Origin of the sequence: Niastella sp. OAS944 (genome assembly GCA_024809215.1) — a bacterium.
Lineage (GTDB): Bacteria > Bacteroidota > Bacteroidia > Chitinophagales > Chitinophagaceae > Niastella.
In genome coordinates this window covers 346,029-461,371 of sequence record JANUBW010000007.1, presented here as the reverse complement: position 1 = coordinate 461,371, position 115,343 = coordinate 346,029, and the positions used below count along the sequence as shown (strand labels likewise).

The 115,343-nt window shown below is 43.9% G+C and carries 93 protein-coding genes and 1 riboswitch (2 of these 94 cut by a window edge); of the genes, 47 read left to right on the top strand and 46 right to left on the bottom strand.

Features of this window, described 5'->3' with window-relative positions; all coding sequences use genetic code 11:
• A protein-coding gene (locus GGD38_RS26305) for a DEAD/DEAH box helicase (RefSeq protein WP_375296617.1) crosses the window boundary here: on the top strand, positions 1-1,185 show its final stretch. 1,731 nt of this gene lie to the left of the window's left edge; only the last 1,185 of its 2,916 coding nucleotides appear in the window; the start codon falls outside the window, past its left edge; its stop codon occupies positions 1,183-1,185.
• A 10-nt stretch (positions 1,186-1,195) separates the two neighbouring features.
• Here the strand turns inward: GGD38_RS26305 and GGD38_RS26300 are convergent, their stop codons facing one another.
• Positions 1,196-2,491, bottom strand: coding sequence for an acetylxylan esterase (locus GGD38_RS26300; protein ID WP_375296618.1), 1,296 nt, complete (start codon positions 2,489-2,491; stop codon positions 1,196-1,198).
• A 320-nt stretch (positions 2,492-2,811) separates the two neighbouring features.
• Here GGD38_RS26300 and GGD38_RS26295 point away from each other — a divergent pair, with 320 nt between their 5' ends.
• Complete coding sequence (locus GGD38_RS26295; protein ID WP_375296619.1) at positions 2,812-3,171, top strand: hypothetical protein; 360 nt, start codon at positions 2,812-2,814, stop codon at positions 3,169-3,171.
• Positions 3,172-3,226: 55 nt separating this feature from the next.
• Here GGD38_RS26295 and GGD38_RS26290 read toward each other — a convergent pair whose 3' ends face one another.
• Positions 3,227-3,640, bottom strand: coding sequence for an SMI1/KNR4 family protein (locus tag GGD38_RS26290; protein WP_375296620.1), 414 nt, complete (start codon positions 3,638-3,640; stop codon positions 3,227-3,229).
• Positions 3,641-3,716: 76 nt separating this feature from the next.
• Here GGD38_RS26290 and GGD38_RS26285 point away from each other — a divergent pair, with 76 nt between their 5' ends.
• From GGD38_RS26285 to GGD38_RS26275, 3 genes are read left to right on the top strand one after another with little or no spacing between them, the layout of a single operon-like run.
• Positions 3,717-4,211 (top strand): hypothetical protein, encoded by a 495-nt coding sequence (locus GGD38_RS26285; protein WP_375296621.1) that lies wholly within the window; start codon positions 3,717-3,719, stop codon positions 4,209-4,211.
• Between the two features lie 18 nt (positions 4,212-4,229).
• Entirely contained in the window at positions 4,230-4,556 is a 327-nt protein-coding gene (locus GGD38_RS26280; protein WP_375296622.1) for a hypothetical protein, read from the top strand.
• 13 nt (positions 4,557-4,569) lie between these two features.
• Positions 4,570-5,235 carry a hypothetical protein gene (locus tag GGD38_RS26275; protein WP_375296623.1) on the top strand — a complete coding sequence of 222 codons (666 nt, stop codon included), beginning with the start codon at positions 4,570-4,572 and terminating at the stop codon, positions 5,233-5,235.
• Positions 5,236-5,251: 16 nt separating this feature from the next.
• Here GGD38_RS26275 and GGD38_RS26270 read toward each other — a convergent pair whose 3' ends face one another.
• The 3 genes from GGD38_RS26270 to GGD38_RS26260 all read right to left on the bottom strand — a co-directional run bounded on the left by GGD38_RS26270 (position 5,252) and on the right by GGD38_RS26260 (position 8,471).
• A complete protein-coding gene (locus GGD38_RS26270) occupies positions 5,252-5,563 on the bottom strand; it encodes a hypothetical protein (RefSeq protein ID WP_375296624.1) in 312 nt (103 codons plus the stop codon).
• A 322-nt stretch (positions 5,564-5,885) separates the two neighbouring features.
• Entirely contained in the window at positions 5,886-7,211 is a 1,326-nt protein-coding gene (locus tag GGD38_RS26265) for a citrate (Si)-synthase, eukaryotic (RefSeq protein ID WP_375303905.1), read from the bottom strand.
• Positions 7,212-7,370: 159 nt separating this feature from the next.
• Positions 7,371-8,471 (bottom strand): LptF/LptG family permease, encoded by a 1,101-nt coding sequence (locus GGD38_RS26260; protein WP_375296627.1) that lies wholly within the window; start codon positions 8,469-8,471, stop codon positions 7,371-7,373.
• A gap of 371 nt (positions 8,472-8,842) precedes the next feature.
• Between GGD38_RS26260 and GGD38_RS26255 the strand changes: the two genes are divergently transcribed.
• Together GGD38_RS26255 and GGD38_RS26250 are read left to right on the top strand one after the other, a co-directional pair.
• Entirely contained in the window at positions 8,843-9,619 is a 777-nt protein-coding gene (locus tag GGD38_RS26255) for a dienelactone hydrolase family protein (protein WP_375296628.1), read from the top strand.
• Positions 9,620-9,783: 164 nt separating this feature from the next.
• Positions 9,784-11,028, top strand: coding sequence for an exo-alpha-sialidase (locus tag GGD38_RS26250; protein WP_375296629.1), 1,245 nt, complete (start codon positions 9,784-9,786; stop codon positions 11,026-11,028).
• 172 nt (positions 11,029-11,200) lie between these two features.
• Here GGD38_RS26250 and tgt read toward each other — a convergent pair whose 3' ends face one another.
• Positions 11,201-12,340 carry a tRNA guanosine(34) transglycosylase Tgt gene (gene tgt / locus GGD38_RS26245; RefSeq protein WP_375296630.1) on the bottom strand — a complete coding sequence of 380 codons (1,140 nt, stop codon included), beginning with the start codon at positions 12,338-12,340 and terminating at the stop codon, positions 11,201-11,203.
• 321 nt (positions 12,341-12,661) lie between these two features.
• Here tgt and GGD38_RS26240 point away from each other — a divergent pair, with 321 nt between their 5' ends.
• The 3 genes from GGD38_RS26240 (at position 12,662) to GGD38_RS26230 (ending at position 15,324) form a co-directional block, all read left to right on the top strand.
• Entirely contained in the window at positions 12,662-13,801 is a 1,140-nt protein-coding gene (locus GGD38_RS26240) for a glycosyltransferase (protein WP_375296631.1), read from the top strand.
• The gene (gene rsmG, locus GGD38_RS26235; protein WP_375296632.1) at positions 13,771-14,421 is read left to right on the top strand and encodes a 16S rRNA (guanine(527)-N(7))-methyltransferase RsmG; all 651 of its coding nucleotides are present in this window, start codon (positions 13,771-13,773) and stop codon (positions 14,419-14,421) included. The genes GGD38_RS26240 and rsmG overlap by 31 nt, the downstream gene beginning before the upstream one ends.
• Positions 14,422-14,679: 258 nt before the next feature.
• A complete protein-coding gene (locus GGD38_RS26230; protein ID WP_375296633.1) occupies positions 14,680-15,324 on the top strand; it encodes a response regulator in 645 nt (214 codons plus the stop codon).
• A gap of 212 nt (positions 15,325-15,536) precedes the next feature.
• Here the strand turns inward: GGD38_RS26230 and GGD38_RS26225 are convergent, their stop codons facing one another.
• The 6 genes from GGD38_RS26225 to GGD38_RS26200 form a co-directional block, all read right to left on the bottom strand.
• Entirely contained in the window at positions 15,537-17,558 is a 2,022-nt protein-coding gene (locus GGD38_RS26225) for a M1 family metallopeptidase (RefSeq protein ID WP_375296634.1), read from the bottom strand.
• Between the two features lie 212 nt (positions 17,559-17,770).
• A complete protein-coding gene (locus GGD38_RS26220) occupies positions 17,771-18,226 on the bottom strand; it encodes a PepSY-like domain-containing protein (RefSeq protein ID WP_375296635.1) in 456 nt (151 codons plus the stop codon).
• A 227-nt stretch (positions 18,227-18,453) separates the two neighbouring features.
• A complete protein-coding gene (gene rsmI / locus GGD38_RS26215) occupies positions 18,454-19,119 on the bottom strand; it encodes a 16S rRNA (cytidine(1402)-2'-O)-methyltransferase (RefSeq protein WP_375296636.1) in 666 nt (221 codons plus the stop codon).
• Between the two features lie 103 nt (positions 19,120-19,222).
• On the bottom strand, positions 19,223-19,468 hold the full coding sequence (gene purS, locus GGD38_RS26210) for a phosphoribosylformylglycinamidine synthase subunit PurS (protein WP_132553955.1): 246 nt from the start codon (positions 19,466-19,468) through the stop codon (positions 19,223-19,225).
• A complete protein-coding gene (locus GGD38_RS26205) occupies positions 19,465-20,229 on the bottom strand; it encodes a CDP-alcohol phosphatidyltransferase family protein (protein ID WP_375296637.1) in 765 nt (254 codons plus the stop codon). Before GGD38_RS26205 ends, purS begins: the two co-directional genes overlap by 4 nt.
• A gap of 40 nt (positions 20,230-20,269) precedes the next feature.
• Complete coding sequence (locus tag GGD38_RS26200) at positions 20,270-21,562, bottom strand: aminopeptidase P N-terminal domain-containing protein (protein WP_375296638.1); 1,293 nt, start codon at positions 21,560-21,562, stop codon at positions 20,270-20,272.
• Between the two features lie 324 nt (positions 21,563-21,886).
• Between GGD38_RS26200 and pckA the strand changes: the two genes are divergently transcribed.
• Together pckA and GGD38_RS26190 are read left to right on the top strand one after the other, a co-directional pair.
• Positions 21,887-23,491 carry a phosphoenolpyruvate carboxykinase (ATP) gene (gene pckA, locus GGD38_RS26195; RefSeq protein WP_375296639.1) on the top strand — a complete coding sequence of 535 codons (1,605 nt, stop codon included), beginning with the start codon at positions 21,887-21,889 and terminating at the stop codon, positions 23,489-23,491.
• 258 nt (positions 23,492-23,749) lie between these two features.
• Entirely contained in the window at positions 23,750-24,247 is a 498-nt protein-coding gene (locus GGD38_RS26190; protein WP_375296640.1) for a DUF922 domain-containing protein, read from the top strand.
• 3 nt (positions 24,248-24,250) lie between these two features.
• Here GGD38_RS26190 and GGD38_RS26185 read toward each other — a convergent pair whose 3' ends face one another.
• The 3 genes from GGD38_RS26185 to trpS form a co-directional block, all read right to left on the bottom strand.
• Entirely contained in the window at positions 24,251-25,732 is a 1,482-nt protein-coding gene (locus GGD38_RS26185; protein WP_375296641.1) for a hypothetical protein, read from the bottom strand.
• A gap of 7 nt (positions 25,733-25,739) precedes the next feature.
• Positions 25,740-26,375 carry a deoxynucleoside kinase gene (locus GGD38_RS26180; protein WP_375296642.1) on the bottom strand — a complete coding sequence of 212 codons (636 nt, stop codon included), beginning with the start codon at positions 26,373-26,375 and terminating at the stop codon, positions 25,740-25,742.
• A gap of 91 nt (positions 26,376-26,466) precedes the next feature.
• Entirely contained in the window at positions 26,467-27,474 is a 1,008-nt protein-coding gene (gene trpS / locus GGD38_RS26175) for a tryptophan--tRNA ligase (RefSeq protein WP_375296643.1), read from the bottom strand.
• Positions 27,475-27,648: 174 nt separating this feature from the next.
• Here trpS and gatC point away from each other — a divergent pair, with 174 nt between their 5' ends.
• From gatC to GGD38_RS26160, 3 genes are read left to right on the top strand one after another with little or no spacing between them, the layout of a single operon-like run.
• Complete coding sequence (gene gatC / locus GGD38_RS26170) at positions 27,649-27,942, top strand: Asp-tRNA(Asn)/Glu-tRNA(Gln) amidotransferase subunit GatC (protein ID WP_375296644.1); 294 nt, start codon at positions 27,649-27,651, stop codon at positions 27,940-27,942.
• Between the two features lie 38 nt (positions 27,943-27,980).
• Positions 27,981-28,682, top strand: a complete 702-nt coding sequence (locus tag GGD38_RS26165) for an ABC transporter ATP-binding protein (RefSeq protein WP_375296645.1) — start codon at positions 27,981-27,983, stop codon at positions 28,680-28,682.
• A 41-nt stretch (positions 28,683-28,723) separates the two neighbouring features.
• Positions 28,724-29,284 carry a cob(I)yrinic acid a,c-diamide adenosyltransferase gene (locus GGD38_RS26160; RefSeq protein WP_375296646.1) on the top strand — a complete coding sequence of 187 codons (561 nt, stop codon included), beginning with the start codon at positions 28,724-28,726 and terminating at the stop codon, positions 29,282-29,284.
• Between the two features lie 128 nt (positions 29,285-29,412).
• Here the strand turns inward: GGD38_RS26160 and GGD38_RS26155 are convergent, their stop codons facing one another.
• Positions 29,413-30,066, bottom strand: a complete 654-nt coding sequence (locus GGD38_RS26155) for an ABC transporter ATP-binding protein (RefSeq protein WP_375296647.1) — start codon at positions 30,064-30,066, stop codon at positions 29,413-29,415.
• 248 nt (positions 30,067-30,314) lie between these two features.
• On the opposite strand from GGD38_RS26155, the gene GGD38_RS26150 reads away from it, so the two are divergent.
• Complete coding sequence (locus tag GGD38_RS26150; RefSeq protein ID WP_014221625.1) at positions 30,315-30,536, top strand: DUF2795 domain-containing protein; 222 nt, start codon at positions 30,315-30,317, stop codon at positions 30,534-30,536.
• 189 nt (positions 30,537-30,725) lie between these two features.
• On the opposite strand, the gene GGD38_RS26145 is transcribed toward GGD38_RS26150, so the two are convergent.
• From GGD38_RS26145 to GGD38_RS26125, 5 genes are all read right to left on the bottom strand, one after another.
• Positions 30,726-31,538, bottom strand: a complete 813-nt coding sequence (locus GGD38_RS26145) for an SDR family oxidoreductase (RefSeq protein WP_132553976.1) — start codon at positions 31,536-31,538, stop codon at positions 30,726-30,728.
• A 107-nt stretch (positions 31,539-31,645) separates the two neighbouring features.
• The gene (gene recN / locus GGD38_RS26140) at positions 31,646-33,304 is read right to left on the bottom strand and encodes a DNA repair protein RecN (protein ID WP_375296648.1); all 1,659 of its coding nucleotides are present in this window, start codon (positions 33,302-33,304) and stop codon (positions 31,646-31,648) included.
• 115 nt (positions 33,305-33,419) lie between these two features.
• Positions 33,420-34,913 (bottom strand): tetratricopeptide repeat protein, encoded by a 1,494-nt coding sequence (locus GGD38_RS26135; protein WP_375296649.1) that lies wholly within the window; start codon positions 34,911-34,913, stop codon positions 33,420-33,422.
• Between the two features lie 300 nt (positions 34,914-35,213).
• On the bottom strand, positions 35,214-35,972 hold the full coding sequence (locus GGD38_RS26130) for a zinc ribbon domain-containing protein (protein WP_375296650.1): 759 nt from the start codon (positions 35,970-35,972) through the stop codon (positions 35,214-35,216).
• 91 nt (positions 35,973-36,063) lie between these two features.
• Entirely contained in the window at positions 36,064-37,164 is a 1,101-nt protein-coding gene (locus tag GGD38_RS26125; protein ID WP_375296651.1) for a Nif3-like dinuclear metal center hexameric protein, read from the bottom strand.
• Positions 37,165-37,298: 134 nt separating this feature from the next.
• Here GGD38_RS26125 and GGD38_RS26120 point away from each other — a divergent pair, with 134 nt between their 5' ends.
• Positions 37,299-37,871 carry a hypothetical protein gene (locus tag GGD38_RS26120; protein ID WP_375296652.1) on the top strand — a complete coding sequence of 191 codons (573 nt, stop codon included), beginning with the start codon at positions 37,299-37,301 and terminating at the stop codon, positions 37,869-37,871.
• 215 nt (positions 37,872-38,086) lie between these two features.
• Here GGD38_RS26120 and GGD38_RS26115 read toward each other — a convergent pair whose 3' ends face one another.
• The 5 genes from GGD38_RS26115 to GGD38_RS26095 form a co-directional block, all read right to left on the bottom strand.
• A complete protein-coding gene (locus tag GGD38_RS26115) occupies positions 38,087-40,561 on the bottom strand; it encodes a hypothetical protein (RefSeq protein WP_375296653.1) in 2,475 nt (824 codons plus the stop codon).
• A gap of 157 nt (positions 40,562-40,718) precedes the next feature.
• Positions 40,719-41,102 (bottom strand): acyl-CoA thioesterase, encoded by a 384-nt coding sequence (locus GGD38_RS26110; protein ID WP_375296654.1) that lies wholly within the window; start codon positions 41,100-41,102, stop codon positions 40,719-40,721.
• 153 nt (positions 41,103-41,255) lie between these two features.
• On the bottom strand, positions 41,256-43,565 hold the full coding sequence (gene metE, locus GGD38_RS26105; RefSeq protein WP_375296655.1) for a 5-methyltetrahydropteroyltriglutamate--homocysteine S-methyltransferase: 2,310 nt from the start codon (positions 43,563-43,565) through the stop codon (positions 41,256-41,258).
• A 141-nt stretch (positions 43,566-43,706) separates the two neighbouring features.
• A riboswitch (cobalamin riboswitch) is annotated at positions 43,707-43,919 on the bottom strand.
• A 359-nt stretch (positions 43,920-44,278) separates the two neighbouring features.
• The gene (locus GGD38_RS26100; protein ID WP_375296656.1) at positions 44,279-46,648 is read right to left on the bottom strand and encodes a ribonucleoside-diphosphate reductase subunit alpha; all 2,370 of its coding nucleotides are present in this window, start codon (positions 46,646-46,648) and stop codon (positions 44,279-44,281) included.
• A gap of 38 nt (positions 46,649-46,686) precedes the next feature.
• Positions 46,687-47,658 (bottom strand): ribonucleoside-diphosphate reductase small subunit, encoded by a 972-nt coding sequence (locus GGD38_RS26095; protein WP_375296657.1) that lies wholly within the window; start codon positions 47,656-47,658, stop codon positions 46,687-46,689.
• 219 nt (positions 47,659-47,877) lie between these two features.
• Between GGD38_RS26095 and GGD38_RS26090 the strand changes: the two genes are divergently transcribed.
• The 4 genes from GGD38_RS26090 (at position 47,878) to GGD38_RS26075 (ending at position 55,647) form a co-directional block, all read left to right on the top strand.
• Positions 47,878-49,386 (top strand): carboxypeptidase M32, encoded by a 1,509-nt coding sequence (locus GGD38_RS26090; protein WP_375296658.1) that lies wholly within the window; start codon positions 47,878-47,880, stop codon positions 49,384-49,386.
• 58 nt (positions 49,387-49,444) lie between these two features.
• Positions 49,445-49,840 (top strand): hypothetical protein, encoded by a 396-nt coding sequence (locus GGD38_RS26085; RefSeq protein WP_375296659.1) that lies wholly within the window; start codon positions 49,445-49,447, stop codon positions 49,838-49,840.
• A 466-nt stretch (positions 49,841-50,306) separates the two neighbouring features.
• Positions 50,307-54,566, top strand: a complete 4,260-nt coding sequence (locus GGD38_RS26080; protein WP_375296660.1) for a PKD domain-containing protein — start codon at positions 50,307-50,309, stop codon at positions 54,564-54,566.
• 37 nt (positions 54,567-54,603) lie between these two features.
• The gene (locus GGD38_RS26075) at positions 54,604-55,647 is read left to right on the top strand and encodes a PorP/SprF family type IX secretion system membrane protein (RefSeq protein WP_375296661.1); all 1,044 of its coding nucleotides are present in this window, start codon (positions 54,604-54,606) and stop codon (positions 55,645-55,647) included.
• A gap of 36 nt (positions 55,648-55,683) precedes the next feature.
• Here the strand turns inward: GGD38_RS26075 and GGD38_RS26070 are convergent, their stop codons facing one another.
• Together GGD38_RS26070 and GGD38_RS26065 are read right to left on the bottom strand one after the other, a co-directional pair.
• Positions 55,684-56,916, bottom strand: a complete 1,233-nt coding sequence (locus GGD38_RS26070; protein WP_375296662.1) for a metallophosphoesterase — start codon at positions 56,914-56,916, stop codon at positions 55,684-55,686.
• Positions 56,917-57,006: 90 nt separating this feature from the next.
• Positions 57,007-58,233, bottom strand: a complete 1,227-nt coding sequence (locus tag GGD38_RS26065; protein WP_375296663.1) for a glycoside hydrolase family 27 protein — start codon at positions 58,231-58,233, stop codon at positions 57,007-57,009.
• 336 nt (positions 58,234-58,569) lie between these two features.
• Here GGD38_RS26065 and GGD38_RS26060 point away from each other — a divergent pair, with 336 nt between their 5' ends.
• The 5 genes from GGD38_RS26060 to GGD38_RS26040 all read left to right on the top strand — a co-directional run bounded on the left by GGD38_RS26060 (position 58,570) and on the right by GGD38_RS26040 (position 62,336).
• Positions 58,570-59,142: a hypothetical protein gene (locus GGD38_RS26060; protein WP_375296664.1), complete on the top strand. Its 573-nt coding sequence runs from the start codon at positions 58,570-58,572 to the stop codon at positions 59,140-59,142.
• Between the two features lie 257 nt (positions 59,143-59,399).
• The gene (locus GGD38_RS26055; protein ID WP_375296665.1) at positions 59,400-59,849 is read left to right on the top strand and encodes a peroxiredoxin; all 450 of its coding nucleotides are present in this window, start codon (positions 59,400-59,402) and stop codon (positions 59,847-59,849) included.
• Positions 59,850-59,997: 148 nt separating this feature from the next.
• Entirely contained in the window at positions 59,998-60,333 is a 336-nt protein-coding gene (locus GGD38_RS26050) for a T9SS type A sorting domain-containing protein (protein ID WP_375296666.1), read from the top strand.
• A 221-nt stretch (positions 60,334-60,554) separates the two neighbouring features.
• Positions 60,555-61,424: a helix-turn-helix domain-containing protein gene (locus tag GGD38_RS26045; protein ID WP_375296667.1), complete on the top strand. Its 870-nt coding sequence runs from the start codon at positions 60,555-60,557 to the stop codon at positions 61,422-61,424.
• A 147-nt stretch (positions 61,425-61,571) separates the two neighbouring features.
• Positions 61,572-62,336, top strand: a complete 765-nt coding sequence (locus GGD38_RS26040) for a nuclear transport factor 2 family protein (protein ID WP_375296668.1) — start codon at positions 61,572-61,574, stop codon at positions 62,334-62,336.
• 69 nt (positions 62,337-62,405) lie between these two features.
• Here the strand turns inward: GGD38_RS26040 and GGD38_RS26035 are convergent, their stop codons facing one another.
• The gene (locus GGD38_RS26035; protein WP_375296669.1) at positions 62,406-63,677 is read right to left on the bottom strand and encodes a class I SAM-dependent rRNA methyltransferase; all 1,272 of its coding nucleotides are present in this window, start codon (positions 63,675-63,677) and stop codon (positions 62,406-62,408) included.
• 14 nt (positions 63,678-63,691) lie between these two features.
• On the opposite strand from GGD38_RS26035, the gene GGD38_RS26030 reads away from it, so the two are divergent.
• Positions 63,692-64,720, top strand: coding sequence for an AAA family ATPase (locus GGD38_RS26030; protein WP_375296670.1), 1,029 nt, complete (start codon positions 63,692-63,694; stop codon positions 64,718-64,720).
• A gap of 6 nt (positions 64,721-64,726) precedes the next feature.
• Positions 64,727-67,081: a hypothetical protein gene (locus GGD38_RS26025; RefSeq protein ID WP_375296671.1), complete on the top strand. Its 2,355-nt coding sequence runs from the start codon at positions 64,727-64,729 to the stop codon at positions 67,079-67,081.
• Positions 67,082-67,260: 179 nt separating this feature from the next.
• On the opposite strand, the gene GGD38_RS26020 is transcribed toward GGD38_RS26025, so the two are convergent.
• On the bottom strand, positions 67,261-69,096 hold the full coding sequence (locus tag GGD38_RS26020; protein WP_375296672.1) for a RagB/SusD family nutrient uptake outer membrane protein: 1,836 nt from the start codon (positions 69,094-69,096) through the stop codon (positions 67,261-67,263).
• A gap of 18 nt (positions 69,097-69,114) precedes the next feature.
• Complete coding sequence (locus tag GGD38_RS26015) at positions 69,115-72,363, bottom strand: SusC/RagA family TonB-linked outer membrane protein (RefSeq protein ID WP_375296673.1); 3,249 nt, start codon at positions 72,361-72,363, stop codon at positions 69,115-69,117.
• A 768-nt stretch (positions 72,364-73,131) separates the two neighbouring features.
• Here GGD38_RS26015 and GGD38_RS26010 point away from each other — a divergent pair.
• Both GGD38_RS26010 and dnaJ read left to right on the top strand, forming a co-directional pair.
• Entirely contained in the window at positions 73,132-73,698 is a 567-nt protein-coding gene (locus GGD38_RS26010) for a nucleotide exchange factor GrpE (protein ID WP_375296674.1), read from the top strand.
• 135 nt (positions 73,699-73,833) lie between these two features.
• Positions 73,834-74,994, top strand: a complete 1,161-nt coding sequence (gene dnaJ / locus GGD38_RS26005; RefSeq protein ID WP_375296675.1) for a molecular chaperone DnaJ — start codon at positions 73,834-73,836, stop codon at positions 74,992-74,994.
• Between the two features lie 125 nt (positions 74,995-75,119).
• On the opposite strand, the gene GGD38_RS26000 is transcribed toward dnaJ, so the two are convergent.
• From GGD38_RS26000 to GGD38_RS25980, 5 genes are all read right to left on the bottom strand, one after another.
• Complete coding sequence (locus tag GGD38_RS26000; RefSeq protein WP_375296676.1) at positions 75,120-76,874, bottom strand: von Willebrand factor type A domain-containing protein; 1,755 nt, start codon at positions 76,872-76,874, stop codon at positions 75,120-75,122.
• A gap of 93 nt (positions 76,875-76,967) precedes the next feature.
• Complete coding sequence (gene hpt, locus GGD38_RS25995; RefSeq protein WP_375296677.1) at positions 76,968-77,504, bottom strand: hypoxanthine phosphoribosyltransferase; 537 nt, start codon at positions 77,502-77,504, stop codon at positions 76,968-76,970.
• Between the two features lie 3 nt (positions 77,505-77,507).
• Positions 77,508-78,737: a glucosaminidase domain-containing protein gene (locus GGD38_RS25990; RefSeq protein WP_375296678.1), complete on the bottom strand. Its 1,230-nt coding sequence runs from the start codon at positions 78,735-78,737 to the stop codon at positions 77,508-77,510.
• A gap of 5 nt (positions 78,738-78,742) precedes the next feature.
• Positions 78,743-79,381, bottom strand: coding sequence for an O-methyltransferase (locus GGD38_RS25985; RefSeq protein ID WP_375296679.1), 639 nt, complete (start codon positions 79,379-79,381; stop codon positions 78,743-78,745).
• A 484-nt stretch (positions 79,382-79,865) separates the two neighbouring features.
• Positions 79,866-81,392 (bottom strand): sodium:solute symporter, encoded by a 1,527-nt coding sequence (locus tag GGD38_RS25980; protein WP_375296680.1) that lies wholly within the window; start codon positions 81,390-81,392, stop codon positions 79,866-79,868.
• A 262-nt stretch (positions 81,393-81,654) separates the two neighbouring features.
• Between GGD38_RS25980 and GGD38_RS25975 the strand changes: the two genes are divergently transcribed.
• Complete coding sequence (locus GGD38_RS25975) at positions 81,655-82,194, top strand: TIGR00730 family Rossman fold protein (RefSeq protein ID WP_375296681.1); 540 nt, start codon at positions 81,655-81,657, stop codon at positions 82,192-82,194.
• A gap of 105 nt (positions 82,195-82,299) precedes the next feature.
• Here GGD38_RS25975 and GGD38_RS25970 read toward each other — a convergent pair whose 3' ends face one another.
• On the bottom strand, positions 82,300-82,863 hold the full coding sequence (locus tag GGD38_RS25970) for a hypothetical protein (protein ID WP_375296682.1): 564 nt from the start codon (positions 82,861-82,863) through the stop codon (positions 82,300-82,302).
• A gap of 527 nt (positions 82,864-83,390) precedes the next feature.
• Here GGD38_RS25970 and GGD38_RS25965 point away from each other — a divergent pair.
• Positions 83,391-83,783, top strand: coding sequence for a response regulator (locus tag GGD38_RS25965; RefSeq protein WP_375296683.1), 393 nt, complete (start codon positions 83,391-83,393; stop codon positions 83,781-83,783).
• Positions 83,784-83,827: 44 nt separating this feature from the next.
• Positions 83,828-84,892: a sugar transferase gene (locus tag GGD38_RS25960; RefSeq protein ID WP_375296684.1), complete on the top strand. Its 1,065-nt coding sequence runs from the start codon at positions 83,828-83,830 to the stop codon at positions 84,890-84,892.
• An 86-nt stretch (positions 84,893-84,978) separates the two neighbouring features.
• On the opposite strand, the gene GGD38_RS25955 is transcribed toward GGD38_RS25960, so the two are convergent.
• The 3 genes from GGD38_RS25955 to atpD all read right to left on the bottom strand — a co-directional run bounded on the left by GGD38_RS25955 (position 84,979) and on the right by atpD (position 88,630).
• Positions 84,979-86,514 carry a T9SS type A sorting domain-containing protein gene (locus GGD38_RS25955; protein ID WP_375296685.1) on the bottom strand — a complete coding sequence of 512 codons (1,536 nt, stop codon included), beginning with the start codon at positions 86,512-86,514 and terminating at the stop codon, positions 84,979-84,981.
• A gap of 277 nt (positions 86,515-86,791) precedes the next feature.
• Complete coding sequence (gene atpC / locus GGD38_RS25950) at positions 86,792-87,049, bottom strand: ATP synthase F1 subunit epsilon (protein ID WP_375296686.1); 258 nt, start codon at positions 87,047-87,049, stop codon at positions 86,792-86,794.
• An 81-nt stretch (positions 87,050-87,130) separates the two neighbouring features.
• On the bottom strand, positions 87,131-88,630 hold the full coding sequence (atpD, locus tag GGD38_RS25945; RefSeq protein ID WP_375296687.1) for a F0F1 ATP synthase subunit beta: 1,500 nt from the start codon (positions 88,628-88,630) through the stop codon (positions 87,131-87,133).
• 370 nt (positions 88,631-89,000) lie between these two features.
• Between atpD and GGD38_RS25940 the strand changes: the two genes are divergently transcribed.
• Positions 89,001-90,167, top strand: coding sequence for a hypothetical protein (locus tag GGD38_RS25940; RefSeq protein ID WP_375296688.1), 1,167 nt, complete (start codon positions 89,001-89,003; stop codon positions 90,165-90,167).
• A gap of 103 nt (positions 90,168-90,270) precedes the next feature.
• Here the strand turns inward: GGD38_RS25940 and GGD38_RS25935 are convergent, their stop codons facing one another.
• The 5 genes from GGD38_RS25935 to GGD38_RS25915 all read right to left on the bottom strand — a co-directional run bounded on the left by GGD38_RS25935 (position 90,271) and on the right by GGD38_RS25915 (position 97,736).
• A complete protein-coding gene (locus GGD38_RS25935) occupies positions 90,271-91,215 on the bottom strand; it encodes an NAD-dependent epimerase/dehydratase family protein (protein ID WP_375296689.1) in 945 nt (314 codons plus the stop codon).
• A gap of 185 nt (positions 91,216-91,400) precedes the next feature.
• Positions 91,401-94,436: an efflux RND transporter permease subunit gene (locus tag GGD38_RS25930; protein WP_375296690.1), complete on the bottom strand. Its 3,036-nt coding sequence runs from the start codon at positions 94,434-94,436 to the stop codon at positions 91,401-91,403.
• Between the two features lie 147 nt (positions 94,437-94,583).
• Positions 94,584-95,630 carry an efflux RND transporter periplasmic adaptor subunit gene (locus tag GGD38_RS25925; RefSeq protein WP_375296691.1) on the bottom strand — a complete coding sequence of 349 codons (1,047 nt, stop codon included), beginning with the start codon at positions 95,628-95,630 and terminating at the stop codon, positions 94,584-94,586.
• Between the two features lie 46 nt (positions 95,631-95,676).
• A complete protein-coding gene (locus tag GGD38_RS25920; RefSeq protein WP_375296692.1) occupies positions 95,677-97,032 on the bottom strand; it encodes a TolC family protein in 1,356 nt (451 codons plus the stop codon).
• Positions 97,033-97,103: 71 nt separating this feature from the next.
• Positions 97,104-97,736, bottom strand: a complete 633-nt coding sequence (locus tag GGD38_RS25915) for a TetR/AcrR family transcriptional regulator (RefSeq protein ID WP_375296693.1) — start codon at positions 97,734-97,736, stop codon at positions 97,104-97,106.
• Positions 97,737-98,502: 766 nt separating this feature from the next.
• On the opposite strand from GGD38_RS25915, the gene GGD38_RS25910 reads away from it, so the two are divergent.
• From GGD38_RS25910 to GGD38_RS25900, 3 genes are all read left to right on the top strand, one after another.
• Complete coding sequence (locus GGD38_RS25910) at positions 98,503-100,389, top strand: DNA polymerase III subunit gamma/tau (protein ID WP_375296694.1); 1,887 nt, start codon at positions 98,503-98,505, stop codon at positions 100,387-100,389.
• Between the two features lie 232 nt (positions 100,390-100,621).
• Positions 100,622-102,259, top strand: a complete 1,638-nt coding sequence (locus tag GGD38_RS25905) for a pyruvate dehydrogenase complex dihydrolipoamide acetyltransferase (protein ID WP_375296695.1) — start codon at positions 100,622-100,624, stop codon at positions 102,257-102,259.
• A 262-nt stretch (positions 102,260-102,521) separates the two neighbouring features.
• Positions 102,522-103,385, top strand: a complete 864-nt coding sequence (locus tag GGD38_RS25900) for a hypothetical protein (RefSeq protein WP_375296696.1) — start codon at positions 102,522-102,524, stop codon at positions 103,383-103,385.
• A gap of 60 nt (positions 103,386-103,445) precedes the next feature.
• Here the strand turns inward: GGD38_RS25900 and GGD38_RS25895 are convergent, their stop codons facing one another.
• The gene (locus tag GGD38_RS25895) at positions 103,446-105,293 is read right to left on the bottom strand and encodes a PQQ-binding-like beta-propeller repeat protein (RefSeq protein WP_375296697.1); all 1,848 of its coding nucleotides are present in this window, start codon (positions 105,291-105,293) and stop codon (positions 103,446-103,448) included.
• Positions 105,294-105,514: 221 nt separating this feature from the next.
• Here GGD38_RS25895 and GGD38_RS25890 point away from each other — a divergent pair, with 221 nt between their 5' ends.
• From GGD38_RS25890 to GGD38_RS25845, 10 genes are all read left to right on the top strand, one after another.
• Entirely contained in the window at positions 105,515-106,123 is a 609-nt protein-coding gene (locus GGD38_RS25890; RefSeq protein ID WP_375296698.1) for a hypothetical protein, read from the top strand.
• 98 nt (positions 106,124-106,221) lie between these two features.
• Positions 106,222-107,754, top strand: a complete 1,533-nt coding sequence (locus tag GGD38_RS25885; protein WP_375296699.1) for a flotillin family protein — start codon at positions 106,222-106,224, stop codon at positions 107,752-107,754.
• A gap of 51 nt (positions 107,755-107,805) precedes the next feature.
• Positions 107,806-108,666 (top strand): UbiA family prenyltransferase, encoded by an 861-nt coding sequence (locus GGD38_RS25880; protein WP_375296700.1) that lies wholly within the window; start codon positions 107,806-107,808, stop codon positions 108,664-108,666.
• Positions 108,663-109,763, top strand: a complete 1,101-nt coding sequence (locus GGD38_RS25875) for a type III polyketide synthase (RefSeq protein WP_375296701.1) — start codon at positions 108,663-108,665, stop codon at positions 109,761-109,763. The genes GGD38_RS25880 and GGD38_RS25875 overlap by 4 nt, the downstream gene beginning before the upstream one ends.
• 114 nt (positions 109,764-109,877) lie before the next feature.
• Positions 109,878-110,591 (top strand): methyltransferase domain-containing protein, encoded by a 714-nt coding sequence (locus GGD38_RS25870; RefSeq protein WP_375296702.1) that lies wholly within the window; start codon positions 109,878-109,880, stop codon positions 110,589-110,591.
• Positions 110,592-110,628: 37 nt separating this feature from the next.
• Complete coding sequence (locus GGD38_RS25865; RefSeq protein ID WP_375296703.1) at positions 110,629-111,768, top strand: NAD(P)/FAD-dependent oxidoreductase; 1,140 nt, start codon at positions 110,629-110,631, stop codon at positions 111,766-111,768.
• A complete protein-coding gene (locus GGD38_RS25860) occupies positions 111,752-113,266 on the top strand; it encodes a hypothetical protein (RefSeq protein ID WP_375296704.1) in 1,515 nt (504 codons plus the stop codon). The genes GGD38_RS25865 and GGD38_RS25860 overlap by 17 nt, the downstream gene beginning before the upstream one ends.
• 82 nt (positions 113,267-113,348) lie before the next feature.
• Positions 113,349-113,780, top strand: coding sequence for an energy transducer TonB (locus GGD38_RS25855; RefSeq protein ID WP_375296705.1), 432 nt, complete (start codon positions 113,349-113,351; stop codon positions 113,778-113,780).
• 275 nt (positions 113,781-114,055) lie between these two features.
• The gene (locus GGD38_RS25850) at positions 114,056-114,562 is read left to right on the top strand and encodes a GbsR/MarR family transcriptional regulator (protein ID WP_375296706.1); all 507 of its coding nucleotides are present in this window, start codon (positions 114,056-114,058) and stop codon (positions 114,560-114,562) included.
• Positions 114,563-114,930: 368 nt separating this feature from the next.
• On the top strand, positions 114,931-115,343 hold the 5' portion of the coding sequence (locus tag GGD38_RS25845) for a hypothetical protein (protein ID WP_375296707.1). The gene runs 427 nt beyond the window's last position; only the first 413 of its 840 coding nucleotides appear in the window; its start codon is at positions 114,931-114,933; its stop codon lies off the right edge, out of view.

The window sequence follows — 115,343 nt, the reverse complement described above, 5'->3', positions numbered from 1 at the left end:
GAAGTAGAAAAATTCGCCCCTTCCATAAAAATGCTTACGCTGTATGGCGCCGGCAGAATAAAGGACATCACGGTGTTCGATAATTACGAGCTTATTTTAACGTCTTACGGCACCCTGCTTTCTGACATAACATTTCTTACAAAATACAGGTTCAATTATGTTTTTCTCGATGAATCGCAAAACATCAAGAACATTGAATCGCAACGCTATTATGCCGCACGGCAGTTACAGAGCCGCAACAAAATAGCCATTACCGGTACACCGGTGGAAAACAATACATTCGATCTGTTTGCACAACTTTCATTCGCATGCCCCGGACTGCTTGGCAATAAACGATCATTTAAAGACCTGTTCTCGATTCCCATAGATAAATTCAAAAGCAGCCGCCATGCGTTGCAATTGCAGAAAAAGGTGGCGCCATTTATTTTACGAAGAACAAAAAGAGATGTTGCCCGCGAGCTTCCGGAGAAAACAGAAATGGTATTGTATTGCCCAATGGAAGAACCCCAGCGTAAAGTATATGAGGCCTATGAACAGGAGTTCCGAGATTATATTGCCGGAAGAACAGATGAAGAAATTGAACGTAACTCTATTCATGTATTAAGAAGCCTCACCCGGCTGCGACAGATCTGCGACTCGCCACTTTTACTGCCCGATGAAAAGTTGTTTGGCGACAATAGCGCAAAAATTGAAGTACTGCTTGAGCAAATAGAGAATAAAGCCCAATATCACAAAGTGCTCGTGTTCTCACAATTTGTATCGATGCTTGAACTTATAAAAAAAGAACTGCAACACCGGGGTATCGCATTTGAATACCTTACCGGTAGTACAAAAGACAGGCAAGGTGTAGTAAATCATTTTCAAAATAACCCGGCTGTGCGGGTATTTCTCATAAGCCTTAAAGCCGGCGGCACTGGTCTTAACTTAACCGAAGCCGATTATGTGTACCTCGTTGATCCCTGGTGGAACCCGGCCGTTGAGAACCAGGCTATCGACCGCAGCTATCGCATTGGCCAAAACAAAGCAGTGATGGCGGTAAGACTTATTTGTCCTGATACGGTTGAAGAAAAAATAATAAAATTGCAGGCTACCAAACGGGCGCTATCGAGCGATTTGCTGAAGTCGGAAGCTTCTTTCTTTACTTCTATAACAAAAGCAGAATGGCTTTCAATGCTCGATCATTAGCAAAGACCACTTATTTCACCAACTGTTTCTTTAGCCACTCCAGCGACTCCTGGTTGGTTTCTTCAAAACGCCAGTGACCGGTAATGGGTGTTATTACAATTGTCTTTGGGGCCTTAATAGTATTGATGGCTGCAAATACCGAAGTGGGCGGACAGGTATTATCATTATACCCCCAGGAATAAAAGCCCGGAGCAGTAACCTGTTTGGCAAAGTTTACTACATCATAATAACTGATGGTCTTTAATTTTTCCGGCGTATTGTTCACCGGTTGGTTGCCCTTGTTTAACATATGCGGCCAACCGCCGGCGCGGCCATGCAGGTAGCCTGTTATATCGCACAGGGCCGGGTAAAAGGCTGCCAGGCTGGTTACGCGTTTATCGAGCCCGGCCGTAACTATTGACAGCGCTCCACCCTGGCTGCCACCAGTAACAACTACATTCTTTCCGTCCCAATCGGGCAGGCTGCACAGGTAATCGATGCTGCGCACACAACCCAGGTACACCTTTTTGTAATAGTAGTTATCGCGGTCATCGAGTTTAATGGTCATATAATCACCCAGGGCGCTGCTGATATTTTTGTACGTTTCTACATCGAGCATGGGCGATATACCATGGATCTCAATACTGAGGCTGATATAACCCTGTTCGGCATACGCTGTATAGGGAAGTATACTTTTTACTCCGGCGCCGGGCGGCGTAAACAACACCGGGTATTTACCGGGCGCTTTTGGCTTGCACAGGTAACCATACAAACGTTGCCCCTTTTTATAGTTCTGCAGGTTTACCAAAAACACATCAACGGTTGTTGTTGCATATTGCGGCAATGGCGTTAATTCAACATCCATTGGCACCTTTGCCGCCTCGGCTTTTGCATTATCCCAAAACTGCAGAAAGTCGGCCGGCATGGGAACAGTAGGCACTATTTGCTCAGGCGAGTACGCCAGTTTTATAAGGTCACTATAACTGCGGCCATTGTATTCCGTTCTTACCACCAATTGTCTTAAGCCGGGTTCATGGCTGGTGCCCACTTCTATTTTCCCCTGACCGTTCTTCAGCACCAGGCTTCCCTTTTTTTCAGCAGGCAATTGCTCGGGCCCTATTTCATAATTGATGGTGGCATTGCTAACCGGTACGCCAAACCGGTAAACACTTACCTGCACCGTGGCATTCTGATCTGTTTTGTAATTCCAGTCGGCCGCATCGGGTGTAAGCACAAAATCGATCATCTTCAAAGGGGCAGCAGCATTCTGCGCCACAGCAATTGAAGTAACTAACAGGAGGGAAACAATCAGTCGTAATTTTTTCATTGTAAATAATTATCTGAACTTGGGGTAATTTTTTGGTAAAAGCAGTTTATCATAAGCCATTATCGTAGCCTCGCAATAACACCCACATTTTAAAACATTCCAAAATTAACTAATATGCTTAGAGGCGCTCAGCGGCTGGCTGTTCTTATTTTCATTTTCTCAATGGTATGCTTATTTTCCGCCTGGTGTAATTTACTGAAAAAGAATGCCCGTAACCCACCACCGGCTGTGAACCCTAAAGCATCAGTTATTTACAATACATGATAAAATAAATAGCTATTTTGGCCGTTGACAAATATAAATTAATAAGCAGCCCTTTTATGGTTATTCCTTACAACAAAAAACTGTTGATCGTTACCTTACTCCTCTTGATAGGCGCCACTATCGTATGGCGCATACTTGAACACAATAATGATAAAAAGAACATACAACTGGTACTGCAACCCCAGGTCGGTGATATATATGAAATGGCTACCGAAAACGGTCACTATACATTACTGAAAGTAGGAAAGGTGGCCGGCGAATCGGTTCTTGTTCATATCAATGAATATGAAGCCAATAAAAAATCGCAGATCTCGCAATTAAGAGATGAACCCTTTAGACCTGAGGAAATCCTGTTTACCAAACAAACCCTTCGGGTAATGCTAAAGGAAGGTAAGATCCTTAATGTGGAGAGGTAGTTTACGAGTTAACAAGTTAACAAGTTGACAAGTTGACGAGTTGACGGGTTAACAACTAATACAGCGGGTCTGCATTGCTGTTTAGTATTTCAATAAATTCTTTAAAATTGTCGGCTACCTTTTCGGTCCGGTCGTAACTCTTATAAATACCAGGCTGGCCTTTAATGAAGCCAATTTGGTGACTGTTGATCATAAAATCGCAAAAAGCAATAAACTCATCATCATCGTTCCCCTGGTACTCGGCCCAAATAACTTCCAGCGGCCACAGGTAAAACATATCCTTATTCATGTCACTATTTTCAAACCCATTTACCGCCTTATAAAATTCGTAAAAGTCGTTTGGGAAAGAAAAACCCAGCCATTGCTCCACTTCGGCAATATAACTCTCCAAAGCGCCCGACTGCAGTGCAACACCTTCCCTTTTCCAGGTTAAAATAGCCTCATTTATCCAGGGTACTGGCGAATTCATTGATCAATTATTATATTGTGCAGGTTATTGATCAAAATACATCAATTTCTTGCAAATTACATTACCAGTAACCGATATGAGAAAAATAGTATGCGGCCTTTTTGCCGTGGTAGTATTAACCTGTTGCGACAATAACGATAAGGCGGTAACCAAAAAAGCAAAACCCGGTACAGCCCGTAAAACCGGCGCCAATAAACAACAGGAGAAAAAAGGCCCTTTTAAACTCGATCTGTTCGCTGCCCCTGCCAGTATTGATGGCTGCAGCGAAACCTTCACTTACGATACCTGTAAACCAGACAATTACAGATACGTCTTCGTATCTGATTACGGCGACAACCACTTTATTAAAGTAAAAGGCAAACAAATTCGCCTTACAAAAGATAGCAGTCCATCAAATGAGCTTAATACTAAAAATTATATTAGTGTTTACCATGGCGGCGGCTTTAAAGTAGTATTGAAACTGAAAGTAGTTGAACAATATGAGGAAGCGGCTATGTATAAAGGCACTATTCAAATAACCGGCAATAAAACCGACGCCACGTTTAAAATACATGGCGTTGGCGGCTGTTAACTATTCAAATCCATACCTATGACAACATCAAAAGCAACTAAAAAACAGGTTTGGGACCTGGCCCTTACCGGGGTAGCCATCTTACTAATTGCATTTGCAATAAACCTGAAATTTGTTTACGAATGGGTGTTTAAAGATTCATTCAATCTTGAGCTGAAGAGTTTTGAATTCAATTTATTTGTGTTCACGCCACTGGCGGCTTTGGCGCTCACGCTTGCAGTGGCAGTAGTGTATAGAGTAATCGTAAACGGAAGCAGCCGTACCAATAAAATATTGAAGTTCCTGTCGCTGGCCTTATCTATGCTGTTGTTGCTTTTTCTATTAGTAACCCTTATTATTTTGTAACCCTGCCATGACCATGAAACAACTTTTCTATCTTATATGCCTGTACGCTGTTTGCAGTTGTGGCCAACAGGAACCCATTAATGCAAAACCCGGCACAAAAGAAAGCAAGCATAAAAAAACGCTTGCTTACTTTTTTAACATCGGCATCGATACGTTGGAAGTGTCATCACCTCAGGACTCAAGCAGCTATTTCTATGGCAAAGAAATAGACAGCGCCGGCGCCATGATGTTCCCTGAAGACATTCGGCAAAGGCATTTCAGCGATCCGCCGCAATTGTTTGGTATTTTTAAATTCGCTATCGACAGCAACCGCCTGGGCCTTATTGCCCGAACACCTTCTGAATATGTACCCTCTTCTATTAAGCTTTTCTTTTTCGATCTTAAAAAAGATACCATCACCAATTATATTGAACTGGGCGAAACCTGGGGCGATGCCGGTGATTTTATGCAATTGAACTCCTGGCTTTTCAGAGATAGCAGCAAGCATTTACAAACCCTTATATGGGAACACCAGGGGCACGACAATAGCGTTGACGATCCTAAGGATACAACAATAGCTACAGCAGACTACTACACGCTGCTCGATATATCGACACCGCGCATAGATACCATTTTTGAGAGAAAGGAAAAACTGCCCAAACAGTTTGAACAACTGGTAAAGGCAAAACCTAAAAAGTAAATTCTTTATACCCCAATCAGCCAGCCGAATTTTCCTGCGCCTTATAGTTGCTGAAATACTCCCTTATCAGCGCCGTATACAATTTATTCCGGGTTACATTCAACCGCACCTGTGCGGCCCGGCTTAACTCCTCATTGCGCATAATGCCCCGGGCAATACTATTTGCCTCGTACATAATTTCGTGATTTTTTTTCTGTTTAGGGCTGAGCGTTCTTTTGCTCATGTTGGGATACTTACTTACGACGATCTTATCGCCGTACTTCTTAAAAACTATTTCTTTATTCAGCTGCCCCGATAATTGGAGAAAGACACTGTTACTAATAGCCATAAGCAATCGTTTGTATCATAAATATAAGAAATACCTAACATATATGTCTGGTCTTAGGGTCAACTTAGGGTATTGCTAGGGTTATACTGGGGTCATCCTGGGGTTGAAACCCTAAGATAACCCCAGGATGACCCTAAGATGACCCCAGGATGACCCTAGGATGAGAGGTTACACAGACATGGTTTTAAGGTGGGGCACCCTTGCCGAACAGCCCGCCGTACCATTCAGGGTGGGCACCCTTTGAAAAGGGTACCCACCCTGCAACAAAAAACCCCGCCTTGCGGCAGGGTTTGTATAAATTTAAATATTAGAAGAGTAGGAATTAGTCGCCCCAGATCTCATCTTTTCCGTCTATCCAGGCTTTTACCAGGTCGGTAGTTACTGACTTCGGACGCTCCAACGCAAAGCCAAGTGCTCTGTCCCAAATAAGGCTGGCCAGTACACCAAGTGCACGGCTAACGCCAAACAATACAGTATAGAACTCATATTCAACCATTCCGTAATGAACCAGCAGCGCACCGCTATGTGCATCTACATTTGGCCATGGGTTCTTAACCTTACCCAGCGATTCTAAAATTGGCGGAACTACATCGTACACGTTCCAAACAATTTGTACCAATGGATCTTCGGGGAAATGACGTTTTGCAAAATCCTGTTGTGCACTAAAGCGGGGATCGGTTTTGCGTAATACCGCGTGGCCGTAACCAGGTACTACTTTTCCTTCACCCAGGGTTTTCTTAACATATCCTTCAATCTGCGCTTTGGTAGGAACTTCAGTTTTCAGTTCTTTCTGCATTTCCGTGATCCATTTAACCACTTCCTGGTTAGCCAAGCCATGTAACGGACCAGCTAAACCATTCATACCTGCAGCCAGGCTCAGGTAAGGATCGCTCAGCGCAGAACCAACCAGGTGCGTTGTGTGGGCCGATACGTTACCGCCTTCGTGGTCGGCATGTATGGTCATATACAAACGCATCAGTTCTTTAAAGCTCTCATCTTCGTAACCCAGCATGTGAGCGAGGTTACCTGCCCAGTCGAGCAAGCCGTTGGGCTGAATATGTTGATTGTTGTGATATTTACGACGGTAAATGTAAGCTGCTACACGGGGAAGGCGGGCAATAAGGTCCATTGAATCATCGAACACGGCATCCCAGTAGTCTTTCTTATTCATGCCTTCTGCATAACGGCGGGCGAAGTTACTTTCAGTTTGCAGGGCCATAATACCGGTTACAAACATCGTCATGGGGTGTGCAGTAACAGGTAAAGCATCTATGGCAGCAAACACGTGGTTAGGTACGTGTGAGCGGCGTTGCCAGCTTGAGGTAATGTAATTAACGGCTTCTTCATCGGGCAGCTCGCCAATAAGCATCAGGTAAAAGAGTCCTTCGGGCAATGGTTCGGTACCACCCGGCACTTTTGGTAAATGCTTTTGTAATTCGGGAATAGAATATCCGCGGAAACGGATACCTTCTTTTGCATCGAGTAACGAAGTTTCGGACACCAGGCCGGTAATGCCACGCATACCCTGGTAGATCTGAGAAAGTTGAACTTCTCCGATCTTTTTACTACCATGTTGCTTTAACAGTTCTTTTACGTCGGCTGCAGAGGCTTCTGCCTTTATCTTAAACCTATCCTTAAGAATTCCCATGATGCAGTATGATTATTTGTAAATATGTAATTATGAAGCAATTTAGCTAGCTAAAGTTATAACAAACCCTCACAAAACCGCAAAATTAATTCCACAACAGCAACAATTGAAATAAACAACAATCGTTTGCTTATATTAATATTTTCTTAATGCATATATTTATTTGGGTGCAATACGATACATCCAAACTGCAAACATAGAAAATATGATATTGGGCGTCCACGCTGCCAGCATTGGCGGAAAGCTTCCTTTTGTAGAGAAGGTGAGTGAGAACTTATCCATTACTACAAAGAAAGCTGCCGATATAATGCCCACTGCCAGGTGCAATCCGCTACCACCTCTTGTTTTGCGCGATGCTATGACCGCGCCAATCATGGTTAGGATGAACACTGATATTGGGTTGGCATCGCGCCGGTACCGTTCTACTTTATAATCATTCAGGCCTTCTGACCCCCGCGCCTCTTCACCTTTTATATACCGCACCAGTTCGGGGGTGGTCATTTTATCTTTCAGGTATTTGTCGAACTTGATCTCGTTGGGCTTAAGGTTCAGGTTCATCGTCATTTCGGGAATCACCTTTGTTATTTCCTTTACGCCTTCGATCTTACGTTCTGTAACATTTTGCAACTTCCAGATCTTTTTGGCCGTATCCCAACGCAGGTAATCGGCCCGCAGGTTATACACCAGTTTGGTACCATTAAGCCGGTTGAGGTAAAAGTCGTTGGCCGATTTGCTGCTGGTATCGTAATTGCGCATACCGGCAAAGGTGTTTGTATTTACCCTAAAGTAATAACTGCGGGTACGTTTGGCCGCCTCACCTTGTTCGTAAGAGCTTTTACTGTCGATGTATTGGGTTTGAAAGTTAGCGCGCAACAACATGGCCTTAGGTATCCAGTATTGGGTAGCCACCCAAAATATTCCGCCCATTAATAAGGCCCCCAAAAAGTATGGGCGCAGCATACGGTTAAATCGAACGCCACCAGCTAAAATAGCCACCAGTTCACTTTTGCCCGCCAGTTTTGAGGTGAAGAAAATGGTGGCAATGAACACCATCAGCGGAAATATCATGGATATGATGAAGGGAACGAATCCGAAATAATACAGGGTAATGATCTTGGAAGTGGGTAACCCCGATTTTACAAAGTCATCAGCTTTCTCGCTGGTATCGATCGCTACGGCAATTACACAAAAGATCAATACCATGAACACAGTCGTAGAAATGAACTTCTTTAATATGTACCAGTCGAGTTTTTTTATCATTCGGTAAGCTGCAAATGTACGGCGTGGCAAATGTAGTTGAAAAAAGGCCAGTTTGGTAGACTTTAACGAACTCTAATTGAACTTTAAGAAAACGGAACCATAATGTGATAATTTGATAATGTGCTAATGTGATAATTTAGGTGGTTACAGGGGCTTTGGGTGGAATTTGTGTAACTTGTTTGGTGAGAATGGAAGCCGGCAATCGACAATAGTGTCCGAAACTTCAAGCCTCGCGCGGTCGTAAAACGTGAAACGGCAAATGGTTTCCGAAGTTTCCAGGCCCGGTAATCGTTGCGAGTCTCAAACTAAGAACTGAGAACTATGAACTATGAACTGAGAACAGTGAACTGTAAAACACTCAAACCAAGATAATGATGATTAGAATCACATCCTTACTTCTTCTTGTATTAGCTGTGACCAACGTTAGAGCACAATATGAAAAGAAGGAATTTATTAAGGGTACCGATACCCTGCGCTACCGCCTGCTTTATCCCGTAAATTATGAGGCCGGCAAAAAGTACCCATTGATCATGTTCCTCCATGGCTCTGGTGAACGCGGCAATAATAACGAAGCCCAACTGGTACATGGCGGAAAAATGTTTGCCGATTCTGCCCTGCGCCAACAATTCCCGGCTTTTGTTGTGGTTCCGCAATGCCCCAATACCGATTTCTGGGCACGCCTAAAACGTGATCCCGAGAAAAACGACTCCTTAGGTAAATTCAGGTTCGACAGCAACCAGCCTATTGGCCCCAGCCTGAGCCTGGTTAGCCAACTGCTCGATTCGCTGGTAGCCACCGGAACGGTAAATAAAAAACAGGTGTACCTGGGCGGACTGAGCATGGGTGGCATGGGCACCTTTGAGTTGTTATGGCGTAAACCCAATTTCTTTGCCGCAGCCTTTCCTATTTGTGGTGGCGGCGATCCCGATAAAGTTTCAATATATGGGAAGAAATTTCCGATCTGGATCTTCCATGGCGATAACGACCAGGTAGTTCCGGTAAGCAATTCAAGGCTTATGAGAAATGCCCTTACAAACGCCGGCGCCAAAGTGAAATACACCGAATACCCCGGCGTTGGCCATAATAGCTGGGATAATGTGTTTGTAGAGCCAGGACTTCTACCTTGGTTGTTTAAGCAGAAGAAATAAAAAATATTAAGTTCCACATATTAGCCCCGCCTACGATGTAGGCGGGGCTATTTTTTTACCTACAACCGCTATTAATAGTGCTTAAAAATACTTTTTGGAATTCTGCCTATAATTCTTTTACTTTATTATGTAGCACATATAACACAAAACCTAAAACGATTGCTATGAAATTTTACGATTTGGCTTGCCATAACCGGTGCTTACAGGTATGGCCTTTACTCTTATTGGTGTTGGTTTTTGGTTGTAACAAAAAGCAGTCTCCGCAAGAGGCTGTTCAACAGGAAAACAACGAAAGAACAGCAACCACCGAAGCAACTCCCATTCATACCAGTATGAGGCTTTTTGATGGCGGCAATGAAAGCATTTACCACTCTTTTCGCATCCCCTCTATTATCAAAACCAAAAACGGCACACTGGTGGCTTTTGCAGAAGGCAGAAGGTGGAGCCCCAGTGATTACGGCGATATCAATGTGGTGTTTAAAAGGTCAACAAATAATGGCTCAACCTGGTCGGCCCTTGGTGAAGTGGCCGCCAGTGGAAGCGGCACCTGGGGAAACCCAACAGCAGTATACGACCCTAACCTGGGTACAAACGGCAGGCTCTGGTTGTTTATGTGCTGGAATGATGGCGCCATTGACGAATGGGCCGATTTTGACAGCTGGGGCGACAGAAAGGTTTATTCATCCTATAGTGATGATCATGGCGTTACCTGGTCAACTCCTGTAGACCGCACCAGTACACTGGTACCACCTACTTATAAATGGGATGCGGTGGGGCCCGGCAATGGTATTGTAACAGCTTACGATCACCCGGGCCGGCTTATTATTCCTGCATTGGGCCGAAATATTTACAGCGACGATCATGGCGTTACCTGGCAATATCAACTTATACCAGGCACTACCGATGAAAGCACCATTGTAGAACTGATGGATGGACGTTTAATGAGAAATGACCGCCCCAATAGCAGTACATGGGCAACCGCCAAAAAAAGAAGAAAATCATTTGGCACCATTGAAGGCGGCTTTGGGTCATTTGCGCCCGATAATGCCCTAACAGATCCTAAATGTGAAGGATCGATGATCCGGTACAATACCGATGACCCTGCAAGAATATATTTTCTGAACCCCAATGATATCGATCAACGCTGCAACATGACAGTACGCATTAGTTATGATGAAGGACAAACATGGGCAAGAAGCAGACCTGTTTTTGATTGGAACACCTGTGACTATGCAAATATTACAGTTGCAAAAGGTGGTTACACAAGTATGGCAAAAACTGCCGATTATTGCGTGGGCGCATTAATTGAGATCAATGAAGATGTTCATAGCAGCAGCACCAGTAACAAATCAATTGAATTCCATAAGTTCAATCTTCCCTGGATATTAAATGGAAGTACGGAACCGTGAAACGGCCGGCAAACGTGAAACGGCAAACGTGAAATGCTACCGAGTTGCAAGGCTAATAACTGCTTGGCAGGCCTCATGCGGGCTCAGCAGCTGCTATGTTTCGCGAGGCTTTGGCTAAAAAGGAATGCAGAACTGTAAGACCGTTGCCGTTTCACGTTTCACGTTTTACGCCCTACAATCTCGTTTGCAACCTCGGCACCATTTCATTCTTCCAGCTCAAAAAATCGCCCTTTATAATATGCTCCCGCGCCTGGCGAACAAGCCATAAATAAAATGCGAGGTTATGTACGCTGGCGATGGTAAGTCCCAGTATCTCTTTTGACTTTACCAGGTGGCGTAAGTAGGCTTTGTTATAATGATTGCTGATGTGCGCATCAATTCCATCATCGATGGGCGAAAAATCGCTCTCCCACTTCTTATTATCAATATTAATAACGCCCTGAGAAGTGAACAGCATGGCATTGCGGCCATTGCGGGTAGGCATTACGCAATCGAACATATCTACTCCCAGGGAAATGCACTCCAGAATGTTCCAGGGAGTACCCACCCCCATTAAATAACGGGGTTTGTTTACCGGCAGGTTATCGCAACAAAGACCGCACAGGTCATATAACATGTTTTCGGGTTCGCCAACGCTTAACCCGCCAATGGCATTACCAGTAGCTTCTTTTGAGGCTATGTATTCGCAGCTTGCCTTGCGCAGGTCGGTATAGGTACTGCCCTGTACAATGGGAAACAGGTTTTGCGTATAACCGTATTTATCGGGCGTTTCGTTAAAACGTTTAAAGCAACGGTCGAGCCAGCGATGCGTAAGGTGCATTGACTTTTCGGCATACTTGTAATCGCTGGGGTATGGCGGGCATTCGTCAAATGCCATAATGATATCGGCGCCAATTGAACGTTGAATATCCATCACCGCTTCCGGCGTGAACATATGGCGCGAACCGTCGATGTGCGATTGAAATAACGCACCGTCCTCGGTGAGTTTGCGGGTGCCTGCCAGTGAAAATACCTGATAACCGCCGCTATCGGTAAGAATGGGCCTGTCCCACCCTTTAAAACGGTGTAAACCACCTGCCTTTTGAAGTATCTCGGTGCCGGGGCGCAGGTATAAATGATAGGTATTGCCTAAAATGATGGAGGCATTTATTTCTTCTTTCAGCTGCTGTTGACTCACCGCCTTTACACTTCCTACAGTACCTACAGGCATAAAGATGGGCGTGGCAATTTCACCATGATCGGTGACAATATGTCCGGCCCTGGCTTTTGACTGATCATCGGTATGTTGTAAAGTAAATTGTAATGCGGCCATTGTTTGTTTAATTGGGGTGCAAAGATAATAGGTTGCATCCGCTTTATTACACCCTGTACAGATGGCAAGTTGCAGGTACCGGTTTCCGGTTACCGGTCGCCAGGGCCCGAAACGCGGAGTACCGAAATAATTTCAGCATGCTGCACATAAATCCCGGAAACATGGAACCGGAAACCGGTAACTGTTTCATCATTGATACATAGATACATTTATCTCTATGATTGTTGATTCAGGTGGGTACAACTTCAAATTAAAAACTCATTAGTTTATCATATTTTCGTGCAAAACCTTCACGGAACCGTGCCTAAATTAATTGCTTTTATGGGCGAGATACAAACGTTTTTCATAACCTGGTGGCCTTGGATCCTGTTTTCTGTTTTTTGTCTGGTTACATTGATCCAGTTAATTTATTATATAGCGTTTTTCAGAAGAGTAGCGTTTTATAAAGAAGAAAAAAAAGAGAAATCACAAACCCATGCAGTGAGTATCATTGTGTGCGCTCGTGATGAAGCAAACAATCTTACCAAATATTTGCCCGGTGTACTGGTGCAAAATTACCCTTCCACGCATGAGGTTATTGTAGTAAACCACAATAGCCAGGATGAAACCCGTTACCTGCTCGATGAATTTAAAAAAACATGGAAGAACCTGCAGGCAATTAATCTTGAGCAGGAAGCACTGGGCATTCCCGGTAAAAAATATCCTCTTTCAATAGGTATTAAAGAAGCCAAACACGAAATATTATTGCTTACCGATGCCGATTGTGTACCTGCATCGGAGTTTTGGTTACAGAAAATGCAGGACGCATATCACGATGGAGTTGAGATCGTATTAGGCTACGGCGCTTATAACAAAAAGCCCGGCATTCTTAACAAACTCATTCGCTTTGAAACATTCCATTCAGCATTACAATATATGTCATACGCCCTGGCCGGTTTACCGTATATGGGTGTGGGAAGAAACCTGTCGTATAAGCGGGAATTGTTCTTTCGCAAAAAAGGTTTTTCTTCTATTAACCACGTAGCCAGTGGCGACGACGACCTGTTCATTAACCAGGTAGCCACCAAACACAATGTAAATGTGGTGCTCGATCCCGAAGCGTTCACTTTGTCGGAACCCAAACGCCGGTTTGGCGATTGGATACGCCAAAAGAACCGCCACTATAGTACCGGAAAATTCTATAAACCAGTTCATAAGTTCCTGCTGGGATTATATTCAACCTCTCACTTTTTACTGTACCCGCTGTTTGTGTTATGCCTGGTCTTCTTCGACTGGCGCTTAACCCTGGGCGTATTTGGAATACGTTTCCTGTGGCAGGCAATTGTATACTACAACGCCATGAAAAGGATGAATGAAAAAGATCTTTTTTACTGGTGGTGGATATTAGATATCTGGATGTTCATACATTACTTCATCTTTGCTCCTTCAATATGGAGAAAGCCAACCAAAAACTGGCACTGATAACTAAGTATTTCAGTGACTTTACCGACACACAGTTGCAACAGTTTGCCGCATTGGAAGAACTGTATAACGACTGGAACAGCAAGATCAACGTTATTTCGCGTAAAGACATGGAAGGTCTTTATGAAAAGCATGTGCTGCATTCATTAACGATTGCAACTGCTTTTGAGCTTCCGGCCGGGTCAAACGTAGTTGACCTGGGTACGGGTGGCGGCTTTCCGGGTATACCGCTCGCTATCTTTTTCCCCGAAGTGAAATTCCTGCTGGTTGATAGTATTGGCAAGAAATTAAAAGTAGTGGATGCCGTAGCCGAAGGGCTTGGACTGAAAAACGTTACTACCCGCCATACCCGCGTAGAGGATATCAAAGACAAGAAGTTTGACTTCGTAGTATCAAGAGCTGTTGCGCCATTAAAAGATCTGTGGAAATGGTCGAAGCCTATACTGAAAAAGCCAAACCCCAGCAGCACTACCCAACCACCCGGACTTATTTGCTTAAAAGGTGGCGACCTGCATGCAGAAATAAGCGAAAGCGGCTGCCGCCCGCGTGTGATGGAGATCTATGAAATATTTGCAGAAGAATATTTCAAGGAGAAGTATATGCTTTATGTTCCTTCCTGAGTAAGTGAAGCTTTTGTGAATATAGGTTGCTGTTACAGGTTGCAGGGTGCAAGGTGCCGGTTTCCGGGCTTTTGCTTCGCCAGGCTGATTATGAATAACAGGTAAATGCATTTTGTATTCCTGGTAACAGGCACCTGAAAACCGGGATTCTACAACTATCAAGCTATCAACCAGTAACAATAAGCACTTTTATTTACAGTGAGTAAAACTACCTCAAAGTGGTATTTTACGTTCCCGCAAAAAACTGAACTTTGTACCATGATGGATATTACTGTATGTATCGTAGATGATACAAAAGATATAAGATCTGCATTGGAACAGATCGTTACTATGTCGGAAGGATACCGGTTATTGGGGAGTTGTTCATCGGCAGAGGAAGCGATGGTTAAGATCCCCGATCTGAAACCGCAGATTGTGCTGATGGATATAAACCTGGGTGAAGGAGAAAGTGGCATTGATGTGGTGAGGCACCTCAAGGCAGAATACCCAGATATCCTGTTCATGATGTGTACCGTGTATGAAGACGATGAAAAGATCTTTGAGGCATTGAGCGCCGGCGCCAATGGTTACATTCTCAAAAAAACAGCCCCGCATAAATTACTGGAAGCCATACGCGAACTACAGGAAGGCGGCGCGCCCATGAGCAGCCAGATAGCCCGCAAAGTAGTAGCTGCCTTTCAGCAAAACAAAGCCGGCGAACAAGCTACAGAGAATACACTCAGTGTTTTATCGAACCGCGAAAAAGAAATACTTGAATTACTGGCTAAGGGCATGCTGTATAAAGAAATTGCCGCCAGTTTATTTATCAGTCAGGAAACAGTGCGTAAACACGTATATCATATATACGAGAAATTACATGTTAATAACCGCGTTGAGGCCATAAACAAATTCTTTGGCCGATAAGCGCAAGCAGAAAACAACAGCAAAATTACCCACAAAGTAGTATTGCGTAAATTGTAATACGTAGCTAGCTTTGCACCAGGTTAGGTTGTCACATCAAATACTTACATGCCATTTTACCATCCTGTGCTCTGTTTATCAATAACCTTATTAGACAAAGGCCTCCCGATGCACCGGGAGGCCTTCTTGTTTTATATAAAAAGGAGCTTAAATATTTACCAGGGAATTTCCAGTTTATTATTGGATCTTTCTACATCGGCCATTCGCATAGAGGGGTCAATTTCTATCACCTTTAGGTCGGTAAGGCGTTTGTTGAACTCAAATGTATATTGCGGGTGTGTCCACTTCCAGGGTTCATAAACGTTACGCGGAATAGAAGCATCTTCAACCGGTTTGGCACCAAACATGGAGTATTGCGGTATATAAGCCATCAGCTTGCTGCCATCTTTAAATGTTATCAACACATCTATTGGCATGGGCATATTGCCAAGTCTTCTTAACCTGATCTTTGTTTTACCGCTTTCTTCCCATAAGCTATCGATACCATAATCGATGGTTTTGGTAGTGTTCACCCAATACTCGCGGTACCAGTCGAGCTTCATATCGCTGGCCTTTTCAGCCACCCGAATAAAATCATTTACATTGGGATGTTTAAACCGCCATTGATTATAATAATCGAGCAATATTTTATCGCGTACCTGGGCGCCAACAATATAACCCAGCTGCTCCATAAACACCTCCCCTTTTGAATACGAGGCAATGCCATACGCTATATTGGTTTCATAATGATCGGCATGGGTAGTGAGGGGTTCTTCAAGCCTGCTGGCAACAAGACCAAAGTAATTGTCGTACGCATCTTCATGTGGGTTGGCTTTGCCAACAAATGAATTGCTTCCGGCCAGTGAATCAACCAGCACTTTCTTACGTGGCCCTGTACCTACTTCGCTTTCGGTAGCCTTGCTGTTGGTAACTGTTTGGTAGTAATTGGTAACCAGTGAAGCAGCGTAACTGGTAAAGCCTTCATCCATCCACGGATAAAGCGATTCGTTGGTACCCAGCATCATCTGAAACCAGGTGTGCATCCATTCGTGAATGGCTGTGCTTATGCTGGGGCCTACAATGAGCGTGCCCATGGGGTATTCCATACCACCATCGCCACCATGTATAAACGTATATTGCTTGTATGGATAAGCACCGAATTTCTTTTCAATAAATGGCAAAACAATTACGGCTGCATCTGCTACCCGTTTCCATTGTTCATGAAAATCCTTTATATAAGCATCTGCAGTAGCAAAGTCCTTCTTTTTATCGGCAGCCAGCCCATCGTACACTTTACGTAAATGAGCATCGTCGTTGTTATAAATAACATGTATAACCGGCCCGCCGGCAATAGTGCGGGTAAGATGTGTATACTCAGGATCGGCAGCCCACATAAAGTCGTGTACATTGGGAGCAACAAAACGCCAGGTAAGGGTTGGGCCGGCAGGTTTAGCCATTCTAACACCGGCATCCTGGTAACCAAAACCAATTTGATTTGGGTTTTGCAAATAACCGGTTCCGCCAATCATATAGTTCTTATCGATGGTAATATTCACTTCATAATCGCCCCACACACCATAGAACTCTCGGGCAACATAGGGAGTTGGATGCCAGCCTTCATAATCATACTCACACATTTTAGGGTACCACTGGCTCATTGAATAACGTACACCGGTGGTTGGGTTATCGCGACCACTGCGGCGGATCTGCAGCGGCACCTGGGCTTCAAACTCCATATCGAACACCACTTTTGCATGGGGCAGAATGGGTTGAGTAAGCGGCACTTCAAGAATGGTTTCCTGCACATTGTACTTCTGGGCAGCGCCATTCAGCTTTAAAGAAATTATCTTTTGGTAACCAATCTCATCTTCTTTCAGGTATTGAATACGGTCACGTACGCGGCTATCCCAGTCTTGCTTTTTATTGATGGTCTTTTGGCCAAGTACGCGGCTGCGGTTATCCATCATGCTGTTGGGCTGAAAGGCATTCCAGTATAAATGATAGAATACTTTTTTAAGTGTATCGGGCGAATTATTGGTGTATTCAAGCCTTTGTTTACCGGTAAACCGGTTAGTGGTCACGTTCATGGCAACATCCATCGTGTACTTTACCCGTTGCTGCCACCTGTCGGGTTGTGCCCACACTGTAGCTGTCAACAGGGAAAACAATCCCAGCGTATAGATCTTATTACGCATCATTTCTGTGGTTTTATATTAAAATAGTTTTCAGGCGCGTAAGGTATGCAAAAAAGAAAAATGATAAATAGTTATAAGTTATAACCGGTTAATACCTCCCTTGTATTAAGGAGCTTTTAATGTGATGGCGCACATGCTAAGCGGTTGTAAAACAATAATCCCCGGCAGCATAACTACCGGGGACCTTATATATGTGAAAGTTATTGATTGTTGGCTTACAGTGTAATTTTGTCGCTAAGCAAACGACCGCTGGGGTCGAACAACAGGTTCTTCTTCTGTATATCGTTCTTTTCTATTTCAAGGCGGTATTGCGTTTTGTCTTCACGCAGGGCTATTTTATATACTTTTTCAATAGTCCATTCTTCTGCGTATTTACTTTTTTGAAATCCATCCTTTACAGCTGCAGGCAACTCAGCTTCAGTGATCTTGTTCTCGGTGCTTTGCCAGAAACCTTTATTGGTGAATTTTGCTTCGTAGTGTATGTTATCCTGATCAAATACAGCGGTAAAGCCGGTGAGGCGATCGCGCCATTCAACGTTTAATGCGGTGGGGTATTTACCTCTGAACGCTTCGGTAACTTCTGCCGGTATCTTACGCATTTGCGCGTTGGCGGTACCATATATAGAGAATGCTAAACAAAGCGCCAGACAGTAATAAACAAATTTTTTCATACTTGTTACGTGTTTATGGGAGTTACAATACAAATTTCAATCCCTGACCTGACAAAGAAAACTTAAAGTTGTTGAAATTTTGCATGCCATTTTGTTAATACACTATTTCAACAATTAACAAGCCGAAGTAAGACGTATGATGTATGAAGCACGAAGCCATAAGGTAAAAAACATTGTTTACATGCCAAATGCAACTTTTTCCTACTTCTTATTTCTTACTTCCTACTTCATTCTTTACCAGCCAGCACAATTACAATTTCACCTTTAACATCTTTCTTTTGAAAATGTTCAACTAACTCCTGCAAAGTACCATGGGCATTTTCTTCAAACATTTTACTAAGCTCGCGGCTTACACTGCATTGGCGGTCGGCGCCAAAGTATAAAACAAACTCCTGTAAGGTTTTGAGGAGGCGGTGGGGCGATTCATAAATGATCATGGTACGGTCTTCTTCGGCCAGTTTCTTCAACATGGTTTGCCGGCCTTTTTTGGGCGGCAGAAAACCTTCGAAAGTAAAGCGGTTCATGGGGAGGCCGCTGTTTACCAATGCGGGTACAAAGGCAGTGGCGCCGGGCAAACATTCAACTTTTATTCCCTCTTTTATGCATTCACGTACCAGCAAAAAAGCAGCATCAGATATACCGGGGGTACCGGCATCAGATATCATGGCCATTGTTTTGCCTTCGCGCAGCTGGTTGATAAGATGCGGCACTACCTGGTGCTCATTATGCATATGGTAGGAAGTAACCGGCTTTGATATTTGATAGTGGTTTAACAATTTACCCGATGTGCGGGTATCTTCGGCCAGTATCAGATCAACCTGCTTCAACACCTCCAGGGCCCTGAGGGTAATGTCCTGCAAATTGCCTATTGGTGTAGGAACGATGTAAAGCATAATGGAACTAACGTGATAATTTGCTAATAGCAAATGTGCAAACGCCCTCAGTTAAGGGCATTTGCACATTTGCATAATTTGTTCCGATGTTTGTGGGGTTCAATTAATTAACCACAACTTCAAAGTATTCCATTACTGGATTAGCGAGTAACTTCTTGGAGGCTTCTTCGGCAATAGCTTTTGCCTGATCAGGGGTGTTGGCTTCTACCTGCAGGGTGATGTTCTTTCCTACCCGTACATCCTGAATATTTCCTAATCCCAGATTTTGCAATCCACCCATTACGGCTTTTCCCTGCGGATCGAGCAATTCTTTTAACGGCATTACCTTCACCTGAACTGTATAGGTCATGTGGTTTTATTTTTGAACGCCAAAGATAAGATGATGTAAAGAATAAATACAACCGGTACAGCCAACCATTTTAATAATATACCCGCTATTATGGCTGCAACCAGCAAAATAAGCTTGGGTAAATTACTTTTTACTGAGAAATTTTTAAATTTCAGGGCCATCAACGGCAAATTGCTTACCATTAAATAGCTCACGATGACAATTACGGCATACCAAAGCCATTTATTATGCATCAACTCCACTGCCGCCGGGCTTTCTGAATACCAATAAATAAGCGGGAAAGAAGCGATCAGCAATCCAACAGCCGGTGTAGGTACTCCTTTAAAGCCGAATTGCTGCGAATCGTCGAGGTTAAACTTACCCAGCCTGAAGGCCGCCGCACAAGAGATAATAAAGGCGGGCATCAACATCAAAACAGGCACTTCAACACCATCGGGCTCCGATGAGTAGCTTAACCGTAAAAACTGGTAAACGATCATACCGGGCGCCACGCCAAAACTTACTGCATCGGCCAGGCTATCGAGTTGTTTACCCAATGCAGAAGTAGCGCCGAAGAGGCGGGCAACAAACCCATCTAAAAAATCAACTACTGCAGCCAGTGCTATGAACAATGAACCCAGCCATATTTTTTCTGGTATCTCTAACAACTGGGTACCCTGCTCATCATTAACTATAATAATACCGTTCTGAAGTATATATGTGATCGCAATACAACCAAAGAACAAATTGATCAACGTGAACAGGTTCGGAATATGCTTCATTAATTCGAAAAATTAGTAAATATGAATAGGTGCAATTTAACTATTTACGCTTCATGTGTGCTTCAATCTCCTCCGATGTAATAGGTATCTTAGCCATCAGGTCTTTGTTACCGGTTTTGGTAATCCACACATTGTTCTCAATACGTATACCCATTTGCTCTTCTTCTATATAAATACCCGGCTCAATGGTAAACACCATGCCCGGCTTAATAGGCTCAGTACGCGTTCCCAGGTCATGCACATCAATTCCTAAATGATGCGAAATACCATGATACAAATACTTGCGGTACGCACGGTTCTCTTTGTCTTCGTTCTTTATATCCGATGGACTTAACAATCCCAGCTTCACAAATAGTTTGGTAGCCTCTGCACCTACTTTATCGGTGTAATCAACAATACTAATACCTGGTTTCAAAATGCTTTTCGCATAGTTATGCAGTTTCAAACAGGTGTCGTATACCTCACGCTGGCGTTTTGTGAACCTGCCATTCACCGGTACCGTACGGGTTAAATCGGCACAATAACCGCCATACTCGGCGCCAAAATCCATAAGTACCAGGTCGCCATCTTTACATTCCTGGTTATTATTTACATAATGCAGAATGCGGGCGTTGTCGCCACTCGCAATAATACTGCCGTAAGCCGGGCCGGTAGCGCGTTGCGATAAGAAAGAATGCCATATTTCGGCCTCTATCTCATACTCCATTACGCCGGGCTTTATGAATTTAAGCAAGCGTTCAAACGTAACATGGGTAATATCTATTGCTTTTTGCATTACCACAACTTCCTGGGCCGACTTAATTGCCCGCAGGTCTTTCATAATACGGGCGCTGCGTTTATACTGATGCAAAGGGTAACGCTGCCTCATGGTTTCGGCAAAACGGTAATCGCGTACGGGCACCAGACTTCCCTTGCGATCGTTTTCGTTGGTATTTAAATATATGGTATCGGCCAAATGGATCCACCCCTGTAAAACGCCTTCCAGGCTATCGAGCCAAAGAATGGTTGAAATACCACTGATCTTTTTGGCTTCTTCTGCACGTAAGCGTTTGCCATCCCATTTCTCTTTCATTTCATTAGGACGAACCAACACCAGCACCTCTCTGAACTTGGGATCGGGGTTGCCGGGGAACAGGATCACCATGGTATCTTCCTGATCAATTCCACTTAACCAATACAGGTCGCTGTTTTGTTTGAATTTATGCAGGGCATCGCCATTGTTTGGCAGTTCGTCGTTGCTGTTGAAGATAGCGATAGCATTTTTATCCATCCTTGCCACAAAATTCTTACGGTTCTGGATAAAAATGGCAGGATCGAGCGGCAGATACTTCATGTAATAATTTTTTATGGAGCTTTTGTTACTGAATTGAAGGGGTAAAAATAAAGTTCACCCGGCAATTGACAATGGAGAATCGTAACCCGCCCCTCTCATCACCCACATAACCACAATCAATTAACAAATAAATCATGCTTTTAGTACCCATTCAGTAAAACCGCCTGAGCTATCAATGCGATTTTATCCTAACACATGTTAGTTAAATAATTAACAACAAACTACCCATTACATTAGAATATATTCAAAAATGCATTAAATACCGCCATTGGCATGGATAATTTTTAATATTATCTTTGACCCGTAAAACAAACGAATGTTAGTATGTCAATAACCACACTTGCACTGCCAACGAAAGGACTTGAGGAGCTTGGCCTACACTCAACCAACCTGTTACACTATCAATTATCAGCCGATGAACTGGTACAGGATACTTTACGCTTAAACCAGGGTGAACTGAATAACACCGGCGCTCTGGTAGTTAAAACCGGAGAATTTACCGGTAGAAGCCCCAAAGACAAATTCATCGTAAAAGACGAGATCACTGAGAACTCTGTACACTGGAATGACTTCAACATTCCTTTGGATGAAAAATATTTCCATTGCATTCGTAAAAAGATCCTTGATTACCTGAACGTACAGCCGGAAGTATGGATCCGCGATTCTTACGCCTGCGCCGAACCACGCTACCGCCTAAACATTCGTGTAATTAATGATAACCCCTGGGCAAACCTGTTTGCCTATAACATGTTCCTTCGCCCCGAAGAGGAAGAGCTGGACCATTTTACGCCCGACTGGCATATTCTGGCAGCACCAAGCTTAAAGCTCGACCCCACGGAATGTGGCGTTCGTCAACATAATGCGGCTGTAATAAGCTTTAAACACCGCACCATTCTTATAGCCGGCAGCGCCTACACCGGTGAGATCAAAAAAGGAATTTTCTCAATTCTCAATTATATTTTACCGCACGACAAAGGTGTGTTGAGCATGCACTGTTCGGCCAACATAGGTAACGATGGCGATACAGCCCTGTTCTTTGGACTTAGCGGAACCGGCAAAACCACTTTGAGCGCCGATCCTAACCGTAAACTTATTGGCGACGACGAACACGGCTGGACAGACCAGGGCGTATTCAACTTCGAAGGCGGCTGCTATGCCAAGTGTATTGATCTGAGCGCTGAAAAAGAACCGGCCATTTACGCCGCCATACGCGGTGGCGCACTGGTTGAGAACACCATGTTCCACCCCGGCACAATTGATATTGACTATACTAATAAATCCATTACGGAAAATACCAGGGTATCGTACCCGTTGAATTATATCTGTAATGCCAAAGAACCAGCCACTGGCGGTATTCCGGAAAATATTTTTTTCCTTACCTGCGATGCTTATGGCGTTCTGCCTCCGGTTTCAAAACTTACACCCGAACAGGCTATGTACCAGTTTATTTCTGGTTATACAGCTAAAGTAGCAGGTACCGAAGCCGGCGTTACCGAACCTAAATCAACTTTCAGTGCCTGCTTTGGTGCTCCCTTTTTACCCCTGCACCCGGGCTTTTATGCCAGTATGCTGGGCGAAAAACTGAAAAAGCACAACGCTAATGTATGGTTGATAAATACCGGTTGGACGGGCGGCGCTTACGGCACGGGCAGCAGAATGAAATTGTCGTATACCCGCGCCATGATCAGTGCAGCACTGAATGGCCAGCTTGAAAAGGTGGAATATGAAACCCACCCGGTATTTGGTATGGCCATACCTACCAGTTGCCCCGGCGTACCTTCACCGATATTGGACCCACGAAATACCTGGGCCGATAAAGAAGCATACGATAAGGCAGCCGAAAATCTGGCTAAACAGTTCATTACCAATTTTGAAAAATATGCATCGGGGGTTACGCCGGAAGTACTGGCAGCAGCTCCAAAAATTTAGTTTGCCTTTTTTGTTCTTCTTTCAAATATTTTATTGAAATTAGAACGCTTTTTGAACAAAAAGCATTTCGGTCTCAACGATTACTTTGCCATAGAAAGGGTTGTCTCATAACATGGGACAACCTTTTAATTTTGTACATGGTTCTGTTGATTTCCGAAAAATTTAGGGAAATGTTTCCAACGATTTAATTTAAGTTGCTGTTGTGTTTAAGGACCTCCAATTATGAGCAAGGTATTTTTTTCATTACTTCTCGTATGTATGTCCGTTATACAAACGAACAACCTGATCCCCTGGAACGCTTCACGACGGCTTAGCTGGAGCGATTTTAAGGGTGATCCCGATCCGCATTCTACCAACGCAGCACTTACCAGCAGTAATATCAATATTGAGTTTGGTTACAATGACGATGGATTTCAGTATTCAATAAAATGCAGTTTCGACCAAAACCGCTCGTGGGTACGAGTAAAGACCAACGACGTGCTGGCGCATGAACAAGGCCATTTTGATATTGCAGAAATATACGCCCGCAAGCTTAACAAACAAATGAAAGCTTACCGCTTTAATGCCAAAACGGCCAGCAATGATATAAATCAGCTGTACGAAAATGCCATGAAGCAACACCGGCAAACGCAAATCCAGTACGATCAGGAAACCGATTACTCACGCAACAGGCCCAACCAGGAAGAATGGCTGAAAAAGATAGCCAGCGACCTCAAAGGCCTGGAAGCCTTCGCCAATTACCAGCAGTTGAAATAATAGTTAAAAATGAGTACTGTCGGCCTTTAACTGAATTTGCTGACCGAAAAGTGTATTGAACAACAGCGGGAACTGGTTTACATTACTTACACTATCGTACCACAAATGATAATCGCGGTTGGGCAGGTAAACTGCGTTAAAGTTCTGAAATGAAAAATCCCTGCCAGGCATATTATGTGCATCGCGGTTACCATGATCACTCATGACCATAATTACGGCCTTGCCTTGTGTAGCGGCAAACAACTCCTCAAGAAAACGGGTGATGCGTTTGTTAGCATATACCAGGTATTGCAGGTATAATTTATCGTTGCCCGCCAATCTATGATCACTTACAGTTTTATAAACATCGGGCACCTTGCCGGTGCTGTCGTATATATAAGGTTTATGCGGCATTACCAGGTGTAAATAGGTAAAAGAAGGCGAATGCCTGCCGGCAGATGACAACACATTTTGCATTTGGCGCTCATGGGTATTGGCCAGCCCTTTATTTAGCCAGGCCGAAACCCCACCTATATTCAGTTTATCCTGTGGTTCACCAAAAATTATTCTTCTTAAAACCCGTATGTACAATGCCCGTGAAGTGATAAGTTCTATGCCCCGTGGCACTATGGGCACCGAAGTACTGGTATCAATGCCATCCACTACAAATGGCGATAAATTTTGAATGCTGTAATTGAACCGTTTGAAATAAAAACTGGCAGCATTATGGTCAATCATGTTAGCCAGGTTCTTATATGTATCGCGCTGCCGTTTGAAGTTAACCACCGTAGAGTCGAGATAGGTCATATTCAACAGCGAAGCCATTGAGTAAATGGTATAAGAGTAATTGCTCGACGGCTTCGTGCAAACATAAAAACCTTTCTGTTTTAAATACGATTCAAAAGTTTCATTATTGTAATGATAGTATTCTTTCAGCCCCGCAGTTCCCAGGTATTCATCCAGTAACACCAAATAAACATCCGGCTTTGCTGCAGTATCGGCCAGTGGTTGTACAACAGGGACCGGCACAGATGAATTACCAGGTTTAGCAGTAGCAGCCTGCCATGCCAGCAAAACCATTTCAAACATTATAAGCAGTAACAACAACGCGTTTAAAAAACGGGTAAACCTAAACAACGGTTTTTTATAAAAAAACAGCCCTGCAAACACCAATAACGATAACAGGCCGATAGCAGGTATGAGCCTTGTGAACAACGACCAGGAATAAAGTGCACTATGGCTTGCCAGTTCATCCTGTATGGCGCCAAAGAATAAAAAGCAAAAACACAATACGGTCGCCAGCAGCGCGCCTTTGCAGCCATCTTTGTACATTTTACGGCTAGCGTAATACAACACCCAGGCCACAGCGCTATACTGTAGTATTAACAATACCAGGGACGATACTTTTATTAGTCCAAAAAATTCATTGTATCCATGTAATACAAAGAAAAGTATCAGCCACTGAAAGTGTAGCGGTGCTTTAAGTAAATTTTGGAGCTTTTGCATACAGCATTTAGAACAAACCGTATAACTGGGAATCAATCTTCCGAATGATGTCACCCAGGTGTTCGTCGTTTTCGGGGAACTTGTTCTTATCGATGTCTATTACCAGCAGGGGACCTTCTTTGTAGCCATCGATCCATTTATTGTAGAAATCGTTTAGGCGTTTGAGGTAATCGAGCCTGATATTCTCTTCGTATTCGCGGCCACGCTTTTGAATTTGTGCAACCAGCGTTGGCACCGATGCTTTCAGATAGATAAGCAGATCGGGCGGCTGCACCATTGTTTTTAAGGTTTCGAAGAACATGAAATAGTTATCGAAATCGCGTTTGCTCATAAGACCCATTTCGTGCAGGTTGGGTGCAAAGATGTAGGCATCTTCGTATATGGTCCTGTCCTGCACCACGGTTTCGGTACCGCGATGTATATCGTTGAGTTGTTTAAGACGGCTGTTAAGGAAGTAGATCTGCAGGTTAAAACTCCACCTGGGCATATCGTCATAAAAATCGAACAGATAGGGGTTATGGTCTACATCTTCAAACTGGGGTATCCAGCGGTAGTGTTTACTGAGGAGCTCAGTGAGCGTAGTTTTGCCCGCACCGATATTGCCCGCTACAGCGATATGCTTCGGTTTCTTAGTTTTTGCCATTATTGTTGAGTTCTATCCCGTTATAGCCCCGATCCTTGCGGGGCTAATAAAAAATTAAGATATCAATTCTTTCTGGTATCGCCGGTGTTTTTTAATAATAATTCAAACCCATTGCCTCACGCACCACTTTCATGGTAGCCTGAGCGCTTAGCCGGGCTTTTTCGGCGCCCTGTTCCATTACCTTTTGCAGGTAATCGGTATTTTGTTGAATAGCCGCAGCCTTTTCGCGTATGGGAGCTATAAAGTTCACCATATCTTCGGCCAGCTGTTTTTTCATATCACCATACCTGATGGTACATGCGTTATAGTCCTCTTCAAATTTTTGCATAACATCCGGCGCGCTTACCAGTTTCATTAGTAAGAACAGGTTCTCAATATAATCGGGCTTAGGCGTGTTTGGTTCTTTAGGACCACTATCGGTTGTGGCCTTCATTACTTTTTTGCGTATGAGGTCATCGGGATCGCTGAGGTAGAGGGTTGCCATCTGGTTCTCGCTCTTACTCATTTTACCGGCGCCATCGAGGCTGGGCACCTTTACCAGTTCGCTGCCAAAATTAAAAGCAACAGGTTCGGGGAACACTTCACTATAACGATGATTGAAGCGACCGGCAATATTGCGGGCCATTTCCAGGTGTTGTTCCTGATCTTTACCTACCGGTACCAAATGGGCGCGGTGTAAAAGAATATCGGCTGCCTGTAATACCGGGTAGGTCAACAGGCCTGAATTTACGTTTTGTGGATGCTGCCGCACTTTATCTTTAAAGGTGGGGGTTTTTTCCAGTTCACCTACCATGGAAACCATGTTCAGGTACAGATATAGCTCAGAGGTTTCAAAAACATGGCTCTGGCAATACAGGGCGCATTTTTCGGGGTCGAGGCCACTGGCAAGGTGCTCGGCCAGAACGCGGTGTATATTAGTTTTTAACTCTTTTGTATCGGGGTGGGTGGTCAACGAATGCAGGTCGGCCAGCATAAAAAAGCAGGGATATTCATCCTGCATACGCACAAAATTGCGCAGGGCGCCAAAATAGTTGCCAAGGTGTAAAAACCCGGTGGGGCGAATGCCGCCCATGACGATCTCTTTCTTAACACTTTGCATAAGGAGCGCGAAGATAAGAAATCGCAATGAGCTAATGTGCTAATGTGCTGATTTGCTAATGGCGTCAACACACTGAAACCTTGAATTTTACCATTCACCCACACCTCCTGCCCATTGGTATCAATTAGCACATTTGCACATTAGCATATTAGCATATTGGCTATTTTTGCGACTATGGAAGTAAATGATGCATTGGTACAAAACCTGGCCAACCTGGCACGCCTGCAGTTCAATGAGCAGGAAAAAGAAATAATTAAGGGCGACCTGCAACGAATGATCCATTTCGTCGACAAACTCAATGAACTGGATACCACTGGGGTTGAACCGCTTTTACATATGACAGACGCTATCAATGTGTTACGTGAAGATGAGGTAAAAGGGTCCATTTCACGGGAAGAAGCGTTGAAAAACGCCCCCGATTCAGACGGTACGTTCTTTAAAGTGCCAAAGGTGATCAAGAAAGATTAACCCTGGCCTCATAATTCACCCGGCTTTAAACTATTTCTATGAATGCTATCATCCACCTCGAGGACATACGCAAGAGCTATTTTATGGGTAAGCAGGAACTGCAGGTGCTAAAAGGTATTAACCTCGATATTCACACCAACGAGTATGTTGCCCTTATGGGCCCATCCGGTTCGGGCAAAAGTACCCTAATGAATATCCTCGGTTGCCTCGACTCCCCATCTGCCGGCCGCTATGTGTTGAACGGACAGGATGTAAGCAAAATGGCCGACGATAACCTGGCCGATGTTCGTAATAAAGAAATAGGGTTCGTATTTCAACAGTTTAACCTGCTGCCCCGCCTAACCGCTTTGGAAAACGTGGCCCTGCCCCTGGTTTATGCAGGCGTTGGCCGTAAACAACGTACCGAAATGGCTATGGAGGTTATTCAAAAGGTGGGCCTGGAAGAAAGAAGCCATCACAAACCCAATGAGCTTTCGGGTGGTCAGTGCCAGCGTGTGGCCATTGCCCGGGCGCTTGTAAATAATCCTTCACTTATTTTGGCCGATGAGCCTACCGGTAACCTCGATACCAAAACCTCCAAAGAGATCATGGATATCTTTACCCAAATACAGGAGGCCGGTAATACAGTAGTACTGGTAACCCATGAAGAAGATATTGCCAACTATGCCAAACGCGTGGTTCGCCTGCGCGATGGTTTAATTGAAAGCGATACAAGAAAACCAGAACTTGTTGGCGTGTAAAAGTTTCATCCTACTTTAGCAGCAATATCACATAGACGAATATGGCACAGAAAATATATACCAAAACAGGAGATAAAGGTTCTACCTCATTAATTGGCGGAACCAAGGTGCCTAAATCGCATCTGCGAATTGAAGCCTATGGAACCGTTGATGAGCTTAGTTCATGGATAGGCCTGTGCCGCGACCTGCTTACCGACGATGCCGCCAGAACGATACTGCAGGAAGTGCAGGACCGCCTGTTCACCATGAATGCCGCCCTGGCCTGCGACCCCGTAAAAGAGCCCAAACTACTTATACCCGACCTAAAAGAAGAAGACGCTGTACTGCTCGAAAATGAAATGGACCGCATGAATGAGGTTATACCACCCATGAAGAGCTTTATATTGCCTGGCGGTCACCCTACGCTTTCTCAACTGCACATAGCCCGCTGCGTTTGCCGCCGTGCCGAACGGTGTTGTGTTCGCCTCGACCAGGAAAGCCTGGAAGTAAATGGCATTATTTTGAAATACCTCAACCGCCTGAGCGATTATTTATTTGTGCTGGCCCGTTATACCGGCCATCAAATGAATATTGAAGAAATACCCTGGAAAGCGAGAGTCTAATAGGCTAATGTGCTAATATGCCAATATGCTAATTGTTTCTGTGTAACAGACTAATTAATTGCCGGCTCTCTGCTATGCGAAATTGCACCCGCGCAGGTGCATTAGCACATTATCTCATTAGCAAATTATCACATTACGATCTTCCCGTCTTTCATATGCAATATTCTGTCGCTCATTTGCGCCAGCTCTTCGTTGTGCGTTACTATGAGGAATGTTTGATTGAACTGTTGCCTTAGGGAGAAGAACAACTGGTGCAGTTCGGCAGCATTGGCCGAATCGAGATTACCCGTAGGCTCATCGGCAAAAATGATAGCCGGCTTATTTATGAGGGCGCGGGCCACCGCCACACGCTGTTGCTCGCCACCCGATAATGCATTTGGTTTATTATCGATGCGTTTCTCCAGTCCCAACATCGTTAATAACGATAAAGCATACTCCTCTACATCCGACTTACGCCTACCGGCCATCCAGCCGGGTATACACACATTTTCCAGGGCTGTAAACTCGGGCAATAAATGGTGGAACTGGAAAACAAACCCCACATGTTTATTACGAAAAGCCGCCATTTGCTTCTCATTCATGAAATTGATACGTTGATTTCCAACCACTACCTCGCCTTTATCGGGCTTATCGAGGGTGCCCAGAATGTGTAACAACGTACTCTTTCCCGAACCGGAAGGCCCTACAATACTGGCTATTTCGCCTTGCTTTATCTCCAGGTCAACCCCTTTCAATACCCACAGATCACCATAATATTTTTGAATATTCGTCGCTGTCAACATGTGTTGTGAATTACTAATATGGGCGTCAAGATACTACAAACCATTGGCTTCCCGTTCATAGGAACCCTATGTGACAATGTTTTTATGAAAACCTTCCATTATCTTTCAAAGATAGATTTGGTTTTTTCATTAGGAGGGTTACTTTTGCGAAAAATTGAGGGGTAAAACCGGGGATCGAACCTGGCATTTTCTCCGCCCCTTGATTAGGTAACTGTACGTGGATTTAAAACTTTAAACAGGCTAATCGTATGTTTTGGACATTAGAACTTGCATCCTATCTCGAAGATGCACCGTGGCCTGCCACTAAAGATGAGCTGATTGACTACGCAATCCGTAGCGGTGCACCCATTGAAGTGGTAGAAAATCTTCAGGAACTCGAAGATGAAGGAGAGATTTATGAAGGTATAGAAGACATCTGGCCAGATTATCCCAGCCAGGATGACTTCTTCTTTAATGAAGATGAGTATTAAAGCCCATGGCTAAAAAATAGTGCAAACCGGTCGCTGCAAAGCGGGCGGTTTTTTTGGCTTCCGGCCGACGTAAGAGGTACGAAGTATGAAGTAAGAAGAACTTTCTGTGCGACCTTCTAAAAAGCAACGGGTTGAGCACTCTTACGACTGCTCAACCCGCGCGAATTTCATACTTCTTATATCTTACTTCTATTTTTCCATTTGCTCAATAACCGCCTGCGTTACACCGGTAAAGGAGAAGCCTCCATCATGGAACAGATTCTGCATAGTTACCATCTTTGTAAGATCGCTGAACAGTGAAACAACATAATCGGCACATTGATCAGCAGACGCATTACCCAGCGGGCTCATTTTTTCGGCATAAGAAATAAAGCCATCAAAACCTTTTACGCCGCTACCTGCTGTTGTTTTGGTAGGTGATTGCGAAACGGTATTAATACGTACTTTCTTTTTAACACCATAGTGGTAACCGAAGTTACGGGCAACACCTTCAAGCAATGCCTTTGCATCGGCCATTTCATTATAATCGGGGAACACACGTTGAGCAGCGATATAGGTCAATGCTACTACACTGCCCCAGTCGCTGATAGCATCCAGGTCCCAGGCAGTACGCAGCACGCGGTGCAGCGACATAGCCGATATATCGAGGGTCTTTTGGTTAAAACCGTAATCGATCTCAGTATAAGGTTTGTTCTTACGAACGTTAAGGCTCATACCTATTGAGTGCAGAACGAAATCAACCTGACCGCCAAAATGCTTCATGGCACCTTCAAACAAATTCTTCAGATCGTCCATATTGGTAACATCGGCGCCAATAACCGGTGCATTCACTGCTTCGGCCAGTTTATTTATTTCGCCCATACGTAAAGCTACAGGAGCATTGGTCAATACCAGCTGTGCGCCTTCTTCATGACAACGTAAAGCTGTTCTCCACGCAATCGACTTTTCGTCCAGAGCGCCAAATATGATCCCTTTCTTTCCTTTAAGCAGGTTATATGCCATAGAATTTTGTTTTTTAATTAGAATGCGCGCAAAAATAACATCATTTTCCATTCTCTGCGCATTTCCTGTATTTCATTAGCACATTTGCACATTAGCTAATTATCACATTAATTCATCACCATCTCGCGGGCGTTTTCCAAAGCGGCTGCTGTTGGCTTCTCCCCGCTCAGCATTTTTGCAATGGCGGTTATACGTTCATCCTGCGACAGCAGTTTAATGTTTGTTTTAATGGTATTGCCCTTAATGTCTTTATATACGAAGTAATGGGCATCGGCCTTGCCGGCGATCTGGGGCTGATGGGTAATACTGAATACCTGGCGTTTACGGGCAAGATCTTTCATAATTACCCCTACCTGTTTGGCCGCTTCGCCCGAAATACCGGTGTCAATTTCATCGAAGATGAGCGTTGGCAGATCGAGCGATTGCGCTACCAGCGATTTTATACATAACATCAACCGGCTTAACTCACCACCCGACGCTACTTTGCGAATAGGCTCAAAACGGTTGCTTTTATTGGCATCGAATAAGAATTCAATATCATCTATTCCGGTACTCTGTAACGAGGCCAGTGGCGTTACATCAACCTGCAGTCGTGCATTGGGCATACCTACCTGGCCAAGCAATTTATTCACTTTATCCTGCAGCGGCTTCACCTGTTTAACCCGGTTGGCCGTTAGTTTGGCAGCCAGCTCTGTTGCTTTTTGCAACAACTGCTGCACTGCTTTTTCTTTGGTTTGAATGGCCTCGTCTATATTCAGCACCGCCTGTAACTTTTGCTCCAGGTTGTCTTTTATGGTAAGCAGCTCCTGTGTGGTATGAACGCCGTGTTTCTTCAGCAATTTATAACCTGTAGAAATGCGGTCGTTCAGTTGTTCTATCTTTTTGGGATCATGTTGCACATGGTCATTGATGCGCTCTACTTCATCGGCAATATCCTGCAACTCTATCTGAGCCGATAACAGCCGTTGTAACAAAGCCGGCAAAGCCGCATGATGTTCGGTGTAAGGGCTCAGCTGGTTGCACAACGATTTCAGTTGTTGTACCATGGGCGTTTCACCTTCACTTAGCTCGTACACTACTTTGCTCAACGAGGTTTTTATACCTTCTGCATTGCCGAGCATCTTAAGCGTTGCATCGGCTTCTTCCAGTTCATTTTCCTTCAGCCCTGCTTCATGCAGCTCATCGAACAGGAATTTATTATAATCGTATTCTTTGGTAAACTGGTCTTTCTGTTGTTGTAATGCAGTTAACTCTTGTTGGGCCTGATGCCATTGGGTAAATGCGGCCTGGTATTGTTGTAATACATCGGCATGGCCGGCCAGCGCATCGAGCACCTGGCGTTGAAAATCGCTTTCACCCAGTTCAAGGGTATCAAACTGGCGGTGCAGATCAACCAGCATAGAACTAAGCTGGCGCAGTTGCTCCAGGTTAACCGGTGTATCATTTACAAATGCTCTTGATTTGCCATTGGCGCCAATTTCGCGGCGAATAACGAGTTCTTCTTCCACATCGAGGTCCTGCTCGCGTAAAAAGGCTTTTACCGCTTTCTTTTCAGCTATTACAAAAATGCCTTCTACATAACATTTCTTGTCGCGGCTTTGCAGTACCGAAGTATCAACCCGGTCGCCCAGTATCAACGACAGGGCTCCCATGATAATTGATTTACCGGCGCCGGTTTCACCCGTTATTATATTCAGCTTTGGCGAGAAGTCGATCTCTATCTCGTCAATGATTGCAAAGTTCTGTATGAATAGTTTTTTAAGCACAGTACGATTTTGAGCGTAACAAATATAATTGGCATTGGGCATTTTTTATAATGGAGTTTTCCCCGGGCCTCCCCCCATCCCCCCTCCGGTGGAGGGGGGCTACCTCCTATCAGAGTTATTCATTATTACATCTCGCCAAACCAGCCTTTGCTCTTTGGTCGAGTGAATTTTTAAAATCATGGTCTTCCATGTCTAAGCAACGCTGAAACCATTGTTTAGCAGTTTGCTTATCGCCCTGTTGTTCGTAAACATAACCTATTTGCAGGGCCGCGCGGGCGGCAAAATGTTCTTTACGATGTTCGCCCAGTTCAATAGCCTGTTTGTAAAAAACAATGCCCATGCTATCGTTTCCCATATCATCGTATATACGGCCCGCCCGGTAGGCAAATTCCAGCTTTTCCTCGGGCAATGTAAAACTGCTGGCGTTTTTGCCATGCAACAGGGCAATGGCCTGTTTGTAATAACCGCCATCGTTCAACAACCGCGCCTGCAATAATAGTTTATTGGGCCAGTCGTTGGTCAATGCTTCCTTTTGCGCCTGTTTATCGGCTTCTGAAAATGTGCTGCCGCTTTTTAGCACTTTTTGCCGGTATGCTTTCGCTTTAGCATCATCGCCCTGCAGGTAATAATGCCAGCTTAGCTTCTGCAATATATCCTTTACATAGAACTTACCCTTGAAGTTGAAAATAAACCGTTCCAGGTAAATGGCAGCATCGGCATCGAGACCATGCACTTTATTATAACCCATTTCCATATCCCATACCGGCGTTGCCATGTAGTCGGCGCTGATGTTCCTGTTCTTTAGTATCGTTTCGGCTTTCTCTGCATTCTGACTATTGCGATTCAAATTGGCGGCGAGATAGGTTAACAGATGATTATTCACCAAATCATAATGCTTCCTCTCAAGAACGTTAAATATGCTCACCTTATCGTTCTGCACATAAAACGACAAATACCCATAATAAAATATTGCTTCCTCATTAAAAAGCCACTTCCATTCACTGTCGCTGTTTATAAAGTTTATCATGCGGGCCATGCCCTTTTTTATACTGCCATTGATGCCCAGCAAATTGCTTAACCATTTATAGCCATCGGGAATGGTGCCGGCCGCTACCTGCATGGCGCCGGCATATAATAAGTTGGGGGTAAAATCGGGAAAGGCCTCCAGGTTCTTTTTTATTTGTAAATATGAGCGGCGAAACTCCCACCCTGCATCCCAGTTATTACCAAACTTAACCCGTACAGCCGCCCATTGAAAATGGATCACCGACCGGGTGAATAGTAAAAAAGGCGATTTCTCGGGCCCCTCATCCATTTTATCTAACCGGGTATCGCGGTTGGGCAGGCGCTTTTTGTATTCCGCCGGATCTTCATTGAAGAAAAGCACAAAAAAGTCGATATAGTTCTCCAGGAAGTATGGAATGAGGTTATCGGGATGTTCGGCTTTTTCGGCATTCAATAACTGCTGACCATTGTTCAGTTTAAGCTTAATGATCTCGTGGTAAGCCTGTTTGCACCGGTCGTTAAAATCAAACACTTTTTCGGCCCGGCAGGGCAGGTATATCAAAACCAGTAAAAGCGCCAAACAGGTACACCAAAGCCTAATCATGGCTGCAAGATACGGTTAGAAGGCACAAGGCACAAGACTCAAGGCACAAGGTTCGTGACTTAAGGCTCTTTGGTGCGTACCAACTTCGCTTTAAAAGGGTACCATTAGCTTAGGAAAAGCATACCATGTCCGTTAAAACCACGGACTTGGTACGGAGATGGTACGGACTTGGTACGGACTTGATACTTAGATGGTATTAACTAAACCAGGGCAAATCCCCTTAAAAAGAGGACCCGCCCTAAAACAAAAGGTGAGCCGCCCATAAAGAGCGGCTCACCTTTTAAAGTATATTAAAATGTCTTATTTCACTACATCTACCGTGTCGAACAGGTCGCGGTCAACCAGGATACGACCACAGTTTTCGCAAACGATGATCTTTTTACGTTGACGAATTTCGCTTTGACGTTGTGGGGGGATGGCGTTAAAGCAACCGCCACAGGCGTCACGCTCAACGGGCACCACACCTAAACCGTTACGGTAGTTCTTACGAATACGATCATAAGAAAGCAACAAACGCTCTTCAACTTTTTCACGGGCTTCAGAAGCCTGTTTGTTATATGCTTTTTCTTCTTTTTCGTTGGTAGCGATAATCTTTTCCAGCTCACCTTTTTTGGTGCTTAACACACCTTCTTTGGTAGCGATGTTCTTTTTAGCTTTATCGAGAACAACTACTTTCTCAGCTATTTCTTCGTTTGCATCGCGAATGTGTTTTTCGGCCAGCTTAATTTCAAGCTGCTGCATCTCTATTTCTTTATTGATGGCCTCAAACTCGCGGCTGTTCTTTACGTTCTCGCTTTGTTTTTCGTATTTCTTGATCAGGGCTTCAGCTTCCTTGATCAGTTCTTTCTTTTTATTAATAAACTCCTGTATGCCGTTGATCTCTTCCTCAATACGTACCTGGCGTGAATGTAAACCCTGAATTTCATCTTCCAGGTCGCTTACTTCCATTGGTAACTCCCCTTTCAATATCTGTATCTCGTCGATCTTCGATTCAACCTTCTGCAATGCAACGAGTGCGCTTAATTTTTCTTCTACAGAGTAGTCTTTAACGTTAGCCATAAAGAGATTAATAGTTTGTTGTGAATCCTGTACCCGGCTTTCCCTCCTTGATTGTGCTTATCTTGCGTCGCACCCTTCAGCGCCTTGCCCTCTAATCAACAAAATAATGCACAGGATTGGTTTTTAAAGCCGTTTTAAGGACGGCAAAGGTAGGAAATTTTTCCTGCAAAATCCCAGCCAGTAAATCTATGGTAAATTGCTCACTTTCAAAATGACCAATATCGGCAATTATTAGCCGGCCGTTGGCGTCAAAAAACTCGTGGTACTTCATATCGCCGGTAATATAAATGTCGGCACCGGCAGCTAACGCTTTGGAAACCAAGAAGCTACCAGCCCCTCCACAAAGCGCCACCTTTTTTACCGTTTTGCCCGGCAGGGGCGTATGCCTTATTACCGAAAGCCCAAAAGCCTGTTTTAACTGCTTTAAAAAAGCCGTTTCGGGCATTGCGTTGGGCAGTTCGCCCACCAAACCCGATCCTATGCCTGGGTGCGTATTGGCCAGGTTTACAATATCATACGCCACTTCTTCATACGGATGGGCTGTACGTAAAGCCCTTATAAGCGTGCTTTGTACAAAAGCCGGGAAAATGACCTCAAGCTTCAATTCCTTTTCATAATGCCGTTCGCCCGGTTGGCCCACAAAGGGGTTGGTGCCTGCCCCACCTCTAAAGGTGCCGGCGCCTTCGGTCCCAAAACTGCATTCATCATAATTACCTATTTGCCCGGCGCCTGCTTCAAACAAAGCAGCCCGCACCTGCTCAACCTGTTCAACCGGCACAAAAGTGTACAGTTTTTTTAGCGTGGCCTCTTTGGGCGATAAGATCTTTCGGTTCACCAGGCCCAGTTTATCGGCCATCATACCGTTCACGCCATCTATTACATTATCTAAATTGGTATGAATGGCATAAATCGCTATATCATTTTTAATGGCGGTTATTATGGTCTTTTCTACATAATTCCTGCCCGTTATCTTTTTTAAACCACCAAATATAATGGGGTGATGCGCTACTATAAGGTTACAGCCAAGTTGTATGGCCTCGTTCACTATTTCTTCAGTAGCATCCAGGGTACACAAAGCGCCGGTGCACGCCCAGCCCGCATTACCGGTAAGCAGCCCGGCATTATCATAACTTTCCTGTAGTGAAGGCGGGGCAACAGATTCAAGCAAGGTAATGATATCAGCAATTTTCATAATTCACCTGATTATAATCAAAGATAATTGATAGCCGGCCTTGTGTTAATAAAATATATTTATGACAGCAAGGCATGTTAATTGCAAGGTTATTGGTATTTTAAATGAATTATTGACACTAACTACCACCATCTATGCGCGGAACCTGGATAATACTTTTGATCATGGTCGCTGCCGGTGTAGGCATGTACTTTTGGTTTAAGCCTAAACCCAAATCGACCAGAAGCGATACCATCGTGTTTAAGAACACGCCCGATTCCATTATTAAAAAAATGAAGGTTTACCTGGCCGATAATCCCAAGGAAGTGATGTACCTGGATAGTGTATGGATGCAGTCGGACTCAACGCCTTTAAAACAGGTGCTCAATGGCGTTACTGAGGATACCATGAGCAAGGCATATTCGAACATTACTTTGTTCCTCACCTACGACCATCATTCTTTTTATGATATTGAATTAACGAAGCCCGATCCTAAACTTTCGTATAATATCACCCTGGAACTAAAACCACAAAGTGGCGATTCGCTTTTGCTTACCGGTACTATTCTTCCTGATAAAGGAGATGGATTTCAGTTTCAGTCGCATATGATGAAGATATACTCACGTTTTGTGGTAACGTATAATTATAAGCTTCCCGCCCCACCGGCCGATTCCACTTCTATTAAGGGGCATGATGCGAATAAAACGATCACTATACTTAAGAACTAAGAACCTGGTTGTATCAGGCAAATCGCTTATAACAAGCAGGCTAGTGGCTAGTGGTAAATGGCTAGTGGGGCCTGAAACGCCAAGCTCGCTATTTTTAATAGCAGGTCGTTAATGTATTTCCCACTCGCTACTCGCCATTTACTACTAGCCTCTGCCCATAAAAAAAAGCAGCCTCAATTACTGAAGCTGCTTAATAAATTCAACCAACAATCCTCTTACTCAATTATCTTCTCCACTCTCGTCAACTGACCTTCTTCATTCATACCTTCTAAAACAACGCGTAAACGCTTCGATACATCATTGTTATAAAAGGTGATCGTTAATTTATGGTTGTTCTTATCGGTAAGAATGTACGGCGCCCAGTAGATGGTTGGCCTAACATCGGGCAACGAAGCATCGGTAGTTTCTTTGCTGTAATCGGGCGAATAAAATTCCTTAGGCATAGCATAACCGGTAAGTCTGCTTTTATCGAGCCCCCCAATATTGCTGGTTGAAGAGCTGCCTTCGCCCCCCTTCTTGGTATAAATGGCAATAGCACCGCCTGCACCACCACCGGTTGCCCCAAAGAATGGCGGACGGAACGCTTTTACATAAGCAATATCAGAAACCGGAATGTTTTCAATAGCACTTACATCAACCGGCATTTCGTTCAGGAACAAAGCAGGGGTTGCATTACGCCATTGTAATTGCGAGCCTCCACCACCGGTAGTAATTTGCAAACCTGCTACGCGGCCCTGCAGATAACTAAAGATATTATAAGCCCCCATGGCCGCCACATCATCGGTAAGGTCGAAGGTGGTAGCATCGCCGCCCGAGAACAAACCACTGGTATACTTTTCGTCCATTTGTTGCTGCTTCGATTTCTGTTTTGCCTTTACCGTAACGGCCTCCAGTGTTTTTACTTTCTTATCAGATTCAACTTTAAGGCGGTCGGCTTCACTGGCAAAATACTTACCTCTGTTCAGCAGGCTTGTATCTAATGGCATGGGCACCCGCCAGCCCGTATCGGGTTTAATAGTTGAAGCGCTTTTATGTGTGCCGTTAGTGAAATTAACAACGGCTTTGTTGGCAAGGTGTTTACTATTATTGAACTGGTAAAACACCGACACCGTATCAAAGAACACCAACCCCTCCTGCTGAAACTTACCCGTTGAATCCATAGTGAGGAAGAACAACTGACGTGAAGAATCTTTTGCCTGTAGGAATACGTTCAACTGGGTATTCTTTGGCACCTGGCTTTGCAGCACACCGGTTAAGGTTGCGTTTAGCGACAGGTAATTTTCTCTTGGGAATTTTATCACCGGCAATTTACCGGCAGCCAGATCGTCCCATTTAAACTTGCGCCAGCCATTGGTAAGCATTACCAGGTCGAGGTGGGCACGTACCGTATCATCGTTACCGGTAAAATAATAATATGGATTGTGAATATACCCACGCAGATCGCCGCCCAGTAACATGTGCGATACGATGTTATCGGCATCGGGATCGGCCTTGGTAAGGCCTGCATCTGTGATGGCCAGGCTAAGGTTACTTCTTAAAGTATCGGGCACATCTATTACCATCGTATTCTTAGCTCTTCGTTCCGTGCTTTTTGTTATAGGCACCACCCGGCTGGTAAAGAAGTAATCTTCTTTGTTTACAAAAGCAATACGCTCGGCCAGTGGTTTCCAGTCGGCATCAAACACGGTCATTTGTATCATACCGGTTGGTATACCTTCAAGCGGAATAGAACCGCTTACCATAAAATTCTGCGCCAGGTTCAACCGGGCTTTATAAACCACCTGTGAGTTAAAATAACCCAACAGGTACAATGTTTTTAAATTTTCGGGCGCCTCCTGTGAACGTTTAATTATAAATGCCTGCCGGCTACCGGTAGGTGCACATTGCAATACCACACCGGTTGTGCGGGCATCGGGCAATGGGGTTTTATGCGCCTGCTTTTTCTCATCGGTCCATTCGGCAACATAGGTTTTACCGGACTGAGGCTCTAAAGTAAAACGGCCCATGCCATCGTGTGTGGTGCTAAAGGTGGCAACTGTAGCGCCTGTATTATCTTTAATACTTCCTTCGGCATTGACAGGCAAACCATATACATCGGTCACTTTTACTGCCACTACCGATTCAATACCTGTTACCATATCGCCGCCCTCGGGGAAGAAGCGTAAGGTAACCGCGGTTGGTACCGTGCTGGCGGCAGCAGTTGTTGCCGTACCTGGCTTGGCGCCGGCAGCGGGCTTAGCAGTCCCGCCTTGCGGGATAGCAGCCGGGGCAGCTTGCGGAGCAACGGCCACCGTTTTGTTTAAAATGCGAATGGTTTTAGTGAAAAGGAATGCCGTATCGAAATTCAGCATCCAGGTGGTGTACGCTCTAAATACCACTGTGGGTGGTAAATTGGCAGGAAGGTCGAAGTGCCCTGACGATGAACTTTCATAAATGGGCATTATTTTTTGCTGTAATACTTTGCCATTTTGATCGAGCAGCTCAGCATAAAAGTTCCTGCTGATAGGCGAGGGCAAAATGCCTGCATATAAATACGATTTAAACCACATGGTTTCACCCGTATTGTAAGCAGGTTTATCAAAGTGAACATATATTTTCTCCTGCGGGTATCTTTCGCCATACAGGTTCAGCATTGAATCGATCTGTTGAGCATAGCCGGCCCCTAAACCGGAAAATAATACTAAGGCCAAAGCAATCAGGGATCTATAAAAACGAATGCAATTCATGGGGCTATTTATCTTTTAACAAATTAATGGCTTTCATAGCTTAAAATTGATAAAATTTTGTCTATGAATTGTTAAAGAAACCCACATATTAGTGTTTTTTAATGTAACACCCCTGAAACTGCTATAAAATAGACACAGGTCGCTTATTTTCATCGACTGCCACCAGGGTAAAGCTGCCGCTTATGGCTTTTTCGCGCTCGAAAGAATACATTTCTTCTATATATATTTCAACCAATACCCTAACACTGGTTTTACCGGTATGTATTACCCGGCCAATTAGTTCAATGATAGTTCCTGCCGGAATGGGCTTGGTGAAATCTATTTTATCCGATGAAACGGTTACCATTCTTTTGCGGGCAAAACGGGTAGCGCAAATAAATGCCACTTCATCCATCAACGCCATGGCGGTACCGCCAAATAAAGTATCGTAGTGGTTGGTAGTGTTGGGGAATACGGCTTTGAAAATGCGGGTTTCGGATTGTTGGATCTTTTGTTCGATGGTCATTTTACAAATAATGAATGTTAGGTGAATTTGGCAAGTGACCGTTTTTATGGAAGAGTTACAGGTTGCAAGTTACAGGTTACAGGGACTTTGTTGTATGACTCCCTGCAACTTGCAACCTGAAACCTGTAACAGAAACTTAGTAGTAAACAGCTGTTAAGCTACCACCGGCTCACCTACCTTCACCCTCGCCTTCTCTGCAGCCTGCACCATGTTCTTCAATGCGGCAATGGTTTCCGTCCAACGGCGGGTTTTTAAACCGCAATCAGGATTTACCCAAAGGTTCTTCACCGGTAACAGGGCCACTGCTTTTTCAAGCAACTGCACTATTTCCTCAACAGTAGGTACGCGGGGCGAATGGATGTCATAAACGCCGGGCCCTATTTCATTGGGATATTTGAAACGGGCAAAGGCTTCGAGTAACTCCATTTGCGAACGGCTTGTTTCAATGGTTATTACATCGGCGTCCATTTTTGCAATATGCTCCATAATATCATTGAACTCACTATAACACATATGGGTATGTATTTGCGTTTCATCCTGCACCCCACTGGCGCTTAAACGAAATGCTTTCACTGCCCACTCCAGGTAAGCAGGCCCATCGGTTTTACGTAATGGCAACCCTTCACGAATAGCAGGTTCATCTATCTGTATCACTTTAATACCAGCCTTCTCCAGCGCTACCACTTCATCGCGAATTGCCAGGGCAATTTGAAAAGCGGTTTGCCACCTGGGCTGGTCGTCACGTACAAACGACCATTGCAAAATAGTTACCGGCCCGGTAAGCATGCCCTTCATTAACTTTTGGGTTTGCGCCTGTGCAAAAACACTCCATTTTACCGTCATATCGTGCGGCCGGCTTACATCGCCTGCAATTACCGGAGGTTTTACACAACGGCTGCCATAGCTTTGTACCCAACCGTTTTTGGTAAATAAGAACCCATCTAACTGTTCGCCAAAGTACTCCACCATATCATTGCGCTCAAACTCACCATGCACCAGCACATCGAGGCCTATTTCTTCCTGTACCCGAATAGCCGATATGGTTGCTTCTTCAATATCTTCTTCGTATTGTTTTAGCGTTAAGTCGCCCTTCTTCAACTTGGCGCGCAATTGACGTATTTCATCTGTTTGCGGAAACGAACCAATGGTTGTTGTTGGGAATAACGGCAGGTTGAACCTTAACTGCTGTATACGTTGGCGAACCGTGAATTCGCTTTTACGTTTTGCGTCGCCGTCTTTAATACCAGTTACACGGTCTTTCACTACCTGTTTATGAATACGGGTTGAGTTACGACGGCTTTCAATAGCCTGTATATTTATCTTCAGCAGTTCTTTATCACCAGCTACAATTTTCTTTAGTGCGCATACTTCATCGAGCTTTTGTTTGGCAAAAGCCATCCAGTTCTTTATTTCACCATCAAGAGCCGTTTCGCCATCGAGGTCAACAGGCGAATGTAATAAGGAGCAGGAAGGCGCCAGCATAATACGTTCTTCACCAATAACTGTTCTTGCCTTTTCAATCAACGCCAGTGATCTGCTGTAATCGTTCTTCCAAATATTACGGCCATCCACTACCCCAAGTGATAACGACATTTTGGGTGGTATCACTTTCAGCACATCATCTATCTGTTGCGGCGCACGCACGAGGTCAAGGTGCAATGCACATACCGGTAAACTTGCGGCCAATGCGGTATTCTCATGCAATCCTTCGAAGTAGGTTGCCAGCAACAGCTTTAAATTGGTTTTGCTTCTTATTTCTTTAAAAGCATATTGATATGCTTCTTTTTGTTTATCTGTTAGGTCGGTTACCAAAAACGGTTCATCTATTTGTACCCATATGGCGCCGGCATCTTCCAGTTTTTTCAGCACCTCAATATAAACAGGTAGTAACTGTTTTAACAGATCTATCCTGTTGAACCCGCTTTGCTTTTCTTTACCCAGCAACAAATAGGTGATGGGCCCAATGAGCACAGGTTTAGGCGTAGTGCCTGTTACACGTTTACATTCGTTGAACTCATTAAAAAGCTTATCTGAAATAAGGCGGAATTGCTGATTAGCTGTAAACTCCGGTACAATGTAATGGTAATTGGTATCGAACCATTTGGTCATTTCCATGGCCGTTATATCGAGGCCATTTTGTTGATAGCCACGCGCCATGGCAAAATACAGATCGATCTCGGTATTGTCTTTAATATCAGTTGCCACCGGCGTATAGCGTTGTGGCACTGCACCGAATAACAGTGAAGCATCGAGCACCTGGTCGTAAAAGGCAAAGTCATTACAGGGTATCATTTCAATACCAGCGTGTTTTTGTAACAACCAGTTCTCTTCCCTGATCTTTTTGGCTGCGAGGAAAAGCTCCGTCCTTGTGATAGTACCCGCCCAATACTGTTCACAGGCTTTTTTCAATTGGCGTTGTGCCCCAATACGGGGGAACCCAAGATTGTGTGTTAGCATACGCATAAAACATTTTTAGAAACATTAATGAATGGTATTAATGTCTTTACGTTTAATGTGTATGCTTTCGTGATAAAGTGTTAGAGAGAAACAGTTACTAAGTGAGGTGATTTAACTGCTCCTGACTGCTGCTTTTGACCGCGAAAGCATTCGTCTCCGTTTTCAGGCAAGTATCCTGGCTTGTTGTATTGCTTCATAGCCTTCCCATATCTTGTGGCGGATACAGTGGCTTTGTTATGCAGCATGTGAGGTTGTGACCACTCACTACAACATACAGTTGCGCGACAGCCCGTGATTTGCACACGGTTCCTTTTTAATACTCCGGTTGTGGCCGGAATAACCTGAAAACAAGTTTTAAAGTAAAGAACTACGGTGCGAAGATAAGAACCAAGAGCCAAATCACAAGAACCAAAAAATAAATACCAAATTTCAAACTCCAAGCTCCAAGCTTTAAAGAATAAAACTTAAATCCCAAGCACTAAGCTCCAAATAACAAATTTAAAATTCAAGCTCCCAAAAAGCACAAAAACTCAAGCACCAAATAATAATACAAAAATCCCAATTCATAGAAACCAAGGCTTCCCCGTATAGGCTTTGAGATTTGAAGCCTGGGATTTATTTGGATCTTGAGATTTGTGATTTGAGATTTTAACAAAAAAAGGCCTCCCGTTCAAAGGAGGCCCACACATTGTATTTAAGGATTCTAATCCACTACTTTATTACGCACTGCAGGTTACACAACCATCTTCCATACTACAGCTGCCGCCATTGAGGCCATCATCTGCAACAGTTGCTTCGGCGTTTTTAGGCATCACCGGTTCCATTTGGCGGCTGCCTTGTTTTTCAACCGTGAACTGAACAGCCTGGGCTGCCGCTTGTGTACGCAAATAATACATGCCTGTTTTCAATCCCTGCTTCCATGCATAAAAGTGCATAGAAGTAAGTTTGGCCACCGTTGGCGTATCAACAAACAGGTTCAACGATTGCGACTGGCAAATAAAGGCGCCCCGGTCGGCAGCCATATCAATAAGCGTACGTTGTTTAATTTCCCATACTGTTTTGTACAGGGCTTTAATATCGGCAGGTATTTCATTGATCTGTTGAATTGAACCATTGGCTGCAATGATCTTGTTCTTCATGGTATCGTTCCAAAGGCCCAGTTGCACCAGGTCTTTCAGCAGGTGTTTGTTTACGATAATAAATTCACCGCTCAATACACGACGCACATAGATATTTGAAGTATACGGTTCAAAACATTCGTTATTGCCTAAGATCTGTGAAGTAGAGGCTGTAGGCATAGGCGCTACTAATAATGAGTTACGCACACCATGTTTTACCACTTCGGCACGTAATGCTTCCCAATTATGCCTGTTAGATGGTTGTACATTCCACAGATCGAACTGGAACTGACCTTTTGATAAAGGCGAGCCGGCAAAAGTTTCGTAAGGGCCTTGTTCAATGGCCATATCCTTACTGGCCGTCATAGCAGCAAAGTAAATGGTTTCAAAGATGTTTTTATTCAACACCTTGGCCAGCTCACTTTCAAAAGGCAAACGCAACAAAATGAACACATCGGCCAAACCCTGCACACCTAAACCAATGGGTCGATGACGAAGATTTGAGCGTTTAGCTTCCTCAACCGGATAATAATTATTATCAATAATGCGGTTGAGGTTGAGCGTTGCCTGGTAGGTTACTTCATATAATTTCTCAAAATCGAACTTTCCTTCATTTACAAAACGGGGTAATGCCAGCGAGGCCAGGTTACAAACAGCTACTTCATCGGCGCTGGTATACTCCAGTATCTCTGTACACAGGTTGCTGCTTTTAATGGTTCCCAGGTTTTGCTGGTTACTCTTTTTGTTAGCAGCATCTTTATATAGCATATATGGTGTGCCGGTTTCTATTTGTGCTTCCAAAATAGCAAACCACAGGTCCTGTGCTTTTATCACTTTGCGGGCGCGGCCTTCCTGCTCGTAGCGATGGTACAGGGCTTCAAATTCGTCGCCAAACGTATCGCCTAAACCGGGTGCTTCATGTGGGCAGAACAAACTCCAGCTGCCATTCTCTTCAACCCGTTTCATAAACAGGTCGCTGATCCAAAGGGCATAAAACAGATCGCGGGCACGCAACTCTTCTTTACCATGGTTCTTGCGCAGTTCCAAAAATCCTTCAATATCTGCATGCCAGGGTTCCAGGTAAATAGCAAAGGCGCCTTTACGTTTACCTCCGCCCTGATCAACATAACGGGCAGTATCGTTAAATACACGCAGCATGGGAATAATACCGTTGCTGGTGCCATTGGTGCCGCCTATATAGCTACCGGTAGCGCGTACATTATGAATTGATAAGCCAATACCACCGGCGCTTTGTGAGATCTTTGCCGTTTGCTTTAACGTATCGTAAATACCATCGATGCTATCGTCTTTCATGGTAAGCAAAAAGCACGATGACATTTGCGGTTTTGGCGTACCGGCATTGAACAAGGTTGGGGTGGCATGGGTAAACCAGCGCTCGCTCATAAAGTTGTAGGTCTTAACAGCGCTGGCAATGTCTTCTTTATGTATTCCTACTGCCACACGCATATACATATGCTGCGGGCGTTCGGCTATTTTTCCATCAATGCGCAACAGGTACGATTTTTCCAGTGTTTTAAACCCAAAGTAATCGAACCCAAAATCGCGGTCATATATAATAGAACTATCGAGCAACTCGGCATTGGCCTCAATGATCTCCATTACATCGTCGGCCAGCAATGGCGTTTTACGGCCGCTATCGGTATAATCATACAGCCTGCGCATGGTGGCCGAAAACGATTTCTCGGTATTCTTATGCAGGTTGCTCACGGCAATACGTGAGGCCAGCAATGCGTAATCGGGGTGTTTGGTAGTTAATGAAGCGGCGGTTTCGGCAGCCAGGCTATCCAGCTCACTGGTAGTAACACCATCATAAATGCCTTCAATCACTTTCTTGGTTACTTCTATTACATCAACCAGGGGGCTCAACCCATATGATAACTTTTGTATACGTGCAGTGATCTTGTCGAACTTTACTGTCTCTTTCTTTCCATTCCTTTTTATTACGTTCATGCTAATGGAGTTTAAATTGTGCTATCAATATTATTTATCTAGAAATCTTCATCGAGAGAAAACTGTTGCGATTCCTTGGTGGTGTTTACACCGGCCTTTCGGTAATCACCTACCCGCTTTTCAAAGAAGTTGGTCTTGCCCTGCAGCGAGATCATTTCCATAAAGTCGAACGGATTGGCAGCATTGAACATTTTAGGATACCCCAGTTCACTCAACCATCTGTCGGCAACAAATTCAATATATTGTTGCATTAAGCGGGCATTCATTCCAATAAGGTCAACCGGTAAGGCTTCGGTGATGAATTCTTTTTCAATTTGCACGGCATCGCCTATAATACTATATACCTGCTCCTGCGATAATTTAGCGTTCAGCATACTGTATAATAAACAGGCAAATTCGCAATGCAAACCTTCGTCGCGGCTAATAAGTTCATTGCTGAACGTAAGGCCCGGCATCAACCCTCTTTTCTTTAACCAGAATATAGAGCAAAAGCTACCGCTGAAGAATATACCTTCCACCGCTGCAAACGCAACTAAACGCTCGGCAAAGTTCCCTTGTTCAATCCAACGCAATGCCCACTCGGCTTTTTTCTTCACAGCCGGTACGGTATCGATGGCGTGGAACAGTCTGTCTTTTTCCGCAACGTCTTTTACATAGGTATCTATCAGCAAGGCATAGGTTTCGGAATGAATGTTCTCCATCATGATCTGAAAACCATAAAAACAACGGGCCTCGGGCAGTTGCACTTCGCTCATAAAGTTCACGGCCAGGTTCTCGTTCACAATACCATCGCTGGCAGCGAAAAATGCCAGTACGTGTGAAATAAAATGACGCTCGCCATCATTGAGGTTGGCCCAGTCTTTCAGATCACCGCTAAGGTCAATTTCTTCTGCGGTCCAAAAACTGGCCTCATGCTGTTTATACATTTCCCAAATGCGGGGATATTTAATTGGAAGAATAACAAAACGGTCCTTGTTCTCCTGTAACAACACTTCATTTTCGTATTGCATGATAGAATTATAGAATGTTAGGTGTTTAACAATGTGGAACGACGAAAGTAATATGCAGGTGAAAGAATTAAGAATACAGTTTCCCACAAGGTGTTAATAGTTTATGACCGTAGTCATAATTATTTAACCAGTAATAGTGAACAATTTGCCAATTGTTTAATATGCTATAATTTACCGAATTTCGCAACCTGTTTTTAGTACTTATTAAATACACCGGGTATGACAACATCTGCCATTAAATCATTGTACGAAGAATATATAAAGGAGATGCAAACCATCGCCGACCTGCGGTATGCCGCAGGGGTTTTGCAGTGGGACCAGGAAACTTATTTACCGCCTAAAGGCGCCCCCATCAGGGGTCAGCAGATAGCTACCCTTTCGGAAATTGCCCATAAGTATTTTACCGATGAAAAGCTGGGTGCACGGCTGCAGGAGTTACTGGCAGGCGACAAACTGTCGGCCGGGGAAAAAAGAAATGTGGAGCTTACCTGGCAGGATTATTCAAAACAGAAAAAATTCCATTCTTCGTTTGTACGTACACTGGCCGAAGCGGTGAACAAAAGTTTTCACAGCTGGATGGAAGCCCGCAAAGCCAATGACTTTTCTTTATTTGCCAATGACCTGGCGCGGTTGATTGAATTAAAAAAGCAGGAAGCCGATATGTTGGGTTATGAACATCACCCATATAATGCATTGCTCGATGATCACGACAAAGGCGCCACAGTGCAATTGCTCGACGGCGTTTTTTCGGCCATTCAGCAACCATTGAAAGAGTTGTTAGGAAAAATTGCGGCCCAACCGCCTGCCGATGACAGCTTTTTACATCAGCATTTTGACAAAGACAAACAATGGCAGTTTGGTTTACAGGTGGTGAAAGAGCTGGGGTACGATATGGAAGCCGGCCGCCAGGATATTTCTGAACATCCTTTTACAACCAATTTCAACAGCCAGGATGTACGCATTACAACGCGTATCGATGAGAACGACCTTAGCAATATGGTATGGAGCTGTATACACGAAGCCGGTCATGCCCTATACGAACAGGGACTGCCATTGAGTGAATATGGTTTACCGCTGGGCGAACCGGCCTCTTACACCATTCATGAATCGCAGAGTCGTTTGTGGGAAAACCATGTTGGCCGCAGCCGGGCATTTTGCGAACGCTGGTTACCAATTCTGCAACAATATTTTCCCGAGCAACTGGGCAATATTTCTGTTGAACAATTTTACAAAGGCATAAATAAGGTACAACCTTCGCTTATACGTACGGAGGCCGATGAGCTAACCTATCATTTTCATATTAAGATCAGGTACGAACTGGAAAAATTGCTTATTGGAGGTACCATGAACGTAAACGACATACCAGGTTACTGGAATGAGCAATACCTGCAATTAATGGGCGTAAAAGTGCCTGGCGATAAACAGGGCTGCCTGCAGGATGTGCACTGGAGCCATGGCAGTTTTGGCTACTTTCCTACTTACAGTTTGGGAAGTTTTTATGCTGCACAGTTCTACCACTATGCAAACCAGTCAATTACCAATTTAAATGAACATATAAAACAGGGTAATACTACGTCTTTATTACAATGGCTGCGCAGTACGGTACACCAAAAAGGGCGGCGCTTTACAAGCGAGGAATTGTGCAAAGATATATGCGGGGAAACCCTCAATATTGAATATTTTACGGGCTATTTACTTGACAAATACAAAGATATTTACAAATTTTAATATCTGAATTTGTAACTTCCATTCGGCCTGAATTATGAATATATTGAAACCTCTGATAATGACAGGGTTCTTTGCCCTTGTTCTGTCCACATCATGCAAAAAAGCAATTGAGAAAAAAGTGGAAGAAAAGATCATGGACGCTATTACCACGGGGGAATGGATAGTGGAGCAGTATAAAGAAGGAGAGAACAATCTTTCGAACCTGTTTTTATACTACCATTTCAAGTTCAATTCAGACGGCACCTTAACAGGTACAGAAAACGGTAATGCTACCGATGGTACCTGGGATCCCAATACAACTGATTTTACCATATTAACAGATTTTCCTACAGCGGTAGACCCGTTAAAAAAGCTGAATGGCTTATGGAAGATAAAAGACAGTGACTGGGATTATGTAAAAGCCGAAATGCAAACAGACAATGGAACAAAGTTGCTGATCTTACGCAAAAAATAAAACCAGAGAGCCAGAGCCAACGAAGCTTATGTTATTTCCGTATAATTAAGTTGACGCACACAGGTATATAAATATACACCCCTCCCGCTCAACCGACACCTTATCATCGTATAGGCTTCAACCCTAAATATCCTATTTAATTCATCAGACTACAAAAATCCGGTTACCCCACGATTAACTAATTGCCCAACAGCTGGTTAAGAACTGATCATTTGTGCTGTGCAAAACCTTTGGCATTCGCCGGGAATAAGGTTTGCATGGAGTAAAGGTCTTTCTGTGCAGTTGAGGGCGTGTGCCAAATACAACCATAAAAAAAGTTGCCTTGAGTAAATTTGTACTTGCACTTTGTGGAAACCGGATGCGCTTGCCGGTTCGGTTCTCCAAAGGAAGCCCTGGAAAGCTATTTTCAATATGGCAATGCCTGCCGTTCCTATTATTATTTTCGTTTAAGGGATATGCGCAAACAATGACACCTGAGTTTACTTCATCTCAAACGTCGGGGTGTGCACCATTAGTAGTGAGTTTTAAAGACCTTACCACTGGCAATCCACGCTTTTGGAACTGGGATTTCGGGAATGGAACATTAGCAAATGTCCAAAATCCGTCAGTAAGCTTTCCAAACCCCGGAACATATACCGTAAAGCTGGTTGTTCGTAATGCAGATGGAACAACGGGCATTACCAAAACCAATTATATTACCGTTTATCCCGCACCCACAGCCAGCTTTTTGGCTAATATTACGACCGGTTGCGTTCCCGTAAATATTCAGTTCAACGATGCAAGCACTTCTCCTTCGGGCAGTATTGTATCATGGGAATGGGACTTTGGCGATGGCGGCAAAAGCACCGCACAAAATCCACAACACACGTATACTAATACAGGGTTTTATACTGTAACGCTTACAGTCACCAGCAGCACAGGCTGTAAAAACATCCTTTCTGTAGGGCGTTATATACGAATAGTGTCGGGCGTTAAAGCGGAATTTGAACCCGGCAAATCACTTACTTGTCAGCCGCCATACAACATTACCTATATCAACAATTCGAGCGGACCGGGTAATATGACCTTTCAGTGGGACCTTGGCAATGGCAACAGCTCAACCCTATCGGCGCCCAGTACTACATACCCTGCCGGCACCTACAATGTATCCCTTACTGCAACCAGCGAATTTGGTTGCTCGAACACTATTACAAAGCCGATCACATTCAGCGGGCCTACAACGCTCATCAAGGCGCCAGACACCGTTTGTTTGAATACACAGGTAACATTTGTTAATGATGGTTCAGTAGCGCCTCAAAAAACGTTGTGGGACTTTGGCAACGGCCAGCAGTCAACCAGTATAAACGGCACTACCGTTTATACATCGTCGGGAGATTATACTATAAAGGTTAGTAATACATACTCGGGTTGTAAAGACGAAGCCGTTAAAAAAATTTATGTTCGCCCTGGTACCACCATCGATTTCACAGCCACCAATGCCACAGCCTGTAAGCCGCCGTTGAATGTAACCTTTAAGGATGCTTCGCCGGTGCCCAACACAAAATGGGAATGGGATTTTGGCGATGGCACCATTGGTACAGGCGCACCAGTCAATCATTCTTACAACGCAGCAGGTATTTTTGATGTAACAGCAACCTTTACCGACGCTGCCGGCTGTATTGGTAAAGTAACCAAACCAGCTGTAGTTAAAATTGAAGCCCCAACAGTGAAGATCAATACCGTACGCGCAGGAGGATGTGTTCCATATACTTACCAGCCAACAGCAACTGCTACTTCTATAGATGGTATAACCGGCTGGTTATGGGATTTTGGCGATGGAACAACGTCGACCCTTGAAAACCCTACTCACGTTTATAACAACACCGGTAAATACAATATAAAGCTAACCGTAACTACCACCGGCGGCTGTACGGCCACAACAACTGAAATAGATGGAGTAAAAGTAGGGACACCCCCGGCCACCAATTTTTCTATTGGCGCCACCGATGTATGCGCATCTTCTCCGGTTAATTTTACCGATCTTACCCCCAAACCAGTTGATGAATGGGAATGGGATTTTGGCGATGGTGGTTCATCCAATATCCAAAACCCCAGCCACCTCTTTTTGGATACTGGTACCTTTATTGTAAAACTAACTGCATTTAATAACCGTTGCCCGCAAACAAGCACCGGTCAAACTGTAATTATAAGGCCACCAATAGCCAACTTCAAATACGCCATTACCTGTGGCAACCCTACCGTTGCATTTAGGGATACGTCAATTGTAGACCCTGCCTTTGGCCCTGTCTCTTATTCCTGGTCATTTGGAAGTCCGTCGAACACATCTAATCTTCAAAACCCATCGTTTACTTTCCCTGCCTTCAATACTATATACCCTGTAACGCTTACCGTAACAAACGGCAGCTGTTCAAGCACATTTACTGATAATATAAACCTGGTTAAACCAATAGCAGACTTCACAGTTCCATCAGCGAACTTATGTCAAAACACAGATTATAATATAACATCTACCAATAACCAATACATCACAAGTCACCAATGGTCTTTTGATGGCGGTCCGTGGTTATTAGCCGATAAAGTTTACACTGTTAAATTTTCAACCCTTGGCCAGCATAGCATCGGATTGGTCATAACCGATATCAACGGCTGTACCGACACGGTGAGAAAAGCAAATATTGTAACGGTGGTTGGGCCAACAGCTAAATTTACGGCTGGTTCTTCAGGCGGTTGTAAAAACGCACTTGTTACGTTTAACGATAACTCTACCTCATCAGGCGTTAGCCCAATAAATAAATGGACCTTTGATTTTGGCAATGGCAACACCCAAAGCTACACCGCCGCTCCCTTTTCTCACGCTTATCCTGATACCGGCACGTTTGTTCCAATGCTAACTGTTCAGGATGCTATGGGTTGTGTAAACACCTATACTTTACCAGATACCATTTTTATTTCAACACTGAAAACGGACTTTACTTCAGACTACGATACCATTTGCCCCACATCGAACCTTCAATTCGCCAATGAATCAGTTGGCCGAAACCTGACTTACCAATGGTACTTTGGCGATGGCGGCACATCTACAGATAAAGATCCCATTTACAGCTATAGCGTTAATAACGCCAAATACGATGTAAAGCTGGTAGTCACCGACCGCGGCGGCTGTAAAGACTCTGTAACCAAGGCTGGTTTTATTACTACCCTTAAACCAATACCAGCCTTTGACATTGAAGACACGCTTACTATTTGCCCGCCTATTGAAACCAAATTCACCTTCAATGGTAGTTTTTATGAATCGTTTGAATGGGATTTCGACGACGGAGCTACCTCTACATTAAAGAACCCCACGCATTTTTATAACGCCTATGGCGATTTTAAGCCCAAGCTCATTTTAACCGGTTATGGCGGCTGTACAGAATCAGTTAGCGCAACCGTGCACGTTTATAACCCCGGCACCGTCACTACGCTAAACTACAGTCCGCTTGACGCCTGTAATGAATTGATGGTCGATTTCAATCTGGTTACCATACCCGATATGAAGTACACACTCTATTTTGGTGATGGCGTATCTGATACCACCATGCAAAATACGTATCAGCATTTTTATAAATCCCCCGCGTTCTATTTCCCTCAAATTCAGTATACCGACAAACAGGGCTGTATTGCGGGTGTTGACGGTCCGCCAATCAAAGTAATAGGCGCAGAACCCTTCTTTGGGCTCGACCGGAAAAAGTTCTGTGACTCAGGTACTGTTTACTTTACCAATTACACCATTGGTAACGACCCCGTAGTAACCAGAAACTGGGATTTCGGCGACGGCTCAACCTCAACAGATGTTGACCCCAGCCATAATTATTCACAACCAGGATTGTATAAAGTATCGCAATCAGTAACTACCCAGCAAGGCTGTTCGAAAACAGTTACCGATACCATTAAGGTATATCGTACCCCCGATCCATATATCACCGGCGATAGTATCGGTTGCCTGAACGCCACACTAAACCTGCTGGCCAACCTGGTTGTACCCGATACTGCCATTACCTGGAAGTGGACATTGGGTAACCGCAACTTCAGCTCGCCGGATATCGCATTGAACTTTGTGGCAAGTGGCAATTACACTGTTAATTTACAGGCAACTAACCTGCTGGGCTGTTCCGATACCACCAGCAAAGCGTTGTTCGTTCCCGAAATTCCACAACTTACAGTAGTTGAAGACCCCATAATTCCAGTTACTACAGGCATTACTTTACCCGTTACTTATGGGCCAGAGGTAATTAGCTATCATTGGACGCCGGCAAAGAACCTGAGCTGTACCGACTGCCCTACCCCCTATGCCAACCCAAAGCTTACAACAACCTATAATGTTAAGGTGGCAGACCAATACGGCTGTACCAATACGGCCAATGTAACAGTGACCACTATATGTAACGGGTTGAACTATTTTATCCCCAACACCTTCTCGCCCAATGGCGATGGGGTGAACGACATTTTTGCTCCACGTGGTGTTGGACTTACCAGGGTGAACAGTATGCGCATATTTAACCGTTGGGGTGAAATGGTATTCGAGAAAATGAATTTCATGGCAAACGACCGTACCCCAAGCGGTGGCTGGGATGGCAACTATAAAGGCAAACCTGCCAGCGCCGATGTATATGTATATATCGTAGAATTTGTTTGTGAGAACGCAGCCATTGTACCCGTTAAAGGCAACGTGGCGCTTGTTCGCTAGAGCTAAACAACCATTCATTACTTTAAAAGGAACATACATGATCTCCGGCCGCAGCTTTAAACGATATTTTGCCGGCTTTATATTATCACTCACCGTGCTGCATGCAGCAGGGCAGGATATTCATTTTTCGCAATTCTTTGAAGCGCCCCTTTTACGTAACCCCTCGCTGGCCGGCATTTATACCGGCGACTATAGAATACAGGGCGTGTATCGCGATCAATGGAACAGCATTACCAATGCTTACCGCACCGGTTCATTGAATGCTGAATATAAAATGCCTGTTGGTGTTGGAAACGATTTCATAACCACCGGTATTCAGGCCGTGTTTGATAAGGCAGGCACCGTGGGGTTAACAACCACACATATACTGCCCGCCGTCAACTATCATAAATCGCTGAGCAATGATAAAACCATGTACCTGTCGCTGGGTTTTATGGGTGGGCTGATCCGCAAAAGTATCGATATTACCAAGGTCACTACCGACGCCCAGTATAACGGTGGGGCTTTTGACCCTACCATGCCTACCGGCGAAACCATGCTATCGCCCAATTACAGCACCTGGGATGCCAGCGTGGGTATGAGCTTCAATACAACGTTTGGCGTAGAACAGAAACACAGCATGTTCATTGGCGGTGCCTATCATCATTTAAACCGCCCCAAAAATACATTCTATCGTAACCGCAGTATTGATCTGAACCCTAAATATGTTGGTTCTATTGGTGTTAAATGGGCGTTGGATGAAGAATCGGCCATTACATTACAGACCGACCACTCAGTGCAAGGCAGTTATAACGAAACCATTGCCGGTGCTTTGTATTCGCGCAAACTGGGGTACGACATCGATAACAACCCTACGTATACCTTAAGCGGCGGTTTGTTCCTTCGTTACAAAGATGCATTGGTGCCGGTAATTAAAATAGAATGGGGTCACCTATCAACAGCATTGAGTTATGACGTAAACGTATCGCCTTTAAAAACCGCCAGCATGGGCCGCGGCGGGTTCGAACTATCGCTCTCTTACATTGGATTCGTACGACGCGATAACAGCAGTGAGTATAAGATGTTATGTCCGAAGTTTTAATAATATGTGCCCCGACGTGTTGGGGGCACATCTGCTTTATTTCGTTACCATATAATTTCCTACTTCTTTTCCGCTATCATCTAACATGGTTAGCCGCAGGTTGGCGGCATCGGCCTGCAGTTTTATTAAGGTACGCTGCCCTTCCTTAGGACCGCCGCCAATGATGATAGGGTATTGATGTTGTTCTTTTACCGGCGGATGCACACCATACTTATGGGTATGACCGCTTATGACCATATCAACGCGATATTTATTGAACACCGGGTTGAAGAGTTCGCGGCAATGCAGGGTGCCATGCCAGTCGCCCGAATAGAATGGCGGAATATGCATAAGCACCACTTTGTACTTTGCTTTTTTATACGCCTTACTTTGCATTACCTCTTCAAGCCATAACTGTTGTTCCTTACGGTAGGCATCAAAATCAACAATACCTGCATATACGGGCGTATCATCAGTTTTATCTTCACCCGTATCGAGCACCGTAAAATGAACAGGCCCCCAGGTAAAACTATAATACTGGTTCCCTTGCGGCGTGGTAAAATAATGATGAAGATCGCGGCTATACTTTCCCCTTGTTTCATGATTACCCCTAACGTACATAAACGGCTTTTCGCTGGCAAAGCTGTTGATGCAGGGTTGCAGCATATGATCTACTATTTGCTGTTCATTGGTTTGGTAATCAAAGATGTCGCCATTGAAAAATACAAATTCATAAGGATCGGCGCCATTTAATTGCACCAGATGCGGAATAGATTGCGGCCTGTCGTGAATGTCGTTCATGATCAAACAGCGCATGGCCGCCGACTTTTCTACAGGTGTTGTAAAAGAACGCACTTCGCTTTCGAGCGTACCGCCATAGGTAAGTTTATAAGGTTCAAACCCGGTGATCTCTTTCGACACTACACGGTAGTAATACTTTGTACCAGGCTTTAAGCTGTTCAGCTTTATACGGCTTACGCGGTTGTAGGCATCTACCAAACCATTGGTAACGCTATGCGCTTTTTGTCCCAGGGCACTGGTTTCACCAAATTCTACCCAGCTATAAGCCGGCAGATTGGTAATGCACATTACTACCATACTATCGGGTGCGGCATGTTGCAGATATGGCGTTGCTGTAAATATGTGACCGGCCGAGGGGTCGGCAGGCGCCAGCAGAGGCGACGCCTGCAACGAAGCAGGTAACAAGCTACCGGCCAGGGTTGCGCCGCCCAAACCAGTTAGTGATTGCAGGAAATTTCTACGGCTATTATTTTTTTGTGGTTGGTTCATACAGTTGAAAAATTGGCAATGGGATAAAATTAAATACGCCAGGTTAATTAATTGTAACGCAAACGATTGTTCAAAAAAATACAGGCGTTGTTACTTCTTTGTGCCCGCCTTGCTCAGCATAAAAATGGCACAATCATGTGCTGCCAGCTCACCAGTCACTGCTTTTGACGCCCGCAATTGCCGGTTCGAAAATATTTCCCTTGCAGTCCATTGTCCGTATATTTTCAAAGCAGTTTCGAGGTTAAAAGAATATGCAGCAGTAGCATTGCTTCGGTTCAGGATACAGATGGCAAAGCGGTCGCCCGATAGTTCCTTTTTATAAACCAGCCAGCCGTTTGCATCCACCATTGCAGCGGCCTGGTTGCCCAATGCATCCTGGTCAATGGCTATCAATTCCTTATTAAGTAGAATGGCTTTTACTGCAGTATCCATATTACGTACATCGAGGTTAACCATCAGTGGTGATGCCAGCATACACCAAATGGCAAACTGGGTTCTATATTCGGTTAGCGAGCAACCGTTAAAGCGGCCGTTCAGTGAAGAGGATTTTCCTTTGCCAAACAAACCGGTCACCAACAGATCGGGGTCGTTAAAACCACCGGGGCCGGCGTATTTTTCCAACCCCTTTTGTTTTTCAATGGTATTCAAAATACCATTGTGCCCGTTATCGTATTTGTCGCTTTGCCAGGTATCACGCATATCCCAGGTTGTGCGCCAAAGATTGCCACCAGCGGCGCGGGCCCAAAGCCAGGGCTCACGCTGGCCCCATTCGCAAATGCTGTAAACAATAGCACGATTTGTTTTATGCAGCGCATCGCCCATTTTTTTGTAACGGGTAAAGGCGCTTACCATATCATCCGGCGCATTACAGTAATCATACTTTAGGTAATCGATTCCCCATTTTGCAAAAGTTGTGGCGTCGTGTTCCTCAAAGTTGTAGCTACCTGTAACACCGCCACAGGTAAGACTGGCAGCATCGGAATAAATTCCAAGTTTCAATCCTTTTGCATGTACATAATCGGCAAGTGCTTTCATTCCATTGGGAAAGCGGGCCAGATCGGGAAACAGTTCGTTATTGGCATTACGGCCACCTACCCAAAAATCATCAATTACAATGTATTGATAACCGGCGTTTGCCATTCCCGAAACAACCAGTGCATCGGCAATTTGCCTAATGAGTTTATCAGATACTTCTTCTTCAAATAAGTTCCAACTATTCCAACCCATTGGCGGGGTTAAAGCAACGGAAGGCTGCGATTGTACGAATAGTGTAAAGAAGGAAATGCAGAAAGTGCCAGCAATTTTTTTCAGGATCATATATACAGGATTCTATAAGGTGATGCGGATTAAACAGCAATGATTTAGAAGCCTTTCAATCAAAAATAATCAACCGGCGAACAAAACAAACACGCAAACGTTTGTTGAAAATATAGAAATACCTGCTGAACAAACAGTACAAACTGCATCACCGGGTACACTTATTGTAATACATTAGATACCTGCCTGAACCAACCACTGACTGCAACCCTTTTCCTTCGTGTGCCTGCCCATTACCACCTTTATTCTTCCGCCCGGGGAAAACTAATCCACGTTGATATTTTTTTTGGTGTTTGGTATTTATTATTCGCTGATAAAATCTTAAATTTAATAAACATGAGAATCCCGGCAGCGATACAGAACTACCGGCGTCCGCACCAACCAAACGGACTGTCCCTAGCAATGCTTATGGCCATTGTAGCATTAACTATTTCGCAAAGTGCGTTTAACCAAAACAGGTATGACTGGCGAACGAATATCGACCAGGTGATACATGAAACCGACAGCCTCTCTCTTCAATCGCAACGCACCTTTTACCTCAACAAAATACTACGTAAAGACGAACCGCTGAAAGAAACGTGGTACTACACAACGCATAATAATAACATCATTGTTTTTGAAGTACGATACCGAATAGACTCTCTGGAGTATACCGAAACATTCTATTTACACCGTGGCAGATTGATATGCATGGAATTATACGAAACAGATTTTATGTCCTATGCAGAAGATGAAATAAGGCATGGCGAAGTCTTCTTCTTCGATCACGACATGCTTATACAATATGTTACCGTTGGCAATGGATTAACGGATATGTCTTTCCGTGATCCCCAGTATGAACCTTTAAGAAGATTCTATAAACGGTACATTGAGTTACAAAAGAATATATTGTCGCTAGCCACGAACTGAAGCATAATTAGCTAATGTGATAATGAGATAATGTGATAATGCATTTTGTGCAGCAGCCCTTACTTTTCCAAGACTCTAAAGATGGCAAGGCCGATTAATACTTCAATAATGTGATAATCACTTAATTTGCGGTGTGTTAAATCTGAGATGAAATACACTTTTTGTATTTCATTATCGAATTATCACATTAGCACATTATCTCATTGTGCATTCCTGTATTTCATTATCAAATTATCACATTAGCAAATTATCACATTATGGCACCAGATTTTACCCTCTTCGATACCGAAAAGAAACCTGTTAGTCTTCACGATTTTAAAGGCAGGAACGTAGTGCTGCTTTTCTTTCCGCTTGCCTTTACCAGTGTATGCACCAAAGAACTTTGTTACGTTCGCGATAATATATCGTTATTCAATAATGTTGATGCACAGGTGCTGGGCATTAGTGTTGATTCATTGTATACCCTGGCAAAGTTCAAAGAAGAACAAGGGCTTAATTTTCCCTTGTTGAGCGACTTTAATAAGGAGGTATCGAAATTGTATAATAGTTTATATGAGAACTGGAATTATAACATGAAAGGGGTTTCAAAACGGGCTTCGTTTGTGATCGACCGCCAGGGCGTTATTCGTTATAGCCAAATACTCGAAAACGCGGGTGAGTTTCCCGATTTTGGAGCCATACAATCAACCTTAGGCACAATCGCTTGATTTATATCAATTAAAATAGGGTTAAAAAGTGATTTGTGAACAATTTTGTAAGCAGATTCCCCTATTATCAGCAGGTTAATTGCTAAAGGAGTTGTAATTTTGGTTAAAAGGAAATATCTTGAGCAATAACTGTAAAATATCATCGCGCATGAAGATTTTTTACGCATTGTCCACTATCCTTTTATTGTCATTCACAGGAAAAAGCCAGGATCGAAATCCCGGTCAGGAACCTACGCCCACCATCGTAAAGTTCTACCCTAACCCTGCAACTTCAATTATCACCTTCGATTTTCAAAGCGGATATGATAAACAACTGAACCTGCAGATATTTAATTTTATTGGCAAAAAGGTACAGGAGATCAATAACGTAACCCCAAAAACCATCGTTAACCTGAACGATTTTTACCGCGGTATGTACATCTTTCAACTGAAAGATAAAAATGGTAAAGTGGTTGACTCTGGTAAATTCCAGGTTTCTAAATAGCTTATTAAAAACTTATTTATACAAGCCCCGACTATAACGTTGGGGCTTTTTCCTTTAAATCCGCCAAGCCTTGCGAAGGCGGGTTAACTCGTCTTTGGCGTAAACGAGTATCCGCCCGGTCAATCACGAACTTATACACTGTAATCACGAAGCAATGCTCCCATGTAACCAACTTTTTTGTTTTGCAAGCAAAATGGCGCAATTCCCGTTACTTTTGGCCCATGGCAGGCATTACCTCATACAATTTTAAATCGGGATTTAAACACGAACTGGAAGTACTTTCCTTAGCCGCTCTCTATGCCAGCCACCGGCAAACAGTAACGCACCCGCACCGGGCCAACTTCTATCATATATTTTGGTTTGCAAATGGACCGCATACCCATTTTGTAGATTTTAACCCAATTACTATTAAAAAGAACAGCCTGTTGTTTGTAAATAAAGAACAGGTACAAAGCTTCGATCAACGAGGCAATGTCGATGGTAAGCTGATCCTGTTCACCGACCGCTTTTTTGCCAAAAGCACCGATGATCATCGCTTTCTCAACAACTCCATTCTTTTTAACGACTTTATGGAACCGGCGGTTATCAACCTAAACAAAAAAACCGATGAACTCACCGCTTACTTTCAACAAATAGAAAAGGAGTTTGTGAATACCGACGATGCCGGGCATTACGACCTGTTACGAAACAGCCTGCACAACTTTTTAATGCAGGCCGAACGGCAACGGCGCCAATCGGGTTTTAAAGAAATAAAGAAAGGCGCCGATCTCGATTACCTTACCTTGTTTAAAGAACTGGTTGGCCAACATTTTAAAGAGTATAAATCAGTAAACCATTATGCCCGCCAAATAAACGTATCGGAAAAACGGCTGGGGCAGGCCACCCTGAAGACCATTGGCAAAACACCCAAGCAGGTAATAGATGACCGAATTGTACTTGAAGCAAAAAGACTATTAACGCATACTTCCCAAAGCATAAAACAAATAGGCTATTATCTGGGCTTTGAAGAACCCACCAACTTTATCAAATACTTTCGCAAACACGAAGGCGTTACACCTATTGAATTCAGAGAAATGACAAATGAAAAATGAGGAATTGAAATTAAAAAGTAAAAACCAAGGAGTTGTATTTCCTTTTTCATTTCTCATTTGTATCATCTTTAGGCCGTTTTCTACCTTTCCCTGCGCCCTGTGATTTTCGAATTTTGTGTCATCAAATCAAACACAAAACATTTGAATATGGAAAAGAAACAACAGGTAACAGCGCTTTTAAAAGCTATTGAAACAGGCGCCGCAGAACCAGTAGCAGCCATCAATGCAAACAAATACATACAACATAACCTGTCCGTTGAAGATGGCCTTGCCGGTTTTGGCAAACTATTACAACAGTTGCCACCCAATTCAGCTAAGGTGAATACCGTACGCGTTTTTGAAGACGGCAACTTTGTATTCGCTCATACTGAGTATAATTTCTTTGGCCCCAAAATAGGCTTCGATATTTTTAAATTTGAAGAAGGAAAGATCGTTGAACATTGGGATAACCTGCAAACTACTGCCGCTCCTAACCCCAGTGGCCATACTATGATCGACGGCGCTACCACTCTTACAGACACCGACAAAACTGCCGCTAATAAAACCCTGGTGCAATCATTTGTCGATGACATTCTTGTAAACGGCAGAATGGAAAAGCTGGCCGGGTATTTTAATGGCGATAACTATATTCAACACAACCCTTTGATCCCCGATCAATTGTCGGGTTTAGGCAAAGCACTGGAAGCCTGGGCAAAGCAAGGCATTACCATGAAGTACAATACCATTCATAAAGTGTTGGGCGAAGGAAATTTTGTACTGGTAGTAAGTGAAGGTCAACTGGCTGGTAAACATTCTTCTTTCTATGATCTCTTCCGCATTGAAAATGGAAAGATCGCCGAGCATTGGGATACTATAGAGGAGATTCCTGCGAAAGACAGTTGGCAGAATTCGAATGGCAAGTTCAGTTTCTAATTGTGAGCAGTTTTTAGTTTAGTTGACGAGTTAACACCTTAACGTGTTAACTCGTCAACTTTATTTTTACTACAAAACCTGAACTATCAAAAACTTAAGATAATGCGTATTCTCCCATTCCCATACAATTGGATGATCGGCCGATTGGCTTTGGAAGGCAACCTGCCTTATCCTTCTTCGTGCATCCTTAGCTGCTAAACCAATAATATCAAGGAACATTTCTGGCTGAACAAGATTGGTACAGCTCGATGTAACCAAAAAACCACCAGGCTTCACCAGTTTCATTCCACGCAGGTTGATCTCTTTATAACCAGTAATGGCTTTTTGAATATTATCTCTTGTTTTGGTGAACGATGGCGGATCGAGCATCACCACATCATACTGTTTGCCTTCACGGGCCCAGCCCTTCAACACATCAAAAGCGTTCATACATTCAAACTTGCAAATGTTATCAACGCCGTTAAGCGCAGCATTGCGATTGGCCTGGTCTACCGCGTTCTGCGAAATATCGAGCCCTAACACCGACTTAGCGCCATAGGCTGCGGCATGTATCTCAAACGTTCCGGTATAGGTAAAGGCACCCAGCACGTCGGCCCCTTTTACAATATGTTGAATAGCGCGGCGGTTGTCCTGTTGATCAAGAAAGTAACCGGTCTTTTGACCGTTCTCAATATCAACATTGAACTTCAGTCCGTTTTCGTTGATGACGATCTTGGTGTCGAAAGGCGCCGATAAAAATCCTTTCTGTTGCGGCAGACCTTCCAGTTCACGCACCGGCACATCATTACGTTCGTATATACCTTTGGGCTTGAAGATCTTTTCGAGGGCCGCTACAATGGCAGGCTTCCACACATCAATACCCAGGGCCAGGGTTTGAATAACGAAGTAGTCGTTAAACTTATCAATGATCATTTGGGGCAGGTTGTCGGCCTCGCCAAAAATAAGGCGGCAGTTTTCAACATAGCCCAGTTGCTGGCGGTATTTCCAGGCCTCAAGCAGGCGGTTATAGAAGAACTCTTCGTTTACAACATCGTCTTTTTTACGGGTAAGCAAACGCACCAGAATTTGTGAGCGGGGGTTGAAATACCCCTTCCCAATAAACTTCTTATCGTGCGTATACACATCAACAATAGCGCCGGGCTCAACACCGCCGGGGGCTTCATTCACTTCATTGGCAAAGATCCAGGGATGCCCATTGGCCACCCGATGGCTGATCTTCTTTTTTAATATAACCTGATTCATTCGCGCAAAAGTAGAATTATTGGGCGAAATAGTGGAATTGAGGTTTTTGAAGTCCGGTCGAAGTTGCAAAACCAGGCTAAGCACACTATCTTTTCGCATATACTCTACCCTTTATGGCATTAGAAAATTTTCAAATTGGCTTCGGCAATTATGATAAAAGCCCTGAATACTATTACTTAAGCGATACTAACCCGCTAAAAGCCACCATTTTTCTGGCCCTGAAGCTGGGAAAGCCACTACTGATCACCGGCGAACCAGGCACTGGCAAAACGCAGCTTGCCCATTGGGCCGCCTGGTACCTGAGCACAAAAATAGATGGCAACATAACCAGGTTCAATGCAAAGCCGTTTGTGTACAACATAAAAAGCACTTCATCGGGCCGCGACCTCTTTTATAACTACGATGCCATTTCCCACTTCCAGGATAAAGAGGGCCGAAAAAATGTTTCAGAGTTTATCAGCCTGTCGGCCATGGGACAGGCAATTTGTCAAACCCAGGGCCGCAACGGCGCCATAGAGAAATTCGCATTGAACGGCATCAGGAATTTACATACCCTGCATGAGCAGGCGCGCAGCTCGGTATTGCTGATAGATGAAATTGATAAAGCGCCCCGCGACCTTACGAATGACCTGTTGAATGAAATTGAGAACAACCAGTTTTATATACCTGAGTGCGAAAAAGAGATCACCAGAAGCAGTGACCGTAAAACAAGGATCCTGGTAATTCTTACCAGCAATAGCGAAAGAAGTTTACCCGATGCTTTTTTACGCAGATGCCTGTTTTATCATATTCCCTTCCCCACAGAAGAAGAGCTTATCAAGATCATTCTGCACCGTATAAGCCCATTCCTTGAAGAAATGGGTGTTTATTCAAAAATGGATTTCTACGATCACTATATGCGCGCCCTGAAACTGTTTGAGCAAATAAGAAATAAAGCGCATGTAAAACCACCTTCTACCAGCGAACTGCTCGACTGGCTAAAGGTGCTGCATATGGAAAACCTGATAAAAGAAGAGATCAATGTAAATACTGCAGGCTATTTGCCGCCCGAACGTAAAAAAGCACTTCAGCTAAGCTTGTATACGTTGCTAAAAACAAAAGAAGACTTTGACGCAGTAGAGCAATTTTTAAAACTCAGATAGTAAGCATTGGAGCAGAAACGCAACTATTTATTTCCGTTGGAAGAATTGCTGGCCGTGTTAAAAGCCAGCGGTTATGAACTTTCTATACAACAGGTACTGGATATTGAAATGGCATTGTTGACCAACCCCGTTTCGCGGATGAAGGTTAACCAGCTTAAATATCTTGTAGCGCCTGTAATTGCCAAAAACAAAGACGAGCAACGGCATCTTCACCAGCTTATTGACGCCTACATTGCAGAAAAAACAAAACTGGTTGCACCGCCCGAAAAACCAACGGGGCGCTGGCTGCGGGAAAATAAAAAGCTGGTGCTTGCGCTGAAGATAACTGCCTTTTTAATGGTGGCTGCCACAGGCATTTTGTTTTACATTTTAAGAAATGAAACACCGCCCGTAAAGCCGGTAACACCCAAAGCAGTTGTAGAAAAGAAGAACGAAATAAAACGCGATACCGCCACGGTAAAAACACCAGTTGAGCGGCGACTGAAATCTTCTTCCGTACCAACTAAACAAGTGAAGCCGGTACAAGTAAGCACAAAGCCTTCAGGTATTGCCATTGTACCACAGCCTATTGATTTCAACTTACAAATGTCTGGCACGTTTGGCGCCATCATGGGCATTATTATGGCCTGGATCGTTTTTTATGAACGAAAGAAGAAAATGGAGATGAAAGATAAGAAGCGGGCCGATGATGCCATTTTTGTAAAACGTTCTGAATACCTGCACAAGGCAAACGCTTCGGGTTTTGAACCGCAGGGTGAAGTTGCCCAGCCCATCATACGGTTTGCCGAAAGAGATTACCTGGTAGTTCAACCACGCGCCCTGCAAAAAATAAAAAGCTATTTAAAAAGACCGGCCCTTATACAAAACCCCGGTGTCGATATTAAAAAGAGTATTGGCCAAAGCATACGTAATGCAGGCTATACTTCGCTGGCCTATACCAGTGAATGGAAAGACCGGAAATATCTTATTATAAGCGATAACCTGCATGCTGACGCTCATATAACCGGACTGCTTAATTATTTAATAGATGGTATACAAGCATCTATTCCTGCTGTTGTTCGGTATAGCTATACAGGTAATGCAGAAACAGTACAGGATGAAAATGGTAACCCGGTTTCGTTTGAAGAGCTGGCCTATCGGCACAGAGGTTATAACCTGATCATTATTGACAATGGCTATTCCTTTTTTCATACAAAGAACGAACAACTGAAAAAAGAGTTGAATGCATTCTTCGACATCATGGCCAGCCGGTCGGTAATTACTCCTAAACCGCTCGACGACTGGAGCAATAGCGAAGATCTTATTGTAAGAAATAATTTCCAGATCGTTCCTGCCGATATTGCCGAAATAGAATTACTGGCAAAAGCGATTGCAGAAGACAGCCCGGTAACAAAAAATCAATTATTAAACAGACTACCCAACGCATACAGTGTAACAAATTTCAGTTTTGAGACTGTACAGTCGTTGAAACAATACCTCGATGAGGAAAAGTTGTTTCAACCAATTTGCGCCCTGGCTGTTTACCCTCGCTTACAGTGGCCGCTTACTCTTGCACTGTTCGAGGCGTTAAAAGTTGAGCTAACCTACGATCTGCTTTTAAAAACAGCCCGCATTCCATGGTTACACAAAGACCAGCTCGATGATAAAATACGGCTCGAACTGCTGAATTCACTTACTGCAGAAACAGAGGTGATAGCCCGGGAAACCATCATTTCGCTTTTAGATGAAGTCAGGAACAGTACAGCCGAAAATTCACCGGCTTTTACAGAACTGAATACGCAGTACAACATCAATGCCTTCTTCCTGTTCTCGTATGACCAATACAAATACCGGCAATATGGCGATACCCAATACACCATCAGCGACTACTGGCGAAACCTAACCGAATGGGCGTTACAGGAACATGTGGATAGTGGCAGCAGCGCCTTACTGCCAAGGCGAAGGTCTGATCAATCGTCGGTTGACGAATTCCTGTTGAAAGAAAAACAATTCGACAGTTGGAATGTGAATTTTTTAAGGGTAGTATTGGTAACCCTGCCCACCCTGCTATTGTATATCACATTCTCTATTTTCAAACCAGAATTTGTTTATCCCAAGGAGTTATATAAAAATGTATCGTTCTCTGCCCTTGTTACAAAAAACACCAGCTGTATTCAGCAACTGAATTATGTTATTAATTCAACCAATGGCAGGTCTGACACCATTATACTTAGCCAACTGCCTACAGACAGCATTCTAATAAACGATGTAAAGTATAACTCGGTCATTAACCTGGAACTATGGACAAAAGACAGTTTAATGTATCCGGTATCGTTTAATGCAACAGATTCTTTCTGTGAAGTAAGAGCTGATTGCAGATAAAATAAGTTTCCGGTTCCCTGTTACCAGTTTCCAGGCCTTGAATTTTGTAACCGCTGACTATTTGGCGGGCATTCTGAATGTAGTGCCCGGCAACCGGTACCCGGTAACTGGCACCTTCTAACTAAAAAAAAGAGGCTCCCGAATAACCGGAAGCCTCTTTATTATTCACTTATACCCTATCAATAGCCTGTATTTTGTTTCAGGTTTATTGTACCGGTAGCATTATGAATATCTATTTGTGTTTGTGGCAGCGGAAAGAATTCGTTCTTCTTTGCTGTAAAGGTACTCGCCTGGTTAATGGCAAAGATGGTAGGCCTTGTTTTTTCTGCTGCTGCAAAAGCATTCAGCTCGGGCGCCATTACCGTTCCGGTGCCATTATCCCAACGCGACAGGTCAAAGAAGCGTTGTCCTTCCATGGCCAGTTCGAGTTTTCTTTCAAACCGTATAGCCCTCAACGCATCATTTTTGTTCGCAAATGCACCTGCAGGGTACAAACCGATCTTATATTTGTCGGCTTTATCGGTACGGTTTATATATTTACCACTACCGGCATCATACTCGCTGTTTTTATATACCCAGCCAGTTGTATCTGCAGCGCGTGCGCGAACATGATTCACATACTCCAGGGCTTTATCTGAGCTTCCCACTTCCACTTCACATTCAGCAGCCCACAGTAATACATCGGCAAAACGAATGATGTTTACATTGTTCGCGGTGATCTGTGTGGGTCCCCAAAAGCTGCTTTCTGTTGATGACAACAGGTCCTTCTGTACTTTGGCATAGGCATTTTTCTTCGGGCTAAAATAACCATTGGTTGCCTGGTCGCGGATCCAGGTATTATTAGGTGTTGGACCCCAATCGAAGTAAGGAATGCCCGGGCGGCCCATTGTAAGGTCAATTCGCGGATCAAGGTTACCTGTATAGGGAGCTGTAGGATCACTTACGCTCGGGTTGTTGTTATAGGTATCGAACAAAGGCAATCCATCGGCATCAGTCTTGTATGAATTGGCCAGCGAGATGGTGGGGTTGTTAAAACCGCAACAACCACCGGGGCCGGCACTGTTAGGAAAGTTCAAAGCCTCGCCATGGTTACCATTTGTACCAGAACCATCATTTACCGAAGCCTGATAAGCAAAAATTGATTCTGCACTGTTATCTGTGGCTGCATTAAAGTTGTCCTGGAAATTCACCAGCTTGTACGGCTTGCCGTTGGTAGTTTGTCCCTTTCCGGCACCACCATAAGCGGCAGGAATAACTTTATCGAACTGTGCCTTGGCTGCTGCAAACTTGTGCTGATACAGTAATACCTTACCCAGGTACACAATGGCGGCAGACTTGTTTACTCTTCCGGCCTCAGTCTGCGTTTCGGGTAAATTGTCAATTGCATACTGTAAATCGGCCTCAATTTTTGGCCAGATGTTTACAAAATTACCCGAGGCATCAATGTTAGGCACAGCCGTATTATTTGCTGCGGTAAAAATGGTTTCATCTACATATGGCACATTGTTCCACATTTTCTTTGCTTCAAAATGAAAATGCCCGCGTAAAAAACGTGCTTCTGCCTCCATCACTTTTCTTTCGGCGTCAGTGATATCTGTCACCTTCACCAACATTCGTAATACTTCATTGGCGCGTTGTGCGCCATCGTACATCGACTGCCATTTCTGATTAAAGTATGGATTATTGGTATTGTAAGCCCAGGTTTCTATTTGTACTATATCTCCCTGATCGCTTGGCGTAGAACCCTTATAGGAATCACCGCCCGCCACACTGCCAAACACCCAGTTTGAAGGACCAGATGCCCAGTTGTTACCGGCCGCTCCGCCCATACCACCAATCATGTGGTAAGCGCCTATAAGCAATCCGGCTGCACCAGCCTTATTGGCCAGTTGATCGGGCGTAAATGAACCCGATGGTTTTTTATCGAGAAAGCCTTTACTACAGGAGATCATCATGCATAGCGACATCATTGAAATCACCGCTATTAATTTATATTGAAAACGAATTTGTTTCATATTGCTTTGATTTCTTCGTTAAAAAGATAAGTTTACACCTATGTTGAAGTTCTTCTGATTTGACGGATAGTTACCGAAGTCGATACCGAAGTTCGTGTTATCGCGAAGGTTAGAAGTGGTTAATTCAGGATCCAGACCAGTGTATTTGGTCATAGTGAACAAATTGGCAGCCTGTATATACACTCTCAATCTTTCAATACCTACTTTTTTGATCCTTCCTGATGTAACATTATAACCTAATATCATTGACTTACAACGTAAGAAAGAACCATCTTCGAGGTAATACGAGCTGAACTGGGTAGTGGTGCTGAAGTTGGCGCCACGCTCGAGCCGGGGCACTTTGGCATTCAATTTTTGTGGTGTCCACGAATTGTTTGCTGCATCTTTACTTAAAGCGCCGTCAAATACTTGTGGGAAATCGGTCCAGTAACGAACATAATTGATAACATCATTTCCTACAGAAGCGTAGAAGAAAGCAGAGAAATCAAAACCTTTATAAGAAGCTTCGAGATTTAAACCGGTAGTGAATTTGGGGTTTGGATTACCAAAGAACACCCGGTCTTCGGGCTTGATAGTTCCATCACCGCTGGCATCCTGGAATTTCAGGCGGCCGGGAGCTGCTGCTTCCTGTTTAGCCGATTTGTTTACATCATCATCGCTTTGGAAAAGGCCTACCACGTTATAACCATAAAACGCACCCAATGCCTGGCCGGGTTGCAAACGTGAGAAGGCGCCAAAACGGCTTGAACCGGTACTTACCTGGTCGTAATACTTAATGCCATTCGGTAAGCTTTTCACCTTGTTTTTGTAAGAAGTAAAGGTTCCCGTAATATCGAACCTGAATTCGTCTATATTACCATGATAGGTAGCAGACATATCAACCCCGGTGTTCTCAATATTACCTGCATTTACAAATGCAGAAGTGGCGCCGCCTCCGGTTGCCGGAGCCAGGGGACGGAACAGCAATCCACTGATGGCTTTTTTATACCATTCAAATGAGAAGCTTAACCTGTTATCGAGCAATTGCGCATCGAAACCAACATTGGTTATAATGTCTTCTTCCCAGGTGGTTTCTTTGTTACCGTTCTGGCTGGCATAAATACCTAATGTAGCATTGTTGTTTGCGCCTTTAATATCGTAATAAGAATTAGCGGCTGTTGTACCATACAGATCATATGCATTGGTGGGATTGATATTACTGATAGAACCCAGCTTACCCCAGCCACCACGCAGCTTCAATTCATTTAACCAGCCTATGGTGCCAAAGAAGGCTTCGCGCGAAATACGCCAGCCGGCTGTTACACTCGGGAATACGCCCCAGCGTTGGCTTTTATCAAACACCGAAGAACCATCACGACGTAATGTACCGCTCAACAAATATCTGTCATCATAATTGTAATCAACCCGGCCAAACTGTGAATACAATGCACTTTCCATGGGCGTTGCCGGGTTATTGCCATCGATGCCTATACCATTATTGATACTCAGGTTGCCGGTTACCTGTCCGCTGGGCGGCCCAAACAGTAATGTCCACAAATTATTTTCTACAGTAAGATTGCCGGAATTTGTTAATGGATAGTTGTTACGTTGCCCAAAGAATCCGCGCTGGTAGTTTTGAATTGCTTCTGTACCAGCCAACACCTTCAGGTTATGTTTACCCCAGGTGTTGTTATAGGTAAGCGTATTGGTCCACGTCCAGCTGCTGTTGTACATGGTAAACTCAGTGAACGTGTTGTTGTTCTTGTTATTTTCCGCATTTTCATACGAGGTGTAAGAGAATACATTCCAGTAGTGGTTATCAAAAAAACCACCAAAGCTGGTGCGTGCCGTAATATGCTTTAACACATCTACCTCTGCAAACACATTACCCTGCACCTGCCAGTCGTTGTCTTTATTATTGGCAGTACGTTTTAAATTGGCCACGGGGTTTTGTGCATTACCTAAACCCTGTGAGCCTGTACCGGCAAAATTACCTTTAATGTCGTATACAGGAATGAGCGGGCTTTCGCGGTAACTATGCGAAATAGGGTTACCCTCGTTTTGGTTACCGTTTGTTAACCCCGGGTTTTGACGATAAAAAACATACGCATTCTCACCAATGCGAATCTTGTTGTTTATGTTAAACGTGGTGTTGATCCTCGCTGAATATCTTTTTAAGTAGGTTTCAATCAGCGTTCCCTGTTGATTGAAATAGTTCAGCGATAAAAAGAATGAGGACCTGTCGTTACCCGATGAAACCGCTACGTTCTGGCTGGTAATAACAGCAGGTTTAAAGATCTCATGAAACCAGTCGGTACCAGACTTGTTGGTCTTGGTGATCTGGTTTTCGTACAATGCATACTTCGACGGATCAACCCGCGGATCGCCCTCCATGGCTGCAGTGGGTGTAATGTAATCGGGTATCACCGGCGTTGTACCTGTACCCAATTGTTTGTGACCGGGGGTAATACCACTGTTGATATACCCCTGTTGAATGGCGTTGGCTGTTTCCTGGGTGTTGGCAATCCTGAACCCATCTTTCAATGGACGCTGGGTACCAACATAGCCATCATAATTAACCCGCACTCTACCGCTGCGGCCGCGTTTGGTAGTTACCACAATAACGCCATTGGAACCACGCACCCCATAAATAGCGGCGGCGCCGGCATCTTTCAGTACCTGAATAGACTCAATGTCGTTCACGTTCAGGTCGTGCATTGAACCCTGTGTACCGTCGATGATCACCAGCGGATCGGTTGAACCAACCGAGGTAATACCACGTACTCTGATGTTACTGTTGCTGCCAGGCATACCCGAAGAAACGATGGTAACACCAGCTGCCTGACCCTGTAACGCCTTTTCAGGTGTACCGGTAGGAATCTGGCGCATGTTGTCTACCTCTACTACAGCAACGGAACCCGTAATGTCTTTTTTCCGTTGAGCAGTGTAACCCGTAATTACCACTTCATTCAGGCTCGAAGTGGTGGTCTTCAATGAAACATTGAGTGTAAGATTTTCGCCAACAGGCATTTCCCTTGGTTCAAAACCAACGGAAGAAAATACTAACACTGCTGAAGAACCGGGAACAATGATGGAGAAGGAACCCGTTGGGTTGGTTTGTGTAGCAACATTTGACCCTTTCACAGATACAGTGGCCCCTGTGATGGGTTGATTGTTGCTGTCAGTGACCTTTCCGGTAATGGTTTTCTGCTGTTGCGCAAGAATCGTTGTGGCGGGTAATAGCAATAGAATGGCCAGCCACAACCTAACAGTTAGCTTTGAGGGCATAGTCGTTGTTTTTAATGAAACGTTTGGTTGTGAAATCGTTATTACTAAATTAAGCGAATAATCGTCTTTAGCTGAAATAAAAATCAACGTTTTTCAAATACCGTTAGTCCCATTAACTCACGTTATTTTTTTATATATCTTATCTGCTGTATATTAACCTGGTTTGAAAAAAGCACATAACGTAACGGATATCTGTAAACTTTTTATTATTTCAAAAAATGACGAACTAAATTAATTATTTAGAGGTGGGAGCCGGTTGTAAAAGCTGCAATTGGTTAAAATGTAGGTAGTAATGGGTAAATAATTGGAAGTACAAGCTCCAAGAACCAAGTACCAAATTCCAAATAATAAATGCCAAATTCCAAAATCCAAGTTCCAAAATAAATTCAAAGCATCAAATCCTTACATCCAGAAACCCCGGGGTTTCAAATTTGGAATTTCTTTGATTTCGGGGGTCTTAAATTTTAGATTTCATTTGGAACTTGGGGTTTGAAATTTGGAATTTCCAGGGCTTTGCCCTGGTTTCTTATATTTGCACACCTTTTGGAGGGTTCTGCCCTTCTTTCAGGAGCGCCAAAAAGGTGTCTTTTTCGCCGGCAAATGGCTGTAAATAAGACATTTTGGCTTTCCATGGGGCACTGGCAAAATAATTGTCAGGTATAGGTAACTAATAAAAGGCATAAAAACTCCGGTTCCGGGCCATCCTGGAAGCGGTTTTGACCGTCAATATTGCAGTTTTTGAACGTGTAAAAACAGTAAGCACTAGTTATGGCAGATAATGAAAAAAACACCGTGAACCGTGAAAACGGTACCAATGCTGGAATGGATATTAATACCGATGAAAGTATCAGTGGTACTTCTCATCTTAACGAACCGGTTGCTAATGAAGACGAAGTTGAAAAGCTGAAAGCCGAAATTGCAGAGCTGAAAGATAAATACCTGCGGCAGGTGGCTGAATTTGATAATTTCAGACGACGCACCGCCAAAGAAAGAATAGAGATGATACAAACCGCAGGTAAAGAAGTGATCACCTCTTTGCTGGATGTGCTTGATGATTGCGACAGGGCCGAAAAACAATTACAAAGCAGTGAAGACGGTCCTTTGAAAGAAGGCATTCAACTGGTATTTAACAAGCTGAAAAGTACCCTGCAAAGCAAAGGCGTAAAGCCAATGCAAACCATAGGTACCGATTTCAACCCCGATCAGCATGAAGCGATCACCGAAATACCAGCCCCTACAGAAGCGATGAAAGGCAAGGTTATCGATGAAGTGCAGAAAGGATATTACATGAACGACAAGATCATCAGGTTTGCCAAAGTGGTAGTAGGAAAATAATTTGCTAATGTGATAATTAGCTAATGTGATAATGCCGTAGCGCGGCCTTCAATACACATACTAATTAACACATTTTCGAATTATCGAATTGAATTATCACATTAGCACATTATCAAATTATCACATTAGTTTTATATGTCCACGAAACGAGATTACTACGAAATACTGGGGGTTCAAAAAGGTGCTTCGCAGGATGAGATCAAAAAGGCCTATCGTAAGGTAGCGATGCAATTTCACCCCGACCGTAACCCTGGTGATAAAGCAGCTGAAGAAAAATTCAAAGAAGCTGCTGAAGCATATGAAGTGTTGAGCGATGCCGACAAGCGGGCTCAATACGATCGCTTTGGTCATGCCGGCGTACAAGGCAATGGCCGTGGCTTTGGTGGCGGTAGCGGCAACATGGAAGATATCTTTAGCCAGTTTGGCGATATCTTCGGGGATGATATTTTCGGAAGCTTTTTTGGCGGTGGCGGCGGCAGAAGAGGTGGTCAACGGATGCGTGGCGTACGCGGCAGCAACCTGAGAATTAAAATAAAACTTACCTACGAGGAAATAGCCAAGGGCGTTACCAAACAGGTAAAAGTAAAAAAACATGTGCCCTGTAATACCTGTCATGGCAGCGGCGCTAAAGATAAAGGCAGCGTACAAACCTGTAGTACCTGCGGCGGTACCGGCCAGGTGCGTCGTGTTTCTAACACCTTCCTTGGCCAAATGCAAACAGTTAGCACCTGCCCCACATGTAATGGTGAAGGAACAACCATCACTGCTAAATGCGGTAGTTGTAAAGGTGAAGGACGTGTATATGGCGAAGAAACCGTTACCCTCGATATTCCGGCCGGCGTTCAGGAAGGCATGCAATTAAGCCTGGGCGGTAGGGGTAATGCTGGTGAACGTGGCGGCCCTCCCGGCGATCTTATTGTTTTAATTGAAGAAGAACAGCATAAAGAATTACATCGCGATGGATTGAATGTGGCGTACGAACTGCACATTACTTTCCCTGATGCCTGCTTTGGCACTTCGGTTGAAGTACCTACCATTGATGGACGCGCCAAGATAAAAATACCAGCCGGCACACAAAGCGGAAAAATATTCCGTCTGAAAGGCAAAGGTTTCCCTGGCGTTAACTCGTATGAAAAAGGCGATCAGCTGATCTATGTGAATGTATGGACACCGCAGAATTTATCGGCCGAAGAAAAATCACAACTGGAGAAAATGAACGGTTCGCCCAACTTCAAACCACAACCTGAAAAGAGCGATAAAAGCTTTTTTGATAAGGTGAGAGAAATGTTTAGTTAATTAGATAATATGCTGATGTGCTAATGGATTAAAATCTATTAGCACATTTTTTTAATAGCATATTAGCACATTACCACATTAGCTTATTTGTTTCTTAATAGCACAATACTTCCTGCCAGCATATCCTAACTTGTTTTCCTTTTCTTCCTCATCTTGCTATATATCTTCTTCGCCTTCTCAATATTAGTAATGAACTCCTGCTGAACAGCATCTTGCGGGTCGGCCGATTCAGCCGCAAGTTTTATTACTTCACTCCAACCATAAATACGGGCATATTTTGAATCCTTCAACAGCGCACCAAACATGGCCACGGATGAGGCAAACCGGTAGGTGGCGGGCAAAGTAGCAAATGGGGTTACGTTATAAGGCACCTTATAAGTAGTGAATCGTTGTAATGTATCATTAGGCAGTTCGTATCGCACATTCACTTTAGCCAGGTTGCCTTTATGGCCCGGCTGCCCATCAGCAAACACCGGGTCTATTTCAAAAAGCGCTATCACCGAATGGCCCGATCCTACTTCGCCCCCATCTAACTCACTCACCGAATCAACCAGCGCTTTCCATTTATTATCGAACCCAATGAGCCGGTAATTCTTTACCAGGTCGGCATTAAACTCAATATTCAAAAATGCATTATCGGCTACGCTGTACAGTGTTTGGGTGAGTTCTTTTACCAACACTTTCTCTGCTTCGCGTTCATTATCGAGGTACGCAAAATTGCCATTCCCCTTTTTAGCCAGCACCTCCAGCTTCGAGTCTTTATAATTACCCATGCCCACACCCAAACACGTTAAATAGATACCCGATTGCTGATGCAGGGTAATTAGCTTTTCCAACTCATCGTCGCTGGTTTGGCCCACATTAAAATCGCCATCCGTTGCCAGAATTACGCGGTTATTGCCGCCCTTTATGAACTGGCTTTTGGCTAGGTTATAAGCCATTCTGATACCCGATTCGCCAGGTGTTGAGCCACCGGGATACATTTCTTCTATCGACTTGCGGATCTTTTCTTTTTCTTTGCCCGATGTTGGCTGCAGCCATACACCTATCGTGCTGCCATACACTACAATTGAAATGGTATCCTTATCGCGCAGGTTATTTACCAGTAAAGTAAAAGCCGATTTCAGCAAAGGCAACCGGTTGGGCATATCCATTGAACCCGATACATCAACCAGGAACACCAGGTTGCTGGGTGGTATCTTTTCGGGGTCGAGCTTACGGGCCGAAACATGAAGGGCAAGCAGTTGGTTTGTTTTATTCCAGGGGCAGTCAGAAACATATGATTGAAATCCAAATACACTATCACGGGGAGGGGCAAGGTATTTTAAACTGAAATAGTTCAACAGTTCTTCGGTGCGCACCGCATCGGGCGGTACTGTGGTGTTCATATTCAAAAAACGACGCACATTACTGTACGATGCTTTATCGGTATTGATGGCAAACCCGGTTTCAGGATATTTATCGGCCTGTACAAAATCATTTTCCAGCAGGGAATTATAGGTTTCCGTTCCAACCGTCCAGTTACGCCGTTCGCCTGGTTTTAAGTTCCTGGTAAATGATAAAAGCCGGTTCTTTTGCAGGTTGGCCGACGTTAATAGTGTTTTTAATACAAGAGAATGATACCTGGCGGTTTCAAGCTTTATGGAGAGGGCCTGGTAGCCATCGAGGGAAATAGTGATGGAATCAATCAGCTGTTTGGTCATAATACCAAAGGAACCGCTGCTGCCTGAGGAATAAACATACCCTGTTGAATGAAGCAAAATGCGTGCATTCGACAATAAATTATGCTTTTCGTCCCTGATCTCACCACGCAGATAATACTGCGAATGGGCAGTCACTACAATCAGGAATGAGGTTAATATGGCAACAGCAGTTTTCAAGTATGTTGATGAAAGTTAACCATAATAGGTTAAACGGTCAACGTGTCAACTTTATTGACAGATTACCGTAATAACTTATAAACTAATCAACTCCTACTCTATCAACTTAAAAATCTCCGGAATATTTCGCCCTAAACCATCATAATCAAGGCCGTACCCAACAACAAATTTGTTAGGGATAGAAAATCCAAGGTAATCGATGGTAATGGGAAATACCGTTGCTTCGGGCTTGTGCAGCAGCGCTACAATCTTTAATGAGGCAGGTTGCTGGTGCTTTAACTGAGGTAAAAATTCACTGAGCGTTTTACCGGTATCAACAATATCTTCTACAATTACCACATCGCGGCCAAACAGGTCCATATCAAGACCAATAGCCGTTAATACATGTCCGGTTGATTTGGTGCCTTTGTAAGAAGCCAGTTTTATAAAACAGATCTCTGCATCTATGGCAAGCTCCTTAAACAGATCCGATGCAAACATGAATGAGCCATTCAAGATAGCGATGAACAAAGGCTTTTTGTCAGCATAGTCTTTATTCAGCTTACCGGCTATCTCTTTAATACGGCCGGCAATCATTGAGGCATTGAGGTATGGTTCAAACTGTTTGTCATGTACGCGAATTTCACCCATAAGCTAGTTTTTGTAAATAACCAGTTCCTGTCCCATCTTCAGGGCATCACCAGTCAGTTTATTCCACTCTTTGAGTTGTTCAACTGTAATACTATATTTTTTCGCAATACTATACAAAGTTTCTTTTTCCTGTACAATATGCAGGCTGGCAGTAACGGCCGATGAATTGGTTGTAGTGATTTGATCGATGGCTACAACCGGCGTTTTAGGCGCTTCGGTTATAACCACGTCTCTTGCCAGCTTAGGTCTTGCGGGCGCTTTTCCCTGCAGGTATAATTTTTCGCCGGGAGCAGGTTCACCCTGGTTCTGCAAATGATTATTACTTATAAGCGTTTCCAGGCGAATGCCTTCGCTTTGACTGATATCGTACAGGTTTTCGCCAATTCTTACTTCATGAAATTCATTCTCGCCCGATTTGCGTTTGCGTTGCAGGTAAATGAGCTGGTCGCGCGATAATACATCTTCATCATCCTGGGTAAGTTCATTGAAGTCGAGAAGATGCTTCAGCGATACATCATACTGCTTGGCAATACCCAGCATTGAAGCGCCGGCTTTTACGAATATTACTTTGGTCCTGTTGATCTGAAATTGTCCGATGGGATATTCAACAACCGGTTTTGCTGCAGGCGGCAGTTTTATTTCCTGAATAGCCACGCCATTAGTGATATTTACCGGTTTGCCGCCACCTACCAATACTTCATCATTAGGTGATAATTTACCCATGGCAATGAGCGTGTATTGTTGCAGGTTGTAATCTTCAATGTATTTGATGAGGATCTGCGGATATTTGGGATTGGTAGCATACCCGGCTTTTTTTAATCCATATGCCCACTGACTGTAATCGGTAGCGTCATAGCTGAACAGAAAGGCATAGCGGGTGCCGTTCTTTAAAAAATCGGAATGGTCTACATACGACTCTTCTGCTTTTTTATAACTTCTGAAACATTCGCCACGGGCATCGTCATCGTGATACACTTTCTCACCTTTCCATTCGGCCCGGCATTTAATACCAAAATGGTTATTCGATTTGGCGCACAGCTCACTTTTGCCGGCCATACTTTCATGAATACCCTGGGCCAGGGTTATAGAAGCAGGAATACCACTGCGCTGCATTTCGCGAATGGCAATTTCTTTATAGGCATTTATGTAATCAATAACGTCGCTGTTGCGCTGGGCCTGAAGGCCTGTCGCTGCGAAAATGGATATTACAACCAGTAAACGTTTAAACGGCATCCCTTTTATTTTTTTCTAATCATTAGTAATCCGTCCCTGACGGTCAGCAATACTTTCTCAACGCTGGCATCCTGTAAAACATATTCGTTAAACGCCTGGATGGCTTTGGCATTTTTGCCGGAAACCGGCTCTTGCAGCACCTGACCGTGAAAAAGCACATTATCAGCTATAATCAGACCGCCAGGCCGCACCATTGGCAATACCAACTGGTAATAATGGGTATAATTTACCTTATCTGCGTCAATAAATACAATATCCCAGGTTTCGTTTAACCCGGGGATAATGCTTAACGCGTCCCCTACATGCAAAATTATCTTTCCTGCGTCAATTGACCTATTGAAATTTGCCTGCGCTACAGAAGCATCCTGATCCCGCACCTCAATTGTATGTATTTTTCCATCTTTTAACAACCCCTTAGCAAGGCAAAGGGCGCTATAACCGGTAAAAGTTCCTATTTCAAGGATCCGCCGGGGCTGAACCAGGCAGCTGATCATTTCCAGGAACTTCCCCTGCACATGACCACTTAACATATGCGCATGGGCATGGGTAGCTGCTGTGGAAGCCGCAATCTCAGCCAAAAGAGCATCATCGGGTGAAGTGAAGTGGTTTGCGTATGCTTCTGCCAGTGGATTGACTATATCCAAAATGTTTAAATTTTGGCAAAAATAGGTTAACTGGTTGACGAGTTAACAGGTTAACGAGTTGACTAGGTAGTTGAAAAGTTGATGGCCTGGTGCTGTATTCCATTATCACATTAGCACATTATCTCATTATCACATTATTCTTGCTTAGCCCTCGGTCGGGAGTCAGAAATCCATTCACCTTCAAAAAATGGCCTCCCGACCTCAGACTAAACACTCCAGCTATCGTAAATATCTTTAGTGGTAATTGCTATCACTTACTCAGGGTGCTCGCAGATTGTATTAAGAACATCTTCTTCGTTTACTGTACAACGGTAATTGCGTTGGTAGCTATTAAACGGGCGAAATAAAGTTTTAGTTTATGAGCCGTTTATTTTTTTGATCCTATGAGTACATAGCTGGAATGAAAATTTTTCTGCAACACCATACAATAAGTGTGGCACACTTTCGAGGTGTGCCACACTTATTAATTAATATCTCTTTATCGTTATTGCGCCAGCTCTGCTTTTTTTGAGATACTTAGTAAACCAAGGTACGTTAGTAAGCCGTTTATGATAAGCAGCTCAATACCTATCTGGTAGCCGCCGAACCATTTTTCTGAGTTTTGACTCAGAAAATAACATATAACAGGTGCAGCCAAACAAATAAAAGTGATCATCAGGGTCGATGGCAATGCTCTTTTGCTGAGGATACCAAACGCGAAAAGCCCCAGCAACGGCCCGTAAGTATACCCGGCCAGCTTAAGTATTTTATCTATAATACTCCGGTCGCCTATGCGGTAAAATATCATAATACAGGCAAGAAATATAACCGTAAACGAGAGGTGAACCGTTAACCTGATCTTTTTCTGTTGCTTTTCATTCAGGTCATCGCGTCGTTTTAAACCCAGTATATCTATACAAAAAGAAGAGGTCAACGCGGTCAATGCACCATCGGCACTGGGAAATAAGGCACTAATAAGGGCAATGATAAATATGATAGATATGGCCTGGGGCATAAATTGTAAAGCCATGGTAGGAAACAGCTCATCGCCCATAATATTCTTATCGCCGCTCAACAATTGCATTTTTCCACCCGCAGCCTGCGCATATTCAGCCCCATGGTTCAATGCATATAGGTATAACAAACCACCCAGCAGCAGGAATAAAAAGTTAACACCGGCGCTTACCAGGTTAAAGGTTATCATATTCTTCTGCGAATCTTTTAAGGTCTTTACACTAATATTCTTCTGCATCATTTCCTGATCGAGGCCAAACATGGAAATGGTGATGAACATGCCTCCTATTATTTGTTTTAGAAAGAACCCGCCGCTTTTGGGATCGGTGTTAAAGATATTTGTATAGCCCTGGTCGGTCAATGTTCGCATGGCATCGCCTACCGACAGGTTCAGGTTATTTAAAATATAAACAACTGATACTACAAGCCCCACCAGCATTAAAGAAGTTTGCAATGTGTCGGTATATACAATGGTCTTAACCCCGCCTTCGAAAGTATACAGCAGGATCATTAATAAAATAATGAGGGCTGTTACAACAAATGGCACTCCAAAGCTTTTCAAAATAAATTCCTGCAGAACAAATATCACCAGGTACAAACGGGCTGTGGCGCCAACTGTACGGGAGATAATAAAGAACAACGCGCCTGTTTTATAAGCAATGGTGCCGAACCGCTTTTGCAGGTAATTGTAAATAGAAGTAAGGTTCATTTTATAATACAGCGGTAACAATACAAAGGCCACCACCAGGTAACCAAAAAAATAGCCGATCACTACCTGAAAGTATGCGAACCCATTATGTAAGCTGCCGGCGTAATCGCCCACCGTACCTGGCACCGAAACAAAGGTTACCCCACTCAGCGATGTGCCCACCATACCAAATGCCACCAGCATCCAGTTTGAGTTGCGGTTACCAATAAAAAACGAATCGTTGTTTGAATTACGGGAAGTGAAGTACGCAACAACCAGCAACAACACGAAATACCCGATCACAAAAGAGAATAACAGGGATGCAGACATAATTAACGTTGATTAAACGGTTCAATAAAGTCGGATAAGTTCAAAAGCCTAAAAGCCTGACCAGGAGATAGTTTGCGCTGTTCGTTATTACCCATTTGCCTTTTTAAACAGGCATAATGCACTAAACCTCAAAGCGCTCATCCATTCAAACCTAGGGTCTGAAGGTAACAAAATTGTGTTTTACTATTGCTGATAATCCATTTATCTTAGAGCCCAACGGACATTTTTTTAACAATATTTGTCCCTATTAAAAACAGCGAGCATGAAGATAGAATCGGTAGCAGTTTTTTGCGGTTCAAAGACCGGACGGAATCCTTTGTATATGAAGCATGCAACAGAACTCGGCAAGCTGATTGCCATGTTGAACCTGCGCATGGTATATGGTGGCGGTAATAAAGGTTTAATGGGCGCCATTGCCGATTCGGTGCTGGCCAATGGCGGCAAGGTAATGGGCGTAATTCCTAAAATATTAATAGAATGGGAAGCTCAGCATGAAGGGCTTACCGAACTGTTTGTTGTGCCAGATATGCATACGCGAAAAAAGATGATGTATGAAATGTGCGATGCGGCCATTGTAATGCCTGGCGGTTTTGGTACCCTCGACGAGTTGTTTGAAATGCTTACCTGGAATCAACTAAAGATCCACGACAAGAAAATATACATGTTAAATAGCGAAGGTTTCTATAATCACCTTCGGCTGCATATGCATCACATGAAAAAAGAAGATTTTCTTTATGAGGCGATAGAAGAAAGAATCATTTTTTGTGAAACGCCGGTAGAGATATTTAATAAGATCGGGTAACCTAATAGGCTAATTTGCTAATGTGCTAATATGCTAATCCTGTTTATTAATGATCTATTGAAGGATGTTAGCATATTGGCACATTAGTATATCAGCACATTATGCTTAGAATCCAATATTATAACCAAAGTTGAAAAATGCACGGCTGCCATAAGGGCTGCGCTCATTTTGCAACAGATCGTAATTAGCGCTTACGATAAAATATCCCCTGCCCGCCGGGATGGCAGCACCAACTCCGCCTATTAAAGAAGGAACTACTTTACTGTCGAGCGTATACTCAGCATCTGAGCTTAATGATTTTTGTTTACCCCAGGTATAATTCGCCTCTGGCTGTAATTGAAAAAAGATATATTCAATAGGATACACCCGGCCAAAGATATTCAACCCGGCTACGCCATATTGTTCTTTATAATCTAACCACTCGTACTTATTGCTGCTGTAAATAAAATTAATACCGGCGCCGGCAGCCAAATAACGATTGAAGCGGTAGCCTATCTGCGGCGATACATTTACAAGCGTTGACACATTCCCAAAGCCCAAACCAAAATTACCGCCAAAGAACAGTTTATTTTTATCAAAGCCCTTGCTCTCAGGTTCCTGCTCGTCCTGGGCAACAGCTACAACAGAAAACATGGCTAACAAACAGGTGGTCAGTAAATATTTTTTCATACGATCTTAAATTAATATGCAAATTAGCACATTGACGAAAATACAAGCAAGCGAACTTACTTGGTGTTAAGATGTTACTAATACCGGGGTAACTATTCAACTATTAATCAGTAAGATACGACATAGCAGTCTATGTGGATAAATACTGCTAATAATCAAACTGTTACATAATCAGCACTTAGCGAACGCCTTATAACTAAGCATTTATATATATTTTTTTCCTACGTGCTGGCGGGTATTGCAATTATTAGCTTTTGTTATTACTTTTATTGTGCCTATCCATTGAAGACCGAAGATTTACGAGCTTACCAACAACCACAAATCCCTGGAAAATCCCCCCAACTGGTTAACACTTATAGAAAGTTAATCTAACAATCCTGTAAAGCCGTTTTGTACCAATTTGTGATATCATTCCCAACAGCCAATGGTCTGTTCCGGAAGTAATATTCCAATGCCTGTGCGAACCGAACGCATCCTTGTGTCTTATCGGAAAACGATAAAATGTTTTCAGCACTTAATGTACGGAAATGAAGAGATGTATTCTGGCTATTGACGACAGTAAAGCGATCAGGTTTTTACTACATACGGTACTGGGAAAAGACTATCAGGTTGTTACTGCCCCCGATGCCTGTTCAGCCATGTTCTGGTTAGCAAAAAAGAACCTGCCCGACCTAATCATTGTAGACCCACAGTTACCCGATATGCAGGACTGGGAACTGATCGAAGAGTTTTCATCGAGCGCTATTTACCGCGATATACCCATGGTGGTATTGTCGTCGCTCGATAAAGATGTTATCGCTGCAAAATGTCTGAAATATGGAGTTTCAGATTTTTATAAGAAGCCATTTAATCCGCTTGAATTAAACGAAACAGTTCAAAAGATAATGAGCAGGGTTGTACCGGTTTCGAAGGTGAACTAAGGGAAAACCGGCTTTGCCGGAATTGATCAATTAAATTGTCTTCTATGGATTTAGCAATTCTACCTACGAAAAAGATCCTTGATACATACAAACGTTATAGTTTGCCTGTAGCGGAAAATGAGCCAACTGATATTACAAAGCTGCAGTTCTTTTATATAGGCATCCAGGCCCATAACTCAGCAAAACTTACAAACGCATTTGAGTTTGGCTATACCAGCATTTCAACCGGCGATGCATTATTTGCTCTAAAGCGTTTATTGAAAAAGCAGGATGCCATTACCATCCCCGATATGATCATTGCAGAAGCTACCCAGGGTACCGAACACCTGGTAGAACTTCATAAATTCATATATGCGCATAAAATAATGGCCGACGTTCCATTTATCGTTGAGGTAAGCGGACTGCCGCAAGAGGAACTGGAGCGCTTTAAAAGATATGAGTTTATCGATGATCTAATTGTACTGAATGAATTTTCGGCCAACAATCTGCAGCGCAAAGTGAGCTTCCTTAAGAAGATGAAACAAAAGCACCTGCAACAACCCGAAGCCTGCAAGGTAGAAACAGCTTTTCGCACCTACCCCACTGTTAGGGCATTGCTAAAAAGAGGGCTCGATGTAGCCATCTCCTCTACCCTGTTGCTAACACTTGGGCCTGTTATGCTGTTAATAGCGCTGGCGGTTAAATACAATACCGGCGGACCTGTATTGTTCACTACACTTCGCACCGGACGCGGTTACCGTATATTCAACTTGTATAAGTTCAACACGCTTATACAGGATGCTGCAAAAAAGAAGAATGGCGCACCGGTAAGTAAATTCGGAATGTTCCTGCGCAAAACCAGCCTCGATGAGCTGCCGCAATTGCTGAATGTTTGGCGGGGAGATCTGTCGCTGGTTGGTCATCGGGCATTGCCATTGTATGAGGCATCGAGATTAACCACTAATGCAAACGCCGATCATTTTCTGGCTGCAGCCGGTATTACCTGGCACACACAAAAGAACAGCCAAACGGTTATACCTGCTGAAGTACAGCTTGAACCCGGCGCCGATAAATCTGATTTGCTATATGATATTTGGCTAGGCAAACAAGCCCTTAGCCGTCATTCATAATACACAGCCTGATTTACAGTTATATTAAGCAAAGATCTCCCAGGGTGGGAGATCTTTTTTTGTTAAGGCATTATGTTACACCTTTGCTATTTACTTTTCGACACGCGTTTAATTACTTTATTAACGCCATCGGAAATTTCAAGAACATATATATCAGATGGTAAAGTTCCTAATGATAATCTCACATTCTTTGTACCGGCTGGGTATTTGGTTATTTTCTTCACCGCGCCGAATTTATCTAACAGTTTAACCTCTTTGATTTCTTTCAACCCTTTGCCCGCTTTAGCAGTTGAACTGTTACCAGATTCTTTCACAGTTAGGGTAACATCATTTATGGCAGGGTTAGGGTACAGGCTAATGCTGGCATCGCTGGCTTTTACCATTGCCATCCCACCACTACAACTTAGGTCCTTGTAAATGGTACCTGCAGAGGAACAAGAGTTCCATGCAACAACAGACAATACGCTTTCCCCGTTGTATCCAAAACCAGTAATATTCATACCTTGGCCCTGGTCTACCATAAAGCCATCCAGGTAATAGTAATAGGTAGCACCTGACACCCAGGGCGCCTCTACCTGAATCCAACCACTACAAGGATATCCACTGCCGCCCAAATGGTATTCAACCGAAATATTCTGTGAAGGCCACTCAAGCGGGACCAAAAATCCTATCGTCTTTTTTGTTTCTGGCCCCGAAACGCCATTTCCATAATTGGCCTTAACTCCAAGGTCAATAACCAAATTAGAAGATGTATTAAAATTGATAGTAGCAGAAGCATCGGTGGTAGTAAGCGTTTGTGTACCGCTGCCAGCAAATGTAGCTCCACTTATATCTGATCCATAGGATGGATGAATAGTATAAGTATAACTAACTGCCGCCGGTTGGGGATTAATTGCAAATGTTCCGGTAGGATTGCTATAGCAAACGTTTCCTCCATAAGGATCGGTAAAGCTAACTGGCGGGTAATTTCTGCTTACTGTCGGATTTATCAGTGTACACGCCTCCTGATATCCACAACCGGTTATAGTAATAACAGCTTTTACTACACCCCCACTATAATTATCGGTTAGGAAAGTGGCAGTCCCCCCATTGGTGCTAATTAATGACCAGCCACTAGGAAACTCCCAGTTTATGGTAAAAGAACCAGAATTCAACACGTAATAGTCATTGCCCGTATGTTTATTCAGTGTGTAAGTGACCGTTTGATTTCCCAGATCTACAACAGAAGGGCCACTTAATGTATAAGGATTCAACTTCGCTTCAAGAATCACTTCATTTGAAGCAGCAGGAGCAGAAAGTGTGCTGCCGTTTGCATACACCACCTTACAAACAACCCTGGCAGTTGGGGCGTTGAGCGGTATAGTTGTAGCTCCGTAGCCTCCGGTCGTACTGGTAGTTGAAGTATAAAAAACATTATTTATATACCAGTCAAATCGTGACACGGCATTAAAGCCGCTGGGAATTGAATAAGTTACCTGAAAGGGAATATTAGTGCACGGGTTAAGCATAACAATAGGCCCTTGAGTAGTTCCACTGGTGGAAACCGCTACTAGGTGTTCATTACTGGCATAAGCACTGGCCAAAAAGAATATGGCCATGAAAAAGAGTGTACATTTTTTCATACATAAATTTTAACGATAAATGGTAATTGTTAACGCTAATGAATGTACGACAAAACAGTATTAGCCATATAAAAACAAAGTCACAACCAGCTCATTAACAACATATTATGCATGATTATGCGAGATAGCTGTCTTTTTGTATGCTTAAAAATGAGGGCCGCCGACAGAAACCGGAAATAAGCGGGCATACAATATAGTTCGGGTATAGGCAAAAAAAATCTCCCGACCTAAGCCGGGAGATATATAATTGATCTAGCTGAAAGTATTCTTTTGAAGACTAGCCAACAACGGTAGCGCCTTCTACCAGCACGGTAGTTTTATCGTTCAGCACTTCTACAAAACCACCCTGAATTTCGTAAAAAGCGAGGTGATTGCTTTTATCTTTCAACACTTTTACTCTACCTGATTTCAGCGCACTTACCAGTGGAGCGTGTTTGTCAAGCACTTCAAACAAACCGGTTATACCTGGCAGTTGAACGCCAAACACCTCACCACTAAACAGCTTCTTTTCCGGAGTTAAAATCTCTAAATTCATAATGTGCTTATTTGATAATGTGCTAATGTGCCGGGTTTCGACTAGCTAATTAGCACATTAGCTAATTAGCTAATTGGTATTTTATCCTTGTGCCTGAGCCAACAGCTTTTTACCTTTTTCGATGGCATCATCAATGGTACCAACCAGGTTGAAAGCTGCTTCAGGATACTCATCTACTTCACCATCCATGATCATGTTAAAACCACGGATAGTTTCTTCGATGGGAACCAGTACTCCTTTCAAACCGGTAAACTGCTCAGCCACGTGGAAAGGTTGTGACAGGAAGCGTTGTACTTTACGGGCGCGGAATACAGTTTGTTTATCTTCTTCACTCAACTCATCCATACCGAGGATGGCGATGATATCCTGTAACTCTTTGTAACGTTGGAGGATCAATTTAACACGGTTAGCAGTGTTATAGTGAGCATCACCAACGATAGCTGCTGTAAGGATACGGCTGGTAGAATCCAACGGGTCAACCGCAGGATAGATACCTAAGTCAGCGATCTTACGGCTTAATACGGTAGTAGCATCCAGGTGGGCGAAGGTAGTAGCCGGAGCGGGGTCAGTTAAGTCATCCGCAGGTACGTAAACCGCCTGTACTGAAGTGATTGAACCGTTTTTAGTAGATGTGATACGCTCTTGCATGAGACCCATTTCTGTAGCCAGGGTTGGTTGGTAACCTACCGCTGAAGGCATACGACCCAATAACGCCGATACTTCAGAACCAGCCTGGGTGAAACGGAAGATATTATCTACGAAGAACAGGATGTCGCGGCCTTTACCTTGTCCGTCACCATCGCGGTAGTACTCAGCGATAGTTAAACCGCTCAGTGCCACACGGGCGCGGGCGCCTGGGGGCTCGTTCATCTGTCCGAATACGAAGGTAGCTTTTGAATCAGCCAGTTCTTTCATGTTCACTTTGCTCAGGTCCCAGCCACCTTTTTCCATGCTGTGGATGAACTCTTCACCGTATTTCATGATACCGGCTTCAATCATCTCACGCATCAGGTCATTACCTTCACGGGTTCTTTCACCCACACCGGCAAACACTGATAAACCAGAGTAAGCTTTCGCGATGTTATTAATAAGTTCCTGGATCAATACGGTTTTACCTACACCCGCACCACCAAACAAACCGATCTTACCACCTTTTGCATAAGGCTCAATAAGGTCAATTACTTTAATACCAGTGAACAATACTTCAGTAGCAGTGCTCAGGTTTTCAAAAGCAGGTGGCTTACTGTGAATGGGACGACCATTCGTTTTAGGTACAGCGGGTAATCCATCGATAGGATCGCCGGTTACATTGAACAAACGACCTTTGATAGCTTCGCCGGTTGGCATAGCAATCGCAGCACCGGTATCTGTTACAACCATTCCCCGTACCAGACCTTCGGTACCGTCCATGGCGATACAACGAACGCTGTCTTCACCCAGGTGTTGCTGTGCTTCCATTACCAGCACTTCACCATTTGGGCGCTTTAATTCAAGCGCATTGTAGATTTCGGGGAGCTTTCCTTCAAACTGCACGTCTACTACAGCACCGATGATCTGCTTGATCTTACCAACATTTGGCATATAATAGTTTGATTTAGCGTGAGCGTTTTAATTAGGGTTTTGATTTACAACGCTTTAACAGCGCTCTCAATCAAAATTTTTAATTTCGGCTGCAAAGGTAAGTGAACAGCGGAAATTTTTGCAATTTAATAGCAATAGATTTTTTCGAAACTACGGCCAGACGTGGCAAAAACCGGTTTTGAGGTATTGCATTCCAAATCCCGGTCACTGGTTTACGGACAACAGGCATAAGTTACACTTTTATATAATATAACCCGACATAGTATTATTAATATGTTTAAGGCAACAGGATGCTGGGAACCAATTTCTAATGCTTTTTCGTTTTATTTGTACTTTGAATATGGAGTACGCGGCATCCTTATATCCGAACATGCAATTAACTGAAGTTACCACACCTGTATTGGCCAAAGATTTCATCAGGGCCAATGTTGAATTAAACCGGTCGAACCCAAACTACATTCGTCCCCTCGATAAAGATGTAGAAGAAGTGTTCAGTGCCGAAAAGAATAAGACCTTCCGCTTTGGCGAATGTACACGTTGGGTATTATATAACTCCGAAGGAAACCTCATAGGCCGTATTGCCGCCTTTACCAATAAAAAATATAAGAACAAAGGCGATGAATTTCCCGTTGGCGGTATTGGTTTCTTCGACTGTATTAAAGATCAGTCAGCCGCCGATATGCTTTTCGATGTTGCCAAACACTGGCTTATACAACGCGGCGTTGAAGCCATGGATGGTCCTATTAATTTTGGAGAACGCGATCGCTGGTGGGGACTGGTAACCGAAGGCTTTCAGGAACCGCTGTACTGCATGAACTATAACCCGCCCTACTATCGCCAACTTTTTGAAACGTATGGGTTCCGCACTTTCTTTAACCAGATCTGCCTGGGCATTAATCCCAAGAAAAAGCTCAGCGATAAACTGCACGAACGGCATGCTGTTTATGCCACCAACCCCAGCTATAAATGTATTCGCATAGACAAGAACAGGCTGGAGAAGTTTGCCACCGACTTTGCCTATGTATATAATAAAGCCTGGGCGGGCCATGGCGGTTTAAAAGAATTGAAGAAAGACCAGGTGATGCTGATGTTCAAAAAAATGAAGCCCGTGATGGATGACCGTATCATTTGGTTCACCTATCATAATGAACAACCCATAGCCATGTTCATTAACCTGCCCGACCTTAACCAATGGTTCAAACACCTGAACGGGCAGTTCAGTCTTTTTCATAAACTGAAATTCCTGTGGATCAAAATGACCAAGCCCTGTAAAAAATGCACGGGTCTGGTATTTGGTATTGTACCCGAATTTCAGGGCAAGGGCCTAGATGCGTATATGATCGTTGAAAGTGGTAAAGTAATTCAATGGCAAACGCCCTATACCGAATATGAAATGCAGTGGATCGGCGATTTCAATCCTAAAATGCTGAATGTTGCCGCCAGCCTCGGCGATACCTTTCAAAGCCGCGTACTTACTACTTACAGATATTTATTTGATAGAACGCGGGAGTATAAGCGGCATCCGATGGTTAGCTAATGCTGAAGTAAGAGGTAAGAAGTATGAAGTAAGAATAGTCCGATAATTATAAACGGTTTACTTTACTCTTACTGCATACTTCGTACATCGTACATCCTACTTCCTACTTCCTACTTCCTTCTCCAAGCGCCCAGGCCACCGTTTCTTTTATCCCCTCCTCATACGAAGTTGGCGTGAACCCAAACGCTTTATTGAATTTTTCGGAACTGAACAGGTATGGATGTTCGTTCTGGTAGTTCATTTCTTTCAACTCTTTCATGGTGCGGTCGAACAGGCCTGCCATAGACAGCATCCAGTTAGGAATAACCGATACACCATCGGGCTTTTGCACAATAGCCGCAGCCTGTTTCACAAATTGCCGGCCGGTTATAAGGTCACTTGCCGTTGGCAGGTGCCATGTTTGCCCAAATGCATCGGTGCGGTTAGCCAACAGGTATAGTGCCTTTGCTGCATCCGGAACATAGGTAATAGAATGTGGCTGGTCGGCACTGCCAAGCCATTGACTTTTTTTCCCTTTCAACAGGTTTTGTATCACCAGCAGGTTAGGTACACTTGTTTTAAAACCAATTGGTCCGTAGAAGTCGGCGCTACGCGCTATCAGCGCTTGAAGGTTACCGCTTTTTGTTTCCTGTAATAATTGACTGGCAATACCGGCTCTTATTTCGCCTTTTGCACTGCATGGGTTAAAGGGCGTTTCTTCCGTCATCCAGCCATTTACTTTACCGTACATATATACGTTATCGAAAAAGATAAGTTTTGCGCCGGTTTCTTTGCAGGCATTTATCACATTGGTCATTATCACTGGCCACTGCGCCTTCCAAACTCGACTGTCGTAGGGCAGGCCTATTAATAAGTACACAACCGAAGATCCTTTTATCGCATTCAGCGTTTGCTTATAATCGGTTGCATCGGCAGCTACCGATTCAACACCTGCTATTTGTTTTGCGGTGCGCGATACCAACCGCACTTTTTCTTTATTGTTTAATAATATGGGTAATAACTGATCAGCAACTGCGCCTCCGGCGCCAAAGATTGTGTGAATGTTCATAGAATTAAGTTCCTTTATTATTGTTTATTTTTTGGTTTAAAGTAACAGGCTCCCTCCCCCTGCCCCTCCCCCGGAAGGGGGAGGGGTTTTCTTTTAACCTGGTTTATCGCTTGAAAAGCAATCTGCCAGCTATTACTCAGCCCGCCGCACAGAAATCCTTGTCAACCTGTTAACGTGTTAACTTGTCAACCTATCTTAGGCGCCAACAACTTATACAACACCGGCGTCACAATTCTCGTCAGCAAGGTACTACTAATAAGTCCCCCAATAATAACCAGGGCAAGTGGAGAGTACAATGGATTGTTCTCCATTACAAGTGGCAGCAATCCGCCGATAGCTGTTAAAGTGGTTAAAATGATGGGCACAAAGCGTGTTTCACCAGCTTCCTGTATTGCTTTATCGAGGCTCATGCCCTGTTTTCGCAGCTGATCGGTATAATCAACCAGCAAAATAGAATTTTTTACTTCAATCCCAATTAACGCTATTAACCCAATTACCGCAACAAACGAAAACGTATTACTAGTTGCCAGTAACATCAATACGGCGCCGATTATCCCAAGCGGAATTACTGAAAGTACGATAAGCGTTCCGCGGAAAGTTTTAAACTCTAATATCAGCGTCCCCAATATACCGAATATAGTTATCAGCACAATGGTGCCCAGGCCGCCAAAACTTTCCTGACTGGCCTCTACTTCACCGGCAGCTACATAACGACTGTTGGCAGGGAAATGCATGGTATCGAGTTGTTTTAAAATACCCTCAGTTAACTTACCGGTATTATAACCGCTTTGCACAAATGCCGTTGTTACCGTATATCTATCCTTTTCGTAGTGTTTTATTGTAACCGGCGACGTTTCAAAACGAATATCGGCCAGTTGGTTCAATGGAATAGAAGCGCCGGTTACACTGGTTACATATACTTTACTAAAGGCATCGAAGGTTTGGTGTTCTGTTCGCGGCATGGTAACCGTAATATTGTACTCGTCGCCATTCTCTTTTCTAAAAGTTCCAATGTTGAGGCCGGTAACCGACATGCGTATGGTGCGATCTATTTCATGAACAGGTACCCCTAATAAGCCCGCCTTTTCTTTATTTACTTTTACCCGAAGGTCTGTCTTCAGCGTAGTAAGCTCATTATTTACATAAATAGTGCCGGGTGTTTTCTTTAAAATATTCTCTACCCTAAAGGCCAAACTGCGCAAGGTATCGAGGTCTTCGCTAAACAACCTGATGGCTATGGGCGCTTCTACCGGCGGTCCCTGCTCAAAATCTTTTACTTCAATTTTTGCATTGGGATAGTTCCTGAATTTGGCACGTAACTGATCTATCAGCTTTATCTTTTCCCTGGGCGGCGTTTCTTTCAACTGCACAAACAACTGCGCATAATTGCTCACTTCGTTTTGTGGTATCACATTATAATATATACGCGGGTTACCACGGCCCACATTGGTAGCGTAGTTCTTCAGGTCGGGAATATTGCTGATCTCTTTCTCTACGTATTGCGCTACCTGGTTGGTGGCCTGCAAACTGGTACCCAATGGCGTTTCAATATTTATGAGGAACATAGGTTTTTCCGATGCGGGGAACACACTAAAACCCACTACCGGCACCAGGGCCACCGAACCCGCAAATATGGCCAGTGCTACCAGTAATGTAGTAACCGGACGGGCAATAGCAACATTCAACAACCGGCGATATGATCCGCCAATGAATTTCTTCAGTCCGCGTAAAAAGAAATTACCTTCCGGATTTTCATGGTTGCTTAAGATGCGGCTCGAAAGGAACGGAACAATAGTGAGCGATACAAACAGGGACGCCAGTACGGTTGTAACCACTGCAGCCGGTAAGCTCCGAATAAAATCACCCGCGCCTTCTGGCAAAAACATCAGTGGTAAAAAGGCAAATATCAGCGTGACCGTACAACCTATTACCGCCAGACCGATTTGTTTGGTGGCTTCCATGGCCGCCTCGCGCCGGCTATAGCCCATGCGTAAATAACGTTCTATATTTTCAACCACCACTATACTATCATCAACCAGCAGCCCTAACGCCACCACCATACCCACTATGCTCAGCTGGTTAATGGTTATTCCAAACATATCGAGCAGGAACAAGCCAATGGCAAGCGACAGGGGTATAGATACCATCACTACTATAGATGCGCGCAAACCCAATGGCAACAGGGTTAACAACACCAGAAAGATAGCAATAGCAAAGTCGCGGGTAAAACCACCCAGGCGGGTACGAACACTGTGCGCATTATCAAAGCTTTGTTCGTAAGCAATACTTTTAGGAAGCTCTTTTTTAAATTGCTCCAGTATGGGCTTCATTTCTTTTTCTACATCAAAAATGTTGGTGCCCATTTTACGGCTGGCAGTTACAAACACACCTCGTTTTCCATTTAACCTGCCTATATAAGTTTGCTCTTCATAATTAAAACTCACATCGGCCACATCTTTTACATATACCAGCTTTCCATTGGCATTGCTTACGATGGTATTTTTTATTTCATCGAGGTTCTTATAATTACCGCTGGTTTTAATATTAAACTTCTTCTCCCCCATTTCAATACTACCGCCGGGTATATTTACATTTTCGCTTTGAATGGCGCCCAGTACTTTGTTTAAAGGAATATTATACTGCGCCAGTTTTTCCAACTGCAGCGATACCCGTACCTGTTGTTGTGGAAAGGCCCAGTTATCAACGTTCTTTAAGGTCTTTACTTTCTCAAGCCGTTCTTTTAACTTTTTGCTCCATTCTTCCAGGTCTTTATAAGGGGTAGTTTCGCTCAGCAGCGCTATTTGTAAAATATTTACATCGGTAGGGCTGAACTTTAAAATATCTACATCCAATATATCCTGCGGCAATTCTGTTTTAAGCGCATCCATTTCGCGCACCACATCCTGGTACTTTTTATCGGGATCGCTTTCGTATTTAAACTCAATTCGCACTACAGCAAGGCCATCATCCATACGGCTTACAACGCGCTTAATATCGTCGAGCTCGTTCATTCTTTTTTCAATGGGGTCAACCACCAGTTCTTCCATATCTTTCGGACTGGTACCGGGGTATACCACCACCACACTAAACTGTGGCGCTGCAAAATCAGGGTCTTCACCCCGGGGCATGTTCAACAGCGAGTTAACCCCTATGGCTATCAGCATCACAAATACAATGAGTGTGAACTGATAATTTTTTACTGAGAAGTCAGTTATTTTCATAACAGCCTGGTTTGAATTTGTAACAAGTTTTATTAATGCTCGGGAGATAAAAAGATGAACTGATATCGTTGTACTGTTTGTTGGTACCATTGCGATAGCACGGTCAACAGCTCTTCACTTATTGTAGTATTCCCTTTCATTGTTTTGTTATTTAATCACTTTCACGGTTGATTTATCGGTTAAGTAACCTACGCCTTCGGTTATTACTTCACGAACGTTATTGAGCCCGCTAATAATGGCGGCTTTATTATTTTCAAGAAAAGCTATTGTGACCTTGTTTTTTGTAACTGTTTTTCCATCGGCATTTACAGTATATATATAACCGGTTTTATCATTGGCTTCTGTTAACGCTTCTACCGGCACCATGGTCACTGTTTGTTGGCCCGCGGGTTGTAACCGAACGGTGGCGAACAGTCCGGCCGCAAAACGCGCCCCGGCGGGTAATACTTTTACTTCTATTTCATAAGTTCCACTGGCCACATCGGCGCCCTGTGCTATTTCGGTAATAATACCGGCAAATGTTTTATTAGGATAAGCATCTATTTCAACCGAAGCTTTATCACCTTTCTTTAACACTGCCCAGTCTTTATCAGATACGCCAAAGCGTATAACCCAATCGTTGCCGGCTGTACCGTTAAACATAAATACCGGTGAACCTGCACTTGCCATTTCGCCTTCATTCATTAATTTTTTAAGAATAGTACCACTTTCTGTGGCGCGTATTTGTGCATACTGTTGATTAAAGCGGGCAATGCGCAGTCCTTCTTCTGCAACCTGTAATTGGGTCCCTGCATTCTGCACCTGCTCAAGCGTTGCTACGGTATCGTTATACAGGTTCTTTGCACGGGTTAAATCGCGCTGGCCTTTTTCAACACTTTGCGAAGCCTGTTGTACCTGGGCGTTGATCTCGGTAAGATCGAGGGTGGCCAGCAATTGCCCTTTCACTATATGATCGCCTTCCTTAACATATATTCTTGAAATAATACTACCGATCTTGAACGATAACCGTGCCTCGGCGGTAGAAGCCATAGAACCTGAGTACTTCAGCACCGGTGCATATTGCATGGTGGTAATGGGTTGCTGTTTTACAGCAATAGCATCGTCGATAGTACTGGCGGCTTGTGAATGGCCATTGCAACTGGTTATTATAACAGGGGCTGCTGCTAATAGTAAAGGAAAGAGTAGATGTTTCATTTTAAAAAGACTTTATTGTTGATGAACAAGAGTTTTAGTAAGGGGTTCAGAAATTGTATTTAGCTGTTACACGTTCCAGTTCAGCCTCACGGGTCAACACGGCCAGTTGTGCCAGCGAATAATTCAACTGGGCATTGGTTAGCTGTGTGCGGGCATCTATCAATTCTATTTGCAAGGCCTGCCCTTCGCGGTAGCGTCTTTCGGCAAAGCGATAGGTTTCCTGCGCGCTTTGTACTTCATCAACCCTGGCTTGCAGGGTTTGTACTGCCGAGCGATAATTATTAGCCGTGGTATGTACCTGTAAGGTCAATTGCTGTTCTACATCTTTGTATTGTGTGTTCAACGCATCCAATTCTATTTGCGATTGCTGTACTTTGTATTTATTATCGTTTGCTTTGAACAGGTCCCATTTAAATTGCAGTCCGCCTAACTGATAAAACTGATCGCTGTTAAAGCGAAAACCAAAACCCTGAAAACCGATATTGTAAAAAGCATTGAGTTTTGGAATAAGGTAACTCCTGTTCATTTTAATACTGGTGCCCACTACTTTTTGTGCGCTTTGCAGTTTGGTCAGTTCTTCGCGCCGGGCAGGCATTTCTACAGTTGCCGTTGCATTTGTATTTACCTTTTCAAGAATGGTGGAGTCTGTAGTAATAGGCGCATCGAGTGTTTGGTTCAACAAACAATTAAAGTAGGCGGCAGCATTGTGTTGCTGGTTGGCGGCAGCTATTACTGAGGCTTTTACCTGGCTCACCTGCGCTTTTGCACGCATTACCGATTCCCTGGTTGCCGTACCATTTTGCACCATTTTTTCACTTACCCGCAAATTCTCACTGGCAAGCGCAAGCGCATTATTATAGATCTCAACTGCTTTACCGGCCTGCAGATATTGATAATAGGCTTCTTTTATATTCTTAACCAGCTCGCGTTTGTAAATATCAATATCGGCCTGTTGGGTATTGATCAATTCTTTTTTAATGGCCCGGTTATAATACAGGTCGGTATTCACAACCGGCATCACTACTTCAACCCTTGTGTCGTGAAAGTCGTTTGGCAGGAACTGGATGCTTTGATTATTTACCTGCGGGAACTTGCTTTGTCCGGTTAACTGATTAAGGGTGGAGTATACATTGTTCAGCAGGTCGCCAATGGGAATGTCCTGCGTTCTGCCACCCATGGCCAGGGTGTATTGCGAATTCAAACTTGCCTGAGGGTAGAACAAGGTTTTTGCCCGTTTAAGGTCCAGCTCGGCCTTTTGCCTGTCGAAGCTTTTTTGATGCAGGGCCAGGTTGCCATCGAGCCCCTTCTTTATGTAGGCATCTAAGGTTGTTTGTGCAGCGGCCGAACAGGCAAAAAGGCTCCCTGCAATCCCCAAAAGGAGGACTGATAGACTTTGTTTCATAAGTCGATCTCTTTATTTTATAATGTAAATATTATTAACAGTGTTAAGTAAAAAGGCAAAAAAAAACCTCCTCAGGTTTTATTGCCCGATGTATCTACTACATTCATCAACCAGGTTAATCCTTTGGTCATCGTTGGCACCATTTGATCGGCTGTAACGAGTTTATCGAACCGGTTGCGTATTGCCAGTGACACCATACCATGCACTAAACTCCAGAAAGCCATTGAGATACCATCTACATCGCCTTTTTCTATCAGGTTCTTGTCCATACACTCCTGAATTGTTTCTTTCAATTTACCAAGCGCCTGGTCGCCGCTTTTCCATTCACATTTTTCAACCACCTGCAACGCTTCCATGGGGGCATTTAAAATGAACATCAGGTCATAAAAGGCCGGGTTTTCCAGGCCAAACTTCATATAGAACTCCCCCATTTTGTGCAGACGAACAAGCGGGTTCTTTATTGTCCACAGTTCAGCATTATATTCAGCCATTTTCTGAAATCCTATTTCATGCAGTTGAAACAGGATCTCATTCTTATCCTTAAAATAGAGGTAAACGGTTGTGGGACTGTATTCTATAAGATCGGCAATTTTACGGATTGAAACATTTTCATAACCCTGTTCCACAAACAGTTTCATGGAAGCGTCGAGTATCGCTTTTCTTATCTCCAGCTTTTGTTTCTCTTTTCTTTCCGAAATGCCCATAATAATTTTATTAACGACACAAATATACTTAACACTGTTAAGTAACCAAGAATTCACCCACATTTTCCTGAAAATTTTTCTTTCAATCCCCATTTCTTTTGTTTTTGAAACGCCTAAGCCTGGTATGTGCCATGTTTGTGCTACCTAGCATCTTAGGGTGTTCCTAGGGTATTCTTAGGGTGTTCTTAGGCTCATCCTGGGGTTCAAACCCTAAGATGACCCCAGGATAACCCCAGGATGACCCTAAGATGACCCCAGGATGGAAGGTAGCAGAGACATGGATTTGAGATGGATTACAGTTCGCAGTTCTTAGTTTTAAGTTCACAGTCCTTACTTTATAGTTTTCAGTTCTAAGTTTTTGGTTCTGGAGGATCGGAGGTCGGAAGTCGAAGTCCCGAACAGTCGGGAACTATTGCCGATTTTCGAAAGCGAGTCTGGAAATTCGGAGGCCCTTTCACGTTTGCCGTTTCACGTTTCACGACCCCTCGAGTCCCGAACATTCGAAAACTATTGCCGATTGCCGAAAGCGAGTCTGGAAATCCGGAGGCCCTTTCACGTTTGCCGTTTCACGTTTCACGACCCCGCGAGTCCCGAACATTTGGAAACTATTGCCGATTGCCGATTCACGATTGCCTACCAACCACTCAGCACCTAACCATTTCAAACACCATAATAATCAGTAAATCAAAATATTAATAGGCAACCGACATTAGCACATTTGCAGATCAACACATTAGCACATTATTCATACATTTGCCATATTACCATGGATAAATTCATTGTTTCAGCCCGGAAATACCGTCCGCAAACCTTTGATACGGTTGTAGGACAAGCTCATATTACCACCACCCTGCAAAATGCCATTAAGAACCGCCAACTGGCGCATGCCTTTTTGTTTTGCGGTCCGCGTGGGGTGGGTAAAACAACCTGTGCCCGTATTCTGGCCAAAACCATCAATTGTGAAAATCCTACGGCCGAGGGCGAGGCCTGTAACGAATGTCCCTCATGTGTAGCGTTTAATGAGGGTAGCTCCCTTAATGTTTTTGAATTGGATGCTGCCAGTAACAACTCTGTGGAAGATATTCGTTCCTTGGTAGAAAAAGTGCGGTTCGCACCCGAACCAGGTAAACATAAAGTATACGTTATTGACGAGGTTCACATGCTTAGCTCCTCGGCGTTCAATGCCTTTCTGAAAACGCTGGAAGAACCACCTTCCTACGCCATATTCATATTGGCCACAACCGAAAAGCATAAGATCCTTCCTACCATCCTTAGCCGTTGCCAGATCTTCGACTTTAAACGAATTAACAGCAACGACACGGTAGAACACCTTAATAACATCATTGCAAAAGAAGGAATTAAAGCTGAAAAGGCCGCCTTACAGGTAATTGCCCGCAAAAGCGAAGGCTGTATGCGCGATGCCCTCAGTATCCTTGATAAAATAGTAAGCTTTACCAGCGGAACCGTTACGTACCAAAACACGCTGGAGCATTTGAACATTCTCGACGCCGATTATTATTTCAAGCTGCTCGACTGTATGCAGCAGCAGGACCTGGCCGGCGCCATGTTATTATATGATGACATTGACCGCAAGGGTTTTGAAGGCGACCTGGTACTTAATGGCTTTTCTGAGTTCATTCGTAACCTGCTGGTATGTAAAGACGAAAAAGTGGCAGGGCTGCTTCAGGTAGTGGAAAGCTTTAAAGACAAATACATTACTATCGGAAAAAATACACCGGTGGCCTATCTCATAAGCGCCTTGAATATCTTAAACGAAGCCGAGATCAATTTCAAAGGCGCCCGTAACAAAAGATTACATACCGAGCTGGCCATAATAAAATTAACCTACCTGCAACAGGCGCTTGAACTGGCGGCCGGCGGCGATGGCGTTGGTAAAAAAAAAGTAGTTGAGGGAGCCTCATCGGTAGCCTTCCGCAAACTGGCACCACAGCCACAGCCCCAGCAGCGCCAGGAAGCGGTAGCGCCCAAACAGGAAGTGGTGAACCGCAAGCCTGAACCACCGGTTCAGCCAACACAGGCCGTTTACCAACAACCCAGCAATGAAGCCAGGCTCATCATTGAAGATCCGGCTATGGAATACATCAGCCCCGATGAAGAGGAGCTGAACTATATTAATTCCATGCACAGCTCACCAGAGCCGCAGCCAGCTTACAATCAACCCAATACAACAAACAGATCGGCAGGTGCCAAACTGGGTACGCTGGAATCGATAAGGCAGAAGTTTGCCAATAAATCGGCCCACAACACCAACCCGCCCATTCCAATGACGAATGAGCTGCTGCAACAACACTGGGTTGACTTTACTCAAAAGCTGAAGGACAACAAGAATCCGGCAGGCCAGTCGTTCGACATGGCCCGGCTGGTGATCACTTCACCCAACTCTTTTGAGATTGTTACTAATAATAACCTGGAGCAGAAGTTTATTGAGGGCGAACGTCGCGGACTGAGTGAGTATATACAGACGAAATTCAACAATAGAACGATCTTATTCACCATTGTGGTTACCGATAACCCGGTAGCCTTTGTGCCGGTTGAAAAGCCGCTGTCGACCAAGGACCAGTACCTGAAAATTGTGGAGCAGTTCCCGCTGGTGAATGAACTGAGGATGAAACTAAAGTTAGGAATTGATTAAAAATTGGGCTTCCCAAAGGGGTTCAAAAACATACCGTACCATCCTGTACTTTCCTGAATTGGCCTTAGATGCTTTTAGATCATTGAGAGGTGTTTCGGCTGTAATGCTGATGGCTTGCAGCTTGTAGCCTGCAGCCCGGGCGTTATAGCTTTTCAGTTTTCCAATTGCTCATTTTGCTGTAATTTCGACACCTCAAATCGAAAAAATCAGAAATATCAAATAAGAAATATTTATGGCTGAAGTGATTTTAATGCCCCGCCTGAGCGATACCATGACAGAAGGCGTGATAGCGGCCTGGCATAAAAAGGTAGGCGACAAAGTAAAGAAAGGCGACTTACTGGCTGAGGTAGAAACCGATAAGGCTACCATGGAACTGGAAAGTTATAAAGATGGCACCCTGCTTCACATTGGTACGGAAAAAGGGGGAAAATTACAGGTAAATGACCTACTGGCCATTATTGGTAATGCAGGTGAAGACATCAGCTCCCTTCTGGGTGGCGGTGGTCAAAAAGCTGCTGCATCTGCCGCTCCTGCAGCCGAACCAGCCAAAACTGAGGCTAAAGCCGAAGCCAAACCTGCCGGTGAATCACTCGACCTGGCCAACATGCAGGAAGTTATCCTTATGCCCCGCCTGAGCGATACCATGACAGAAGGCGTAATTGCCGGCTGGCATAAAAAAGTAGGCGATACCGTTAAAAAGGGCGACCTGCTGGCCGATGTGGAAACCGATAAGGCAACCATGGAGCTGGAAAGCTATAAAGAAGGTAAATTATTATATATAGGCGCACAAAAAGGCGATAAGGTTCCTGTTAACGCCCTGTTGTGTATCATTGGCGATGAAAAGAAAGTTGATGTTGAAAAGATCGTAGCTGCCGCCAAAGGTGGTGCTACCAGCGGAAGCGCCAATGCAGCCAAAGCACCCGAAGCTGCTGCTCAACCACAAGCCGCTCAGGCCGAAACAGCCGCTCCTGCTGCCCATGCCGAAAACGGCCGGGTAATAGCTTCTCCCCTCGCCAAAAAATTAGCTTCTGAAAAAGGGATCGATATCAACAAAGTTGCCGGTACCGGCGATGGCGGACGTATCATAAAAAGAGATATTGACAATTACACACCTGCTGCAGGTGGAGGTCAACAAGCTGCTGCAGCAACTGCTCAGCCTGGTAAAGCGGCCCCTGCTGTTGCCGGTCAGGTAAGCTTTGAAGATGTACCTGTATCGCAAATGCGTAAGGTAATTGCCAAACGTCTTTCAGAAAGCAAATTCACCGCGCCTGAGTTCTACCTCACCATGGAAATTAACATGGATAACGCGGTAGCAAGCAGAGCCAAAATAAATGAAATAGCGCCTGTTAAGATCTCTTTCAACGACATGGTGTTAAAAGCCTGCGCTATTGCACTGAAACAACACCCCAAAGTGAATAGCAGCTGGATGGGCGATAAGATCCGCGTTAACCATCATGTGAACATTGGCGTTGCAGTAGCCGTTGAAGAAGGCTTACTGGTGCCTGTTGTACGCTTTGCCGATCTGAAATCATTATCACAAATTGGCACTGAAGTAAAAGAGTTCGCGAAGAAAGCAAAAGATAAAAAATTACAGCCTGCAGATTGGGAAGGCAGCACCTTCACCATCAGCAACCTGGGTATGTTTGGTATTGAAGAATTCACTGCCATCATTAACCCACCAGATTCTTGTATCCTGGCTGTAGGCGCCATTAACCAGGTTCCTGTTGTAAAGAATGGTCAAATTCAGGTAGGTAATGTTATGAAAGTAACCTTAACCTGCGACCACCGCGTAGTTGACGGTGCAACCGGCGCTGCGTTCCTGCAAACATTGCAACAGCTGCTTGAAGAGCCATTGCGTATGCTGGTTTAATTGGATAGAAATATTTGATATAAAAAGGGCCTCACTGAATAAGTGGGCCTTTTTCTTTTATGAAGCTATTCGTAAAACGGCAAACGTGAAACGGAATATAGTCGTGAATCCGCAATGGTGAGTGGTGAGTGGCCTCGCTAATGTTAAGGCTAATATACTATCTTACGCCGCCCGAATTTTATTGCCGATTGCCGATTGCGCATGGCCATTGCCCATTCACCTCTTTTTGTCTACTTTTAACCAAATAGAAACCCCATAACCCATGAGACTAACATACATCCTTCTGCTTGGCATAACAGCTATTGTCGCCTGTCAGTCGCCGGAAGGCAATAAACCCAAACTAAACTTTAACCGCCCTTTTATAAAAGATTCACTCACCGGAAACTGGATCATCTCCAGTGTTATCTCCGACAGAAAAGACAAAACCGCAAATGATACCAACTGGTTCAGGCTGGAAACCAAAATAGCACTTACCGCCTATAGTTTTCAACCCAACGGAACCATGTTGATTGACTACGCCACGCCTGAATTCACCACCGCCAGCTGGCAGTTCAATAACAAAAGTAAACAGCTTACCATTCAGGATAAAGACACTACAGTGTCGTTAACGGTGATCAAATACCAAAACGACGTGCTCACATTTGAAAACAACAATAGCGTTATCATTCCCAATGTAACAACAGGCGAAAAAGAAACCATCCACCTGCAGTATATTGCGCAGCGCTTAAAAAGCAACGACACAATACCCAACCTGTTCGACCCTGCCCAAAACAAATGGCGGCAGAAGCCGGCACAAGCCGAAGATGATGCAGCTATTAAGAACCGCCTTAAAGAATCAATCCATTACTACGCCGGTTATTTCGCTAACGTAAAAGGCAATAAGATACCGGTATTCAATCCTGAAAAAATGCTCTGCCCTATTAAATTCTATAACGGCGGTATAGGCAGAAAACGCTTTAAGGAGAACGATAACTGGACGGCGGTCTTCTTCGATAATAAGGATGCTAAAAAAGCACATGATATGCTTGGCAATGCATTTGACAATATCAAAGGTTATCCCGATAAAGGCGGCGACTATGTAGCAGAATATATTATTGCACTGAAGATGGTGGCAGATAATTTATAAAAAATAAGTGCGGCACCTGCCAGTTGGAGTGCCGCACTTATTGAATCTATTGACCATTCACTATTCACCATTCACCATCAGCAACGCCACCTTACCATCCATGGTAGAAGCTACGATCTGCTTTTTATCCAACACCCGCACTGTATTCACCATAGAGTTATCAATTTTATAAGCCCAGATAGTTTTTTGTGTTGCCGGGTCAATAGCATACACCACGCCATTGCGTGTTCCGAAGAATACCTGTCCGCTTTTCTCTATCAGCATAGAAGGCACATGTTCATAGCCAAAACCGGTATGCATTACCCAGGCCGGGCGTTGTGCTGTGCGGCTGGTAGCATACGCCACTACTGTATCCTGCATTGTTTTTCCATAAACATATTTCCCGTCTTGCGATATACCAATCGATTCCCTTACGCGGGTTTCACTATTTTGCCATAAAGTAGCGCCTGTTACCGCATCAATCGCATATAGGGTTCTGTTAGGGCACACCACATACACAACGCTGTCGTACGCTACGGGAATACAGGCTGCAGGTGAAAAGTTAGCCACCGTAAACCCAGGATCCCATTGCCAGGCCAGTTGTCCGTTACTTCGGTTCACCGCATATAAATGTTTATCCCAGGCGCCAAAGATGGCCAGGTTACCATAGATAAGCGGCGTGCTTACCACCGGCCCCTGTAAACCCGAAAACTTCCAGTACTCCTTGCCATCCTTTAAGTTCAGGGCAATGAAATTATGATCGCTGCCGCCTATAAAAACAGTATCACCCACAATTGCGGGCGAACCTAATACCGATGCTTCTGTTTTTGTTTTCCAAACTAATTGTCCGGTTAAAAGATTTAAGCAATACACATGGCCATCACCCGAGCCCAGCACCACCTTGCCTGCCCGTACAGCTGGTGACGAAAAGATAGCGCCATTTGTTTTGTAGCTCCATTTCTTTTTTCCCGTTGCCTGCGACAGGGCCATTACCAGGCCGTTCTGATTGCCAAAGATCACCAGGTTGCCGTCCACTGCAGGTGTTGAGATCACATTCGCATCGGAAGAAAATACCCATTTCGGTTTTACCTGTGCGTATTGTTTATTGATGTCATAAGAAGGGCGATCAAATTTGCCTGCATAATCATATTTGTTCAGTTCAATTTTTGTCCAGGAAGGCAGTGTACCTTCACCCGGCCTGCGTTCTGTATAAACAATAGAATCTTTGGTTACATCAACAATATTATAGCCACCAACAGGCGCTTTTGCCCGCAGGTTCGAACGGCCCATTACACCAGGAATACCCTCAAAATTCAAAGCCTTATTAGCATGCCCGTGGCCGCACATGATCATTAAGGTATTGTAATTCTTTAACCGGTCAGTAACTTCATACCAGTTATCGAGCTCCTTATTTATTGGATAATGGTTACAGAAAATAACAGGTTGCGTTTTTGGCGTTTTTTTCAGCAGGCTATCTAGCCATACAATGGCATTGCGGGGCACATGGCCATCACTCATTCTTACATATGGCCCTGAGGCGCAACCGATAAACCGAATGCCATTATGATCGAACTGAAATTTGTCGTACCCGAACGTACTGGTGTAATGATCGCCACCGCTTTCGCTCCAACCCGTATCGTGGTTACCGGGAATGATGTAATATTTTACATGCAGGCTGTCAAGTATTTGTTTGGCCTTTGCCAATTGGGCATCGGTACCCAGTTCGGTAATATCGCCGGTAATGATAACAAATGCCACATCGGTAAGCTGGTTTATATCCTGCACCGTACGACGCAGGTCTTCCTCAGCCGCTCCATTGGGTGAACCAATGTGCGTATCACTGATATGTATAAAACGAAAAGACTTAATCTGTGCGTGTAGCAGGCTCGTTGTCAACAGCAACATTAAAATAAACAACAGTTTTTTCATGCCCGCCAAATTAATATATAAATAAAGTAGAAATACCAGCAGAAAACAGCAGCTACATTAAATTAAAGTTTCTAAATTTAATTGTAACGTTTTCCAGTTCTCCCCTACCAATATTGTATAAAAGAAAACACAATAAAACAACCAGCATACTGGTTTTTACATAGTAAAAAAAATGGTCACATTGTACTGAAGAATTAACAACCAAAAACCTAAAGACCCTTATGCTACTAAGCATTTCAACCTGGTGGCAGCACCTGGTTTTCTTTGAAAAGACCCTGTGGGCTATTGCCATATTGTTTTCCACCATTTATTTATTTCAAAGCATTTTATCAATTTCCGGCGGCGATGTTGACCATGCCTCGGGCGATGCAGATAGTGCTATATCGCACGACGATGGCATGGACTACCAGTTCTTCACCATCAAAAACATGATCGCCTTTTTCACTATGTTTGGCTGGGTGGGTATTGCATCGCATTATGGCGGACTGGGTAAAACAGCCACTATACTGCTTGCCTTTGCCGCAGGCACTACCATAGTGCTATTGACGGTGATCATCTTAAAGAATATGAGCCGTCTTAAACACAGCGGCACGTTGGAAATAAGCAATGCCATAAACTTAACCGGCACTACCTATCTGTTTATTCCCGCTAAACGCGGCGGCACAGGTAAAGTGCATATAAAAGTACAGGGCTCGTTACGCGAATTACCAGCCATGACCGATGATGAAGATGAAATTGCCACCGGCAAACTCATCAGGGTTAAAAACATCATTAACGATAACATATTGCTGGTAACAGTGGTCGAAAACAACCTCTCATTCAAAATATAAATTGCCAATTTCAAACCCTTAAAATTAATTAAGCTATGGATATCGTCCTGATTGTGGTCGCTGGGACCGTATTGTTTTTATTCATTATGATTATCTCCATGTTCCGTAGGTACAAGCGGTGTCCCAGTGACCGCGTACTGGTGGTATATGGTAAAGTAGGCCGGTCAAAAGACGGATCAGACAGTAACCTGAGCGCAAAGTGTATACATGGTGGCGCAGCCTTTATTTGGCCCGTTATACAGGATTACTCGTTCCTTGACCTTACCCCTATTTCCATTGAGGTAAACCTTACCAATGCACTGAGTAAACAAAACATCCGCGTTGACGTGCCTTCGCGTTTTACCGTAGGTATTTCAACCGAACAGGGTGTTATGCAAAATGCCGCGGAGCGTTTGCTTGGTTTGCAGCAGGGTCAAATACACGACCTGGCAAAAGACATCATTCTTGGTCAAATGCGTTTGGTGGTGGCCATGATGGATATTGAAGAGATCAACAGCAACCGCGATAAATTCCTTGCCAACATTGCCTCTAACGTTGAGGCCGAGTTGAACAAGATCGGCTTAAAGATGATCAACGTAAACGTAACCGATATTAAAGACGAAAGCGGTTACCTCGAAGCACTGGGTAAAGAAGCTTCGGCCAAAGCCCTTAACGAAGCAAAGAAAAGCGTGGCAGAGCAGGATAAACTCGGTGAAATTGGTAAAGCCATCGCCGACAGAGAGCGCGACGTAAGCATGAAGCAAACCCAAAAAGAACGCGACGTTCAAATTGCCGAAACACAACGTGACCGCGACTCAATGATCGCTGTAGCAGAAAAAGACAAAGAGATACTGATAGCCGCCGCTAAAAGAGACGAACAAATTGGTAAAGTAGAAGCAGAAAGAGATACGCGTATTAAATCGGCCGCAGCCAACTCAATTGCGGTACAGGGTGAGAACCTGGCCAAAATACAAATAGCCGATTCAGAAGCGTCAAGAAGAGAAAGGGAAGCGGAAGCACTGAAGAGAGCAACCTCTGCCGAAAAAGTACAGGCCGCCATGGCGTTGGAAGAAGCTTACCTGGCCGAACAAAAAGCAGAAGCTGCGCGTGCCGACAGGGAAAGAGCTTCGCAAAATGCCAACATCGTTGTAACGGCTGAAATACAAAAACAAAAAGCCATCATTGAAGCGCAGGCCGAAGCAGAAAAGATCCGCGAAAAAGCGAAAGGTGAGGCAGACGCTATCTACGCCAAACTTGAAGCAGAAGCGCGAGGTATGTACGAGATCCTTACCAAACAGGCCGAAGGTTTAGATAAGATCGTAAAAGCTGCAGGTAACAATCCAAAAGATGCTGTACTGTTGCTGATCAGCGATAAACTGCCAGAGCTGGTTAGAATGCAAACAGACGCTATCAAGAACATCAAGATAGATAAGGTAACGGTTTGGGAAAACGGACAGAACGATAGTGGCAAAAGCTCTACCGCCGGTTTCATCTCTGGTATGTACAAAGCGGTACCACCGTTAAAAGACATCTTCGATATGGCAGGTATGGACCTCCCTTCTTACCTGGGCAATACCAAGAAGATCGAAGAAGCAAAAAACACCGGCAACAGCGGAACCTTTGTGGTAGAAAGCGACACCGATAAAAAGTAATATTGAAAATAACCTATCTTTAAAGAGTCCCAACTATGGGGCTCTTTTTTTATGCTTGCACCGTCAACCATTCAACTACTCCGGTTTCACTTTTCGTTTTTTCTGTTACCGGTATACCTGTTTGCGCTGAGCCAGGTACCTGCAATAAATACAACACACGCTGTTCTTATATTCTTCATTCTGCATATACTGGTATACCCATCGAGCAATGGCTACAACTCATATATGGACCGCGATGAAACACCCATTGGTGGCGTTAAGGCGCCACTACAGCCTACCCGGCAATTATTTTACACAAGTGTAGTTATGGATGTATTAGCCATTGCATTAAGCTTTTTCATCAGCTACTGGTTTACATTTTGCATAGTAGCATATATAGCCGCATCGCGGGCATATAGCTACCGGGGCATCAGATTGAAGAAATATCCTGTTGCCGGATATCTTACAGTAATAATATTTCAGGGCGCCGTAACATTTTTTATGGTATATCACGGAAGCAGTATCGATAAAACACTGGCAGTACCGGCCGCAGGCATGTTAGCCGCCAGTTTGCTTATAGGCGGTTTTTATCCGCTTACCCAGGTATATCAGCACGAAGCCGACAAAAAAGATGGCGTTGTTACTATAAGCGCCTTATTGGGTTACAAAGGCACTTTTATTTTCACCGCAATTATTTATACCCTGGCCATGAGTATACTGGCCTGGTGGTTCTTTACGAATGGCGAACAAAAAAAGTTCATGGTAATAGCAACTATGATGTTGCCAATACTCGTATATTTTTTTAAATGGTCCGGTTTGGTATGGAAGGATGTTCGCACCGCCAATTTCAGGTATACGATGCGCATGAACCTGTTGGCATCCATTTGTACAAATCTGGCTTTCCTTACCTTATTAATCTGGAGGGGATTTTGAGTAAAATTATCGCCATTGGTACAGCAGTGCCTTCATTCCGGCACCGGCAACAAGACATTCTGCAATTCATGCAGCTGATCTACTCTTATACAGAAGCCGACAAACGCCGCCTGCGCTTTCTGTATCATCAAAGCGCTATTGATACCCGTTATTCAGTTGTTCCTGATTACAGTCGCCCCTGTCATGAATGGAAGTTCTACCCTCATACCGAAAACCTGGAGCCCTTTCCTTCACTGGAACAACGCATGATCTGGTATAACAAATACGCCCCGCAGTTATCGGTAAATGCCATTCGCGATTGCCTCGATGGAAAGATCGGCGAAGCCGATATTACACATTTAATTACAGTAAGCTGTACTGGCATGAGCGCCCCCGGCCTCGATCTGCAGGTAATGGAAGTGCTCGACCTGCCGCGGCATACAGCCCGCACCTCAATAAACTTTATGGGTTGTTATGCAGCCATTCATGCATTAAAAGCCGCCGACGCTATTTGTAAAAGCGATAAACAGGCAAAAGTACTGATCGTTTGCACGGAACTGTGCACGTTACACTTTCAACGCGAACCTTCTATTGACAATATTGCATCGAGCCTGCTGTTTGCCGATGGCAGCGCTGCTGCAGTTATAACAGGCAACGACCACCCGGCCAAAGGCCTCCGGCTCGATGGATTTTATTCTGAAGTAATACCCAAAGGCAAAAAAGATATGGCCTGGGAACTGTCCTCAACCGGGTTCCTGATGACCCTTAGCAGTTACATTCCCGATCTGCTTGAAGAAGACTTTAGCCAGTTCACCAACAGAGCCCTGGCCAACAGCGGCCTCAGCCCGCAAAACGTTACACATTGGTGCATACACCCCGGCGGAAAAAAAATTCTGGAAGCAATACATAAAACACTATCATTGCATAATGGCGAACTGCAGGCATCGTACGATATTCTGCAACAATACGGGAATATGTCGTCACCCACTATCCTCTTTGTTTTGAAAAAAATGATGCCCACCCTTTTACACAACCACAACGGGAAGGAACATATTTTCGGCGCGGCTTTCGGTCCCGGCCTTACTATGGAAACTTTTACCGCATCGGTCAATTCATAATATTTTGTTATTATGCCCTGCAGGGTCGTAATATTATGAAAGATCGGTAACGAAATAAAAGCAGTAGACCTGCAACCGTTTCGCGGGTCAATTAGAAAATCATATATTACAATCGTGAATTTTCGTCACCGATCATATCAATCCGAATTGCTCGACCAACCGGATATTCCTTTTGAAGACATTCAGCGGAATATGCAGGAATTAAACTTCATAAACACCTGGCTGGGCGGGCATGCCATAACATTGACCGGAGTAGAGGCTTTGGTAAACGCTCAGCAACCCATTACCATTTGTGAAATTGGTTGTGGCGGTGGCGATAACCTGGTGGCCATTCAAAAATGGTGCAACAAGAAAAACATTCCGGTAGCTTTTATTGGCATCGATATAAATCCGCACTGTATCGATGTGGCATCAAAACGTTCGCTTAATAATATTCAACTTATCCATGGCGATTATAAAGATGCACAATTGACGAAACAACCGGATATTATTTTCTCCTCGCTGTTCTGCCATCACTTTTCAGACCGTGAAATGGTAAAACAGTTACAATGGATGAAATCAAATGCCCGGCTTGGATTCTTTATTAACGATCTGCACCGCCATAAAGTAGCTTATTACTCTATTAAAGTGCTCACCCGGCTATTTTCGAACAGTTATCTGGTAAAGCACGATGCACCCTTATCTGTTGCCCGCGGATTTACAAAAGAAGAATGGTTACAATTTTTCAACTTTGCCGGTATCGACAATTATTCCATTGAATGGAAGTGGGCCTTTCGCTGGCTCATTGTACATAAGAACGCTGGTACCGGAAATATGAAACCGGAATAGCTCATTGCAAAAGGTGTTTCAGGGAACAAATAGCACTATGAGCCTTCAACCCAAATATGATGTCGCCATTGCAGGTGGTGGACTGGCCGGTTTGGCCTTGTCCATACAATGCGCCCGTGCCGGCTATAAAACAGTATTGTTTGAAAGAGAAAAATATCCTTTTCATAAAGTATGCGGTGAATACATAAGCCTCGAAAGCTGGAATTTTTTGCAGGACCTTGGCCTTCCATTAAGCGATATGCAATTGCCTGTCATCAACCGCCTGCTTATTACCACACTCAATGGAAATTATATTGAAACAACCCTGCCGCTCGGCGGCTTTGGTATTAGTCGCTTTACCATCGATCATTTGTTAGCCAACATTGCCCGCCAGGAAGGCGTTACTGTGCTCGAAGAAACCAAGGTGTTGAATGTTGTGTACAGCAATAACATGTTTCATGTTTTCACCAATAAGGGGGAAACCGAGGCAACTGTCGTTGCCGGCGCCTATGGAAAACGCGGCAATCTCGATATAAAATGGAAACGGCAGTTCACCCAGGTAAAACCCAATAAGCTCAATCATTACATTGCTGTAAAATACCATATTCGCACCCACCACGCGGCCGACCTCATAGCCCTCCACAATTTCGAGAATGGCTATTGTGGAATTTCCCAAATTGAGGAAAACAAATATTGCCTCTGCTACCTTACCACTGCTGCCAACCTACGTAAATGCAGGAATGATATTAGCAGTATGGAAAAGGACATTCTTATGAGAAATCCATTTTTGCAAAAGATCTTTTCCAATGCAGAATTCTTATATGATGAACCATTGACCATTTCCCGGATCTCATTTAACAAGAAAACACAAATTGAAAACCATGTTTTAATGATTGGCGACACCGCCGGTCTCATTGCACCTCTATGTGGCAATGGTATGAGCATGGCCCTGCATAGCAGCAAACTGGCGTTTGAAGAGATCGATTCGTTTTTACAGGGACGAATTAACCGGTATGAAATGGAAATTCAATACACCCAGCAATGGGAAAAACATTTTGGCCGGCGCCTTCAGGCCGGCAGGCTGTTACAAGGCTTTTTCGGAAGCGCCTTCCTATCGAACGTACTCATAAAACTAGTAAAACCATTTCCAAAGTTTGTAGCGTTTCTAATACAACAAACACATGGAAAACCTTTTTAAAAAAGGAACCCGGTCACTGCCTGTTTTATTGTTACTACTGGTTCACTTACATGGCTACCCGCAAAATTACTATGGCATCCAGGGCAGTAATTATGCGGGAAGCCTGGGTATTGGCAACAACCCTGCCTCTATTGTAAACACGCCCTATAAATGGGACATCACCATTTTGGGCGCTCAGGCAAAGAACGCCACCAACGGCATTGTTATTCATAATTACTCTCTTATTGGCAACCCCGCCAAATCGCAATACCAATTTAAAGAAGGCGACTTCCGGCGCTTTGCTTATGCTGATTATAACGTGAACTTATTGAACACACGGTTTGCCATCAATCGCCGCCAGGCATTTGGCGTAGGTATTAACCTGCGCGGTTATGCACAAGGAAGTGTTGGCCCGGTAAACTTTATTGATACCCTCAAAACCGTTGGCGACTTTTTTGACATTGGCAATTACAATCGGAAATTATATGGCGACGTTGTACATAGCAGTTGGATAGAAGCCTTTGCCACCTGGGCGCAAACTATTTGGGACAGGCCCGACTCTCGCCTCAACGCCGGCATTACCATGAAAGTAAGCCGCGGCATATCGGGCGCCTACACAAGATTACTAAATGGCAACGTAGCACAAACAGTACATGGCAATAACCCGGTGTACACCATGCAGGATGCTTTTGCCGAATATGCCTATTCATCGAATTACGACGAGTGGAAAGATGAAAAGAGCACCAACCAGAACCTGCGCGATTTTTTAAAGAAAACACAAGGCGGTATTTCATTCGACCTGGGCGCTGAGTACATTGTTAAAAGCGGACAGATATCCGCTGTATTTGATGATGACGACTATTACGACTATAACTGGAAGATTGGCCTGTCGATACTAGACATAGGTTTTAATAAATACAAATATGGCGAGCAAAGCCGTATCCTCAGCGGCTTTCAAAATAACATCACCGATACCGTGCTCGACACCCGATTTTCTGATATAGACAATTTGGAAGAATTCAACGAGCGGTTGAATGGGATTGTAAGGAACATACAGCAACCAGTTGGCACGTATAAAATAGTAAACCCTACCCGGGCGGTATTGAATGTCGATCACTATATCACCGGCGCATGGTATGTTAATGGGAACTTATCTTTAAACCTTTCTTCATTAAGCGGCAGCCAATGGCGTGTTACAGAACTGAATATGCTAACAGTTACGCCCCGTTGGGAAACCAAACGGCTTGGGTTTTATATGCCGGTTCATTTCAATATCAAAGAACAATTTTGGGTAGGCGGCGCTATTAAAGCAGGTCCTTTGCTTTTAGGCGTGCACAACTGGGCCACCGTATTTTCTAAAAACAAAATGCAAAACGGCGGCGCTTATATTGCCCTTGTCATACGCCCCGGCTCTTCCTCCTCCACCGAACGAAAAGATAAACGGTTCAACTGCCCCAAAGTTGGCAACCCTTTCACAAAGAACAAGCTGGGCCAAAAAACGAGTTGCCCGCCCCGTTAGTTATCGTGATCAACGGTAGCTTTGTAGTGTCGGCAAATTTAAATAGCTTACACTATAAAGTTAACCCAACCTGATTTATAGCATGAAAACACTTGCCAGCATTCTCGCATTATTTGCGTGCGTACATACCTGTACCGCACAAACAGATTCCACAATAAAGAAAACCTACATTGTTTCCGCAACAGATACCACTTATATTAAACCAGAGGTGGAGTCTTCATTTCCTGATGGGCTGCATGGATGGCAAACTTTTCTGAACAGAAACCTTAGATATCCTGGCGATGCCATACGGCAAAACATTCAAGGTACTGTTGTACTTCAATTTGTTGTATGCACCGATGGTACGGTTTGCGACATAGAGGCCATCAGCGGCCCCGAAGAATTACGTGAATCGGCCATTGCCGCTATAAAAAGAACTCCCCGTTGGGTGCCAGCCACGCAAAATGGTAAAAATGTACGCTCCTACAAAAAACAGCCAATTGTTTACAGGCTTGGAGGAAGATCAAAGTTATAAGTTTCACGTTTGAAGTATGACGTTTCGGGGCTTTCGCCCGAACAATTCAATAACTGAGCAAAGACTTTTTGCCCACTAGCAGGGACCTCACAGGGGCCCTGTTAGGTCCCTGAAATCTCCTTGGTTAGTTCTTACCAGGCCCCCTGGGAGGTCCAAGTCAATTATTGAAAGATCCAAGCTCAAAGGAACAGTTATAGTTACAACCGATAATTTACTTTCACTTATTTTTGAAAATTCAAAAACACGACTTATCTTTGAGGTGTAGGAAAAAAAGTATGAAACTGGAAGAAGCGCAACAGCAATTCATAGCCTCCTGGGGGGCATTTGGCTCGCATTGGGGCATTAACCGCACCATGGCACAAATTCATGCCTTGTTAATGATCAGTGCCGACCCATTGAGCCAGGACGATATTATGGAAAAGCTTTCAATTAGCCGTGGCAATGTGAACATGAACATCCGCGACCTTATTGATTGGGGCCTTGTAAGCCGTATCATTATTCCAGGCGAGCGTAAAGAGTTCTTCTCTGCCGAAAAAGACATTTGGAAGGTAGCCACCCAAATAGTAAAAGAGCGCAAGAAAAGGGAGTTGGACCCTATGCTGCGACTGTTTGATCAGCTGGAAGAAGTGGAAGGCGATAAAAAAGACAAGAACATAAAGCAGTTTACCGAAACTGTAAGCAACATCAGAAAATTTGGTTTACAGGCCGATAAAATGCTCGAAATGATGATCAAGGCCGATGAGAATTGGTTTCTGGGTAACCTGTTGAAAATGTTTAAATAACATTATTGATGGACAGTCTTGTTATTTGGGAATAATATAAAAATCCAAATTGCAAGCTCCAAGAACCAAAAAATAAAACCGAAATACAAAACCCAATTTGACAGCTTACGATACTATTACATAATTCACGGTTTGAAGTAAACAATCTCAAGTTCACTTATTGAAATCCTGAAATAGCGAATGCCCGCATTTTATAACGATGCCTGTATTTGTGGACAATAAACTGAGAACTGTGAACTAGAAACCTGAATCCAGAAACTATTGATCTTGGATTCTAAAAGTAACCTCCTAAACAAACACCCTACTAATAGATAGAACCGGTTTACCGGTTTTTATTTAGCCATACACTTTCACTAATTTCTGAAATTATGGAAAACAACGACAAAATTCTGGTGTACGATGACGCCTGTCCCCTTTGCGTTGCTTATACCAGTGCCTTTGTAAAAGCGGGCTTATTAACTGCCGAAGGCCGCCAATCTTTTTCCGATGTATCGGCCGAACTGCTGCATACGATCAATTACCAACGTAGTAAAAATGAAATCCCCCTGCTCGATCCGGTTACCAATAAAGTATGGTATGGCATTGATGCCCTGCTCGAAATATTAGGTTCAAAATGCCCTGTCATAAAAACCATTGGCCATTATAAACCGGTTAACTGGTTGCTGAAGAAACTATACAGCTTTATATCCTACAACCGCAAAGTGATAGTTGCCGCCAAGGCTTCGCCGTTAAAGATCGATTGTTCACCATCTTTCAACCTGTTTTACCGGGTATTGTTCAT

Excerpts from the sequence above, each read along its gene's own strand:
- tgt (WP_375296630.1), bottom strand. The coding sequence starts at position 12,340 with ATGGCCGCATTACAATTTACTTTACAACATACCGATGATCAGTCAAAA.
- GGD38_RS26040 (WP_375296668.1), top strand. The coding sequence starts at position 61,572 with ATGGAAAAGAAACAACAGGTAACAGCGCTTTTAAAAGCTATTGAAACA.
- GGD38_RS26125 (WP_375296651.1), bottom strand. The coding sequence starts at position 37,164 with ATGAAAATTGCTGATATCATTACCTTGCTTGAATCTGTTGCCCCGCCT.
- GGD38_RS26205 (WP_375296637.1), bottom strand. The coding sequence starts at position 20,229 with ATGAAGCATATTCCGAACCTGTTCACGTTGATCAATTTGTTCTTTGGT.
- GGD38_RS26185 (WP_375296641.1), bottom strand. The coding sequence starts at position 25,732 with ATGCAAAAGCTCCAAAATTTACTTAAAGCACCGCTACACTTTCAGTGG.
- GGD38_RS25865 (WP_375296703.1), top strand. The coding sequence starts at position 110,629 with ATGAGCCTTCAACCCAAATATGATGTCGCCATTGCAGGTGGTGGACTG.
- GGD38_RS25965 (WP_375296683.1), top strand. The coding sequence starts at position 83,391 with ATGAAGAGATGTATTCTGGCTATTGACGACAGTAAAGCGATCAGGTTT.
- GGD38_RS26015 (WP_375296673.1), bottom strand. The coding sequence starts at position 72,363 with ATGCCCTCAAAGCTAACTGTTAGGTTGTGGCTGGCCATTCTATTGCTA.
- GGD38_RS25900 (WP_375296696.1), top strand. The coding sequence starts at position 102,522 with ATGAGACTAACATACATCCTTCTGCTTGGCATAACAGCTATTGTCGCC.
- GGD38_RS25915 (WP_375296693.1), bottom strand. The coding sequence starts at position 97,736 with ATGGGCATTTCGGAAAGAAAAGAGAAACAAAAGCTGGAGATAAGAAAA.
- GGD38_RS26270 (WP_375296624.1), bottom strand. The coding sequence starts at position 5,563 with ATGGCTATTAGTAACAGTGTCTTTCTCCAATTATCGGGGCAGCTGAAT.
- GGD38_RS26020 (WP_375296672.1), bottom strand. The coding sequence starts at position 69,096 with ATGAAACAAATTCGTTTTCAATATAAATTAATAGCGGTGATTTCAATG.
- GGD38_RS25855 (WP_375296705.1), top strand. The coding sequence starts at position 113,349 with ATGAAAACACTTGCCAGCATTCTCGCATTATTTGCGTGCGTACATACC.
- GGD38_RS26200 (WP_375296638.1), bottom strand. The coding sequence starts at position 21,562 with ATGAAGTATCTGCCGCTCGATCCTGCCATTTTTATCCAGAACCGTAAG.
- GGD38_RS25975 (WP_375296681.1), top strand. The coding sequence starts at position 81,655 with ATGAAGATAGAATCGGTAGCAGTTTTTTGCGGTTCAAAGACCGGACGG.
- GGD38_RS26300 (WP_375296618.1), bottom strand. The coding sequence starts at position 2,491 with ATGAAAAAATTACGACTGATTGTTTCCCTCCTGTTAGTTACTTCAATT.
- GGD38_RS26110 (WP_375296654.1), bottom strand. The coding sequence starts at position 41,102 with ATGACCATCGAACAAAAGATCCAACAATCCGAAACCCGCATTTTCAAA.
- GGD38_RS25940 (WP_375296688.1), top strand. The coding sequence starts at position 89,001 with ATGCAATTAACTGAAGTTACCACACCTGTATTGGCCAAAGATTTCATC.
- GGD38_RS26155 (WP_375296647.1), bottom strand. The coding sequence starts at position 30,066 with ATGTTGACAGCGACGAATATTCAAAAATATTATGGTGATCTGTGGGTA.
- GGD38_RS25890 (WP_375296698.1), top strand. The coding sequence starts at position 105,515 with ATGCTACTAAGCATTTCAACCTGGTGGCAGCACCTGGTTTTCTTTGAA.
- GGD38_RS25885 (WP_375296699.1), top strand. The coding sequence starts at position 106,222 with ATGTTCCGTAGGTACAAGCGGTGTCCCAGTGACCGCGTACTGGTGGTA.
- GGD38_RS26180 (WP_375296642.1), bottom strand. The coding sequence starts at position 26,375 with ATGGCAAAAACTAAGAAACCGAAGCATATCGCTGTAGCGGGCAATATC.
- rsmG (WP_375296632.1), top strand. The coding sequence starts at position 13,771 with ATGGAGAAAGCCAACCAAAAACTGGCACTGATAACTAAGTATTTCAGT.
- GGD38_RS26150 (WP_014221625.1), top strand. The coding sequence starts at position 30,315 with ATGTTTTGGACATTAGAACTTGCATCCTATCTCGAAGATGCACCGTGG.
- GGD38_RS25970 (WP_375296682.1), bottom strand. The coding sequence starts at position 82,863 with ATGAAAAAATATTTACTGACCACCTGTTTGTTAGCCATGTTTTCTGTT.
- GGD38_RS25905 (WP_375296695.1), top strand. The coding sequence starts at position 100,622 with ATGGCTGAAGTGATTTTAATGCCCCGCCTGAGCGATACCATGACAGAA.
- trpS (WP_375296643.1), bottom strand. The coding sequence starts at position 27,474 with ATGCAAAGTGTTAAGAAAGAGATCGTCATGGGCGGCATTCGCCCCACC.
- gatC (WP_375296644.1), top strand. The coding sequence starts at position 27,649 with ATGGAAGTAAATGATGCATTGGTACAAAACCTGGCCAACCTGGCACGC.
- GGD38_RS26070 (WP_375296662.1), bottom strand. The coding sequence starts at position 56,916 with ATGAACCAACCACAAAAAAATAATAGCCGTAGAAATTTCCTGCAATCA.
- GGD38_RS26255 (WP_375296628.1), top strand. The coding sequence starts at position 8,843 with ATGATGATTAGAATCACATCCTTACTTCTTCTTGTATTAGCTGTGACC.
- rsmI (WP_375296636.1), bottom strand. The coding sequence starts at position 19,119 with ATGCTTTACATCGTTCCTACACCAATAGGCAATTTGCAGGACATTACC.
- pckA (WP_375296639.1), top strand. The coding sequence starts at position 21,887 with ATGTCAATAACCACACTTGCACTGCCAACGAAAGGACTTGAGGAGCTT.
- GGD38_RS26250 (WP_375296629.1), top strand. The coding sequence starts at position 9,784 with ATGAAATTTTACGATTTGGCTTGCCATAACCGGTGCTTACAGGTATGG.
- GGD38_RS26055 (WP_375296665.1), top strand. The coding sequence starts at position 59,400 with ATGGCACCAGATTTTACCCTCTTCGATACCGAAAAGAAACCTGTTAGT.
- GGD38_RS26030 (WP_375296670.1), top strand. The coding sequence starts at position 63,692 with ATGGCATTAGAAAATTTTCAAATTGGCTTCGGCAATTATGATAAAAGC.
- GGD38_RS25860 (WP_375296704.1), top strand. The coding sequence starts at position 111,752 with ATGGAAAACCTTTTTAAAAAAGGAACCCGGTCACTGCCTGTTTTATTG.
- metE (WP_375296655.1), bottom strand. The coding sequence starts at position 43,565 with ATGCGTATGCTAACACACAATCTTGGGTTCCCCCGTATTGGGGCACAA.
- GGD38_RS26135 (WP_375296649.1), bottom strand. The coding sequence starts at position 34,913 with ATGATTAGGCTTTGGTGTACCTGTTTGGCGCTTTTACTGGTTTTGATA.
- hpt (WP_375296677.1), bottom strand. The coding sequence starts at position 77,504 with ATGGGTGAAATTCGCGTACATGACAAACAGTTTGAACCATACCTCAAT.
- GGD38_RS26095 (WP_375296657.1), bottom strand. The coding sequence starts at position 47,658 with ATGCAATACGAAAATGAAGTGTTGTTACAGGAGAACAAGGACCGTTTT.
- atpD (WP_375296687.1), bottom strand. The coding sequence starts at position 88,630 with ATGCCAAATGTTGGTAAGATCAAGCAGATCATCGGTGCTGTAGTAGAC.
- GGD38_RS25980 (WP_375296680.1), bottom strand. The coding sequence starts at position 81,392 with ATGTCTGCATCCCTGTTATTCTCTTTTGTGATCGGGTATTTCGTGTTG.
- GGD38_RS26265 (WP_375303905.1), bottom strand. The coding sequence starts at position 7,211 with ATGGGAATTCTTAAGGATAGGTTTAAGATAAAGGCAGAAGCCTCTGCA.
- GGD38_RS26010 (WP_375296674.1), top strand. The coding sequence starts at position 73,132 with ATGGCAGATAATGAAAAAAACACCGTGAACCGTGAAAACGGTACCAAT.
- GGD38_RS25880 (WP_375296700.1), top strand. The coding sequence starts at position 107,806 with ATGCTTGCACCGTCAACCATTCAACTACTCCGGTTTCACTTTTCGTTT.
- GGD38_RS25930 (WP_375296690.1), bottom strand. The coding sequence starts at position 94,436 with ATGAAAATAACTGACTTCTCAGTAAAAAATTATCAGTTCACACTCATT.
- GGD38_RS25910 (WP_375296694.1), top strand. The coding sequence starts at position 98,503 with ATGGATAAATTCATTGTTTCAGCCCGGAAATACCGTCCGCAAACCTTT.
- GGD38_RS26285 (WP_375296621.1), top strand. The coding sequence starts at position 3,717 with ATGAGAAAAATAGTATGCGGCCTTTTTGCCGTGGTAGTATTAACCTGT.
- GGD38_RS25955 (WP_375296685.1), bottom strand. The coding sequence starts at position 86,514 with ATGAAAAAATGTACACTCTTTTTCATGGCCATATTCTTTTTGGCCAGT.
- GGD38_RS25925 (WP_375296691.1), bottom strand. The coding sequence starts at position 95,630 with ATGAAACATCTACTCTTTCCTTTACTATTAGCAGCAGCCCCTGTTATA.
- GGD38_RS26035 (WP_375296669.1), bottom strand. The coding sequence starts at position 63,677 with ATGCGAAAAGATAGTGTGCTTAGCCTGGTTTTGCAACTTCGACCGGAC.
- GGD38_RS26100 (WP_375296656.1), bottom strand. The coding sequence starts at position 46,648 with ATGAACGTAATAAAAAGGAATGGAAAGAAAGAGACAGTAAAGTTCGAC.
- purS (WP_132553955.1), bottom strand. The coding sequence starts at position 19,468 with ATGACCTATACAGTTCAGGTGAAGGTAATGCCGTTAAAAGAATTGCTC.
- GGD38_RS26090 (WP_375296658.1), top strand. The coding sequence starts at position 47,878 with ATGACAACATCTGCCATTAAATCATTGTACGAAGAATATATAAAGGAG.
- GGD38_RS26145 (WP_132553976.1), bottom strand. The coding sequence starts at position 31,538 with ATGGCATATAACCTGCTTAAAGGAAAGAAAGGGATCATATTTGGCGCT.
- GGD38_RS26190 (WP_375296640.1), top strand. The coding sequence starts at position 23,750 with ATGTCCGTTATACAAACGAACAACCTGATCCCCTGGAACGCTTCACGA.
- GGD38_RS26165 (WP_375296645.1), top strand. The coding sequence starts at position 27,981 with ATGAATGCTATCATCCACCTCGAGGACATACGCAAGAGCTATTTTATG.
- GGD38_RS25960 (WP_375296684.1), top strand. The coding sequence starts at position 83,828 with ATGGATTTAGCAATTCTACCTACGAAAAAGATCCTTGATACATACAAA.
- GGD38_RS26220 (WP_375296635.1), bottom strand. The coding sequence starts at position 18,226 with ATGAAAAAATTTGTTTATTACTGTCTGGCGCTTTGTTTAGCATTCTCT.
- GGD38_RS25990 (WP_375296678.1), bottom strand. The coding sequence starts at position 78,737 with ATGCCGTTTAAACGTTTACTGGTTGTAATATCCATTTTCGCAGCGACA.
- GGD38_RS26290 (WP_375296620.1), bottom strand. The coding sequence starts at position 3,640 with ATGAATTCGCCAGTACCCTGGATAAATGAGGCTATTTTAACCTGGAAA.
- GGD38_RS26275 (WP_375296623.1), top strand. The coding sequence starts at position 4,570 with ATGAAACAACTTTTCTATCTTATATGCCTGTACGCTGTTTGCAGTTGT.
- GGD38_RS26225 (WP_375296634.1), bottom strand. The coding sequence starts at position 17,558 with ATGATGCGTAATAAGATCTATACGCTGGGATTGTTTTCCCTGTTGACA.
- GGD38_RS26230 (WP_375296633.1), top strand. The coding sequence starts at position 14,680 with ATGATGGATATTACTGTATGTATCGTAGATGATACAAAAGATATAAGA.
- GGD38_RS26065 (WP_375296663.1), bottom strand. The coding sequence starts at position 58,233 with ATGATCCTGAAAAAAATTGCTGGCACTTTCTGCATTTCCTTCTTTACA.
- GGD38_RS26240 (WP_375296631.1), top strand. The coding sequence starts at position 12,662 with ATGGGCGAGATACAAACGTTTTTCATAACCTGGTGGCCTTGGATCCTG.
- GGD38_RS26060 (WP_375296664.1), top strand. The coding sequence starts at position 58,570 with ATGAGAATCCCGGCAGCGATACAGAACTACCGGCGTCCGCACCAACCA.
- GGD38_RS26280 (WP_375296622.1), top strand. The coding sequence starts at position 4,230 with ATGACAACATCAAAAGCAACTAAAAAACAGGTTTGGGACCTGGCCCTT.
- GGD38_RS26045 (WP_375296667.1), top strand. The coding sequence starts at position 60,555 with ATGGCAGGCATTACCTCATACAATTTTAAATCGGGATTTAAACACGAA.
- GGD38_RS26130 (WP_375296650.1), bottom strand. The coding sequence starts at position 35,972 with ATGGCTAACGTTAAAGACTACTCTGTAGAAGAAAAATTAAGCGCACTC.
- GGD38_RS26120 (WP_375296652.1), top strand. The coding sequence starts at position 37,299 with ATGCGCGGAACCTGGATAATACTTTTGATCATGGTCGCTGCCGGTGTA.
- GGD38_RS26080 (WP_375296660.1), top strand. The coding sequence starts at position 50,307 with ATGACACCTGAGTTTACTTCATCTCAAACGTCGGGGTGTGCACCATTA.
- atpC (WP_375296686.1), bottom strand. The coding sequence starts at position 87,049 with ATGAATTTAGAGATTTTAACTCCGGAAAAGAAGCTGTTTAGTGGTGAG.
- GGD38_RS26260 (WP_375296627.1), bottom strand. The coding sequence starts at position 8,471 with ATGATAAAAAAACTCGACTGGTACATATTAAAGAAGTTCATTTCTACG.
- GGD38_RS26295 (WP_375296619.1), top strand. The coding sequence starts at position 2,812 with ATGGTTATTCCTTACAACAAAAAACTGTTGATCGTTACCTTACTCCTC.
- GGD38_RS26085 (WP_375296659.1), top strand. The coding sequence starts at position 49,445 with ATGACAGGGTTCTTTGCCCTTGTTCTGTCCACATCATGCAAAAAAGCA.
- GGD38_RS25920 (WP_375296692.1), bottom strand. The coding sequence starts at position 97,032 with ATGAAACAAAGTCTATCAGTCCTCCTTTTGGGGATTGCAGGGAGCCTT.
- GGD38_RS25895 (WP_375296697.1), bottom strand. The coding sequence starts at position 105,293 with ATGAAAAAACTGTTGTTTATTTTAATGTTGCTGTTGACAACGAGCCTG.
- GGD38_RS26160 (WP_375296646.1), top strand. The coding sequence starts at position 28,724 with ATGGCACAGAAAATATATACCAAAACAGGAGATAAAGGTTCTACCTCA.
- GGD38_RS26050 (WP_375296666.1), top strand. The coding sequence starts at position 59,998 with ATGAAGATTTTTTACGCATTGTCCACTATCCTTTTATTGTCATTCACA.
- GGD38_RS25935 (WP_375296689.1), bottom strand. The coding sequence starts at position 91,215 with ATGAACATTCACACAATCTTTGGCGCCGGAGGCGCAGTTGCTGATCAG.
- GGD38_RS26075 (WP_375296661.1), top strand. The coding sequence starts at position 54,604 with ATGATCTCCGGCCGCAGCTTTAAACGATATTTTGCCGGCTTTATATTA.
- dnaJ (WP_375296675.1), top strand. The coding sequence starts at position 73,834 with ATGTCCACGAAACGAGATTACTACGAAATACTGGGGGTTCAAAAAGGT.
- GGD38_RS25850 (WP_375296706.1), top strand. The coding sequence starts at position 114,056 with ATGAAACTGGAAGAAGCGCAACAGCAATTCATAGCCTCCTGGGGGGCA.